The organism is Emticicia sp. CRIBPO, assembly GCF_009905725.1.
Taxonomy (GTDB): Bacteria; Bacteroidota; Bacteroidia; order Cytophagales; family Spirosomataceae; genus Leadbetterella.
The window spans coordinates 115,344-230,686 of the sequence record NZ_JAAAKV010000006.1 but is presented as its reverse complement, the minus strand read 5'-3'; the positions used below and the strand labels follow the sequence as shown (position 1 = coordinate 230,686).

The following is a 115,343-nucleotide window of genomic DNA, read 5'->3' as shown; positions in this document are numbered from 1 at the left end:
ATTGTCCGTTAGTGATGAAATTAGCGTTAAAATCTATGCCGATTTCCTTTTTAGGCTCACAAACATAACAATTGTATTGCTGATTAAAAATTACCCTGCCCAGTCCATCCGTGATTTTCATATTGATTTCAAGGTCGTCATCAGGCCGGTTATGCGTAAAGCTGAACGTAGTAAAGTCTTTGAACGGATTCGGATAATTTTTCAAATCTTCTATTTTTAGTGTTGGTTTCTGGATATTGAATACCAACGTTTCCTCTGATTTATTATTATGAGTATCCCAGACAATTAGCTTTACATGGTGCTTTCCTTCCGCCAGGTTTCCGAAGTTATAATTCAACTGCCCCCGGGTGTATCCGGAGATATTATAAAAGTGGGGATTCGCCACTACTTTCATCGTATCATTCAGTATGATCAGCATCTCATGTCCGATACCCGATTGAGAAATGTTGATCCCGCTTTCATCGGATATGGCCGCCGACAGTATATTATTGTTTACCTTCATTTCTATTTTCGGACCTGTGTTGTCTTTAACGGCCTGGTCATCGGAACCCCCGATCAGGAAATCTTCAAAATGGCCGAAATACTCAGACGAGCTGTCCTTGCTGATGGCATAAAGAAACATTTTTCCCTGTCCTGTTCTGTAATCAATATCCTTTGGTATCACAAAGGAAACCGAAAACCGGCTGTTGATGACTTCAAAACGTCCTTCAAAAAGCTTGCTCCTCAGGGTTTCGTATTCCATTTTAGGGCTTTCTGAAGAAGAACCCAATGTGCTCACTTTTGATAATTTATCATAAACTACCAGGTTAAGCGTACCATTGAATCCCTGCGTTTTTACCTCACCTTCTATATTCATTTTTGAAAGAGCTTTCAGCAACTGACCTTTGGGCGTCGCTCCATTAATCTTTGTCACTTCTACTTTAGACGTGAAATTTGGAATAAGTAACGAGGGGTCACCCAAAAAAGTAAAATTTCTGTTTATTTCTCCGTCGATGGCACTGTTTTTTGTCAACCTGAAGAGATCTCCGACCCTTTTGGCTTCGGATGTAGATAAGAAATCGTAAAACGCCGTATTGATGGTAAAATTGGTACTGGAATAAACAGGCCTGGTAGTGGTCAGCAATCCGATGGCCCCTCCCGACGGATTCAGCAGGGCCAGCTCTGCCCCGGAAACCAACGAGGGATTATCAAATTTCCCAAACTGACAGGTGGCTGTAAAGAAAAGAGGAAGATTCTTAAGGTTTCTCCAATGGGTGATCTGGGGAGTGGTCAGGAGTTTTTCTTCTGCCCAGCCGTCTTCTGATCCGTGCCCGTTATAGTTAATGATGAACGAGCCGTCTTCTACCGCTTTTTGCAATGCTTCCGTGGCTTTGGGTGACCTTGATCCGTTGGGTGAGCTGACCATCGGATAGGCATCCAGGTAAAGTTTCTGAATCAGGAACGCCGGACTTTTGGTACTGACGATAGATGAAAGACCTTCAGCATCTCTCTGATGGATGTTGTAATCTTTATCATCAGCCACAAAACTGATCCTGTTTTTCCAGTTTCCGGGGCTCCTGGATATGGAATCATAGTAAAGCAGCTTGTTTACCACAGCCCTGGCTTCTTCCCTCGATTTGGCGGGTATCCTGCCTATGCCGATATCTAAAGTATGGTCGTCTTCTCTTGATTTATACCAGAAATTATTCTCGCTATATCCTTCCTTCCATTCGCCCTCATGGTCTTCGAGGAAGCCGAAGTAGTCGTCAGAGGAGTAGCTGTAAACTGGCTCCATCGACTCACGGCTCTGATAGGCAGGAACTTCCAGTTTTTTGTTGACAAACGAAAACGAGGAAATATTTTTATAGTCGTAAGACCCGTCTCCGAAAATGAGCAGGTATCTGAACTTGCTTTTATCTTTTTGGTAAAAGAACCTGCAAAGATCCCGGATGGCGGTCGGATCGGGACTGCCTGAGCTGAATTCATTATAAATTTCCTCAGTGCTGAGCATAAGCACATCCAGCTTGTCTTTTGTTTTTCGGTGTTCAGCGAGTATTTTGACCTCATTCCTGAAGCTTTCCGGAAAGACAATGACCATGTCCGGAGTATCAGAGCTCCTGATGTCCTGATTGGATACGAGGGCAGAAAAAGCCGGAGTATAAACATACTGAGGATCGGTGATCAGAAATGTCTTAACCTTGCTGACGAAGTCTCCGGAATGAGTAAGGACTCCGGATATGGCCTGATTGGAAACAGATTTCGGATTAAATTTATCATCCACTTCCCAGATCAGGGTATTAGGGCCAATGCCGCTCATTTTGAAATTGTAGGATGGCGTTGTGCCAGGGTTCAATATCCTGGCTACCGTTTGCCGCGGATATTCTTTTAGTTGCCGCTGCCCGTTGATTGTAAAATAATTCAGATATGCCCCGGCACTGGAGGAGGTGGCGTTTTTTAATTTATAAGTAACATTAAATGATTCATTTAAAGGGGAAGCATAAAAATCAAGGTCGCTCCAGTTGGCTACCCGGTTGTAGCGGGCATAAATGTCATTATTGATATAAAGCGTTCGCATCAGTTCATGCGTAGCTACTGTTTTATCATCAATGTTAAAGTCCATTTGCTGGGCAGACCGGCCTACCCCGGCAAGTGACGAATGAATAAGAAGAGGCTTGGTTTTGACTAACCCTTCAATTTTTACAGGAAACGAGGCTTGGTTATTGATGAATTCGCCCAGCCACACCCTTCCTGAATTCAGCAGGTTTTTCTGGTCGATCTCATAAAATTCGAAGTGATTGAATGTGTCGATGACCGGAAATGCTGAAGCTTTAGCGGGGGCAGCCGTTATTTTTTTAGACGCACCTTCTGTGTAAGTCACAAAGTAAAAAGTGGTATCGCTGTATGGGTTGATTTCATGTAAAAAATGACTTCCGGTTTCGTCCGGAAATACTTTGTGAGGCGATCGCCCCAGGAAATATATCTTGTCGTTTTTGTCGAATTTGCCGTCCTGATCAGTGCATAATACAGCAAGCTCCGTCAGGTCCGGTATCCTTGGTGCCGTGTTGGCCTGGGGAAGGCTGCCCTCGTTGTTTCCGAATACCCTGATGTGTGCAGGATTGATGCCTGAAGTGTTGACCTGGAGCTTTTTAAGGAAATTCTCATCTATCCCATAAATACCTGTTTCTGTTACGCCTATCCTTATCCATTTACCTTTTGCAAGCACCGAATTCTGGGCGTTTGCAAAACCGGATATCGTAAGGACAAGGAGCAGTAATGATATTTTCAGGGTATACTTCATTAAAAAAACTTAAGGGGTCAAATTAGAACGATTTATTTATACTCTTTGTATCAAAAGCCCCCTTTTTAAGCAGTAAATAGTGTTTAATTGACCTGTTCAACTTCTGCGTGAGACGAAATCGTATATTTTCGTTTACCCACAGTGGCTTCTACCAGGGTGCGGGTTCTGCGATCTTCCAGTTTTTTATAGACTTTGTTGTGGAAGTTAAAAAGACTTCCGTTTTTTAATTCACCCAGCGATAGTTTATCGGGATTCTGATTTTCTGAATACCTGGCCAGGGTTTTGACCAGCAGCGGATCTTTCGAAGAAGAGGCTGCAGGGTTTTGCATATGGGCACTCAGTACTTTCAGGACATCCGGCGGGAAAACGTAATTGTTGAGAACCGGGGCCATCAGTTGCTTGAAATTGTTTTTCCACTCCTGGCCGTGGGGCAAGGGTCTTTTTCTTTTGCCCATGTATTGTAACAGTGTGCGTTGATGTGCCACTTCGTGAATATAGGTAATCAGAAAAGAATACGGATTAAGGTCATGATTGACAGTGATCTGATGCTGGCCGTTCCGGAATGAGTAATTCCCGAGACAGGTATTGCGTGTCCGGGTCACTTTAAATGAAAACGGTTGGTCTATCCACAGGTCCATGGCATATTTCAGGGCCATAGACGGGATTTTTTTCTCAAGAATGTTCTCGAGAGTTGTCTGGTTTTTGTGTTTTAAGTCCTCTTTGGGAGTTTCCTTGCGGAAAAGACCGAATAACATTTAGCTTCCTTTTTTTTGCAAATTTAACGATTTCCTCTTAGCAATTTATGAAAAAAAAGTGAGAAGTCAATTCGTTGCAGATCAGCAGGGTTATAGTAAGATTCCGGGAGGTTTTTGTATGATTTGCGGAACTGTAACTTTTGCACTATTCCGGGTGTGGTAATATCCGTAAAAAATCAGAAATGTTTAGTAATTTGATAATTGAGTAGTATTTTTGTGAAAAAATTACGGGCTGGTAATTTTTATAAATTGTATTTTATCAATAAATAATTAAATTATTAATCAATATGTTAGGTTTAGGATCACAATTTCCTCAATTCAAAAAAACTTCAGTAGTATCACTTGAAAAAGGTAACGAATTCTACGAAATCTCTTCGGAAGATCACAAAAATGCAGACAAGTGGATGGTGATGTTCTGGTGGCCGAAAGACTTTACTTTTGTATGTCCTACAGAAATCGCCGCTTTCAATCAGCGTGTTGAAGATTTTTCTGATCGTGATGCAGTTTTGATCGGTGCTTCTACTGACTCTGAGTTTGTTCACCTGGCGTGGAGGCAAAATCATGACGATCTGAGAGGTCTTCATTTCCCGATGCTGGCTGATACTTCAAAGTCGCTTGCTGAAGAATTGGGAATTCTTGAAGCTAATGAGAAAATCGCCTATCGTGTGACCTACATCGTTGATCCTCAGGGTGTCATCAGATGGGTATGTGCCAATGATCTTTCTGTCGGCCGTAATGTAGACGAAGTTTTAAGGGTATTGGATGCTCTTCAGACAGACGAACTTTGTCCTTGTAACTGGAAAAAAGGCGAAGAGACCATCAACGCTTAAGTAATAAGAAATCAAAAGAAACAGGAAGGTCCCGGACCTTCCTGTTTCTTTTTAAATCATAAAAATATGTTTGGAGTAACTGCAAACACAAAAAACAGTCTGTTCGAAATCGTTAATTTATCTGCGGAGCTTGAAAGTGCCCTGATTGACAAACTGAATGAATCGGACAGCAGGTATCTGAAAGATCTGAAAATCAATCTTTCAAATTCTCTTAAGGCTACTTCCCTGACAGAAAAAGAGGCATATTTACTGGCCTTTTCTGCCGCTGTCAACGAGAAGTCTGAGGTGCTGATCAAAGCCCTGGAAGAAAAAGCACTGGCTGTGGGTGCCGATCAGAAAGAGATCAATGAAGTGGTTTCGTGCGTGTCTCTGATGAATGCAAACAATGTATTCTACCGTTTCAAACACTTCCTTCATGCCAAAGAGTTCTATCAGAATGCCCAGGCCGGCATCAGGATGTCTATCATGATGAACCCGGTATTGGGAAAAGAATTTTTTGAATTATTAAGCCTTGCCATCTCTGCCCTGAATGGTTGCGAAATGTGTGTTACCTCGCACGAAGCTTCTGTAAAGAGTCATGGTGGATCCGAACAGCGTATTTTTGATGCTGTCAGGTTGGTGGCTGTTGTAAAAAGTCTTACCGTGATTTTGTAAGAGATACATTTATAGTTTTAAAAAACGCCTTCGTGGCGTTTTTTTTGTGCCTTTTTGTAAATTTGAATACTGTTTTGCGTTTTCCGGGATAATAAAACCGAAAATACAATGGCGGGGAAAGCACGCAGGGATAATTATTTTTCCTAATTTTGGGTAATGGTAGAGAAACGCTGGAAATTACAACAACTACCTGAATCCGCTGAGGATCTTCAGGCCACACAATCACTTATCGAAAAACTCAGCATCAGCCCTGTTTTAGCCAATATCCTTTGGCAGAGGGGTGTGCATGATTTTGATGAGGCCAAAACTTTTTTCAGGCCTCAGCTGAGTCATCTGCATGATCCGTTTCTCATGAAAGACATGGACAGGGCTGTAGAAAGGCTTGAACAGGCGATCAGCCTGAATCAGAAAATCATGGTTTACGGAGATTATGATGTGGATGGTACCACCGCCGTGGCCCTGGTGTATGGTTTTCTGTCCGGATTTTACGAACACCTGACTTATTATAATCCCGACCGTTATACAGAAGGGTACGGGGTGTCGGTGAAGGGGATCGATCAGGCGGCCGAAATGGGCGTTTCACTGATCATATGTCTGGATTGCGGAATCAAGGCGGCCGACAAGGTGCAGTATGCCAGGGAGAAATACGGGATTGATTTTATCATTTGCGATCACCACGAGCCCGGGGAGGACCTGCCTGAGGCTGTGGCTGTGCTGGATCCGAAACGAAAAGATTGTGAATATCCTTTCAAAGAGCTTACCGGCAATGGCGTAGGATTTAAGCTGCTGACAGCCTATTGCCTTCGGAATGACATTCCTTTTGAAAAACTGTGCGAATATCTTGATCTGGCCATGGTCAGTATCGCTTCCGATATTGTTCCGATCGTAGGAGAAAACCGGACTCTGGCCTATTTCGGGCTGAAAAAGATGAATGAGAACCCTCGTCAGAGTCTGAAAGCCCTCAAGCAGGTAGCCGGCCATCAGGGCGAAATGAGCATAGAAAGCGTCGTGTTTGTGATCGGGCCGCGGATCAATGCCGCCGGAAGGATCAAACATGCGAAAGCTGCCGTTGAACTTTTACTTTCCGATGACTTTGATGAAGCCCTGGCTTTTGCGTATAAAATCCAGGAAAATAATACCGAGCGGAAAGGCCTGGATGCCAAAATAACAGATGAGGCCCTGGGAATGATCAGGGGAGATGAGTGGATGCTGAATCAGGCCAGAAGTACGGTGCTTTTTAATGAAAACTGGCATAAGGGCGTCATTGGGATTGTGGCCTCGCGATGCATAGAGCATTTTTACAGGCCCACCATTATTTTTACAAAAACCACGGGAGACTATGCCGCAGGTTCGGCCAGGTCCGTTGTCGGATTTAACCTTTATGAAGCCATTGAGGAGTGCTCCCATCTGCTGGAGCAGTTTGGCGGCCACATGCATGCCGCCGGGATGACCATTCCGATTGAAAACATTCAGGCGTTCAGGCTTGCTTTTGATACGGCGGTGAATAACCGGATGGGAGCCGAACCCCTGATTCCTGAGATTAACATTGACCTGGAGATCGGAATTTCAGATATTGACCGGAAATTTTACCGGATTCTGAAGCAGATGTCGCCATTCGGACCCAAAAATATGCAGCCCGTCTTTGTTTCACGTAACCTTCGTCTGGCTTCCACGCCCAGGATATTGAAAGAAAAACACCTTAAAATCGATGTGCTCGATACAGGAACAGGAGCTGTTCTTTCTGCGATCGGTTTTGGTATGGTCGACGATTTTTACAAGGGCCTGGCGGCCGGCCGTCCTTTCGATATGGTTTACAGCATTGATGAGAATACCTTCAGAGGGCAGACCTCCCTGCAATTGTTTATCAGGGATATTAAGTTTGCCTGATTGTAACATATTTTAACAGGAAAAGCTGATATTTAGGCTTAACTTTGTGGTTTCAAACAATTTGTATTTTAATTTTTGTGTAAATGCTTCTTCGGACCGAAAATCTTATCAAAAAATACGGACAACGTCTGGTCAATAATCAGGTGAGTTACCAGGTGGCTCAGGGAGAGATCGTCGGATTGCTCGGACCTAATGGTGCCGGGAAAACCACTTCTTTCTACATGGCCGTTGGTTTGGTGAAACCGAATGAAGGTAAGGTCTGGCTTGATGACCTGGATATTACGAGCCTGCCGATGTACAAAAGAGCCAAACTGGGGATCGGGTACCTGGCACAGGAAGCTTCGATTTTCAGAGATCTGACGGTAGAAGAGAATATTCTCGGTGTACTGGAACTGGCCAAGCCCGGAATGTCGAAAGCAGAGAGGAGAGAAAAGACGGAAGGCTTGCTGGAAGAATTCAGTCTGACCCACGTCCGTAAAAACAAGGGTATCGTATTGTCAGGAGGGGAGAGGAGGCGGACGGAAATTGCCAGGGCTCTGGCGGTTGATCCGAAATTTATTTTACTTGATGAGCCGTTTGCGGGGGTTGACCCGATTGCCGTTGAAGAAATCCAGGGTATTGTGGCCAGACTGAAACACAGAAATATAGGTATCCTTATTACGGACCACAACGTAAATGAGACCTTATCCATTACCGACAGGGCCTACCTGTTATTTGAAGGTAAAATCCTTAAACAAGGCACCGCAGAAGAACTCGCCGCCGATGAAATGGTGAGAAGGGTATACCTGGGGATGCATTTTGAGCTTAAGCGGAAGATATAAGCCAATGCTCAATGCAGAATGATGATTGAAAAATTAATTTTTAATCACAATAATCCTATCCTTGAATCACTCATTCATTCAAAATTAAGAACAAAAAAAACCCGTGATTAAATCACGGGCACATAATTTCTTGAAAATTCCAGAATCCTGTTGGTCGATTTTTCGGAGGGTGAAACTTTTACTTTGTTCAGCCCTTCTTTCAGGTCAATGCAATTAAGATAGAAACTTAATAAATCATTGTCATGTAAGATAGATTCCTCGATAATAAGATTCTCAGAAGGAGTGGTTTCGTTATAAACATAACGAATTACGTCATTCTGCGTCGATGTACAGGTTTGTGTCATAGGCATATTTAGTTTTACTCATCATTTTTCTAAGATTAATGAGAGCGTAACGCATACGTCCTAATGCAGTATTGATACTCACCCCTGTCGCGTCCGCGATTTCCTGAAAACTTAAGTCTTCATAGTGTCTCATGATTAAGACCTCGCGTTGTTGATCAGGCAATCGCTTAATTAAGCTTCTGAGATGTTCATGTGATTCCTTTTTGATCTGTTTTGATTCAATGGAATCCTCAGCAAAATTAAGCGAATTAAACACATTACTTCCGTCCTCAAACACTACATTCGGATAGCGTCTAGCTCTACGGAAATAGTCTATTGCAAGGTTGTGAGCAATCCTCAATATCCACGGAAGAAACTTTCCTTCTTCGTTATATCTGCCGTTTCTTAAGGTTTTAATGGCTTTGATAAATGTATCCTGCATTAAATCCTCTGCCACATAGGCATCTTTGACGACAAGGTAAATCGTGGTATAAACTTTTGATTTGTAACGCTCAACAAGCGTGGCGAAGGCACTTTCATCTCCACGGATGTACGCTGATACAAGCTCACTCTCGTTAACTTGGACTTTTTCCATTTTCTGTTAGGTAATTAGTTAACGTAAAGCTTTATATCATATTATACATCTTGGGTTTTTATTTGTAGAAAAATTGAATTTTTCGAAAGATAGAAAAATAAAATTTAATAAGTCAACAATATTGCCCAAAAAATTAGTTAACGGTATGTTAATTTAAGCCAATCCGATACTTTAATAAATGAAAATCAATTGTTTAAGTACTTAAATTCGTTAATGAAAATAATCGACAGAATTTAATACGGTTTATGATTGAATGGTAGCATAATGAGGTTTTTGACCGTTAAATAACTTTTTCAGATAAAAAGAAAGACTAAGCCCGGCTTCAGCGTCCATTTTGTCCGTTATGTTTTTTCCGGTACAATTTTTGCGTATTTTTAATCAATAGTTGCTTTCCTGTAAAATATCATTGAGTGAATCACAGAATTATATAAAATTATGAGTCCGAATTTTACAAAAATATTATTCCTGGTATTGTTTGGGTTAATGTCCACCAAGCTAGTGGCCCAGAGAGACCTTATCGTAACCCAGGCCGGAGAACAAATCCGGTGCAGAATCCTCGACGAAACACCTTCACGCTTTGTTTATGCTTATTTGGGAGCTAATAATAAAGTACTGAGGTCTGAAATCTTTAAAAACCTGGTAGGTTCATTCAAGTATAACCACTTCCCGGCAGACATCGTTAAGCAGGATAAACTGCCGGCATCCAATGCTTCATCAGGAGATGCCCCGGCCCGTATAGATACCCGGAAAAATAACCCGTCTAACAATACTAAAAAAACGGGTGAAAGCACCCAGCAGTCTCCGAAGACCGGCAGCAATCCGCCGCCTGTTCAGAAAAAGCCAGCCGAAGAGCCCCCGAAAGAGACTAAAAAGCCTGCCAATAATACCGAAAAAACAAAGGAAGCTGCTCCCAAAGAGGTCGTTAAAGAGAAAGAACAGGTAGCAAAAACCACTGAAAAGCCGCTTTCTGCAAAAGAACAGAGGGAATTGACGGGATTGACGGAGCCTGAAAAAAAGTCTGATTATCAGAATTTTATGAAGTACAGAGTCGGTATTAAAGCCGGGCTGGGCAATATCATCAATAAAGGAGGGACCAACACGGAGGCTTTCGGGTTGTACCAGGAAAAGCTGCTGAAGGGCTGGGTGATCGGAGGTGACGCGGCTTATTTTATAACGGATAACTTTGGACTTGGGGCTGTTTATACTGATTTCAAGTCAAAAAACAGCTCGGATAAACTCACTTATCCCCACCTGATTACCGGTGTAACGGTTACCGACGGCACCTTGTCCAATAAGATATCTCACAAATTTGTCGGACCGGCATTTTATGTCAGAAAAAGCATTGATTTTAAAACTTACGTGGTGCTGGGCTTGAGTCCCGGTATGCATTTTTATACCAACAAAGGCCAGTCTAACGGGGTTGATTTTAATTTTAAAGGCAAGTCCTACGGAGCGGCAGCCACCCTCGGGCTTGATTTTCTGCTGGGCAATGACATCACAGGAAGAGACATTATCCTGAGTCTTGAAGGGGGATATAATTATGGAAAAATCAATAAGTTGAATTTTGGGGATGGCAGAGGCGATGTCGCTCTGGAGTTTCCTGTTGATCTGAACCGTCTTGATTTTTCCATAGGGCTACGTTTTATGCGTTTCCCGGGTTACCTGAGATAAAACGGTAGTTTAAGAAACCACCGTTCCGTAAAGGTCAAATTCTTCTGCCTGGTTTATTTTTACATTCGCAAAATCACCCAATCTTACATATTGTTCAGCTGAAACCAGTACTTCGTTGTCTACTTCCGGAGAATCATGTTCAGTTCTGCCGATAAAGTAACCTCCTTCTTTTCTGTCAAAAAGGACTTTATAGGTATTGCCGATTTTCTGCTGGTTTAGTTCCTGTGAAATCTGTTGCTGTAGTTCCATGATGATGTCTGTTCTTTCCTGCTTCACCTCAGGGGCAATGTCATCCGGCATAGAAAAGGAGTGGGTCTGGTCTTCGTGTGAGTATTGGAAAATACCCAGGCGGTCAAACCTCATTTTCTCTACGAAGTAGTACATTTCTTCAAACATTTCCTCTGTTTCACCGGGATGCCCGGCTATCAGGGTGGTTCTCAGGGCCACATTCGGCACTTTTTCACGGATTTTGTTGATCAGTTCCTCTGTTTTGGGTCTGTCTATTCCCCTTCTCATGATCTTGAGCATTTCCGAAGAACCGTGTTGCAGTGGCATATCGAGATAGTTGCAGACATTCGGGCGGTTTTTCATCACATCCAGGATATCCAGCGGGAAGCCTGAAGGATAAGCATACTGAAGTCTGATCCAGTCGATACCTTCCACATCGGCCAGTTTATCGAGGAGTTCAGCCAGGTTTCTTTTCTTATAAATATCCAGTCCGAAATAAGTCAGGTCCTGGGCAATCAGGATAAGTTCCTTGGTGCCTTTTCTGGCCAGGTTCTGAGCCTGCAATACCAGTTCTTCTATAGGACGTGATTCGTGCTTGCCTCTCATAAGCGGAATAGCACAGAAAGAGCAAGGCCTGTCGCAGCCTTCGGCGATTTTCAGATAGGCATAGTGGGCCGGGGTGGTCAGCAAACGCTCACCTACCAGCTCATGTTTGTAATCTGCCTTCAGGGTTTTCAGAAGTCTGGGCAGCTCGTTGGTCCCGAACCACGAATCCACAAGAGGGATTTCTTTTTCAAGATCATCTTTGTAGCGGTGCGACAAACAGCCTGTTACATATACTTTATCGACAACGCCTGCTTCTTTGGCTTCAACATATCTCAGAATGGTGTCTATAGATTCCTGCTTGGCATTGTCTATAAATCCACATGTATTAATGACGACAACGTTCGAATCGTCTTTCGAAGATTCGTGACTCACATTCATTCCGTTTCCTTTCAGCTGTGTAAATAACACTTCCGAGTCCACCAGGTTTTTAGAACAACCCAGTGTGACAATATTGATTTTGGTCTTTTGATTACCTTTTGTTTTCATCTCATCTCTGTTTCAAAAGGCAAAGTTCGCTAAAAAAGAGCAATATATTTAGTGAATGGGGGAATGTTTAGTGATTGGAGGGGGAATGTTCAATGATAGAATGGATGAATGATAGAATGGATGAATGATAGAATGATAGAATGAATCAATGATTGAATGTTTGTCAGATCCCATTACCGGGGGCTTTCAAAATACCTGATTTTTATTTTTGCAGATACACACGGCCATCTGCTTTTGATGTTTATTGTTTTTTTCTGCTGTTCAGGTAAGAAGAACAACTAATAATCCAGACCAGGATAGAAAGTTCTATGATTCTTTGAAACAGACCCGTGTAGGGAGCTGAGTCTCCGGAAAACAACAGGTAAACAAAACTAATGGATAAAAGACCACAGAAATAGGACAGATAAGAGAGTTTTTCGGCATTGCCCCATTTGACGGCACTGATGCCCAGGATCAGCAGGGCAAAAGGAACGGTGATGTAAGTCAGGAATCCGATGAGATTATGGAGTAATTGTGATAAACTCGGGTCAATGTATTGAGGATTGCAGCCTTCGTCGCAAGGGAAAAAACTGGCAAGTACAGTGCCGATGCCGTAAAATACCCCGATGATAAGGAAGCCTCCGAAAGTCAGGGGTGATTTGGGCAGCTCCTTGATGGCATAGATGGAAAAGAATACGATAAAAACACCACTTGGAATATATCCTGCATATTTAAGCATGTCGGCACCCGGGGCACCTTGTGCATATAGCTCGCTGATAAACTGAGTCATGTGATTGTATCCCGGATGAAGGAACCCGCCGAAAATGGTGGTGATAATAAATAAGACAGAACCGGATAGTCCTGCTAAAAACGCTTTTGATCTGATCATTGAATAATTCCTCTTTTTAAGGGATGGCTGTATTGCTCATAAAATTAAGCATAAATTTTTTCATCTGATCACTTCCACGAAAGTGTTCTTAACGAGAATTTACATTTGATTTACCATCGGTTTACATATCAGGGCTTGTCGGAGAGATACATTTGGGCATTTACAATTAAAAACAAGTCATTATGCTTTATCTGAAAATTTCTCTGCTCTTTCACCTGCTCCTTCATAACCCGGAAGTTCCGAAGACGGAGAAACCCGCAGAGGTGAAATATGAAATCAATAAAAAACAAAGTGTTTTAAAATGGTTCGGCAAGAAGTCTGTAGGCGGGGTGATAGACGGTACCATCGAGCTGCTGTCCGGGAAGATGTCTATGGATGGTAATGTACTGATGAAAGGGGGAAGTTTTGTGATGGACATGAACAGCATAAGTCATAAAAAGGCGGAAGATAAAAGTGGTAAGGATGGTATTGCGGAGCATTTGAAGTCTGATGATTTCTTCTCATCAAAGAAATTTCCGCAGAGCTATTTTGTAATCACGAAAGTAAGTCCGGGTGTGAAAGCCAATGAAGTGAGGGTGATCGGTAACCTGACGATTAAAGGGGTAACCAACGGCATTATGTTTCCGGCTATTATTATAAAGGACGGTGACAAAATTAAAGTACAGGCCGATCTGACTTTCAACCGGGTGTTGTGGGGCATCACTTACAGGAGCATGAATCTGCTGGCACTGGTAAAAGAAGGGCTGATTGATTCGGATATTAAGATGAAGCTGGACCTGGTTTTTGATAAGGTAAATTGAGTGAGAGCCATTAGCTTTTGATTGCAAGCTTTATTTTTCAGGGTTGTGAGGCCTTGTCGCTTATGATTATAAATGTGTAATGCCCCGTGTCCTGAAGGCCGGGGCTTATTAATTAAAGGAGGTGGGGGCAGTGGCAGATATTTCATATTCTTCAACAGGATATGTTTAATTTCCGTCTGACCTGGTGGTCAAGCCGGGCGGGGCCGCCGGGAGGGAAATCATATTTTAGAAATTCTTTTTACAAATATTTTGTCCCTACGGGACAACTCCACCAGAAACTTTAAAGCCAACTCTTATTATTTAACTTGGTGCCGGTGCATGAAATAAGCTGCCAGCCAATAGCTAAACAGCCAAAAAACAAAAAAGCGTGCCATTGCTGAAACGCTTTTGGAAGAGGGATGGGGGCTCGAAGCGATTCGTCGCACCGCCAGCCCCTCGGTAACACAAACCGATGCTCTAACCAACCACGGTTATTAGGTATTTTTCGTCTGAGCAGCCACTAAAATCTAACTGCTAATAGCTAAACAGTCATAAAACAAAAAAGCGTGCCATTGCTGACACGCTTTCCGGGAGAGGGATGGGGGTTCGAAGCGAGTGTCGCACCACCCCGACCCTCGGTACCACAAACCGATGCTCTAACCAACCACGGTTATTAGGTATTTTTCGTCTGAGCAGCCACTAAAATCTAACTGCCAATAGCTAAACAGTCATAAAACAAAAAAGCGTGTCGTTGCTGACACGCTTTCCGGGAGAGGGATGGGGGCTCGAAGCGAGTGTCGCACCACCCCGACCCTCGGTACCACAAACCGATGCTCTAACCAACCACGGTTATTAGGTATTTTTCGTCTGAGCAGCCACTAAAATCTAACTGCCAATAGCTAAACAGTCATAAAACAAAAAAGCGTGCCATTGCTGACACGCTTTCCGGGAGACTGATGGGGCTCGAACCCACGACCCTCGGTACCACAAACCGATGCTCTAACCAACTGAGCTACAATCTCCATCTTGATTGGGACTGCAAAAGTATTGAAAAAATAACAACAGCCAAAAAAATCTCCCGATTTTTTGTAACTATTTTTCGCTGTTCATGAGTTGATTGTTCATGCTGTCTTCCGGGATTTTACCTTGTACGCTCCAGCCGCCGTCTACAAAAAACAGCTGGCCGGTTACATAAGCCGACTCGTCTGAGGCCAGGAATAAGGCCGGTCCTACCATCTCTTCGGGCTCGCCTGTGCGGCCCATCGGTACCATTCTGCCCCAGTTGGTTCTGTAATTGGGATCTTCGCGGAGGTTCCTTTCCACATTGATCGGGCCTGGTCCGAAAGTATTGACCCTGATGTTATAAGGAGCTAATTCAACCGCCATTTGTTCGGCCATGGCGTGGATGCCTCCTTTACTGGTTGAGTAAGTAATGAGGTTTTTCACACTCAGGGCAGCACAGATGGTGGAGATATTGATGATGCTTCCCTTGCCGTTATCTTTCATGATTTTGGCGGCTTCGATAGAAGAGAATAAGGTACCTTTGATATTGGTATTCATGACTTTATCAAAAAGCTCTTCTGAAGTTTCGAAGAAATCAGACCAGCCGGTAATGGCGGCATTGTTGACCAGCACGTCCAGTTTTCCGAAGTCAGCACGGATTTCTGCAAACATATTCCGGATCTGTTCTACGGAAGAAATGTCGGCGTAATAGATTTTGCATTGCCTCCCCATGTCTCTGATTTGTGCGGCGAGTTCTTCGGTGTAGTCTGCTCCGGGCATTTCGTTGAGCAGGATGTCGGCCCCTTCGGCCGCAAAACCGAGAGCTATGGAGGCCCCGATGCCTCTGCCCCCTCCGGTGATCAGGGCGGTTTTATTTTTTAAGCGTAAAGTCATTGGTTGAATAAAGGTTGTTTTTTTACAAAGTAACAGATTTTTATTTTTTCTTCTTCAAAAGCCTGTTAATTTTGGATCAAATAAGTAAATCCGGAAAATGTTTAAATTAAATAAGAAAGTAGCGGTCATCACAGGTGGTGCCAGTGGTATAGGACTGGAAATCTCAAGACTCTTTGCCAGGCAGGGGGCCACGGTTCATATTTTTGAATTGAATATTGATCTGGCTGAGCGTGAAGCCGATCTGATCAATGCCAACGGCGGAAAAGCTTTCTGTCATAAGGTGGATGTGTCTAAACAGGCGGACGTGAAGCGTAAAATTGATAAGATCAACACCATCCAGCCCATCAATATCCTCGTGAATAATGCAGGTATTGCCCACATCGGAACAGCTGAAACCACTACTGAAGAAGACCTGGACCGGATTTATTCTGTCAACATCAAAGGCGTTTACAACTGCATCCATTGTGTGTTACCTCATATGATAGACAATGGTGGCGGGGTGATCATCAACATGGCCTCCATAGCCGCTACCGTCGGTATTCCTGACAGGTTTGCGTATTCTGTCAGCAAAGGGGCGATATTCACCATGACCTTGTCGGTAGCTAAAGATTTTCTTAAGGACGGTATCAGATGCAACAGCATTTCCCCGGCCAGGGTACACACGCCTTTTGTAGACGGATTTTTAAAGAAAACGTATCCGGGACAAGAGAAAGAGATGTTTGATAAGCTATCAAAAACCCAGCCGATCGGTCGCATGGCCAAACCTGAGGAGATTGCCGGACTGGCAGTTTACCTGGCCTCGGATGAAGCTTCGTTTATCACGGGAGCTGACTATCTGATTGACGGCGGTTTTGTCAAACTCAATAATTAAGCAATACATTTATTCAAAAATAACAGAAAATGAAATTATTCAGATATGGTAATCCGGACAACGAAAAGCCGGGCGTAATCCTCGAGTCGGGAAAGAAAATCAGTGTTTCGGCATTCGGAGAGGACTTTAATGAGAAGTTTTTCGCCACTGACGGTCTGGCCAGGCTTGAAAAATGGGTAGCTGAAAACGGCAGCTCTGCTCCTGAAGTAGGAGAGAGCGAAAGACTGGCTTCCTGTGTGGCACGTCCGTCCAAAATCATTTGCATCGGTTTGAATTATGCCAAACACGCCGTTGAATCAGGAGCTGATATTCCGAAAGAGCCTGTAGTGTTCTTTAAAGCTACTTCTGCTCTGGTAGGGCCGAACGACAATGTGGTGATTCCGAGAAATTCTGTCAAAACAGACTGGGAAGTGGAGCTGGCTATAGTGATCGGTAAAAAAGCAAGTTATATAGAAGAAAGTGAAGCGTTTGATTATATTGCCGGATATTGCGTTCATAATGATTACAGCGAAAGAGAATTCCAGATAGAAAGGGGCGGACAGTGGGTGAAAGGTAAATCATGTGATACTTTTGCTCCGCTCGGACCATTCCTGGCCACTAAAGACGAAATCGCTGATCCGAACAGCCTGCACCTTTGGCTTGACCTGAACGGCAAAAGGCTACAGGATTCAAACACCAACGACATGATCTTCAATGTGCCGTTTGTGGTGAGTTACCTGAGCAATTTCATGACCCTTTTACCGGGTGATGTGATTTCTACCGGAACGCCTGCCGGTGTGGGCCTTGGTTTAAAACCGCCGACCTATCTTAAACCGGGTGACGTGGTAGAACTGGGTATTGAAGGACTTGGCACTCAGAAACAGACAGCAGAAGCGTACGCATAAAATATTTTTCAGGCAGGGGCGGTCATCGCCCCTGCTTTCTTCACGACTCCCCTCATTTTTAAAACAGCATTTATTATCATGAAGACAAATCAAACCACCTGTCCCAACTGCGGCCATGTTTTTGATGCCGGTGAAGCATTGCAAAAGCATCTTGACATAGAATTCAAAAAGAGGATGGAGGAGCAGGAGCGTTTGAACGCCACCAAACTGGAAGAAATCAAGAAACAGCTGCAGGAAGAAAAACGGCAGTTTGAACAGGAAGAGAAAAAGAAAATGTGGGCCATCGCCCAGTCGGAAGCCCTGAAAAAGGCCGAAGAGAAAAACTCAGCCCAGCTGCAGGCCCTGAGAGAAGATAACGAAAGCAAGCAAAAGCAAATCAAAGAAGCTCAGCTAAAAGAACTCGACCTGCTCAGGAAAGAAAATGAGCTGAAGACCCAGCAGGAGCAGATGAAGCTGCAACTGGAGAAGCAAATGATAGAAAGGGCCAAAGAAATAGAGGAGGCTGCCAAAAAACGGAAGGATGAGGAGTTTGAACTGGTCAAGAAAGAGTACGAAAAGAAACTCGAAAACCAGATGAACCTCGTGAAGGAAATGCAGCGGAAAGCTGAGCAGGGTTCTATGCAGCTGCAAGGGGAAGTACAGGAGTTGGGTCTCGAAGAAATCCTGCGTAAAACCTACATTTATGACCTCATTGAGGAGGTCGGTAAGGGCATCAGGGGAGCGGATTGTGTGCAGACAGTGGTCAACGAGTTTGGACAGACCTGCGGCAAGATTATTTTTGAAAGCAAAAGAACACAGAATTTCTCTGCCGACTGGATAGATAAACTGAAAGAAGATCAGCGGGGAGTAGGGGCTGAAATCGCGGTTTTGGTGACCCAGACCATGCCTAAGGACATGGACAGGTTCGGGCAGAAAGACGGGGTCTGGATCTGTACTTACCAGGAGGTGAATGGGTTGGTGTTTGTGCTTCGCCAGATTTTACTGAGAAGCCAGTTGGTGCGTTCTTCTGAAGAAAACAAGGCTGATAAAATGGCAATGCTCTATAATTTCCTGACAAGCTCACAATTCCGTCAGCAGATGGAAGCCATTGTAGAAGGGTTTTCGAACCTCAAAACGGAGCTGGACAGGGAGAAAAGATCTATGCAAAGGATCTGGAAAGAAAGAGAGATACAGATCGAAAGGGTGATCGGTAATACCATAGACATGTACGGAAGTATCAAGGGGATTGCCGGTAATGCGATTGCTCCGATCCAGTACCTGGAGCTGCCCGGAGAAGAAAATCTTTAAATCCTGAAAAACAGGCATGAAATTGGTGAGTGTTCAGCATAATAAGTGAAAGATTTATATGAATAAACAATTTTTATTGCTGCTGCTTCTTTTTTCAGGGAGGGTTTTTGCTCAACAGGAGTGTAATTGCCGGAAGAACTTTGAGGAAATGTATCAGAAGATCAGGGACAATTATGCGGGCTGGACCATCAAGGTCAATCCTGGTAATCAGGCTGCTTTTGATGCCCTGAGTCAGAAAGTCAGGGAGAAATCGCTGACGTCAACCGATCCGAAGACATGCTATAAAATCTTAAAGGAATGGACCGATTTCTTCCAGGACGGCCACCTTTTTATCAATACACAGGTACAGATAGAAGAGAATGAGCCCCAGGAACTGGTCCTGGCCAGGGCTGCCAAGATTCCCGTTCAGAAATACACCACGGAGCTGCCTTTTCTCAATTATCTGAACACCAACACCGGCAAGCTGAATGAAGTGGAAGGCATCTGGGAAAGTGACGATCAGTCATATCGCCTGGGTATTGTCAGGGACGAAAAAACAGCCGGTAAATTTAATGGGTTTCTGCTTTCAAAAAGAGATAACATGTGGGTGGCCGGAAAAACGAAGTTCGAGTTGTTTGAACTGAGTCCGGGGCGGTTCAGGTCCGTTTATTATTATGCGGATTTTACGGGAGAAGCCACTTTCAGCAAGCTGGTAAAGAACATACTGGTAATGGATGGTATTTATAAATTTGCCAAAATACATCCCGTTCCTGCCGTGCCGGTGTCTGATGATGACCTCATGCACAGGATTCCGGATTACAGGGTCGAAAAACTGGATTCGAACAATACCCTCATTGTGCTGCCCCCTTTTACACTTCCCAATGCCGAGCAGTATGTAAGTGAGCTTGTGACAAGAAACGCCGCATTGATTACTTCGTCTAAAAACCTGATCATAGACCTCAGGAACAATCCGGGTGGAGATGAAAATGCTTTTACGCCCTTATTCCCTTACATCGCACAGGGGGCTATCACCAGGAAAGGCGGTAAATTCAGGGCCAGCCAGGAAAACCTGATTTTGCTGACACACGAGCTGAAATCCATCCAGGCCTATCCCCAGTTCAGGGAAACCCTAGAACCCAAACTGAGAACTGTGGTCAGAAAAATTGAAAGTAATATGGGGCAAATGGTAGACGGGCCTGATAAAACATTTTCTTTTCCACAAAATCAGAATAATCCTCAAAAAGTTGTAATTTTAGTCAACAAAAACACAGCCAGCACAGCTGAAAGCGTTAGTCTGGAATCAAAGCAAAGCACAAAGACCATCATTATGGGGCAAAACACGAAAGGTCTTGCCGATTACATAGAAGTCAGAGATCTCGGAATGCCTTGTTTTGGATGGAGACTGGCTTTTGCTCTTGCCCTGAGTTCGCGTTTACCAGGCCAGCCTATTGATAATATAGGACTGAAACCTGACGTTATTATTCCTGATAATGAATATGATTGGGTGGAGTACACCAGAAAATATTTAAATAACATTAAATGAACAAACTTGCTTTTCTTATAGCCTTCTTTTGTCTTAATTCTGCTTTTTCTCAAACAGGTTTAAAGAAAAAACTGACAGGGAACTGGACCCTGACCGATATCAAGCTGGTTGACGGCAGTAAAATTTTTGATCCGGAAGTCAAACAGACCAAGTTTGATATGCGTATCCTGCCATCTGACAGTGTGCTGATTACGCTCAACAGTAAGACCCACAGACAGGCTTTCAAGTTGAAAGACAGTGTCATTACCTGGGGCGGCATGTCACTCAAAATCAAGTCGATAGATGAGGTTTCATTTGTGGCTGATCAGCTTGTCAGTGCGGATAACCAGGAGCCGCTGAACCTGAAGTTCGTGCTGAAAAAACTGAATGACCTTACTTTCACCCCGCAATCCTACGTCGCCAAAAACGGCGACGAAGTCTATATTTTTGAACCGGGTAAAATCGAACCTTTGTTTGTGGATAGCCACCGTTCCCCGCTTGATTTTATCGTGGAGAAGTTTGATTTTTCTGAGTTCAGAAAAGGAGGTTTCGTGGTGCGTTTTGTCGTGACCAAAACCGGGGAAATAACCGGCGTAAGGGTAGTGGCCAGTTCCAATGAAAAATTCGACAAGAAGCTCATCAACTCCGTTTACCTGACCAAAGGCAAATGGATTCCGGCCGAATACCTGGGAGAGAAAGTAACCGTCGAAGTAGAATATGACCTTAACCTCGGATGGACGGATGAGAACGCCACGGCCAATATCGAGGTCGATTCTGTGGCGTATTCTGATGAATATTATTCTGCCGGACAAGGCTTTTTTGAATACAAGCAATACAGGCTTGCCGAGCAGAATTATACCAAAGCCATTGGTTATAATCCATTGAATATCAATGCTTATTTTCAAAGGGCGGCCACTTACATGATATTGAAAAAGAAGGATGAAGCCTGCAAGGATTATCAGCAACTGATATTCCTGGAGCAGTCAAAAGCCAAGGCACTGTATGACAAATACTGTCTGCCCGTCAAATAGTCCTTAAGGTTTTCCGTTCTGAAAAGTAACTTCTTTAACCAGGCTGACAGAGTTCAGATAAACGGCCATGGTGAGGGCTGAAGAAGGATTTTGTATATGCTCGCATTGCGGCCCTTTTTCCAGGAAATAGATAAACACCTTCTCGTTTTTACGGTCCAGGATCTGGTAATCGTAACGGCCCAGGGCTTTTATGGTCTGGTTTTCGGAAAGACCCAGCAGTTTGTCTTTGATGGCTTTTAGGTCTGACTGTAAAGCTTCCCTTTTGTTTTCACAACCACCACGATCACTTCTGAAGCCTTCAACGTCGAAACTGCCCAAATCAACCGGGGCTGAATTGGAACAACCCCAGAACAAAATGCCGATCAGTAAACTGCCTGTTAATTTATACATCCTCACTATTCCTGAAATGCTCCGACAATGCTGTTGACAATAGATAACAAAAAGCTGAATATAAGTGGATTAATAAAGCCACTTACAGAGAATCCATCAATCAGGAAATCGCAGATATAGACCATCAGCACGGTGATGACGAAATAAAACAATCCCAGCGTCAGGATCGTGATCGGTATGGCGATGAGGTTGAGGACCGGTTTGACGAAGTTATTGAGTAAACTCATGGCAAAGGCCACGATAAAGGCCGTTACATAGCTGTCTACATAAATATCCTTCAGATAATTGGGAATGAGGTAAACCACGGCTCCGCAAATGGCCAGGCGAATCAGGTAATTGATCATAGCTAATGTTATTTTTTGTGTCTTGAAATCAAGGTATCGATGACCTCGTCGAGGTCGATGTTTTTTTCTTCAAGCAATATAAGATAATGGAATAATAAATCAGCGGCTTCGCCCAAAAACAATTCCTTGTTGTTGTCTTTTGCTTCGATGACCAGCTCCACGGCCTCTTCACCCACTTTCTGGGCAATCTTGTTGACTCCCTTTTTAAACAGCGAGCTTGTGTAAGACTGATCCGTAGGATTATTCTTGCGTCCGCGGATGATGTGCTTTAGGTGGTTAATGAAAAGTACTTTCCCGTCGTTACCCTCACCCCAGCAGGTATCGTCGCCTGTGTGGCACGTAGGGCCGTCAGGACTGACTTTAATGAGCAGGGTGTCATTGTCACAGTCTACCGAAATATCTTTTACATTCAGGAAGTTTTCTGAGGTTTCTCCTTTGGTCCAGAGGCGTTGTTTGCTGCGGCTGAAAAAGGTGACGCGGCCTTCCTGTGTAGTTTTCTCAAGGGCCTCATGATTCATGTAACCGAGCATCAGCACTTTTCCGGTGAGTTCATCCTGGATGATGGCGGGCACGAGTCCGTCGGGGCTTTTTGAGAAATCTATGGTTCTGTTCATAACTGGGAGTAAAATTTAGGCAAAAGTAGCACTCCTGCCTCAAAGAATTCCCATGGGGATAAAATAAATTGATTTTTTTTTGGAATAGACTTGACACGTAAAAAAACTAAGTCTATCTTTGCACCCACATTCGACGAACGGATGGCGACAAGCAGAAGTAGCTCAGTTGGTAGAGCGTAACCTTGCCAAGGTTAAGGTCGCGGGTTCGAGACCCGTCTTCTGCTCAGAAACGAAAAGTCCCCTAGATAGGGGCTTTTTTTTTCGGAGGGTAAACCACCCGCCGGGGTGGTGGAACTGGTAGACACGCAGGACTTAAAATCCTGTGAGCCGAAACGCTCGTACGGGTTCGATTCCCGTCCCCGGTACTGATAATGAGGGAGTTACATGTAAATGTGACTCCCTTTTTTCATGTCTAAAGTTTCTGGGTCAAACATAGGTCAAACATTTCTGGATCAAGTCGAAAAGTTGTGGAGCATGTTGTATTTTTTTAGTTTGTAAGAAAAACGACATTTGGAGAGTTTCTTACCCCTAGTTGCCTATCTTTTGCCAGATTACCTTTGGTTAGATGTGATGTATATCCGCAAGAAATTTTATTTCCATTTCGAATTTCGCCATTTCAACTGATCTCCTTTCGACAAAAAACTCCAGGCAATAATACGGGAAGATTTGTTGCCAGTTGTCAACGGAATGGTTTTTAGTTGCGTCACTTCCAAATCATTCAGGGTTTTGTAAATACTTTTTAAATTCGATTTTTTTGAAACTAAAGTCGAAAACCAGTAACAATTTTGAGCAAATTTCGCACTTTCGGTCATCATTTTGCCAATAAAAGCCGATTCGCCACCATCGCAAATTAACTCATTGCTGATTCCTGCAAAATTAAGTTCGATGGTTTTGGTTTTTTTGCCACGAAGATTGGTGACTTTTCGGCGAGAACCTTTTTCAGCTTCTTCCGGAGTTGCATGAAAAGGCGGATTACAAATCGTTAAGTCAAACCGATCTTCACCATTAATAATTCCTGAAAAAATAGAATTTTTGTTTTCTTGCCATCGCAATTCAATTTTGTTTTTCAAATTATCATTGGATTCGATAATTTTTTTTGCTGATGAAATCGAATTTTCATCAATATCTGAACCTACGAAATTCCAATCATATTCGGTAACGCCGATAATAGGGTAGATGCAGCTTGCTCCAATTCCGATATCTAAAACGTTGATTTGTTTTCCCGCAGGAAGTGCTCCGAAATTACTTTGTGCCAACATATCTGCTGCAAAATGCAAATAATCTGCACGACCCGGAATTGCCGGACATAAATTTCCATCAGGGAAATCCCAATTTTTAATCCCATAATAATGATTTAGCAATCCTTTGTTGAGCAATTTCACAGCTTTTGAGTCAGAAAATTCTACTGAATCTTCGCCAAATTTATTGGGTTTGATGAAATTTTTTAATTCGGGTTCAATTTTAATTAAAGCGGAAAGGTCATATCTGTCGCGATTTTTATTTCGAGGGTGAAGCCTGGTTTTTTCTTGCGTATTTTTTTCTGGGGACATTTTTTATCTTTAATAGTGAAATTTTATTGAGCGAAATGATCAACATTTAATTTGACAAAATTACGGTTTTAAAACGGGCAATTTCTCATAAGTCGATTTGCAATTTAAGAATTCGGATTTGTGCTTTAAATCAATGCTTTACAGGTTAAAAATGTACGAGAAACCGGCAAGAACTTGGTTGGGAGAAACAAAAGACAAGCCACCTTCAACAAAGTCATAATATTGCTGTCAATACCTTAATCTGCCATTTGGGAGAGTTTTGTAGGAAATCTTGTAGAAATCCAAAGCCATTGATCTTCTTAAAACTTCATAGGGAGCCGATATGTCTCCATAGTTATTCAGTGTGATCATCGGGTGTAATGGTTTAGGCAAGCCCAACGTCTTGTGCAGCTCCGAAAGAGAGTTGAATTTAAGGGGCGTGTTTTCTTCTTTTTTCAAAACTGTATTCTAATTTTATTCCTGGATCCTTTGAAGATATGCTTTTATATCAGCGGTACGAAGGTGGCGGAAATTCTAAACACGGGTGTAACCAAACGGAGTTAGTTGTTAACCAAATTTGCTCTGTAGAAACGAGTTCACTACTTTGTTCGATAGAATTAAATGTAATGAAGAATTTTAAATGAAACCTTATTTAATTGAGTGAATCATCTTTCTGGTTGGATATCCTTACCTTCTGACTTCTCAGGCGATGACTCTATTTTAGAAGATTTCTCACTTTTTAGCCAAGAAGGCCTCTTTTCTTTCAGCTGATCATTCATGAACTGACTTCTGCCGTCACTCATCCCATTAAGCCGGTCTTTTGACCATTTACGTTCGAAATCGCTTCCCATAGTTCAGGATCATGCTGTGAAATCAAATACCCATCGTTAAAACCTCTCATTTTTTGAAGTGTGGCCTTTGATGTTATTTCTTACTTTTTTATATTCTTTTATACTATCTCTCCCCTCCCCACACTTTCCCCTTGCCCCATCTCCATTTATTCACTAAGTTAGGGTCTACTTAAACCAGATCATTTTTATGAGACCTCTGTTCGGAGCTTTATTACTTATTTCATCAACGGTTTTTGCCCAGCAAAATACTCCCGTTTCTCAACGATCAACAATTGAAACCAGCAGGCGGAGCATCCGGCAGGATGTGCCGATGACCAACGCCATCCGCAAGGCCTTTGCCGCAGGCACGCGTGATTTTTCTGGTAAACCGGGCCCGGCTTACTGGCAGTTGGAAACCGACTTTAACATTCAGGCGAGTCTGGATCCGGCTACACAGACCATCACCGGTACAGAGAAAATACTGGTGCATAACAACAGCAAGGACGATCTGAAAACCCTTGTCTTACGCCTCGACCATAATGTTTTCCGGGCCGATGTGCCGCGTGGAGGTTCAACGCCCGCTGAGGCCACGGAAGGAATGGTGGTGACAGCCGTCAAAGTAGCCGGAAAGGAAATAGACCTGACGTTGCCTGCCCCCGTGGGAAGGGAGGCGGCTACCCCTGCACAAACCACCGTAAGGGATCTGAACCGCACCATCGCGACCATTGTACTCAAAGAGCCCGTGAAGGCAGGAACAAAGACTGAGCTGGAGATTGCCTGGCATACCAAACTGCCTGGTGGCCCGAACGGCAGAGGGCACCGGATGACACAGCGTTTTGATGACAGACTTTTTCAACCGACACAGTGGTTTCCGCGTCTGGCCAAATACGACGATATGAGAGGCTGGGAAACCAGTCCGTACCTGGGGCCGGCGGAGTTTTTTAATAACTTCGGTAAGTTTGATGTCCGCATCACAGTGCCGGCCGGTTGGCTGGTCAGCGGTACGGGTGTGTTGCAGAATCCGGAAGAAGTGCTGACAGAAACAGCCAGAAAAAGACTGGCGACAGTTTTGAATTCGAATGACGAAATCACCATAGTAGGAGAGGATGAGGCCGGTCCGGGAAAGGCCACCGCTGCGGGTGATCAGCTCACCTGGCATTTTGCGGCCGATAAAGTGAATGATTTTGCCTGGGCTACCGCCGGAAAGTTTGTCTGGAAAGCGACGCGGGCTACGATCCCCGGAAAAGGGCCGATACCCGTCCATATGTTTTATCTGCCCGAAAGAGCCAAACTTTTTGAGCGTGCGGGAGCCATCACCCGCCATGCCCTGGAATACTATTCTGCCCTGTGGGCTCCGTATCCTTTTCCGCAGATGACCTTGCAGGACGGGCCGAGTGCGGGGATGGAATACCCGATGGTGATCAATTCCAACCAGGGAGCGGCTGACCATGAAACGGCCCATCAGTGGTGGCCGATGGTGGTGGGTACTAATGAAACCCGCTATGGCTGGATGGACGAAGGTTTTAATCAATATATGAATATCCTGTCGGCTGCAGACAGCAAGGGTGTGCCTTATAATCTGGACGGTCTTGGTCAGCGGTACGGGCAGATGAGCGGAGACGAAGAGGAGGCACCGATGATGTGGAGTGCGAATGATGCCGGTAACGGTTATCGTTTCCAGACTTACGGTAAGACTCCCCTGATGCTTTCCATGCTGGGTGGCGTGGTAGGTGACGACGCAGTGATCAAAGCCATGAAAGAATACACCAAAGTGTGGAGTTTCAAGCACCCTTCTCCGTGGGATTATATGTTTTTTATGAACAATGCCCTGGGGCAAAACCTCGACTGGTTCTGGTACTATTGGTTGTTTACGACTGAGTCTGTCAACGGATCGATCCAGCAGGTAAAGGCAGATAAAGACAAAACCATCGTGACCATACACCAGGCGGGAGAGATGCCTTCGCCGGTGGTATTGAAAGTAGAATTTGAGACGGAAGGTCCCGCCATAAAAACACTATCAAATGCGAAAATGCTGGATGCCACTACGGCCGTGGTCACCTGGCCGGTGTCGGTTTGGTTCAACGGCAGCCGTACGTTTAATGCTGAATTGAATTTCGGAAAAAGAAAAATCAGAAAGATTACCCTTGATCCGAACGGCCGTTTTCCGGACAACAATGTGAAGGATAACGTTTGGGAGAAATAGGGTACTGAAAGGATATGGAGGGAGTTACAAGAGCTTGTAACTCCCTTTTTTGTTCACTATTAATCAATCACAATACTTTGAACCCCTTTTTCAAAAGCGGTTTCTTTGATGCCTTCGATCCTTAAGCCTTCGGCCCGCACAATACTGACATCTGTAATGCCGAGAAGCCCCAGCAGGAATTTTAAATAAGGACTGACAAAATCAAACGACTGGAACTCACCTTCCGAATAAACCCCGCTTGATGCAATGGCAAGGTAGGCTTTTTTGTTTTTCAGAAAGCCCTCCGGTCGACCGTTTTCGTTGTACCGGAAAGTGATTCCGGGTCTGACAATATGGTCGAGGTAGGCTTTCAGGGTAGAAGGGATGGCGAAATTGTAGAAGGGTGCACCGATCACATAAATGTCTGCTTCCTGCATTTCAGCAATGGCTTCTTCTGAAATTTTAACGGCTTCTGCCTGTTCGGGTGAGTGGTTTTGAGCGGGTGTAAACCAGGAACCGATCTGCATTTGGTCCAGGTGCGGAAAAACGTCTGAGGTCAGGTCACGTTCATTTACGGTGCTGCCGGGATATTTTGCCTGGATTTTTTCAATGATGGTGTTTCCGAGTTTTTTGCTGACGGAACCCTCGCCTTGCGGGCTTGAGATGATATGCAGTACTTTTTTCATGATGATTGAAGTTTGATGATAATGTTAATTATTGGCTGTTTTGGTGTAAGTCACGTAAGACACGATCAGTATCGCCAGGACAAACACCGGGTAGAGGGTATGGCCGATGGAATCCTGCATGTTGAGGTGTGCGATAAACCCGGAAATAAAGCTGATGGCCAACCCGATATACGCGGTTTCTTTGATGAGGCGGACAGGGACCCAGAGAGCAATGGCAGCCAGGAGTTTAGCGATCGCCAGCTCTATCCTGAAGTAATCCGGAAAACCTAAGTGCTGGAAGGCCTGCTTTAGCTCGGGCTTTGTCAGATAAGCATAAGTGGAGAACAACATGGCAAAAGATATCAGTGCGGTGGTAGCGTAATACGTAATTTTTATTGCTTTCATTTTTTATTTTTTTTGATGCTGCAAACTTATGTATATTTGCTAATAAAAAGTTAGTAGTAAACTAAAGGTTAGTAGTAATATTTGGGTTAGTGCCTCGTAAAAAATGGAAGAAATACTGGATAAAAAAGTGGCCTTTACTGAGTTACAATGCAGTAAAAATTTGTCGGCAACAGAAGATGCCTTGTATGTATTGGGCGGGAAATGGACGCTGCGGGTAATGATTGCCCTGCTGAGCGGACACACGCGTTTTAACGACTTGCAGCGTACCCTGAAAGGCATTTCGGCAAGGGTACTTTCCGGCGAATTGAAAGACCTGGAGATCAATGGCCTGGTCAAAAGAAATGTGGACGCCGACCAGAAACCCGTAGTAGTGGAATACATCCCGACAGAATACAGCAAGACACTGAAAGATATCATTTCGACCCTGGCCGATTGGGGCATGAAACACAAAAAGAAAATCACAGATCAGGAATGATCCCGGCTGTTCAGGGCGAAAACTGATTTTCGGCTAACAATACTTGAAAGAAAGAAGGTATGGAAGAAGCAGGAGAAAGGCTTAAATGATATGAATGGCATGTGAACCCGCTTTTGTCACTGATTTTTGTTTAACAAAAAAGGTAAATCCTTGTTTTGAAGTAAAAAGGATAAATTAACGACGAGTTCTTCTAATCCGCCAGGTTTTTTCATGTAGTGAGTGGCCCCAAGCGACTGCATTTCCCGGATGTTTGTTTCATCTGTCGAGTTCGAATAAATAATAACTTTAGACGTCAGAAGAGACTCAATCCTTTTGATTTTTTCAAGACATTCCCTCCCGTTGACAATTGGGATATTCAAATCAAGAAAAATAAAGTCAGGAACATATTTGTTGTCAGATTTTAATGAATTGAGAGCCTCCAGGCCATTAAAGCTACTGGTATGCTGAAAAGGCTCACCTATGTAGACCAGGGCCATCTGGAAAATTTCATGTTCATCCAGGTCGTCATCTATCATTAAGTATTTTAATGTTTTCATTTCCGCTTTTATATAAGAATTTCTATTGTGTTTTTTTGGGTTCAACAGGTATGGATTCCCGGTGTTTTCTGAAAGTATGTTTTTTCTTGTGCTGCCTGTTTTAAATAATTGAATATCAAATTGTTGAAGCAAAGATAGAAGGAAAGAAAGGCAGATAAATAATTTATTTTTAAATGTGAAAATGACATTTCAGGGGATTTAATTTTATGCAATCGCTTGAATATTTCAAAATAGGTCCCGGAACTCAAATTGCAATCATTTGCACAAATTCCTGGCTAATGAAGTTGCCATACTTCTTATCCCTTCAACTGAAATCCTTATCTTTAAGCTTTCATTTACCTGTTGATATAACTATGCCAAATCTTTCTTTAAAAGCCTTAAGTGCGTCTCTGGGTCTCACACTGCTTTCTTTGCCTGTTCTCAGTCAGACTCTTCACCTTGATCCTGATAAAAAATACCAGGTTATGCACAGTTTCGGAGCGTCCGATTGCTGGTCGATGCAGATGGTGGGTAAATATTACCCAGAAAATAAGCGGGAGAAGATCGCCGAATGGTTGTTCAGTAAAGCAACCGACGCTGAGGGGAATCCCAAAGGTATCGGCTTGTCGATGTGGAGGTTTAATATCGGTGCAGGGAGTACCGAGCAGGGGAAAGAGAGCAAGATCACCAATGAATGGAGAAGGGCGGAAAGCTTTATCACCAAAGACGGCTACGACTGGAATAAGCAACAGGGTCAGCGGTGGTTTCTGGACGCTGCAAAAAGATACGGGGTAAATTACACCCTCGGTTTTCTGAATTCTGCCCCGGTGAGCATGACCAAAAACGGCCTGGCCATTGCGAGCGGGAAGCTGGGTGACTGGAATTTTGATAAGACAAAAATTGATGATTTTAGCCGCTTCCTGGCAGATGTGTCGGAGAAATTACGCTTTGATTACATCAGCCCGTTTAATGAACCTCAGTGGGACTGGGGCCCGAAATCATCCTCCGGATTCGGCTCGCAGGAAGGTACACCCATTCAGAATGCAGATCTGGCCTGGGCGGTGCGGAAACTGGATGGTGAGCTGAAAAAGAGAAACATAAAAACAAAGATATCGGTAGCCGAAACGGCCCAGATCGATTATTTATATGGTGATAAAACCAATAGGAGTGAACAGGGACAAGACCGGCAGATCGAAGCGTTTTTTGATACCAAAAGCCCGGATTACCTCGGAAACCTGAGTACACTGGAACCGGCCATCAGCGGGCATTCTTACTTTACGACCTCTCCTGTATCGCAACTGAACGGGAAAAGGGAACAGCTGGCTCAAAAGCTCAAAACTCACCAGGTGAGCTACTGGCAATCTGAATACTGTATTCTGGGTGATAATGCCGGTGAAATCAACGGTGGTAAAATGGACCTTGGCATGAAAACGGCCCTTTATGTAGCTAAGGTGATCCACGCAGACCTGACGGTGGCTAATGCTTCCGCATGGCACTGGTGGCTGTCGGTAAGTGCCAATGACTATAAAGATGGACTGATCTATGTGGCGAAAGACGGGAAACTGGGGGAGAATGAAGCCAATAAATTCGATGGGGAAGTGATGGACTCGAAACTGATGTGGGCACTGGGCAATTATTCGAGGTTTATCAGCCCTGGGATGGAGAGGATAGAAGCAAAATCTGAAGATAATGAGGTGTTGGTTTCAGCGTTCAGGAGCAAAACTGAAGTGGTAACGGTGGTGATCAATCCCTCAGATAAAGAAAAGAAAATGACGATACCTCAGGTATTTAAAAGACAAAAAGCAGCTGTTTATGTAACTTCAGCGTCAGCAAGCCTGAAGAAAGGGGTGATCAAAGGGAAGAGTTTTGTGATCCCACCTGCCTCAGTTCTGACTCTGGTACTGAATTAAGACAAGTGAGGCCTTAAAAACAAAAACGGCAGGCTGAGAAATCAGCCTGCCGTTTTTGTGGTATGCGTCATGCTTATTTTACCCTGGTGGCCTGTACTTCAAACATGTCCATCAGTTTGCCTGCTGCTTTGTCGTCATCTTTTTTAGTGATCACGAGGGTCACGTCATAGCTGGCGATGTTAAAAGCGGCTGTCAGCTGGTCACCACTGATTTCCACTGATGCCATTTCTGTTTCGTCTTTTGAATCCGGGCCTATGAAATACCCTTTTACTTTTCCGTCTTTTGTTTCAAACCTCATTGGGACAGTAGCATCTCCGTTAGGGGTTTCTTTGATCAATACACTCCATTTTCCTTCGAAATAACCGGGAGTTGCCTGTGAGAAGCCATTGAAAGCGATTCCACACAATAATACGAACAGAATAAGGCTTACTTTTTTCATTTTGCTTTGATTGTTTAAATTATATTTTTATTTGAGTCCATTTAATGGCATTTTCAATGAGTTTTACAAAGTTTTCATCTTTCCAGGTGGTTTCATCGTGTCCCATCGAGGTATAGAAAGTTTTTCCTTTACCTGTGGTTTTGTACCAGGCCACCGGGTGGTCTTTTCCCATGCCGAAATCTTTGTCTGAAGCTAAGATAGGAATATTTCCGCTTGAATTGATGGTCTCACCGCTGATCGTCAGGACGATATTGAATCCTTTTTTTCTCGGGTTTTCAAAAAACACGTACCATTCATCGGCATGACTCCATTTTTGGGGAATCCGGGATGCGATCAGGCTGTCTGTTTTACTTTCCAGCTGAACATCGGTTTTTTGTAAATCCTTGGTGATGGCGTGATGAGAAAATTCGGCTCCGAGCAGGTTCTTAACATACCAGTCCCAATGGTGTGAGTTGTCGCCTGAGCCGTGAATGCCCACCAGGCTGCCGCCGTTTTCCACATACTTTTCGAGGGCTCTTTTTTGTTCTTCGTTGATGACCTCGCCCGTAGAATTATCGAAAATAACAGTACTGAATTTAGACAGCTGGTCAGGATTAAATACCCCGCCTTCTTCTGTTTCGTAAACAAACCAATTGTTCTTTTTCGCGAGTCCGGCAATGACCTGTTTTGAAGCGTCGATGGAACCGCTGTGCCTGAAGCCCGTTGTTTTGGAGAATAATAAGACGGCGGGTTGATTTGCCGGGAAGTTGATGGCCGGAACTTCTGTTTCGTAAGAAACCGGGAAGCCGTTTTTAACTTTATACATGAAAACGGCCATTAAGCCGGCTAATACAATCACTATTCCCAGTATTGACCACAAAACAATCCGTACTACTTTCTTCATTTTGTAATATCTTGTTGGTTTAAAGTACCATTTCTCTAACAAATGTAGAAAATAGATTTTATTATTATCTAAAAAAAAGATAATAATTTTTATATTTGATTATTAATCGATTATGAACGGTAATTTTAAAGATATCAACGGAATTACGGTTGAATCTGATGGAAAGGATGAAGATATTTGATAAAAATAATTTTATACAACAACTCTCGGTTGACTGCGTCATATTCGGGTATGCCAACGGCGAGCTTAAAGTGCTGGTCCCTAAGCTGAGCCTGAAGCAAGCCCATTGGTGCTTACCCGGGGGATTTATCATGCACGAGGAAAGCATTGATCATGCTGCCCGGAGAATTTTAGAAGAAAGAACTGGCCTGAAGGATATTTTTTTACAGCAATTCAGGGTTTTCGGAGGCCTTGAACGATCAAATCACCTGATGCTGGAAAGCCTGAAAATGATAGAAGGAGAGCTCAGGGATAAAGGTATCCTGGAGACGCTGGATCTGGACTGGCTTTATAAAAGATTTGTTTCGATCGGATACTATGCACTGGTTGATATCAATAAAGTAGTGCCTCAGAAAACCGACTTTCATGAATCCATTGCCTGGTATAATATCAAAGAGCTTCCACAACTGATCATAGACCATAATGAAATGGTGGATTATGCTTTGGCAGCACTTCGCCAGAACCTGGACGAGAAACTGATCGGATTTAATCTCCTGCCCGACACTTTTACGATGCGGGATGTGCTGGAGTTGTACGAAGCAGTATATGACAAGCGTTTTGCTCCCAACAATTTCCAGAAAAAGATACTGGACCTGAATGTACTGGAACGCCTGGAGAAAAAATTTACCGGGGCAGCCAACAAAGCCCCTTACTTGTACAGGTTTAAAAAGTAAAGTTTACTTGTATTTATGTAAAGTTTAGCGTACATTTAATACATTAAAACTTACATTTATGAAAGAACAACGGACTTTCTGGTATTCTTCCAGGTTTAAAATCATAGGTATATTGTTCATTTTATGGGGCATATATTCTTTCTTTGTCAAGTACAGGGAGCATCATTTGTGGGACATTAACCTGGTTTCCGGGCTGCTGTGCTGGGGCTTGTCTTTCATCCTTTTTTCCAGTGAAAAAACAGATGACGAACGCACCCATCATCATAAATTCAAAGCCCTGACCTGGGCTGTGCCCGCGGGTCTGATCATTACGCACCTTATTAATTATTTCTTTTTGAGTCCTGCAGAGCCTGACTCAGGGAAGTACACTCCGTCTGTTTCAGCTTATGTGGCTTTATCCATTGTGTTAACCATAGCCTTAGGGCTGTTTTATTATCTTCAATACCAGGACAGAATTGATGAAAAATCTGCTTAAACTTGAACGTGCGAGGAACAACATGACGCAGGCAGAACTGGCTACCAAGGTGAATGTGTCCAGGCAAACCATCAACTCGATTGAGATAGGCAGGTATGTGCCGTCCACAATGCTGGCTTTTAAGATAGCCTTTGTGCTGGATACAAAAGTAGATGCACTCTTCAGCCTGGAAGAAGGAGACTGGGATTCGGCGAATTAATCTTGCCCGGAAGCCCGTACATTTTTGCTACATCCGACTTGTCAGCCGTTTTCAGTACCCTTACCTCTTCTTTATCCTGCAGTAGTATCAGGACACGCTGTTTAATTCCCAATCTTCCCCAAATTTTCTGATTATTAGTTATTTATGAGAGCTTCAGGTGCTTTGCAGGCAGGTGAGTTACCGGAATGATGTTTTTAGGTCAGTAAGTATAATTCACCATTAAATCATTCATCCATGAAAACCAACCAACCGGTTACACCAGTTAACGAAAACAGTGCCCTTCAAACTTTATTTTACGAACAGTTGCAGGATATTTACTGGGCAGAGAAAGACCTTGTGAAAAACCTGAAGAAACTGGCTGGTGCCGCTACATCGGAAGAATTAAAGACGGCCTTTGAAAGCCACCGGACAGAAACCGAAGGCCAGGTTAAGAGGCTCGAGGAAGTTTTTGTGGCTGTCGGAGAGAAAGCAAAAGCAAAGAAATGTGTGGCGATGGCTGGTCTTGCTGAAGAGGCCGATGAGCTTATCAAAGACACCGAAAAAGGAAGCATGGTAAGAGATGTGGCCCTTATCGCCGGAGCACAAAAAGTAGAACATTACGAAATTGCTTCCTATGGGACACTGGCGGCATTGGCGGGTATTCTTGGGCATAAAGAAGCTCAGAAGCTGCTTGACCAGACATTGGAAGAAGAGAAAAAAGCTGATACAGTACTTTCAGGCATTGCGGAGGGATTTGTGAATGCGTCTGCACTGCAGGAAGAAAAATAGATTATTTTAGTTAAAAGTAAGTAATCGAATCGAGTCCATACAATTTCTAATTGAAGGCAACCCCTGGAAAATCAGTAACCTAAACTACTTTTCCTTGTGGTTGTCTTCAATTTTACACTATAATAGGTGCCTCAGGGACAGCCAGGAGCAGATTATGCCCGGTTCTTTATCTAACAAAATTCATTTTCTACTTAAATACAACATAAAAACTTGTATATTTCAGACTCAGACTTTGAGTGAAGTCAGAGCCCTTATCCCGATTAATTTAAGTATATGTTCAGGAAGCTATTCTGTAGTGCATTATTGTGCATTTTAGCTACTTTTTCCGTTTTTTCGCAACAACAAAAACTTTCAGATCTGCTTCAGAAATGGCACCGGTGGGAGAAATCCGGGTCTGCCGAACCCGACACGGCCAGGGTCAGCCTGCTGAACGGTATCGCCAATATCTACATTCAGAATGCTTCCGACAGTGCCTTGTTTTTTTCAGGCGAAGCTTTGAAAATGGCGGAACTCCTGCAGTTTGAGCAGGGGAAAGCAATGGCTTTCTCTAATTTTGCCAAGATACATTATATCAAAGGGAATTACGATTTGTCCCTGAATAACAGCCTGAACGCCCTGCGGATCAGTAACCGGATCAACTACGACCTGGGGAAGGCCAATGCCTACAACATTATAGGGCTTATTTACCTGGCACAAAAGAAACTGAATCCTGCCCTGAAAGAATTTAAAAAAGCAGCTCAGCTGAATCAGCAACTCAAAAATAGAAACCGCCTCTCGGCCAATTATTTTAACATCGGGCTGGCTTATTTTGAAAATAACCAGCTGGATAGTGCCATTCACTACCTGACATTCTCCAAAGACCTGAGTCTTAAAATCAATGACCAGAATATGCTGGCCATGGCCAATAACCGACTCGGGGATTATTACCTGAAACTGGGACAGGCCTCAAAAGCCATCGCGATGTATTTTTCTGTGATCAACAACGCCACCTATCAGAGCGACTGGGAAAATACCTTTGCCTACGCAGGGCTGGCTGAGTGTTTTAATAAGAGGGGAGAGTATCAGAAGGCGGTAGAATACGGACTGAAAGCCCACAGCCTGGCTAAGAAGACGAATACCAAATGGGATTTTCAGCGGTCAGCCAAGGTGCTGCATGAGACTTACCTGGCCCTGGGTGATTACAAACAGGCTTACGATTATCTTTTAATAGACAAAGCCTATAGCGACAGTCTTTTTAATGAAAAGAAAGAAAAAGAGATCAACGCCCTGTCCCTGGTTCAGAAACAAGCCGAAAATGAGGTGTTGGTCAAAAAAAATCAGCTGGAACATCAGAAGAACAGGGTCATCCGGATCGTGATTTTTGTGGTGATGCTTATTGCCATTTTCCTGGTGGTGCTCGTGGTGATTATCTATAAAAATGCGAGAAAAAAGAACAGCCTGAACCAGATGCTGCAGAAAAAGTCGGACGACATTGCGGTGCAGAAGCAGCTGATTGAAGAACAGAACACGAAGCTTTTTCATCTGAATAAAACAAAGGACCAGCTCTTTTCGATCATCGGTCACGATTTAAGAAGTCCTATGGCCGCTATCCTGGGGTCTCTGCAGTTGCTCAAAGACGAAAATCTGAAGCCGGAAGAGGTTCAGCCGTTTTTCCGGAGATTTTTTGATCAGGTCACCTCCACGAACCTCATGCTGGAAAACCTGCTGCTGTGGGCTAACAGCCAGCGGTCGGGCATCTCGGTAAAGCCGGATCAGATTTATTTATATCCGGTGTTTAAAGAGGTGCTGGGGGTATTCGACAACATCATAGAAGAGAAGAAAATCAAAGTGGAACACGTGCCGTTTGAGCATGAAGCGGTCATGGCAGACCCTAATCATGTCAGAATCATATTCCAGAACATCCTCGTGAATGCCATCAAGTTTACGAGGAGAAACGGATCTATTGTCATTACTTATCATGAAACAGATTTAAAAGTCAGGGTGTCGGTAAAGGATAACGGCATCGGGATGTCTGCGGAAAAAGTGGCCGGGATCTTTAAAAAGGAAGGAAAGGAGATCTCAAGTTATGGCACCATGAACGAAAAAGGGATAGGGATTGGCCTGGTGCTGGTCAAGAACTTTGTGGATCAGAATAACGCCGACATCAGTATTTTCAGCGAAGAAAATAAGGGGACAGAGGTGGTGATTGAATTTTTGAAGTATAAAGAAGCCGGGGAAAATAAAGCAGTTTAGTTCTGAAAAGACTCACCCGAAACCACCTGTGCGGATGATTCCGGGAGAACGATCAGGATTTTCCGGCAGAGTCCCTCATGAGCATGCTCTCAAAATATTGTCTGAAACGCCCGTGCTGCATGTAATTATTGATGACAGAAAATAAAAGCAACTTGAATAAAATGGCTGAAAAGAGGATGACCTTTCCCCGGATGTCGTACATGTCCAGCAGGAATGAATATCCTGCCTGAAGAGCCGCATAAGAATAAAATACAGGGATAAATGAACTCCCTTCATCCAGGAAATGGGAGTTCAGGCGGCTGAAAAACATCAGCATAGCCACCACCGTGAAGATGGAATAGACCATGACGAACATTTTCCAATCGTACATCCTGTCTAAAACCGTGAAAGTAAATATAGCCACACAGGTCACGAATGCAAAGCCCATCCTTTTTGAAAAATCCCTGTTTCTTCCCGTGTTTTCCGTAGTGGCAACAGCCCTGGCATCCAGGATATAATACAGATACAGGTACATGAAAGCCGTAAAGAGATTGAAGAAATCGCTGAATGTATTGGTGATGAAGTTGAATTTCTGTGTGATCTGCTGATTGACGGGATCCGCCAGGTTAAAGATGTCGTAGCATACGTATTTGGTCGTCAGCCAGGCATAGAACACAAACAAACTGATCAGGATACCCAGCCAGCCACCCTGGAACTGTTTCAGAGATGCGTCTACTATGGTTTTGCCTTCCAGTTTATTGACGATCTTTTTGAATCCGAAATAATTGGTTTCGTGTAAAAAGATAAAAAGGAGTACGGTAGCTAAGTTAACAAATGAGGCTTCCGTTTGGAACGAAAAGGAATTGTTGGTGAAAACAGGCAAAGCTTTCAGCAGATTGTAGACTAAAAACAATCCTGTAAACAAACCGGCCCCTAAAAGCAGGGAGATGCCGGTGTTGGTGGCCCCCAGCTGAAGAAGGTTAAGTCCTAACAACCTCGGAGGGATAACCTCACCTTCCCTGCTGTTGATCTCTTCCATGTTTTTATTGATTTCCCTGGCTGCGACAGGCACAGAATTCTTCCGTGGAGCTACCGTGAATACGCTTTCTTCCTGAACAGGCTCTCCTTCATTTTCGAGGACATGTTCTTCCTTAAATCTTTTCCAGTTGACCAGCAGTTTATAGGTGATGTCATTCCATTCATAAACGTCCCCGGGAAACTCTTCATAATAAAAAGAGGACAACGCTTCCAGGGTCCGTACGGATGGATAGCGGGGCACCTTGTTTTCAATCCCGTAATGCGAGTTGAAAATCGTCTTGATGTTATCCAACAGGTTTTTCGGGTCTTTGGGGTTAGACAAAGCCCTGAATTTATTGTTGAGGATGATGGCCATCTGATCGATTTCATTTTTTTCAGGAAGATTTTCGAGGCCATGGGTAACCCTCAGGTTCTTTTTTCTTATCTTTTGAATAAGATGAAAAAGTATTTCTATCTCATCCGTTGAGAATCCGGACTCTTTTTTTACTACTGACATTTTATTGGCCTATTGTTGATTTGATTATCTATAAGTCTGATAATCAGTTATAATGAAATTTATGATTGAATAATCTCCCGGGTTTCTCGGAAATTTCTTCCCAAATTCTCGTGCTAAAATTATGCCGAAATTTTCCGGAAATATTTTATTTGAATTTATCGGGAATATTTCCGCTAAAATTCCGCCTGCCTCCCGACATTCTCGCCGGATAAGCCCCAGATTTGTATCGTCAAGCCGAACCAGGTACGGCACACGGAAGAAAGCGTGTCATGCCAGAAATTATAAAACGAGATGAAAACGACGATTCAAAGAGCAAAACAATTAATGACCCTTGCATTGATCATCAGCCTTGGAGGGATTCAGACAGCCTACTGTAACACATCAGACAGTACGCCTTCTTTAACAGAAGTTCATCACGCAGAAGCAAAGCAACCAGGAGTACATGTTTTATATCATCTGAACACTAAAGGATTTGCGATGAAGCAGATCAACATTACAAAACAAACATTTCCCAAGACCCTTACCCTGACTACCTCTTTTAGAGAGACCTTTAAAACTGACCTGTTCCCTTCTGACATTGAATTCAGCGAGTCTGTAGTATATGGTACTATGACCAGCAGGGAGATAGAGCTTCAGTCGAACTGGAAAGGCCCGGGAAGATACAAAAAATACAACGGTAAGTTCCTTGCCTGAGTGTGGTCCAAAAAGTAAAAATTAACTGGCAATTTAGCCACACAAGCGACCCAAAAACAATTAGAAGTTTACTTTATTGAGTGGAAAATTTACTTATTATTAAGAATTACATTACTGAGTGAAAAAGCGTATTTTTTTTAAAAAGATTAAGACTATTGAGTGAAAATTGATTTTAAGTATTGAGTGAAAGGTTTACTATTTTAGAGGTTTACATTATTGAGTGAAAAATTTACTTTTTTAAAACATTTGGCTATTGAGTGAGATTTAAATTTAAGTGTTGAGTGGAGGTTTACTAATTCAAGGTGTTATTGAGTGAGAGTAACCAGGGGCTGTCCAGAGTAAAATCGGGCAGCCTCTTTTTTTGTTTCCGAAGGAATTTTACTTTCAGCAGAATTCCCTCTTTTCCAATCCTCCCGCATATTTATGCGATAATTCCTTCATCGTATTTGCTTAACTTTGCCGTATGGTTTTGAGATATCTGGCAATCATCGGCATCTTTATGGCTGTCTTGCGAAGCGGACATGCCCAAAACTACATTTTCAACCGCCTCTCTATTGGTGACGGGCTTCTTTCCAACAACATATCTTCGGTCTGGCAGGATAAGACCGGTTATCTGTGGATCGGCTCACAAAGCGGACTCCAGCGTTATGACGGAGCCACCATGCGGACTATCCATTATGAGCGGACCGACCAGATGATTTCTGACCGGGACGGGCGTGTGTGGATCAGATCAGGCAATAAGGTGGGGATTTTTGATCCCCGGTCATTTTCAGTTGACTACGTCCCTTATGAAAACAGCGGGGAGGTTTTTAATCCTAACCGTATCTGGCTGAAAAAAGACGCCTCAGGGAAAATATTTCTCGTTCTGACAGGAAGAAACTGCCAGTATTTCGATGAAAAGAAAAAAGGTTTTTCAAAAGCAGCCAGCCCGTTTCAGGTTCCGGCAAACCTGCTGATAACCGATGTAGTAGAAGACCCCGCTCAAAACAGGTACTGGATGCTGGCGTTAAACGGTTTTGGGTACTGGGACAAAAAGACGCATTCTTATTACTCAGCTTCACACAATCCTTTCAATGACCCTTTGCTGAAAGACCCGCTGACCCCGGCGGCTGTTTCCAGGCTGTATATTGACAAAGAAAACCGGTTCTGGATGGCAGAGGCTTCGAGGATGGAGTCCCGTTTTCTTTGTTTTGACGGGAAAAAGAAAAAATACACCACCCGGGCATTAGTCCCGGACGATCAGCAGGGTGATTACTTCGAGGTGTATGGTTTCGGCAACTTCGAAGATTCTATTACGGTAGCGTATGGGTTGAATTGTTTCCGGGCATTTCAGAACAAGCTTTTTTCAGACCTGAGGTCAGCGGCAAATAATCCGTACGGGATACAGTTTAATTCCATTTCAGGCATATTAGAGGACCGGGAAAGGTTGCTTTGGGTGGCCACAGACAACGGTCTTTTTTATACCTCCGGCAACAAGCATGACTACGTCCGCATTATTTTGAGCCAGGAAAAACACCGCGGCACCATCAGCAGTCTGATAGAAGATGGTCAACGGAACCTGTGGATGAGCACCTGGGGCAGAGGCACCTACGTTTTTTCCGGCGGCCTGCAGGCGGCGGCTGTAAAAGAACTCAATAACCTGGACAGCTACACCAAATTTGTCTGGGCACTCTGTGCTGATGACAGACAACAAATCTGGGCCGGGTGTGACGGCGGGCGGCTTGCCAGGTACGACCCTCTTCGTAAAAAAGCCGGACTTTACCGGCCGGAAGCTTTTGAAAATAACCCGGTGCGGCAACTCATAAAGGACGATGAAGGACAGCTCTGGGCGGGACTCCAAAACGGAGATGTTTTTGTCTTCGATCCCGGTAATCCCCGGAAAATGGAAAGGGCTTTCCGGCTGGGAGGACCTGTCAGCAGGATGGTCAGGGTAGGTAAAGATCAGCTCTGGATGGCTGTTAACGGCAGGGGTTTGTTTGTGGCTGATATGCGGCAAAAAAAGATTATCCGGTCTATAGGCAAACAAAATGCCCGGTCGGGTCTTATTACCGGGATCAGGGATATTTTACCTTTGGATGACGGGACCTGCCTGATTGCCGGTGAAAAACTGGGCTCGGTTAACACCAGGAGTTTTCACGTTGATTTTGATTATCTTCCCACGGGCCAGTTCCGGGGACAATTGTTTACTTTGCAGAAAGACAGGGACAACAACATCTGGATTGGTGGTTCAGCCGGTATTTTTAAACTCAATACCTCAACAAGGATACTCACCCGCTATTCACAGCAGGACGGACTTATTACCGTGCATAACAACAGCTATGTTCCGGAAAGAAGCCTGGTTTTGTCGGATGGACGGATGGCTTTCGGCGGAAACCAGCACCTTGTGGTTTTCAATCCTGAAGAATATAAAACATCGGCAAGGCCGCCGGACGTTACTATAACAGGCTTTGAACTGAACGACCGCTACCTTCCGGCTGACTCATTGCTGAAACTCAAAACCATTACCTTGCCCTATGTCAACAATGCATTTGGGATTGATTTCGCGGCCATCAGTTTTGTCCAGAGAGGCCGGCTGACCTATGAATACAAACTGGAAGGGCTTGATACCGGATGGACTATCATTACGTCGTCACCACGTGTAAAATATAACTTTCTGCCGCACGGGCAGTATCGTTTCCTGGTTCGTGCACGGAACGAAGAGGGGCAGTATTCAGCCACTATAACAGAACTGAAGCTGAGGATCAGGCCGCCGTTCTGGAGGACCGTCTGGTTTTATGCCCTGGTGGTTTCTGCCGGTGCAGCCATTCTTTTTTATCTTCACCGTTTGCGGCTTCAGAAACTCCTGCACATTGAAAAAGTACGTAACCGGTTGGCACGGGACCTGCACGATGACATGGGCTCAACGCTGAGTACCATCAATATCCTCAGTACAATGGCCCAAAAAACGCCGGACGAAGAGAAAAGCAGGCAGTACCTGGGTACCATCAGCAGAACCACCCACCAGATGATGGAAGCGATGGACGATATTGTCTGGAGCATCAATCCGGTGAATGACAACATCGGTAAGATACTTGCCAGGATGAAGGAAACCGCCGGGACAGTCCTTGAGCCCCGGCACATCGACTACCGTTTTGAGGTAGATCCTTCCGTCCCGGAACTGCATTTGCCGATGGAGCCGAAGCGGGAAATATTCCTCATCTTCAAAGAAGCACTCAATAACATCGTTAAATACGCTGACTGTACGGTGGTGGTGTTTAACCTGTCTAAAAAAGGAGGTACACTGACCCTGACCATTACAGATAACGGGGTTGGATTTGAAACAACGGCCGCCGGATCGGCTGTGAGAGGGAACGGCCTGAAGAACATGCAAAGCCGGGCTGCCGGTTTAAAAGGGAAATTATCGGTCATTTCAGCACCTGGAGAGGGCACAACCGTCAGTTTATCCGTCCCTATCACATGAATATGCGTTGTTTTCAAAAAAAGCATGTACGATATTTGTATCGTCAAGACAATGAAGGGCTTACAAAAGATTTTCAGCGACTTTATTAAACCCGGACCGTTGACAGTGATTTAAAATATTAAGTTGATATTCTTATGATAAGGGTTCTTTTATACGACGATGCTGAGCAGTTCCGCGAAACAATGGGCATGCTGCTTGATCAGACCGACGAGTTTGCGGTAATCGGTAAGTTTGCCAACTGTGAAGCAGCCCAGGCAGATGTGATGCTGCTTAAGCCCGATGTAGTGCTGATGGACATTGACATGCCGGGTGCCAGTGGCATTGAAGGCGTACGCATGATCCGTAAAAAGAACCAGCACGTGAAAATTATCATGCTGACGGTTTTTGATGACAACAGGAACATCTACGATGCCATCCGTTACGGTGCCAACGGCTATATCTTAAAGAAAAGCACGCCCTCTGCCATCGTCAATGCCATAAAAGATGTATATGAAGGAGGGGCACCTATGAATTCCTCTATTGCGACACAAGTCTTGCAGATGTTTGCAGGAATGTTGCCGGGTGATATCAACTATGGCCTCACTGAAAAAGAGAGAGGCGTTTTGAAATCGCTGGTAGATGGCAACAGCTATAAAATGGTGGCGGCCGACCTGAATATATCGATCGATACCGTCCGGTCACACATCAGGAATATCTATGAGAAACTGCAGGTAAACTCCAAGAGTGAGGCGGTAGTCAAAGCCCTGAAGAACCGTATCGTGTGAGTTTTCTGCTGAAAGCGTATGTTGAGATAAGTCAGTGCCTTTACCGGCTCAGGTAATTTCCCGGGAGGGTTTTACAAGCCCTGAAAACATGTTAAAAATTAAACTGAATCATTTTTCGGATGAGATTTCCGTCAGGGAATCGCTGTGTCCGGACCTAAAATTTTTGTATCCGTTAAAGCCATGAAAACTAATGTATTTTTTGCCTTCTTATTGTTACTGTTTGTTGTTTTTTCCTGTAAAACGGATATCGTCGATTTGCCTGGCACAGGCACACCTCCGCAGGATACCACTTCGCAGAGAAGCTTCAGGATTGTCTTTGAAAATATGACCGGATACCGGGATGTACCGAATAACCTCACCGCGGTTCTTGCTGTAGAGAGTGCAAAGGGCACGGTTGTGAATCTGTCTGCTGCTGTCGTTTTTGACCGGCAATATACCACGGCAGTCGTTAAACTACCGAAAGGATCGTTTGTAATCAGAAAGCTGGTTATCACTGATGGGGAGGAAGTCGCCCGGTTTGCTACGCCTGTGGCGGGTTCTCCGAAAGCTCTGATGGTAACAAAACCGCTTAGCATTGCCCTGACACTGGATGAAAACACGTTGAAGGAGGTCAGGCTGGAAGTACTTCCCGTTGCCGTTTCCGACGCAGCTTCCGGCTTCGGATATCCTGAAGGCACCTTCGGCAAACCCCAGACAGACCCGGATTCAGATAAGCAGATTTTTGTTCACCCGGTCATCAGAATCGGAGAGGTGGTGTATGACAGTATCCCTACCCAGCTCGTGGTGAGAAGCTGGGATGTTAAGAACGAAATGACGTATCATGCCTATTCCCTGGCCGGAGGCAAGCAGGCTGTCAGTCTTTCAGGAAAGGCGGTAAAACACCAGCTTTCTATTTTAACATGGGGTATCAAAGACGAATTTACCCTGGCGAAGGGGCAGATTAAAGAAAATATGGTGTACACCATGGGCGGTGAAAGACCCGCAAAAAAACTGAAGACGGTATTTGAAACCAAGGTAGTAAACACAACTTCCTCTCCGCTTACTAAAACCAGTTATGAATACCACCCGAACGGGCAACTGAAACAGAAGCAGGTGCTGGGCAAGCGTCCGGACATGTCGAACTATGTGGTACAAAAGGATGTGTACGAATACACCAACAATAAGATCACAGGTATCCTGAGCTACGATGAGAATAGCCGGCTGGTAAAAACAATGTCCGCACAATACAATGCTGAAGGAAAGCTCACCGGCATGGAAGAAAAGAAAGGGGCTTTGTTGACCAGGGCAGTCGTTCATTATTTCCCGCTTGAAACCTGGTCCGGTCATCAGCAGGACTACCGTGCGGATGTGGTGTATACCTACGAACATGGCGACTACACCGGTTATTACAGCAAAACCATGCATGCCGGGGGTGTACTTGCGGATAAGTTCTCAAGGCACGGCAACCTGGAAGAGGGGCTTTACAACTATGACAGGTTGATCAACCCTTACGTTCACCTGGGCATTCCTGACTTATTTCTGAATCATCTTCCGAAGCACAACATGGCCGTTCAGTGGAAAACCTGGACAGGGGCACATCCTGAAATCATAGCTTACGATTTTAAATACACCTATGATGCAGAGGGTTATCCGAAGGAACTGCTGACCAAATACAGATCCTACACGACAAAGGCAGATGTCTACACCATCCGGACGACTTTTGAGTACTGAGGTAAATTTTGAAAAAGCTAAAAAACAAATTATGAAAAATTCATTGTTGAGATGCATCGTCGCAATAATACTGGTGGGTTCATTACAAGCCTGTGAATATCACGACGAACCAGCAACCGATCTCAAAGTGCCGGAAAGCCAGGTGGCTGGACTGGTAAAGAAAGCTTCAGCAAAACTCCCTTTTGAAGCTCCCTTCGCCCGGGCCATGGTCCGGAAAGGAGAGGTAATCGCTTCTTATCGCAAGGAGAAGGAATATCTCGTAGAGCAAGACGGGTTTGTCTGTCTTTCAACAGCTGCAGAAAGCTTTTACAGACTGCTTTATGAACAGATTATAAATACCCGTATTATGGCTCCGTTAAAAATGATCGAAAGCTATTTTGTCAGCGAAAGCCCGGTGACTAGAGTTTGCGACCCACAGACCTATGCCGCTTACACCACCGCCGGAATATGCCATTCCATGGAAGACATGGTCAGTTTTGCCAGGGCTTTTCAGGCAGGACTTATAGTCAGTGAGCGGGGTTTCCGGGAGATTCTTACGCAATTGGAAGAAGCGAGGGAATTTACACGGGACTGGCAAATCAGCTGCAGAGACGGGCGGTGAGGGCAGACAACGCCGGAGGCCGTTCTGTCGTGTTGATGCGTTTCCCGGATACCGCAAGTACCGGCATCTTTCTTTCCTGCACAGCAGCCGAATCCGTAGTTAATATCAGCTTCAAAGCGGCTGAAAAAGCGTGGAATGCGGTTTGAAACAGACTGGTTATCCGGTTGCCCGGGACCTTAAATCCGGGTGTTCGTGTAAAGTTGCAGGTTCTGAAACACGTGCGTAACAATGAACCTTCCTGACATCACTTTTAATATTTAATAATTACAAATCAATGAAACTGTTACTTAAAAAAACTTATTTTTCCTTACTGATTATCAGCAGCATCTCTCTCTTCACTGCCTGTGAAAATGAAAACAACGCCGAACCTGATCAATCACCTGAGATCACGCCGCTGGTCCGGCCGAAAGGAACAAGTAAGGGAACTCCTGTTGCCAAGAAAATCGGCCCTGAAGGCGGGCAGTTACAATCGTCGGACGGGAGTCTCACCGTTGATATTCCGCAGGGGGCACTGACTGCCGCCACCACGGTGAGCATTGAGCCTGTCAGCAATACCAATATTGCGGGTATCGGCAAGTCTTACCGCTTGCTGCCTCACGGACAGGTTTTTGCCAAACCCGTTACCATCACTTCATCATGGGCTGCCCAGGCAGACAGTATCGGTCTTTTGCAGACTCTGGGCTTTGCCTACCAGATGGACGACGGCGTCTGGAAGTTTGTAGGGGCACACGGTCTTAATACAGCCGGCCAGACGTTAAGTTTCAAGACGACGCACTTCAGCGACTGGTCCCTGATGAACAGAATCTCGCTTTCACCTTATAAAGCCGAAGTCGAAACGGGTAACAAATTAAGCATTCGTGCCCTGATATTTACCGAAGCGGATTGGGATAACTTGTTTGTGCCTTTGGTCAACAATCCGAACGGGCCTTACAATGAACCCGGCTATCCGGTCGGTACCGCTGCTCCGCTGCCTTCAAAATTTATAAAGTCATGGACTTTGACCGGGCAGGGTAATCTGACCCGGTCAACGGGACAGGCTGTAGAGTACCAGGCACCTGCTTCGGTCAACGGAACTGGTTTCGCAACCGTCAAACTGGAGTTGAATGCTCCGTCGGCAAGCAATCTTCACCTGCTGTCCAGTATCACGATCATGGGCGACAGCTGGGTAGAGCTCAGTATTAATGGCGGTTCTCCTGTTAAATTTCCTGTAACTCCGGTAACAAAGATGGGATCGAGGTACCTGATGTCTAACCCCGAGGATGAGGGAGGAGGTGAATTCCTGCTGACATGGACCGGAGGTGTGGGCAGTTATGCTTTTGACCTTTCCAATACAGGCACCCATTTCCATTTTATGCCGCCCGGAACTGCCTACACCAGTATGTATCTCCCTTCTGTTGATTCACCGCTACGTCCCAGCGAAGGCAGCGTAATCATCACAAAAATGGAAAACGGACGGGTAGAAGGTACTTTCAGCCTGATTAATGTGGGGGTTGGTGCACAGTTTCGTCCACAGGCTTCTGCCAGCGGTAAGTTTAAGGCGAGGGTGTTTATTCCTTAGGCAAAATTATGAACCTGATCGCTTTACACTTTATCAGATCAGACCGTTGAACTGAATATAAATGACACACACTTTTCATCTTTCAAAAATGTGGGGTTTTTGACTGAGGTATGGGGCATGATGATAAGAGACATCATGCTTCATTTTATAAAAATAATTCTTCCAGAAGATCGCTATTTACACCAGCTCTACTCCGATACCCCGGTAATGATCCAGCTTAGGGTCATTGCTGGGCAGGTCGGTAATCAGCACGTCGATGTCTTTTGTGTCGCACACCCTGAAGTGGAAGGTGCTGTTCAGTTTTTCGGCATTGCTGATGGCAATGTTTTTGGCTGACTGGGCCAGCATCACCTTTTTTATTTCTCCTTCTTCGCTGAGCGAGGCGGTTACTCCTGAATTCCTGTCAACGGCACAAGTGCCCATAAAATACAGATCTGCCCTGTAGGAAGCCACTTCCCTGTAAGTGTATATCCCGAAATTGGTCTGTACGGTTTTATTATAAAGACCACCCAGCACTACCACTTCAATGCCCGGATAATTGGACAGGACAGGAATTAAGGCGACGTTGTTCGTCACCACCCTGAACGACGCATCCATCGGAAACCTGGAAGCAATGGCACAGATGGTCGTTCCGCCATCCATAAAGATCGTTTGTCCGTTCCTTATAAACTGCTGGGCTTTGAGGGCAATGACGTCTTTTCCTTCGGTGAGATAACTGGTCCTGTCCTGGAAACTCAGCGGATTTTTCGAACGCTTAACGGCCCCTCCCGATACAATGGAAAGCAGGCCATGTTTGTGTAAAGTCTGTATATCCCGCCTGGCAGTGTCTTCCGAAATGCCGAGGTCCGCAGCAAGCGACTTATAATCAACAAGTTCGTCTCTGTCTAGTTTTTCCAGGATGTAATCAAATCGCTTTTCCTTGAGCATAGATAAATGCCACCAGGGGCTTTTATGTCAGACAAAATTAACATAAGCGGCCTGTTTTTTACAAGACCGGCAATAATTATTATTTGCAAATATATGCAAAATTGCATTTATTTGCAAAATCAAAACAATAAACATGTCTGAAACAAATAGTATACAAAAAGCAAGAATAGCGACCAGTGCTATTTTCCTGGTTTGCGGTTTAGGGATTTCGAGTTGGGCACCGATGGTGCCGATAGCGAAGGAGAGATTAGAGTTGAATGAGGCCAACCTCGGGCTTCTTCTTTTGCTGCTGGGTGCGGGAGCCATTACGATGATGCCTGTTGGCGGGATACTGTCCCATAAATTCGGAAGCCGGATTGTGATGGCTGTTTCGGCATTGATGATCGCACTTGTATTGCCGTTTTTAATCATCATTTCTTCTGTTTGGTATATGTCTGTGGCTTTGTTCATTTTCGGTGCGGCTGTGGGCACACTCGATGTGGCGATGAACTCACACGCCGTGCAGGTGCAGAACCGGTATGGTAAACACATTATGTCTTCTATGCACGGATTGTTCAGTGTAGGCGGCTTGCTGGGTTCGCTGGGGCTGGGTTCTCTGATGGAACTCGGATTGCCTGTCCTGACGGCCGCTGTCAGTATTTCTGTTCTTATTATTTTAATTATTATCACAACATATGGTTCCCTTTTGGATGCTTCAATGGAAAAAGAAGAAGCTCAGGGTGATGGTCAGAAAACTGAAGCTAAGGGAAACTTCAGTTGGTTGCGGGGAAGTGTCATTTTTCTTGGCTTTATGTGTTTTGCTGTGTTCTTGTCAGAAGGGTCTATGCTCGACTGGAGTGCTCTTTTTCTGAAGGAAAGCCTGGGTGTGGATGAGGAATTTTCCGGGGCGGGTTATGCCGCCTTTTCGCTGGCTATGGCCACGATGCGTCTGCTGGGAGACGGGCTCGTTCATCGTCTGAGCGAAAAAAAGATCGTTATCGGGGGAAGTTTTGTTGCTGCGGCAGGCTTGTTTTTAGCCATTACAGTGTCCTGGGTGCCTGTTTCCCTGCTGGGATTTGTGTTGCTGGGTATCGGGGCTGCCAATATCGTTCCTGTGTTTTTCAGTGAAGGGGGCCGTCTGAAAGGCGTGCCTGCTTCGGTGGCTATTCCGGCCATTACCACGATGGGCTATGCCGGGCAGCTGGCCGGGCCTGCCATCATCGGGTTTATCGCCCACTATTTTAATCTGCCTCTTGCCCTGGGATTCAGTGCCGCATTATTATTCTTAACCGGTGTCGCTTATTGGTTTAACAAACGAAAACAAACATCATGAAAATTGAACATTTAGCGATTTGGGTAGACGATCTGGAAGTCATGCGGCAGTTTTACTGCACCTATTTCAACATGAGCAGCGGCGAAAAGTACGTCAATGCGGTGAAGGGTTTCTCTTCCTATTTTCTCTCTTTCGGCGAAAACGGAACACGTCTTGAAATCATGCACAAGACAGACATTAAAGAGGCGTCAGCCAACCGCGGGCTTACGAAAGGCATCACCCATTTCGCGGTTTCAGTTGGAGATAAACAGACTGTAGACAGCCTCACGGAACGTCTGAGGGCAGACCACTACACCATTGATAGCGAGCCCAGGACCACGGGTGACGGTTATTATGAGAGCGTCGTGCTGGACCCGGAAGGTAATCATGTGGAGATCACGGAGTGATGGTTTTGCGGAAATATTGTACCTCTGAAACAAATCATCCTTGTAAATCTAAAACCCTGATTTAGATTTACAAGGATAAATGACTTTTTCAGTGCTTGTTTTTAGTTCTTAACCAGTTTTATCAGAATATTATCAATGTCAGATTTGGTCAGCCAGCGGCCGTCCAGCATGACACCACTGATGGCACTCACGGCTTTGATGTCTTTTAATGGATTGGCATCCAGCAAAAGAAGGTCTGCCACCGCTCCGGCTTTGATGACACCCAGGTTATCCTGCTTAAGGAATTTGCCGACATTGACAGTGCCGGTGTAAAGGGCCTGGTATGGGGTAAGTCCTGATTCAACAAGGTAAGCCAGTTCGTGAGGGATTGAGAAGCCGGGTACACTGAAAACCTGCGGAGCATCTGAGCCGAGTAGCAGACCAACTCCCTGACGCTGCGATTCCAGGATGATTTTTCTTCTTACATCAATAAACTTCAGCACAGAAGCCGGGTGGTACCCGGGATTTTTCATCGTGTTTTCTTTGGCTCTAGCCCAGCCATCCAATACAGATTTACTCATATACTTCATTTCAGGAGCGGCGAGGAGGCTCTGCACCGAACGCGTCGGTGACTGCCAGTGCTCGGCCAGGGTCTGGGTAGGCACAAACCATACGTTATTATCTTTGACGATTTTCAAGGCTTCGTTCAGTTTCGACAGGTCGGCGTTATGGCCCACGTTTACGCAAAAAAGACCTGTTTCCTGCTCTGTAAGGGTATCCAGGCGTGGCAGCAGGTATTCAACCATTCCGTCGAGGTGGTCAATGGTGGCGTATCCGGCTTCGGCAGAGCGTTTCACACCCACACCGAAAGAGACGTGTCCGGCAAACGGCATGTTCTCTTCTTTCGCGGTTTTCACGATCGCCTCAAAATTCGCTTTGGTGATGCCGGGATGCATTTTCATGAAATCATAGCCTGCCTTCTTCTGATTTTTAACTTTTTCTATACCTTCCTCGGGTGTTTTGACACTTCCGCCGCTGAATGACGGTCCTGAGGTGTAGAGTCTTGGTCCGAGGATTTCCCCTGATTTTATTTTACTGCGGACTTCCAGGTGCAGCGGATGGCCCAACATGCTACGGATGGTCGTAACACCATTAGCCGCAAAAAGCAGGAGCACCTCTTTAATCGGTTCTATTTCATCCACAGGCGGCACATGGGCGTGCATTTCGGCCAGGCCGGGCATCAGGTATTTCCCTTTGGCATCAATCACCAGGGCATTTTTATCATAAATGACTTTCGGGCCGATGGCCGTAACGAAGCCGTTTTTAACCACCACGGTCTGGTTTTCCAGGACCGTTTCGGTGCTCATCGGAATAACAGCCACATTCTTCAGGACAATTTCCCTGGATCGGGAATCAACCGGGACCTGGGCCGCACCCAGCAGGGCAACAAGGAGAAAGAGGAGAGTGAATTGAAGTTTCATAAGTTCAGAATTTGATTGAATAGATATTTTAAAATCATGGCAATACTCAAAATGCAGGAACATCCGCGTTGAAATCAGGCGGATGTTCTGTGATTATTCTTAAGACGCTTATTCCACGAACCGGAACGACCTGATCCTGATCGCGTCGCCCGTAAAGACAAAATACAAGTCATTTACGCCTGAACCTGCCGGAACATCGATCAACATCTTGTCGGCGTATTCACCGGAGAATTTACCCAGCAGTTTACCCTCAGGCGAGCCCGCGTGTACCTCAATAGTGCCTGAAGGGGGCGTGGCCGGGGCTCTGCCCACTGATTTTACAATCTCGATCTGCCGGATGTCTGTCAGGTCGGTTGCCTTGAATTTCAGATAAGCACCCGGGTTTTTAACGAAGGCCACGGTGCTGTCATTGCTGAAACCGAATTCCTTAGCCTGGTCGGCAAAAGAAACCGGTACGAGCGGATGTCTTAGGACAACGGTCATTTCTGACGACTGGGCTGCAGCGGTTTTGGTGCCTTTGTCAGTATAGGCCGCTCTGAAAATGAAACTGCCTTCCGTGTTATCGCCTTTTGGAATTTCCGTGACGTAGCTGCCTTTCACCGGAAGTGTTTTGGCTGGTTTCGGGGCTTCTGCCAAACTCAGGATGTATTTCACCATAGACTTGACGTCGCTGTCGGCCAGGGTAGGGTGGGCAGGCATGGAGGCGTCGCCCCAGGTGCCTGAACCGCCGTTGACGATCTTCCTCGAAATGGTGTTGATGGCCGTCGTGTTACCTTTGTATTTGAGAGCAACATCCGTAAATGACGGCCCGAGCATCTTTTCTTTTACAGCGTGGCAGGCTTTGCAATCGCCTTTGTTGATCAGCGAAATCGCCGTGGCGTATTGGGCAGAGGCGTCGACACTCAGCTGTTTCTGGGCAATTTTGGTCAGGTTAAAACCTTCAGAAAGGTAGTTGGTACTGACCGAAACCTGGCCCGGTAATATCTTTTTATTGGCGAGGCTACCGTCTTCCTTGTCATTGACGGTAACTTCATAACCGATACTTTTTCCGGGGAAAAAGAAACTGGAGTTGCCTTTGGTGATGTCAAATCTGACCACCGGCGGCTCATTACCTGCTTTAATGACTACAGATTTGGTGTTTTTAGCTCCCATTTTATCTGTTACCGTCAAAGTGGCTTTGTAAGTGCCCGGCGTAGTGAAAGTGACCGAAGGATTGGCCTCTTTGATATTTTTAAACGCGGCACCGTTCCTGGTGATAGCCCAATTGTATTGCAGTACCTCGTCTTTGTCGAAATCTTTGGTGCCTTCAGAAGAAAAACTTACCTGCAAAGGAACAGCCCCGGCGGTTTTGCTCACAGCAGCTTCTACCTGTGGTTTGCGGTTGCCGCCATTGTATTCAATCCTGATCAGCTGGGCTTCGGGATTGTCTTTAAAGTAGCCGTTGCCATATTCAAGCACATATAAATCGCCCTCAGGGCCAAATTTCATGTCGATCGGGCCTTTCAGTTTCATGTCGGGAAGGAAACGCTCCATGCCTTTGTATTCGCCGTTTTCATCCATTTCCACCACGTTGATCCAGCCTCTAACCCAGTCGGTGATGAACCACTTGCCTTCATAGTAGTCAGGATACACACGCTTGGCTCCCTTAAAGTCGTCTTTGCGGAATACCGGCCCGCCCACAGCACTGTTGCCGCCGCTTTCCATCAGCGGGAACTCCTTGCTTACGGCTTTTGAATACCAGATAAATGCAGGAACAGTTTTAGGAAGTTCTTTCAGTCCTGAGCTGTTCGGAGAGTTATTGACCGGGTGTTCCGGATCAAAAGGTTTTCCTGACACTTTGGTCGCGAAGTCATAATCTACATAAGCTTTGTTATCGCCGACAAAATAAGGCCAGCCATAAAAGCCGGGGCCTTTGGCCCGGTTAAACTCGTCGTATGACTGCGGCCCTCTTTTTTCAAGATCATCCCTGGAGCCATCCGGACCCACTTCACCCCAATACAACCAGCCTGTTTTGGAATCGATCGTAGGACGCCACGGGTTGCGGTTGCCCATGGTATAGATCTCCGGCCTGGTTTGCGGTGTGCCCGGAGGAAACATATTGCCTTTAGGAATGGTATAAGAACCGTCGTTTTCAGGATGAATACGGAGAATCTTTCCTCTTAAGTCATTAGTATTGGGTGATGATTTCTGCGAATCCTGCGGTGATTTGCCCGGTCTGGTGTCCAGTGGGGCAAACCCGTCAGAGGCCCGTGAAAAAGTATTATCCCCGGTCGTCAGATACAGGTTCTTATCTTTGTCAAAGACCATCCCGCCGCCTACATGACAGCATTCTTTTCGCTGTACGACCACTTCCAGTAATACTTTCCTGGAGCTTTCCACCAGTTCCTTGCCATGCCATTCATATCTCACCAGCAGGTTTTTCGGGTCATCGCCAGCAAGGGAATAGTAAATATAAATCCAGTGGTTTTTGTCATAATCAGGGTCAAGGATGACCCCCTGCATACCGTCTTCGCCTTCACTGACTTCACCGGCATCATTTTTATATTTGGTGCTGACTTCAAATTCGGCCACGAGGCTCAGCTCGCCGGTTTTAGGGTCATACACTTTAATTTTCCCTTTTCTTTCGGCATAAAGCACGCGGCCGTCTTTCAGGATCTGAAACTGCATGGGTTCCTCGAGGCGTTGGGCCAGGACTACTTTGGTAAAACGGTTGCTTTCAGGTTTTTGACCAAACGAGTTAAAGGCTAAAACAGAAAATAAGAAGCAGATCGAAAAAAATCTCATGGCCATCGGTTTTCAAAGAATAATGTTTAACAGGATATTGATAATGATTACAGGGATAATACAACAAATGTAAATAAAAAAAAGGATTGTTTTTTTAGTCAAAGTGAACGTATAGCATCAATTGGCGGTATTAATCTGCCATAATTAAGGACTTGACACCAGGCATGGAAATAAATCACTTTTTTTGTAGCTTTGGTTTTGCAAAACATTATGCCGTCATTATTTAACCTGCTGTATACCAATCAAAAACTGAGACTGGGATTTACCCTGGCGGCGATTTATGTACCGGCCAGGATCTACATCAATGTCAACGAATACAGCTTCCTGATTGTACAGAAAAAGTTGCCGCTGTGGTTTATGGAACTGCTGGTAACGGTGATATTCTTTACGCTCTGGATTTATGTGATCGACTGGATACAGAGAAAGCTGACGGGAGAAGAACAACTGTTTGAACTCAGGTTTATTAACCAGTTGATTGCCCTGATCGCGGCGATGTTCCTGGCTACTGTTTTTAATTCCTTTTTCCATATTTTCTGGAACTGGATGGAGTCTACCTTTTATCCCGATATGATCAGGCCAAGCCAGGGCCGGGAAGCCCTGCTGGTGAAGCGGAGGTCGAATAACGGCATAACCGTGCTGGCTTTGATGGGGGCTTATTATCTGAGCATCAAAAACCAGGTACAGGAAAGATTAAAACAGGTTAATATCAACTCCGAACGTCTGGAAAAAGAAAACATCAGGGCCAACCTGCTGGCTTTGAAAAGCCAGGTAAGCCCGCATTTTTTGTTTAACAACCTGAGTGTGCTTTCATCCCTGGTAGAAACGAACCGCGAGAAGTCTGTTGAGTTTCTCCGCAGGCTTTCTGCTGCCTACCGCTATATCCTGGAGCAGGCTGATAATGAACAGATCAAGTTATCTGCAGAACTTGATTTCCTGGAAACCTACATGTATCTGCTGAATACGAGATTTGAGAATAAAATCCAGTTGCAGGTAAACCTGGATCAGGCTGAGATCAACCGGATTTATATTGTTCCGCTCACCCTTCAGCTCCTGGTAGAGAATGCCGTAAAACACAACAGGATGTCTGTGGAAAACCCGCTGATCATCAGGATATACATCGAAAACGAGGTGCTGGTGGTCAGTAACCTTCTGCAAAAAAGGAACCTGGAAGGGGCAACCACCGGACTGGGCTTAAATAACATCAGGGACCGCTACAGGCTGTCTATCAATAAAGAAGTGAAGGTTATCCAGGATCATAGTATTTTTAAAGTCGAAATCCCCCTCATGTATGAAAGTCCTCATCATTGAAGATGAATCCCTGAGTGCTCAAAGGTTACAAAAGCTGATCATCTCGTATGATCCGTCGATAACGGTCATCGGAATCATTGCCTCGGTTCGTGAAAGTGTACGTTATTTGCAAAATCCTCTGAATGACCAGCCGGACCTCATCTTTCTCGATATCCACCTGGAAGACGACCTGGGCTTTAAAATTATCGAACAGCAGAACCTGTTTATTCCCATTATTTTCACCACTGCTTTTAATGAATACATGCTGAGGGCTTTTAAAACCAACAGCGTGGATTACCTTCTTAAACCCATAGATCCGGGTGAGCTGGCCGGTTCCCTGGACAAATTCAGGAGATTGAACGAAGACAAAAAGACTTCCGGTGATCTGGCTAACCTGAAAGCATTATTATCCCAGCAAACCGCCCGGGAAGCTTACAAAGACCGTTTTATGATTTCTGCAGGACCTAAGCTTTTTAGCGTAAAAACCAGCGAAATTGCTTATTTCCTGATCGAACAAAAGGCTACGTTTTTTAAAACCTATGAAGGGAAACACTATGCCATGGATTACAGCCTGGACAAACTGTCTGTGATGCTTGATCCGGCCCGGTTTTTCCGGGTCAACAGGTCCATACTGGTTTCTCTCGACGCCATATCCTCAATTCACGCTATTTCTGCCTCAAAGCTCAAACTGGAGCTGGCCCCCTCGCTAAAAGAAGAAGTTTATGTCAGCATTGACCGCATCTCCGAGTTTAAGAACTGGCTGGGGAGGTGAGTAGTTTTGAATGCTTCAATGAATGAATGCTTCAATGATTGAATGACTGAATGACTGAATGATTGAATGCTAGTCTGAGCTCCACACGGGCGGGAGTGATTGAGTGTTTGAATTGTAGAGACGTTGCAGGCAACGTCTGGCATCGGAGTGGATGAGTTTAGCTAATGCATATCTTTCCTGCTCTTTAGATAATTGACTTCTTTCGCTTCCTATCTCTGTATCTACCGCGATACAATTGCCTCGCATGGTACGGAGAGATTAAATTAAGCATCAGAAAACCGTCATTCAGCGTGCTGATAAGGGCATTGGGCTAATTTTATTTTTTATTGTCATGTTTGTACTCAACTTTTGGGAAAGCGGAAGATGCCGGCGGTCAGAGACCGTGTAACACCGTCCGGTACGTCTGAGACACCGGGCAGCGGGGTAAATTGCGGCATGTCGCTTATTGGATCAGGAAATCAGTGTTAAGAAACAGATGAGTCATTTTTAGGGGCTTGTTAACTCTTCAACAGGAGAGTTAAAAGGTTAAAAGACACACTCCCCCAGTTTCTGGGGAGAGTGTTTTAAATCCGGAAGACTGACCAATCGGTTTTGAATAAGATATTAGTTTTTAACTCTCAGAGTAGGTTTTGAGGAGTTGACGATAAACACTCCCTTAGTTTCTGAGGAGAGTGTTTAGTTTTTTAAAGGGGGTACAGAATCATGTTTTTTCTTCGAATATCGTTTTCTTCGCTATACCTCTTCTCGCCTTACTTTTTTTTGAAAAAAAGTAACAAAAAAACATTCAAAATTATAACTCACAAATCCTAAAATTAAGTGCTTAGATTTTAGCATTGGGAATTTTAGGCTTTGCTCAAACAGAGAATTTTGGTATGGATGTTCATTAGTCTTTTATTCTTTTTCTTCGTCTTCCTCTTTGTTCGTTCGAGTCTCTTTATATTGTCAGTTTGAGCCCTCCCCATCCCTGTCAGTTCGAGCACAAACGGGAACGGGAGTTCGAAGTTTGACAGCGTAGCTGCCGAGAACCGTTATCACAAAGTCGTCGATTGGCTTCATGTATCCTTAATGAGCTTAACTTCTTAATGTTGATTTAATTCTCAGTTTTATTCAAACAGAGAATTTTTCACCGGGGTGGCGTTCCGCAGGATGGTTCATTAGTTTTTTATTCTTTTTCGTCGTCTTTGTCAGTTCTGGCTCAAAGTCAGCTTTCAATATCTAATTCAGGTCAGAATACCACGAATATGGTATGGGATTAAATTCAATTGTTTATTACATTTGATTGTAAGTTCAGATTGTTAATATTTAATCTTATTGCCGGTTCATCAGGAAAACCTTCTGCAGACCAGGCATACCCTCTCATGAATAATACACCGGCACACAGAATAATCATTTATGACGATAATGAAATGATGAGGGACAGCATCGCCAGTTTATTGGTTCTGGATGAAACCTTCGAAGTGTCGGCCTCCTTTCCCAATCCCAGGAATGTATTGAAAGACATAGAGCTTCTAAAACCCGCATTGATCCTGATGGATATTGATATGCCGGGCATCAATGGCGTAGAGGCCGTCAAAATCATACGTTCGGTGTTTTATGACCTGCCCGTCATCATGCTCACGGTTTTTGAAGACGATGACAATATCTATCAGTCCATCTGTGCCGGAGCTTCGGGCTATATCCTCAAAAAAACAAAACCCGACATGCTCATAGAAATGATCAAGGATGTTTTTGACGGCGGGGCCCCGATGACCAGCTCTGTAGCCAAAAAAATACTGCAGTTGTTTCCCAAAAACACCAGCATAGCGACCCATAATGATGAGAATCTGAGTAAGCGGGAAGTAGAATTATTACGATTGCTGGTGCTCGGGAAAAGCTACAAGATGATTGCCGGGGAGCTTTTTATCTCTATCGAAACGGTACGGACGCACATCAAGAAGATTTATAAAAAACTACAGGTCAACAGTGCTACAGAAGCAGTGTACAAAGCCATGGCCCATAAGATTGTCTAACCGGCCAGGGGAAAAGTATAAGTGATGGTGGTTCCCAGTGTCTTTCTGGAAATTATTTCACACGCTCCCCCGATTTCCTGCATGCGGTATTGCATGTTTCTCAACCCGTTTCCGGTCCACAAGTCCTGCTCCACTTCGAATCCGACACCGTCGTCTTTGATCGTAAGAATGAACTGCCCCGCCACGATTTCCAGACTGATGGTCACGTTTTTGGCGTGTGAGTATTTCAGAATGTTGTTGATGGCCTCTTTAAAAGCCAGCAAAATACTACGCCTTTGGAGGGAGGTCAGTTGCTTATGGGCTCCGCTCGTAAGCGGGGTGATGCTGTAAGCAATATCTGCCGACTCCAGGGTATAAGTCAACACCTCATACATCCGGGCGTTCAGGTCTTCGATTTTATCAACATCGGTTCGCAAACCCCAGACAATGTCACTCAGGGTGTGGTTCATTTTGTCTGACTGGTAAGTGATAAGATTAAGCAACCTTTCCACCTCTTTCGGGTTTTTCTGCAGCTGTTTTTCGGACAATACGCTCATGATCTGAATGCTGCTGAGTGTGCTGCCTACTTCGTCGTGCAGGTCGGCCGACAGCCTGCGGTGTTCTTCTTCAATGTTTTTCTGGTTTTCAATTTCCTTTAATAATATCTGCTTCTCCAGCCAGTTGGTCTTGTACTGAAGGGCATAGTTAAAATAGAATATTTCGACCAGCACACCAATGTAAGTAGGAAAATCGGTGTCATAGGAGGTGCCCATATAGCCGTTGGAAATAGACAACATAAAACTGCACAGATAGCCGACTGCCAGGACGGTGCAACCGATAAGGACATAACGGTAGAGTTTCAGTCTTTGCTGCCAGACTCTGAGAATAGGGTAAAGAATACCTAAAAATGAGATGAATAACAAGGGAATGATGATTCCCTGCGGCCATTGCGGGTACAGGCAGAAGAACACACCTGTGATGACCGAAATGAATAAATTGAAATAAACGAATATGATGATTTCCCTGGCAAACCTGGGAGCGGTGTCGGGAAGCTGGAGGTACTCGTAAATAAAAAGAAGGTAAAAGACATAAATGAGATAATTGACCGGCAGACCAAAAAAAGACCGCAGGTAATTAACCTCCCAGTCGGGAATGGGGTATAAGGTAAAGTAAAAGTTTACTGAAAAGTTAACGAACAGCAGCCACAAATATAAAGTGTAGTAAAAATACTCGCGGCGTTTGTGAATGCTCAACTGAACAATGCTGAATGCACATTGAAACAGCAATACACTCAGAAACGAAATCATAAAAAGGTGGGGAAGTGTCAATGTCATAGGATCTGGATCTATTTCATCCCCGAATCTACATAAAAAATCACCTTATTATGGTATTTACTCTTGTTTTTTTACGGCCCACCTTTGTAAAGTCATAGCCACCGGCAACACTTCAATGTATTCATCAAGCGGCTGAAAGCTACCGGCAGGCAACAAACCTTACTTATTTCCAACAAAAACAGATACTACAAAACCCAAAAAATGATGAAAAACCTCAAGTGCCTCCTTTTCCTGCTGCTGTGCCTGAATTACGGTGCATTCTCTCAGATTTCAAGAATCCCCGGTGCGGGCCAGGCCCTGACTGCCGGATGGGTAGAGATCTATGACCAGCCCGATTTCCAGGGAAATAAAAAGACTTATTATCCGGCAACGGCCTCTCCTGAATTTACGAATTCAACCCGCACATCCATCAAGGTGGCTCCCGGTTATGTGGCCATCGTCAAAAGTTGTGCGGAATTTAACCCTGAAGTAACGGTTTACGGACAAATTCCCAATTCCAATGCCAAAGGCATTTACAAGATATGCGGGGTGGAGGTGCAGAAAGCCAAGAGCATCAGTGTCGGTTTTAACGGAATTTCCTCTAATGTCCATAACAACGACTGTACTAAGTTTTATGGAAATGTGACCCTGAGGGTGCAGGAGAAAAAGGCGTCTGACGGAGAGATGATTCCCGGAGCCCATATCAATCGTGGTCATATTGCAGCTTACAACGGCTACTCTGCCCTGGTTTTTTCGAACCCTCCGCGAACCATCAGCAGGTTAACCAATTACGTGTTCAATAACAGCCCCGTCCCCGTCATCCTGGACCCGGTGATCTCCCCGCTTAGCAGAGGCAGGCAGTGGGAACAGTTCATTGTCAGCGAGAAAGCATTCAATGAAGGCCGGATTTTTATCCTCGTAGACACCGACCTGGGATCTGCCCACAAACAAAGTGATTTAGCCACTGATTTTACATGGAATGAAAAAATGAACGGGGCCAGAAGCGTCGTCATCAATCTCAACGATATACCAACCTATGCCAATGCCGCCCTGGGCCGCCAGCTGGTCGTGGGGCCGTATCTGACGACCGCAGGGGCTCCTGAGGGGGCAAACATCTTCGCTACCGGTGAGGTAGGTCGCCATAACATCAGGGTGCATTTCAGGGTCGATACCACTACACCGCTCAACTGATTTAGCCACTAAAACCAATACAAAAATGAAAACAACCGTCATTGTCTTTCTCGCCCTTTGTTTCTCAACAACTATGGTAAATGCCCAGCGTTGCGGCTGCTTTACAGATGAAAACGCCCCGGTCAACTACCTGCACGCCAGTGGTAAAACTACCGCTACCATCAATTTTAATGTGATTAACCTGGCCAACGGCATTGAAATAAGCCCAGAAGCGGAAAGGGAAGTCTGGTTTAAGTTTGTGAATACCCCCAATCTGAAACCCACCTGTAAGAACGTCTACCTCATCTCGGTTTATGACCAAACCGACAGGCGTTATGTACACGAACAGTCTTCCGAAACAGCCCCTCAGTTTTCTTATGCCTTTCCCAGGTCTGACAGGGCCTACAGGGTTACGCTTAAAGTAACTGCCGTTTCGAGGACAGACATTGACCCAGGTCTGATCAGGGACCAGGTATGTTACAGGGAAACGGTCATCAATGTCAGGCCAAAACCCCGTCAGTGTGATTGTGTGGCTGAGAATGGCATTAACAGTATCCTGGTGGCCGGGTCAGTTTCTGTCAGGAAAAGTCTGATCCAGGGGCAGAATGCTTATGTTTTAAATACCAACGTCTACAACAAATCAAAATGCAGCCTGGCAGTTGAATCCATCACGCTGATGGACGCAGTTTTAAACCCTGCCCTGGCTATAGGGCTCAGGGGAGAGGCTCCTTTCCAGGCCCAGTTTGAGACCGATAAGCCGATCGTTCCGAAGGTGGAAGGGAAGTTCAGGTCTGTGAGTATCGGGGTTAAATATTCGCTTAACGGCAAAACCTGCAGGCAGGATTTTGTGATGCAGTTTTCTGATAAAAAGTAAGCAGGGGTTTATAATAAATAATGCAATGAAAAATACTCTTTTAGTGATCCTGATGGCATGCTCTGTGATCAGTAAGGCACAAAGTTTTGTAGAGCTGGAAATCACGACAGGTGCTGACGACTTAGCCCACCGTGACTTTCAGAACGGCCTTGAGATACGCATCCTGATACAAGGCAAACCCGATGTCGTCATGCTGAATGCCAACGGCAGAGCGACCTGGCCTAATAATTCTGTACGCAGGATAAGGGTGGCACTGGATCAGACGACTATCGTTACTCAAATTAAAGAAATACAGCTTCACCGCAGGGCAGGGGCTTCTCTGAATAACCTGGAGGCTTCCGTAGCAGATAACTGGAATCTGCAAAAGCTGGTGGCCACAGCGAATATCGTGAGAGGTGGGAGTACCCTTATTTATAATATCGTTAATCAGCAAGGCACAGGCGGAAAGGCTTTGTTCCGGTTTGTGTATGAAAACAGGGGGCCTTCCGACGGACAGGAAAAGGGCTATTCAAAGTCTTTTGCCGTTGTTGCTCCCGTGCTTGTTTCGGGTTCGGAAACTTTGCCCACGATCACCCTGAAAGCCCTCTTTGGAACGGGCGGCGATGACCTCCGAGGAGGTGATGACAATGTGGACATGGTGATCAGGTACAGGAATTCGGCGGATGTCACGATGTTGTCTAACGTAAATAACGGCCGTAACTGGAGGAATTTTTCAACCACGAATTACCAGAAAATATTACCCCCGAATACCGACATCCATAACATTGAAAGTATTGACGTGCGGCACACCGGAGGAGGCGGTTTTGCTGCAGACAACTGGTACCTCGATAAGTTTAAAGTCACAATCGTGGTCAATGGCGTGGAAACGGTAATACTGGACAAAGAGGGTAAGCCGGTGCATCACTTTACCGGAGACACGAGAAAGAAGACCTTCAGGTTTTAGTCCCCGGTCAAAACACAAAGCTTTTAAATCATAAAAAAATCATACAATGAAACGAAGTATAATCATCATTTGCCTTGCACTGGCCATATTCTCCTGCAAAAAGAAAGGGGAGGATCCCGAACCACAGAAAATCTATTTAACGAAAGAGATCTTTCAGAGTACAGGCACCCGCACCTGGACTTACGATGAAAAGAACAATCTTACCGGGGTGGCATTTGCCAGCAGCAATGAAAGCAGCAACCCTTCATTTAGCTTCCTGGTGAAGGAACTGGATGCCAAAGGGCGTGTTACCGGGGCCGTCATTGATTACAAGGATGCCGCCAGGGCAGATCTGAAAATCAGGAATGTGTATAACAGCGAGGGTAAAATGGAATATGAAGAGGAAACTAACGTCAGCAACGGGGCAGTAACGTCCTCCTATACCTTCCAGTATACACCCACCCAGGTGACCGTTTCCTATAAAAACGGGGCCGGGGTGCTGCAGTTTTCAGATGTTTATACTTTATCGTCTGATGGTAATAATGTTGTGAAAAGAGAACGGTTCAACAGCAGCAACGTCCTTTCGTTCAGGGATGTTTACAGCGGGTTTGATGATAAAAAATCTGCCCAGTCTGCCTTTGTTCCGGGCTTTTCTGTGGCCGTCAACAGTGTCAATAATTTCACCACCGACACCTATACCAATGCCGCGGGGATCAGCACAGTTTATACTTACACTTATGAATACAACAGCGACGGTTATGCCGTCAAGCGTATTTCGGCCAGCGGGGCCGTCAGCGGTTATGAGTACATAAAAAAATAAAATGATGCATATGAAAAAGATGATCGTACTGATGGCCGTCTGCTTTTCTTTTAATGGCCTGGCCCAGTCGTCACTGGAAGAAGAACTGCAAACAGAAAATGAAACCGGTTTTGTGGCTGGTACGAGAAATATATTCACGGATAATTTTTCAAAAGATGCCGCAGGTGATTTCCCTGCCAGATGGAACAGCACAAAAAGCGGTGAAGTAAGAAAATTGAAAGGATTTGAAAACAGTTTCCTGAAAATCAGTGACGGGGCTGTGGTCAATCCCGAATTAACAAAACCGTTGCCTGAGCATTTCACGGTAGAGTTTGACCTCATCGTTCCGGGTGACGTGCCCATCCGGATGGCAAGCTTCGGATTTGGAACCAAGCCGTTTGTGATAAGTAACTTGCTGAGCCCGAAAGAGGGCGTGGTGTTTTCGTTTCACAGTACGAACAAGGGCATTGCTGACGGGTTGAAGTTCGGCACCAAAAACAATGGGAACAACAAGCCGGGTTTACAGTCTGTGGATTTTAAAACACCCCTGAACAAAGTCATCAAATGTGCCGTCACGGTCAACAAAACCAGGATAAGGCTGTATGTGGACGGCGTTAAGATGGTGGACATGCCTACGGCTTTCAATCCGTTGTTCCGCAATTCATTTTTCTTTTGTCCCAGCACGCATGGCAGTGCAGACAGCAAGCTTAATTATTTCTATATTTCCAATGTCGTGATAGCCGAAGCGGGCATCGACCACCGCAGCCAGGTCATCAAAGACCTGATGGAAAACGGGAGCGTCAGCACCACAGCCATCCAGTTTGCGACCAACAGCGATGTCATCACCCCCAACAGCATGGAGATCATCAGACAACTGGCTGACGGCCTGAAAGAAAACGCCACCATCAACCTGAAGATCGTCGGGCATACCGACAGCGACGGGGAAGAGGCAAAAAACCTGGTGCTAAGTAAAAAGAGAGCCGACGCCGTAAAAGCGAAACTGGTCAGTCTGGGCATCATCAGTGAGAGGATCAGGACGGAAGGTAAGGGCGAAAGCGAGCCCGTTGCCGACAACAAAACCCCTGAAGGCAAAGCACAAAACCGGCGAGTAGAGTTTATAAAGATTTAAGGGGGGCTGTTATGACGATATACTAGTTCCTAGATTTGCTTGTTCTTCGCGTACCCTTTTCTTCGCCTTACTTTTTTTCGAAAAAAAGTAACAAAAAAACATTCAAAATTCTAACTCACAAATCTAAAAATTAAGTGCTGAAAATTTAATATTGGGAATTTTTAGCTTTGCTCAAACAGAGAATTTTGGTTTGGATGTTCATTGGTTTTTTATTCTTTTTCGTCGTCTTTACTTTTCTTGGCAGAGAAAAAAGTAACCGGGCGGCGTTCCGTAAAAAAAGCCGCCGGTGCGACGTTTCGCAAAAATTCTAACTCACAAATCTGTAAATTAGGTACTAAACCTTTAACATTGGGAATTTACAGCTTTACTCAAACAGAGAATTTTTCACCGGTGCGGCGATCCGCTGGATAATTCACTCTTATTTATTTCTTTTATCGTCGATTGGCTTAATGTATTCTTAATGACCTTAACTTCTTAATGTTTATCATCAGGTCGCGAGTTACATCGGTCCAACGTAAAGTTACATCGGTCCAACGTAAAGTTACATCGCTCCAACGTAGAGTTACGCCGCTCCAACGTAAAGTTACATCGCTCCAACGTAGAGTTACGCCGCTCCAACGTAAGTTTACGTCGCTCCAACGTAAGTTTACATCGCTCGAACGTAGAATTACACTGCTCCGACCTTAGAGGTATTTTGAGGAATTATTACGATCTGGTCTATAGTAGAATGACGTATTAATTTAGTCAAAAAGGAGATTAGCATTCTTCTAATGCTCGAAGTCCCTTTTTTTTTAATTCACGGAAACTTAAAATTGGTAAAGCGATTTCTTCAGACCTAAGGTATCTAGTTGGTATTAATTCCGAAGTAATGATAAGTGATGTTACTGTTGGTTGTTCTTGTGCATTAACAAAATCTTTAACCTGATTTATATTTGCTTTTAGCCAATTGTCTCTTTCTTCATGTTTTGCTATCTTTTTTTTCTGTCCTGGTCTTCCAATATAGTCATCCATTTCATTTTTCATTTGATGAATATTTCTAGCTTGTTCGGTTCTTTTACACTCTATATTATAAACTTGATTTGATATAGTGTCATACGCCATGATATCACAATCTCCATAGTCTTTATCCGCATTAAAATGACCGCCAGGTTTAATAGTTAGCTCATAATCCCACACAAGTAAAGTTGTGTTATCTTTTATCCATTTTAGAACATCATTTCTGAATTTTTTTCCATTTACTCTATTAATTTCTCCAAGAAGGCTTTTTATTTTTGATCCGCTATCAGATAGTCTTCCGGAATTCAGGAGGTAATGGAGACTATTGCCTGCCGAGATGCAATGTCTCATTCCCCAGAAATAACCTCTGCCTTCTTCAGTTTCTAATACAATAAAAGGTTTTCTTGCATAGCTAAATTCTCTATTATACTTCCAAGGGAAATAATCTACATTGGTATATCCGTTGCCGTCACTTATTACTCCCTCTCTATATTTAAAACTGAGCTTTTTCAATCCAGCTTCAAGTTGATTTAATGGAATACCAATTTTGTTGAGTTTAGTAATCAACTCAGTCTCTAGCATAGAAATTACTGAACTCCCTTGAGCTGTCGCTTCTTCGGCAGCCCATAAGCAAATCGCCGTTAGATCGTCGTACTTAACACCCCAATCATGCAAAAAAGCTTCATTTACTTTTTCAAAATAGGTGTCTGTACCTTCGTTTTCCTTTAACGGAGTGCTGTAAATATCAAATTGACTTGAAAATATTTCTAATTGCGTTTCTATATTTTCGATTATGTTGTCTTGCTGGAACGGCTGTAACTTGTCATCATAAAACTCTTTTGATATTCCGATTCTGCCTGAAGGTAATAAAACTATTTCAGGATCATCCATTCCGAAATGAAGAGTGTCGCTAAGCATTCCGTAATTAATAATTATATTCATTATTGTCAATAGCTCATCCAGGTGATCAAAACTTGGCTTGCGTTTACCGGTAGCTGGATTTAGAACAATGAACTCAATTAGACATCTTGTCGATATGGATGAATGAAGAAGGTTTTTTTCTTTTTTGAAAATTTTTTTCAATATCTCCTGATTATTCCCAAAACAATGAATTTGTGCAGACGTTTTTAGTTTGCTATACTTACTATCTTGAATTAAACTTTCATTTACACACATCAAATCTCTTAAAAGACTATTGTTGTCAAATTCGCTCAATCTTGATACTAGATGACGGACAAGACTTGTAACAACCTTATTGCAAAACCTTTTCTTTTCATCAACAGATTCAAAATTTTTCGAAATTGGTCTCGGTACATCTATTATATCTGGCAAATTATCAAGCAATAAGTTTACTTCTGCATCGCTAATGTAGAGTGGCGGTAAAAGCCATCGAGTATCTAGTTGCATATCTCTACGGGTATCAAAAATCAGGATCATTTTTGCTTGTCCGAGGGGCATATAAGCGTTTAGGCTTTCTTCAATAAAGCTATCAGGAATATTTAAATTTGGAATAGAATTGAATCCTCTGAGGATTTCACTCATCAAAATTCTCTCTCCAGAATTGTCTCCACCAATGAACAATTTTTGAATGACTTTTGGTACCTTATATGTTAAAGTATAGTTTGAAAAAGAGCTTACCATCTTAAAATCAAAAGGCTCCTTTGAATCCACTAGATTAAATGAAAAAGCATCAAAAATTATATCTTCAAACTCGAGTACAATATTAAGTAACGGTGAAATCAGGTTGAGTTTCTTACCTAATGCAGGCTGTACTTTATCCAACCAAAAGCACACAGCGTCGACTGTAAATTCAACAAAACCAACATCGTTTTCACTCTTAGCTTGGAAGTTTTGAATCCATATGGGACAATCATAAGATTTTAATAATAATTCAAATGGGACATGATTAAAAATAGGTTTATAAATTGGAGCATGATCTCCGTATCTTCGTACAGATTGAAATCCAAAAAATCCATTAATTAGACTTAAAACTCCATGTAGGTCAGAATTTATCTTTGCTTGACGAACAAAATTAGCTCCACTGCCAGGTGTAATTGAAAGAAAATTAAAGTTGGCTTGATCTGAAAGGTAAAATGATTCTCCGTTGTTCTTATAGGTGGCGTAAGCATCAATTGATGAGAGTGAAAGTATTTTTATTTTTTTAGATGTAGATTCATACACTTTACCGTACTTCCACAAGTCAAATTTTCCCAATTCACCTGAGTATGCTAAATGTAAGAAATCAAATACATTAAATGATACTCTCTGTTCTTCCTCTAGAGGATCATTAACTTCAAGTACAGCCACGCCGCCCATTGTATTTGTTAGAACTAAAGTAAGAAATTGGCATTCACTTAGTTCTTTTTTGAGTTTGGTTATCACATCATCAATTCTCTCATTTAGAAAGGCCTCATTCAGCAGATCTTCGTTTTCTTCTTCGAACCATTCATAAACATTTTTTAGTTCATTGGGATAAACATAACAAACATAGCAAAGCATATTCTCTGTCAATTCGAAAACGCCTTCTTTGATACAAATATTATTTTTCTCTTCTGGCAAAGTTATACTCGTTAAAAACCATCCCATTTTTTCACAGGCTGACCAAATATCCATCCAAGTCCGTTGTTGACATAAGTTTCGCAAAATGTCTCGCACATTATATTTCTTTGCGGTCTGTAGAATGTATCCATTAATTGCTGACATCTGACAAGATGGGAGTATCATAAAATACTTTTCATCAAAGTTAACAAGGGGTTTAAAAAGTAACGGAGATAAATAGGATTGGTCGTGTAAAAATTCTGAAGCATTAGGGTCAATCACAAAATGATCGATTGTTTGAGGATTAATATTATTTTCCTCGCAAATGTCTAATATCTCATCTTTTGTGAAATGAAGATGTAACAACGGTTTTTGGGTTCTTAGTTTACTTTCATAGTTTTCTACAAATAGATTACGATCTAATTTAGCTTTATCAAACAAAACCGCTCCCAAGTTGAGGATCAAAGCTACTCCTTCATAAATTTCATTTTTAAATTCTTTAGAAAAATCGTTTTTACTCTTAAATATGCTTTCAGATAAATTAGTGAAGATTTCTACTGAGTAAGAATTGATTCCAGGCATTACAATATAATTTCCTCCAACGAATTGAACATTGTCAGTAAATAAATCTTCAGGAGCATCCTCCTCAAAATCTCTAGGGTAATTTTTAATTATTGAATTTAAATCATTTATGTTTCCTGAATTTCCATGTCTTAGATTTTTTACGGCTTCAATTGCCATTTTTTCTATTCTGCAATTTTTACCATAGTTTTCTGGAATCAGTTGGAGAGAGGTAATTGAATCAAGAATGTGTCCTGATTCATGATTTTTAAGGTATTCAGTAAATTTTGATTGTCCTGTGTTTTCAATTTTATATTTATATCCATTTCCAAGAATATCGATACAACATTTTTTGAATTTCTTGCCACTTCCACAAGGACATGGATCATTTCTTTCAACTTTACTCATATGCTAGGCAATAAAAAACACTGAATCACAATAAATTAAAAAACTAATATGAAGATGCAAAGGGTTATTCCTTTAATTAGGGTTTAGATCAATTTGTCAATATTCTTTAAAATGCCTTTTACTCTAGAAACGATTAATTTTGCATCAGTCATTGAAAGTTGGTCTTGGGGACTCTTAAATACCCCTCCCACATTTTCTGGATATAAGTATTTATTTCTGTTGCTTGACAAAAGCATCGAAACAGTCGCAATACTTTGACAGGTAACATACTTACAGTGCCTTGAGTTTGTTACAAATGCATTAATCTTTTTTAAATGGCCTTTAGGAATATGTAGGCCATAATGTGAATTAAATGCTCCACCAAGGCTTTCAAAAGCATGATATGCTTTAAAGCCGATAACTTCTTGAAGATTGCTTCCATTGTTGATGAGGTGGTCGCAACTCTTGATATACCTCTTAGCTATTTCTAAATATATTTCATCTTCTTTCATAGATCAAAACTCCATTTTTAAGTTTATAAAGTATATCATTGTTTTGTTGTAAAATCAACTTAGGAATAGGAATTATATTTGGCATTGATCCGAATTCAAGGTAAAAATCTGCAAATGCTTGTGCTACCCTCAAAACAGGTGTAAAAGTCTTTCGAAATTCTCCCACAACATAAACGTCAAAGTGATCCCTTTTTTGAATGTCATAAGTTTTTCCATATCTGTCCAGAATTTTTATAATTATGAATTGGACAGAGTTTGATTTCAACGGAGCTTTACCTCCATAAATTTCTTTAGAAAGCCATTTAAAAGAATTAATAAAGTCATCATTAATATCTTCGACAGGTTTTGTGTTTCTCTTTATATAACTGACATAATCTGACATCTTTATCTAATTAATTGAGATAGAAAACATTATATGTAAATCTAGAATAAAAAAATCACATTATACGAAAAGGCTTGGTAATTTTTAAATTGGTGAAAGCAATGGAGTATCTACAATTTTTAAGTGTGCGTTTTAAAATTGTTTTTAAACTTTATAAACAAAAAAGCAGGGTTATCCGGATTTCCTTTTCAACGCATATAGAGAGTGGTATTTTTTGAAATCACTTATTTCGTCTTTACCCTTTTATAATAGTTGCAGGTTATAGTAATTTCAAATTTTCCTCCTAACTTTGTAACACACAGACCTGCTAAAGCCTCTTTCTGTCACAGAAACGTAAGCAGGTAAAGAAAAAGGGAATCCTCACCAGACTCCCTTTTTTATTAGCATAATATGAATATCTTACTATTTCTCCCCCAACAACCTTTCCAGCAAAGCCACCTTCTCCCTTTCGCTCGCCAGTAAACGTTCGTAAAGCTTTTTGTTTTCTTCCACGGCTTCCATCCACTTTTCAACGGGGTTGACATTGATTGTCGGGTATAGATTCATCCCACTTGACTGATCGTGGGTATTAAAAGTATTCGAAATAATATTAATCACTTGCTCTTCATCAAAGTTCTTAAATGCGTCTACCGGTATTTTGAGTACGTCTGATACTTGTTGCAGGATGGATTGCTCTACGATCTCTTTTTGTTCGAGGATAGAGACTTTCTTCTGGTTCCACTCGTCGCCGAGTTCAAAGGCCAGGGCTTCCTGTTTGATCCCGAGCATCTCACGGAAACGTTTGATATTACGGCCTTCATGAATGCGGAATGGTTTTGTTGTATGTGTCATATTTGTTGTTTGTTTTTTTGGTCCAAGGTATAAAATTGGTTGCAATTTAGCAATTATCGAATGGAAATGTAGCTAGGTATTTTAGCAATGTATTTGCCTTACTTTTTTTTGGCTGAAAAAAAGTAACCGGGCGGCGTTCCGCAAAAAAGCAGCAAAAATTCTAACTCACAAATCTGTAAATTAGATGCTAAATTTTTAACATTGGGAATTTACAGCTTTGCTCAGACAGAGAATTTTTTCAATGGATAATTCACTCTTATTTATTTCTTTTATCGTCGATTAGCTTAATGTATTCTTAATGAGCTTAACTTCTTAATGTTGATTTAATTCTAAGCTTTACTCAAACAGAGAATTTTGGTTCGGGCGGCGATCCGCTGGATGTTCATTAGTTTGTCAGTTCGAGCACAAATGAGAACGCGAGTTCGAAGTTTGCCAGCGTAGCTGCCGAGAACCGTTATCAGACATGCACAGGATTAGTGCACAACTTTCCTACTGAAATGTTGGCTTGGGTTACCTCTCGACTCCGCTCGAGGTGACATAAGTGCATGTCAGTTTGGACTCCTCTATCTTGTCAGTTTGAGCGTCCCCCGTTGTCAGTTCGAGCATAACCTGTCCCGACCCTTCGGGAAATGAGAACGCGAGTTCGAAGTTTGCCAGCGTAGCTGCCGAGAACCGTTATCACAAGGTTTCTATTTTGTGCTGAACTTTTAACGTTGGGGCATGCTTCTCGACTACCGCTACCATTGACGTTTTTCCATAATCTTACTATAGATTCATTATTATCCCGGAGGCCCGCCCGACCTGACGGTCAAGTCGGGCGGGGATCAAATATCTGTAATAAAACAACTCCTGCACCTGATCTAATCCCAGAGGGATTTAATATGTCTGAGAAAGAGCTTACACAAATATTCCATCCCTCCGGGATGCTAATTCATAGTTGAAGTCACTTTTTACAGATATTTTGTCCCTCTGGGACATCCAGAATGGCCAACATCGATTACTGAACGGCACTATATATTGTTTTTTTACAGCGTAAAATTATTCCTCGAGGTGATGCCTTCGTGGCAATCTCCTGCGACGAAGTATCGTCGATTAACTTCATGTCTTCTTAATGGCCTTTACTTCTTAATGGTTTTTTGTATTGAACGCAGAGGCCGGAAAACAAAGCATCCCCGTAAAACCTGGTGAGGCTTACGGGGATGTATGGTACAGATTGTTTTTATTTACCGATGACCAGCAGGGTGATGCCGCCGGTGACTTCGCCGGTGACTTTGTTGGTGGAGATGATCTCGAAACCGGCCATGTCGCCTTTTTTCAGTCCCATGTCAGGGATCTGGAATTTGAGCGGGGTCATGGTGTTTTCAAGGTTCATTTCACGAGGGGCCGCCAGCTCTTTTCTGAACTGCGATGATTTGGCCTTACCGGAATTGATGGCTTCAAAAACGCCTTTCATGCGGGCATGCATCCGTTTTTGTTCGTCGAGACCGAACTTGCCTTCGCCGTTGAACTCGATGTGGGTGGAGCCGTTTCTGACTTCCATCTTGCCCGTCCTGATTTTTTCAGCAAAACCGAACTTGAACTTGCCGATGAACGGCGTGAACTTCTCTCCTTCAAGGATGTTGAAATCAGCGGCCGAAGGGTGCCTGATGGCCAGTACGGCCTCGCGGCTCAGCGGGCGGAGTTCGATGCCCATTTGTCCGACAGGCATGTGCAGCAGATTGATGATCATCTGGCTGGCCTGGGCGGCGATGTTGAGGTTTTGCTGGCCGATGTGACGGTCTTCCCTCGGGTCGAGCTTGGTGGTGTGCACCGGGATGTCGAGCGGGGAGAAGGAAAACACCCTCGCAAACAGGCATTTGTGGCCTGCGTCAGAGGCCGGTACGGTATAAGGGATGCTGACCTCGGCCGAACCGTAGCAGTCGACCCAGGTGGAGGCCATACCGAGTTTGCGGGCAAATCGGGTGTCGAAACCCAGGCTTGGGGTAACGAGGTAAAACTCCACATTGGCCGAAGGCACCATCAGATCGCCGCGGTTGTGCACCACACACCTGATGCTGTAGGCTTTTCCGGCCTCGAGTTCGGTGGTGTAGGAGTTCAGCGACGAGACCGGGGCCACCCGGACATCGGGCGATCTCCAGTAGGCCACATTCAGACCCGGACGGGAGCCGTTGTCGGAATCATACGAGCGGATATAAAGAAAGGAACTGTCTTTGAATTCACGTGGTGGTTTGCGTTCTTTTACCGGCGATCTTCTCATTTCCCCGGCGAGGGCTTGTTTCAGCCGCGGGCCTTTTTCTTCCCGCTGCTTTTGAAGCTGCCTGATGTATTCGTTGGCTTTTTTCAGATTTTCAAGTGACATAGCTGTAATGTTTTAAGATTTTAAGAAATTGAATTTGACGTTGATGTTGTCGTCGGAAGGGTCTCCGCCGGGCACATTCACCCTGAGTTCTTTCGGGAAATCGGGGGCATCAGGCGTAGAGGACTGTTTCTGTGTCCAGCACAGATAAGAATAGCCCCTGTCGCCATCCAGGTTAAAATCAATCAGCTTTTTGCCTTTACTGAATCTTTCAAAGCATTTTTCGATGAGGATCATGGCATTGCCGAGGCTGCCTCTTTCCAGCAGCAGGGCTTTGAGCTGTGTGCCGTCGTCGTTCGCAATAGGGTTAAAACTCGGGGTCAGTCCAGCCAGTTTATCCAGGATGTCTTTCGGCTCAAAAGGTATTTTGCCGAACGCATAGTGGGTGGAAGGCTGGTTCAGATAGCTGCTCAGCATGCCCATCACGTGTTCTTTTTCATTAAGCGTAAACGGATAAACCAGGTGTCTTTCCTGGTTGAAAAGGGTCTCTTCCACGCTTTGCGGTTCGAATTTGAGCAAAGGCAGGTGCGGCACAAACGGCACGGCATTGACACCGGTCGGGTCGAGGTTGGCCGGATTGGCAAACTGCGTGAGCCTCGGATCGTTCAGGTGCTCCTGCATCGGGAAGGCCAGGCCGTTCATGGCTACGGCCAGTCTGAAGGTCTGGTAGGCATTGTACACCTGCTCGTAGATCAGGCAAGCTGCCGCACGGATGGTGGAAGTGCCCAGCGTGGCGATGGCTCCTGCAATACCGTCGGCCAAAGCCCCTGCGGCCATGACGGCAGCGATGATGAGGGCCGCCAGGATGAGGAAGATGCTCAGGATACCCCAGTCGCCCGCTTCATCAACGGCGTCTTCGAGGAAATCTCCGGCGTCGCCGAGGTTGTCCATGGTTTTCTCCCAGACTTCCAGGAGCTCAGCCGAGAACGAATAGGGGACAGGCGGAGGCAGTGTACCGGTGTCGGTAGAGCTCCGCAGCCATTTATAGTAAATCCTGTAGGCATTGTTGACGTCTTCGGCCGTGATTTTCGGGCCATATTCCGCTTCTGCGTCGGCGTCTTCCTGGTACACCTGCTGGATGGTCTTGGCGATCATCTCGGCCAGGTCGTCGGGCAGTACGGTAAACGGATCCGGTTCTTCGTTTTCGGTGTCGATGGGTCCCGTAAAATTAAAATTATAGAAAGCATGAATGGCAGAGCGGTTCCAGTCCTGCCCGGTCACGTTGTTCATATTGAAAACATCCTGGTAGTTTTCGCCGGTTTTGTGCCTCTGGGCATGCGAGCGGTAAGGCCCGCCCGACACGAGGTTGACATAAGGGTGCCCGACGGTGTCTGCACAGTAGTGCGTAAGATACCCGAGGGCGTATAACCTCAAAGGGCTGTTGGGGTCGCCGTCGGTGGCTTTCAGAAGGGCCTCGGCGAATTTCCCGGTTTTTCGGTAGTGCAGGGCGTCAAACCACCACCATTTTTCGTCGCTGGCCACGCCGTCGCGGTAAGGGTGCGAGACCAGGTCGAAGAGGTTGAACTCGGAGACGAACTTCTTGACCATCTCGATCAGTGTGGCGGCGAATCCGTCGAGCAGCTTGTTGATGTCGTCAAAAGTCTGCTGCAGTTCGCTGAGGAGGGCGGAGTCTTCAATGACCTCGTCGACGGCCTCATCGAAAGCTTCGAGGGCATCGAGCACCGGCTGAGGGACTACAGCAAGCAGGGTCTTTTTAAATTCTTCGATGAAATCGACCACTTCAAAATAGAACTCGGCGATGTCGCCGATGGGGCCGGGCATGTCTTTGGTGTTGAAAAAGAGGTAGTCGGGCCCCTGGCTTCCGAAGAAGAGGTAAGGCAAGTTTTTGGGGTCAGCCAAAAGGTTTTGTAGAGCGGCGTAATCGGCCGGGGTCATGTTTTCCCCGAGACCTTGATTGAGAGAGATCTGTGCTTTCAACCTGTCTGCAATCATGTGGTGTAATGCTGGACCTGGCATGGTGTTGTTATGTTTAAAATTAGTTTTCAAGGCGTATACCTTCTGCAAATTTTGGAAGAAGAAGAGGAGTAAACCAAAGCATATTTATTAAGTGGTAACAGGATTTTATTTTATGGTCAAATGCTACCTTTTGCGAAGTTTTTGAAAAAGTGAGGTGAATTGAGGGCCCGGTTTCCGGAAATTTTCACATTTAAGAAAAAAAAGTTGATATTTTTTCAGGATTCCGGAGAGGTGGCTGCCTCTCTGTTGATACCTATGTAATATTTTATTTTTACCGGGAATATTGCAAAAAGCCTTAAAAATTAATTGTTTTCTGACGTTAAAAAATGGATATTTATTCTGCAAATATTTTTCCGATGCAAGAGCCCAAAGCTCAGACCGATACCAAAACCTGGCAAGCCTTTCAATCAGGTGACAGGACTGCATTCGAAAATCTTCTGAATCAATATTATCCTGCCTTGCTCAACTACGGAAACAGACTGGTCAGAAACAGCGATTTCGCCCAGGACTGTCTCCAGGACTTCTTCATAGACCTCTGGAACAGGCGGGAGTCGCTCGATACGCCCCATTCCGTAAAAGCCTACCTGATTTCTTCCTACCGCAGGCGTTTATTCAAAGAAAAAGACCGGAGTTTCTGGCATAAAAACGTGACAGACCTGGAAGATGAACATGACATTGAAGTGCAGTTCAATATAGAATCCTACCTGATCAAAAACGAAATAGAGCATCAGACGCTGGTGCAACTGAAAAGCCATCTGGCTACCCTCAGTAAAAGACAGCGGGAGGCTTTGTATCTCAGGTTTTACCAGGAGCTGGAGTATGACGAAATTTCGAAGATCATGACCATTAATCACCACTCGGCGGTCAACCTGGTGTATGAAGCTCTGCGGTTGTTAAGAAAAAACTGGGTCATGAGTACCGTTATTTCATTTTTAATGACCCTGTAATCAGGATTCCCGGACGGTTTTTGTCTCTAACAGCACAGGGGCTAACATTCAAACGAAACAATGAAAAATATCAACAAATATCAATTGGAAGACTTTGTCCAGGACCTGCACTTCAGAAAGTGGGTGTTGGGCACATTATCAGAGGAAAACCACTTCTGGGAAGACTGGCTGGCAGACCATCCTGAAAAGAAAACAGTGGTGGAAGAGGCCCGGTCGCTGGTGGTAGCTTCTGAGATAGAAGAAATCAGCATACCGGAAGCTAAAATTAAAGAGGGGATTGAAAATATCCTGCTCCAGACCTCATCGGCCCGGACCAGGTGGTATCAGCTTACCTGGGTGAGGGTGGCCGCTTCTGTAACCGTGTTGCTGGCCATGGCCCTGATTCTCGGCAGGAAAGAGATCAAAACGGCGATCAGCGATGAGAAACCGGTACTTTCACAATCTACCGAAACGGAAAATAACGGCAAAGAGCCCCTCAGCCTGAAGCTGAGCGACGGGACGGTGGTGACCCTGAAAACGGGAAGTAAGCTACAGGTGGCGAGGGATTTCGGACGCCTGACCCGGACGGTGAACCTGACGGGCGAAGCTTTTTTTGAGGTGCAGAAAGACCCTCAGCATCCTTTCCTGGTGTATGCCGGAGGGGTGGTGACCAAGGTACTCGGTACGAGTTTTAACATCAGGGCTTATCACCAGGAGGCCAGCACCTCGGTGGCAGTCAGAACAGGTCAGGTGACGGTATATCAGCAGGAAAAGGCCGATGTGAAGAACAATCACCATCCTGAGCAGATTTTACTGACGCCCAATCAGAAAGCTGTTTTTGAAAAAGAAAGGGGCAAACTGGTCAAAACGCTGGTGGAAAAGCCCGTGATCCTGTCGGTTATTCCTGAAAACAAGAATTTTGATTTTAATGAGACGCCTATTCCTGTCGTATTTACACAACTTCAGCAGGCTTACGGGGTGAAAATTGTGTTTGACAGCGAGCTGCTGGACAAATGCAACCTGACAGCCACTTTCGGAAACGAACCATTGTATGACAAAATTGATATTATTTGTGAGACGATCCAGGCACGCTACGAGATTGCCGACGGGCAGATCGTGATCTATGCCAGGGGCTGTAAATAAACCCTAAAACCCGAATTGACTATGAAGAGAAACTAAACAAAACCTCAAAAAATAAGTCGGCAGTGCTTGCTCCACCACCGACTTGTACTTTCCCGGAAGATTCATACATCTGTTCTCGCAGATGCCGGGGATGTTCTTGTCTAAATTCCTGAAAATCTATCAAAAACAATCAAAAGTAATGAAAATAAAATTACAAAAGAATGGAATATTCCTCAAAATTATGAGAATATCAGTGGCCCAAATATTCCTGACCCTGCTCTGTGTCGGGATGGCTTATGCGAAGGACCTGAGTGCTCAGGAGGTGTTGGAAAAGAGGATTTCTATCAAGACGGGAGAAAAAACGCTCAAGTCTGTTCTGGCTGAAATCGAAACGGAAGCCAACCTGAAATTTGTCTACAGTTCTACCGCTATAGGAGCCGACCGTAAAGTATCTCTGACGGTTCAGAATAAAACATTAAAGGACCTGCTGGATAACTTCTTTGATCCTTTGCATATCAAATACCGCCTGGCAGGCAAGAAGATCATATTAAGATATCAGAAAGAAGAAAAAAAGCTGAGTGAGAACATTGAAAGGACCAGTGGATCGATATTGGTCAGTATCGCCGGCATTACGATAAAAGGAAAGGTGACTGACGCTGAGAATGGTGGCGGTCTTCCGGGCGTGAGTGTGGTCATCAAAGGCACCAACCGTGGTGTCAATACCGACAGTAACGGGGATTATTCTATCCTGGTCAATGACGAGAAGGCCGTGCTGGTCTACAGTTTTGTGGGATATGAAGTGCAGGAGATCCTGGTCGGAAACAAAACCAACCTGAATGTCAGCCTGAAAGTGGATACGAAGGCCCTTGACGAGGTCATCGTGGTGGGTTACGGAACGCAAAAGAAAAAGGACATTACGGGGGCCGTCTCATCAATAGACAATGAGATGTTCAAGGAGCGTAAGGAGACCCAGGTTTCGCAGGCCTTGCAAGGCAGTATGTCGGGCGTATTGGTGACCCGTAACGGCAGCAGCGGAGCCATGGGGAGTGCCACCATACGGATCAGGGGGGTGACTACGATTGGTAATTCAGATCCGCTGGTGATTGTGGACGGGGTGCCGGTGAGTGATGTGAACCAGGTCAATCCCAACGATATAGAAAACCTTACTGTGCTGAAAGATGCTGCTTCAGCCTCAATTTACGGATCAAGGGCCGCTTCGGGCGTCATTTTGATCACGACCAAAAGAGCCAAAACAGACCAGGCTTCTCTTCAGTATAGCTATGAAAACGGATTCGATACGCCTACGCAACTTCCCGAAAGAATGGGAGCCCTGAGGTACATGGAGCTCGTCAATGAACTCCGCTGGAACGACGCCGGAAACGGAGCGAACAAGTATCCGACTTATACCAAAGAGCTGCTTGACGGGTATAATGAGAAACACCGGGCTGATCCTGACAAGTATCCGGATACCGACTGGGTAGCGATGACCCTGAACAAAGTGGCCCGCCGTGAAGCCCACAGCATCAGTGTGATCGGAGGCTCCAAATTTGTGAAGTCGAATGCCTCCCTGAGGTATGAAAAGGTAGGCGGGTTTTATGATAACAAAAACTACAACAGGATTTTCGCAAGGTCTAACAATGACTTTACGATCAATAAACTCATAGGCGGGACTTTGGATTTCAATTTCAAACGGACCATAGGCACGGACCCTGCCGTACCAAGCCCCTTACAGAACATCAGGATTGCCTCACCGGTTTATCCGGCTGAATGGGCCGACGGGAGAGTGGCCGACGGCAAAGCCGGGGACAACATCTACGGTAAAGTGAAGTATGGCGGAACAGACAGGAACTGGTATAACCAGGTTGGCGGCAGGATTGCCCTGGATATTAAGCCGCTTGAAGGCCTGAAGTTTTCTGCCGTCCTGGCCCCGATTTTTGATTTTAACCAGCAGAAAAAATTCAACAAGAGGGTAGACGTGTTCTCTCCGACAGACCCTAATCAATACATTACGACGTTGATCGACAACGGCGGAGGCGGAGGCATTACGACCAGGCTGGATGAAAACAGGGTGACCAACTACAGCCTGACTACCCAGTTGCTGGCCAATTACGCGAAAAGTTTCAAAGGGCATGACATCACCGGATTAGCCGGGTATGAAAACTATTATTTCAAAGGCGAGTCTATGGGGGCTTCGAGAGACCAGTACCTGTTTGACACCTATCCTTACCTGGACCAGGGTCCTATCACCTTAAGGGATAACTTCGGAACAGCGTTTGAAACAGCTTACCGCTCGTTTTTCGGCCGGGTGACTTATGGTTACAAAGACAAGTATTTGTTACAAGCCAATATCAGAAGGGACGGTTCTTCAAGGTTTAATTCAAACTATCGCTGGGGTGTTTTTCCTTCCGTATCGGTAGGTTGGGTGCTCAGCGAGGAGGGTTTCCTGGCAAAACAGAATGTGGTCTCATTCCTGAAACTGAGAGCTTCGTGGGGGGCTTTGGGTAATGAAAGGATCGGTAATTACCCTTCTGTGGGCATCATGAACTTCAGCAATGCCTTGTTCTATCAGAATAATGTGGTGACTTCCCAGCAGACTGCGGCACAGGTGCAGTATGCTATCCAAAATATTTCATGGGAGAAGACAGAGTCTACCGACTTTGGGGTAGACGCCAATTTCCTGAACAACCGTCTGCGTTTTACGGGGGATGTTTATTTCAAACAGACCAAAGACATGCTCCTGGCTCTTCAGATCCCGATATTCGTGGGCTTTGAAAACCCGAACCAGAACACCGGGAAGATGTCGACCAAAGGCTTTGACTTCGACCTTTCGTGGACAGACAGACTCGGCGAACTTAAATACTCTGCTTCTGTGAATCTCTCGCAGTTCAAGTCGGTCATGGGTGACCTGGGCGGTACGGAGTTCCTGGGTGACCGCATCAAAAAACAAGGCAGCGAGTTTGACGAGTGGTACGGATACCGTTCACTGGGCATTTACCAGACCCAGGAAGATGTCAACAACTCTGCTAAACTGAGCAGCAATGTGAAAGTAGGGGATATGAAATACGAAGACATCAGCGGACCTGCCGGGGTACCTGACGGCAAAATCTCACCGGAGTATGACCGTGTGTTTTTGGGTGGTTCTCTTCCTAAATGGACTTATGGCGGTAACGTAAAACTGGGGTACAGGGGCTTTGATTTCGGCCTTACTTTCCAGGGCGTGGGCTTCCAGAATACCAATATGATGGATTATACCGATTATAATAATGCCAACTGGGGTCTTTTTCCGGTGTACCTGGATGGTGGGAATACCTGGAGTATGTACAATACACCGGAGCAAAACCTGGCGGCCAAATACCCGAGATATACGGAAACCAACAAAGGCCTGAACAGGGCGATGTCTGACTTCTGGTTTTTTAACGGCGGATATTTCCGTCTGAAAAACATCACGCTGGGCTACACCCTTCCTCAGAAAGTAACCAGCAAGATCATGTCCAATGGTGTGCGTTTTTATGTGTCGGCCCTGGATGTGCTGAGCATAAACAAGTACCCGACCGGGTCAGATCCTGAGGGCATAGGCATTGTGACGACAGTGATCGGTGGTTTTACCCTTGGTTTTTAAGAAATACTTAAAGTTGATTATCATGAAAAAATATATATTAAAAGCAATCGCCGCAGGGGTCCTGTTTTTTTCTTCCTGCCAAAACTCACTGGATCTGTATCCCCTTGCCCAGCCTTCTTCTGAGAAGTGGTACTCAAATGAAGTTGAAATACAGCTGGCTTTGAATGACCTGTACCGCCTGGACTGGTGGACACTGGACGAAGACAACCTGGATGTGAATTACCTTTCTGATGACGGATTTTACAGGACGACGCTTACTCCGATCAAGGCCGGAACGGTGACGAGCCAGTGGGCTACTTCCACCAACCTCTGGAAGAACAGCTATAAAGCCATCGCCAGGGCCAACAGGGCCATTGCAGCCCTGAACAGTGCAGAAACGAAGGCAAAAGTAGCCCAATCCAAACTGGACGTCTACCTGGCTGAGGCCCGTTTTCACCGGGCGGCCCAATATGCCCGCCTGGTGACGCACTTCGGTGATGTGGTGTACAGCGATGAGGTCATCGGCATAGAAGAGGCATATACCAAAGGAAGAACAGATAAGAAGACGGTACTGGCCAAGATATATGAAGACTTTGATGCTGCTTCGGCGGCATTGCCGAATGATTATGCCACATCGGCGGTGAGACGTGTGACCAAAGGATCGGCGTATGCTTTGAAAGCCCGTCTGGCCCTTTATGTGAGCGACTTTAAGACCGCAGCCCAGGCTGCCAAAGCCTGTATGGACCTCGGTGTGTTTTCATTGCATCCCGACTATGGCAACTTGTTTCTTCAAACGACAAAAAATTCAAAGGAAACCGTTTTCGGTATTCCAAGGTCAATAGAAGCAAAGGTGACGATCGGGCCGACTTCGGATAAAATCACAAGAAACTCCGGCGGTTTCGGGGCTTTGAATCCTACCTGGGACCTGTTTTGCTCTTATCTGTGTACAGATGGTCTGACAATTGACAAGTCGCCGCTGTATGATCCGAGAAACCCCTTTAAAAACAGGGACCCCCGCTGCACCGCTACGATTGTGGAATTCGGACAGCCGCACCTGGGCTTTATTTACGACCCGCATCCTGCCGCCCTGACGGTGACAAGGCTGAGCACCAATACCAAAGTGACCAACAATGACAACCGTGCCAATGCCCAGTTTGCTTCGTTCAACGGCCTGGTCTGGAAAAAGGGAATTGATGATTCATGGCTCAGCAACGGCAGGATGATAGAACCTGAACAGATCATAATCCGCTATGCCGATGTATTGCTGATGTATGCTGAGGCGAAAACCGAGCTGAACGAGATTGACAAATCGGTGCTGGACGCCGTCAATGCGGTGAGGGCGAGGGCTTATAAGGTGGCTTTGACGGCGACAGGCTCTTATCCGGCTGTAACGACTACCAATCAGACGGAACTGAGAAGGACCATCCGGATGGAACGACGCGTTGAGCTGGCTTCCGAAGGTTTAAGATATATGGACATCGTCCGCTGGAAACTGGCCGGGAAGGTACTCGGAAGGCCTATTTACGGGATGCTTGACCCTACAGAGCTGGTAGCTAAAGTGGTCAGTAAAGGCCTGTGGTTTTTTGCCGGAACCCCGAAAATCGATGAAGATGGTATTCCTGACTTCAGCGAAATGGAAAAAACAGGGCTCATTAAAAACATTGTCCCTTGTACCTGGAACGACCGGCAATACCTGTGGCCGATTCCGACCGCAGAAATTCAGATCAATCCGAATATTACCCAGAATCCGGGTTATTAACACTTAACCATAAAATATTAATCATGCGTATCAATTTTTCAAAAGTTGTTCAGGTCCTGGCTGTTGCCCTGACGGTTACCATCACCTCATTTGCCCAGCAGAGACCTATAGAAATCAAAGGGGTTTTCCCGAATTTAACGGTGTCCAGCGGATACAAGGAACGTTCAGAAGCAGGTATCGGTGCCCTGGTGCCCTGGGCCAACAAGCTCTGGGCGGTAGGCTATGTGGCTCATATCAGGGGCACAGGTCTGGGGCTTTACGAAATCTCGGAAGACATGACCATGCAGAAACACCCGCTGAGTTATACTGGGACTTATGCCAACCGTCATATCCATAACCCTTCGCACCAGGCCATCATCGGGCCCTATGCCATCGACACGTTGGGAAGGGTCAGGATCATTGATGACATCAAGACGCACAGACTGACGGCGACCATTGATCACCTGACCAAGCCTGACTCTATGGTTTATTTCCTGACGATGGAAGGCTTGCTGTTTGAGACCAATGTGTACTCATTAAAATCAAAACTGGTGGCCAACGTGGCCGAAGAACTGGAGATACCGAAAACCGCTTACCTGCATTTCAAAGGGGCGTTCACCCAGGCGGGTAAAGTGATCGTAGCCAATAACTCTTATTACGAAAACGATTACCTGGGTAAACAGGCCGACGGAAGACTGGGGCAGTGGGACGGTAAAAAATGGACGATCCTGGATAAGAACCCCTATGTGGAAGTGGCCGGAAAACACTGGTCCAATGCTACCTACGGCGATGTGATCTATGCCACGGGATGGGACAAGGCCTCTGTGATCCTGAAGTTTTATAAGCACGGTGTCTGGAAAACCTACAGACTGCCCAAGGCCAGTTATGCTTATGACCATGCCTGGAACACCGAATGGATGCGGATCAGGGAAGCCCAGACGGAGCGTTACCTGATGGACGTACACGGCATTTTTTATGAATTACCTACGCTAACTTACGGCGGCAATATCATGGGTATCCGTCCGATCGCCAATCACCTGAGGCTGGTGCCGGATTTTGTTTTCTGGAAAGGTCTTTTCGTGATGGCAAGTGACCAGAACGACCGGAGCAATGGTCAGCCGCAGTCCGGACTGTGGTTTGGTAATATCGACGAATTGTGGCAGATGGGTAAGCCTAAGGGCTGGGGTGGTCCGTGGTATGAGTCACCGGTGAAAGCCGGACTGGCTTCAGATCCTTATCTGATGACAGGCTTTGACAAAAAAGTGCTGCATCTGAAGCATGAGTCAAACCAGGAGATTGAGTTTAAAGTGGAGGTGGATATTTTGGGAAATAACACCTGGAGCACTTACAAAACCATCAAAGTAAGAGCCAACGGATACGAACACCATGAATTCCCGGATGCTTTCTCGGCCCACTGGGTCAGGATAACACCGAATAAATCTGCGGAGAAGGTGTCAGGATTCTTTATTTATAACTGATTAAGGAGAAAGCCCGCCGGGCGTGACCACCAGGGCGGACGGGAAGGATGGAGAATGAATAATTCCCTTCTCCATCCTCCTTTCTCCCTTTTCCTTTATTCATCTACTTAATCTCATTAAAAACGCTCAGGGTTCTGGCGATGGCGTGTTTGTCTTCTTCTGAAAAATCGATGGTTAGTTCTTCTTTTTCTCCTACGAACTTCACTTTGGTGACTGTGGCACTGGCAATTTTAGAGAGAATGATATGTTCAGAAGAGGTGACGACAATGTCTCCCCGTTCAATGATCCCGAATTTGGTTTCATCCCTGACGAAGGTATTGGAAGGGTAATATTCGATGATGTCCTCGTCAAATGTAAAGCTGATATGATCCAGCATCAGGCCTCTTTTGGTCTTGGATTGGGCCACCAGGTGTAAGGAAACCCGATCGTCCTTTTCCAGGATGTAAGTATGGAAAGAGTTTTCATCATAAGACGGCTGTATCTTGCCGTAAGTATAAATCTTCCCTTTCTGAGAGGAATCCTTTGTCCGTTTGAACGAGTGCAGATAGAGGCTCCTGTTTTTCCTTTTTAAAGCTGCCCTGATACTTTTTTCGTCTTCAAAAGAACCACTATTCTGTTTGCCAGTGTTTACAACATCACCTTTGAAGAGTACCGTAGATTGTGAGGCAATTTCCCGTTTGCCTGTCTGATCGAAAACGTAAACCAGAGCAGGAATAGCCACCATCATTACTGATGAGACCATCATGATTATCATTGTTTTCTTAGACATAGGGTGTTGATATTTAATATATTGTGTTTAAAAATTACGGATTTTCAGGGAGATTTACAAACCACGCCCCCCTGATTTTTTATAATCTTATTTTACGGTAACATTTTTACAGATAAGTTACTATTTCTTAAAACTGCGGGTAAAAGAATTCCCATTTCATAATGAAGAACATGAACCAATATCCTGAGGAAAGTCATTTGACAGAATGGCTTCCTGGTGTGGCAGATTGGTCAGTGGGAGCAGGATAGGCGGTTGGTCAGTCCACGCTGAGCGTTTAGCCATCTTCAGAAGGTTTTTATACGATTAATTTTACAGAGCTTGCAAATTGTATTTAACTTCGGCTTATGAATGAAAGATTTAAAATAACCTTGTACCATATGTCAGCGAACATGCCCTGGAAGGTTATGAATTTGACGTGGTGGATTCCCTGCTGAAACCTGTCTTGTTCGACCGCTTCCTGAAAGCCGTTCAGAAGGTGATCAGGCAGAAGAAACAGAGGCAAAAAAAGAGTCGGTATTGCACCATATCACCGCTTTGGAGGGCAACCAGGTGCAGAAACCATGTTGCCGATCGGTGAAACCCATAAGAAGCCGGTGGCGGCTTTAATCGGAAGTCAGATTTTAAACAAAAAATAACAAACCTATGAAAAATCTCATGTTTATTATCGTTGTGCTGCTGTGCGGAAACGGTGTCATGGCTCAGAAACACGGCCAACCGGTGCTCATCACCTTGCAGCAGGTGGAAAGGATACTGGGTGAGCCCGCTCTTACGACGCTCTCCGGAGACACCTCGAATGTGGAGGTCTATGTCAGTAAAAGTGAGTTTCATGCCAGGTCCCTTGATCATGCTTCTGACAAAACCGGTGCTTTTGCCTATATATATGAGGATTATAACAGTGAATCCGAAGCCTGGAAAACCTACCGGGGGATATCTCTTTCCAATGAAAAAAGCCCGGGATTTGAAAAAATGAACAACTTCGGAGATGAAGCCTTTTATCATTCCGACGGCCGCAATTTCTACCTGATCTTTGCCCGGAAAGGCAACAAGATACTGAGAATGAAAGTCAATAAAATCACTTCGAAAACCTCGCTGCCGGAGTTCAGAAAAGTTGCTCAGGAGTTGATGTTAAACTTCTGAATATCTTCCGGCGGTTGGATGCAGAAGTATGGTTTGCGGAGATAAGTGCTTTAATGTCCGTATAAATTGCGGAGAATAGGTAAAGAAAATGCTTGAAAACACAAGCTTTATTTGTTCTTGCGGAGAATAAGAAGTATATTCACCGCATATATTGCGGAGAATATTTATGTATATCTATAAGGAAAGAGGGTGGCCCGGCTTTGTGTGGGACAATGAAATAGCCGGCCGGCTTTTAGCGGCAGTCAGACACCGGCAGGGGAAACTCATCGGCAGGATGGAAAGTCTCGGGTTTACTTTAAGAGAAGAAGCGGTTTTGCAGACCCTCACACTGGAAGCCATCAAGTCAAGCGAAATAGAAGGAGAGATACTTCAGCCTGAACAGGTGAGGTCTTCCATAGCCAGAAGGCTGGGGATAGAAGTGGCAGGCCTGATCCCCGCAGACAGGCATGTGGAAGGAGTGGTTGAGATGCTTGTGGACGCTACCCAGCATTTTTCAGACCGGTTAACAGACGAAAGACTTTTTGGATGGCATTCCGCCCTTTTTCCGGGAGGAAGAAGCGGAATGCAGAAGATCATCACCGGAAACTGGCGGGATCACACCACCGGGCCTATGCAGGTGGTGTCAGGTCCCATGGGCCGTGAAAAAGTGCATTTTGAAGCCCCCGATGCCGGGTTGGTTCCCGGAGAAATGGATAAGTTTCTGACCTGGTTTAATCACAATGACGACAACGATCCCGTCATAAAAGCGGCAATCGCTCATTTGTGGTTTGTGACGATACATCCGTTTGACGATGGCAATGGCCGGATAGCCCGGACGATCGCCGATATGCAACTGGCCCGTTCGGACGAAAGCAGGCAACGGTTTTACAGTATGTCGGCCCAGATCAGGCTGGAGAGGGCTAAATATTATGATATACTTGAAAAGACACAGAAAGGAGACCTGGACATTACGGCCTGGCTGGAATGGTTCCTGCATTGTCTTGACCGGGCTTTGCTGGCTACAGAACAAACCCTGAACATGGTACTGAATAAATCTGCTTACTGGACTTTATTCGCAGATAAGCAGATCAATGAGCGTCAGAAAATGATGCTGAATAAACTGCTGGACGGATTTGAAGGAAAACTCAATACCTCCAAATGGGCAAAAATAACGAAGTCTTCCCAGGATACGGCCCTCCGCGACATCCGGAACCTGATAGATCAGGGCGTTCTGGTGAAAGAAGATTCGGGAGGAAGAAGTACCACTTACACGCTGGTGGATATAGGGGTTTAATTCCCCGTCCACTTAATTCTACATTTTATTGAAACAGCTACTCACATTGCCCCGCCGGAGTAAAGAGGATTTTGTCCGGCATAAAAAATAAAACGGCCCTGAGGAGCTGTGAAAGCTGTTTTTTGATTTCTTTTGTGGTTGATAATCAATGGGTAATGTATGCAAGGAACGGTTTTTTAATCTTATGTTGTACTGAATCACTGACTTTTAGTTAAGAATGATTTTTCAACATTAAAATTTAAACGCCATGAAAACCAGCCAGCCAAACATGGAGGACAATGCTCTCCACTCTTTCTTTATCGAACAGTTACAGGATATTTACTGGGCCGAGAAATATCTCGTGAAAAACCTGAAGAAGATGGTTAAGGAGGCCACTTCAGATGAGCTTAAAACGGCATTTGAAGATCACATGAAAGAAACAGAAAACCAGGTAACCAGGCTGGAGCAGGTCTTTAGCTCAGTCGGAGAAAAAGCTAAAGGGAAAAGATGTCCTGCTATGGAAGGGCTTGTGAATGAAGCCCATGAATTGATTGAAAATACAGAAAAAGGAACGATGGTCAGGGATGCAGCCCTGATAGCGGCAGCTCAGAAAATCGAGCACTATGAGGTAGCTTCTTACGGAACGCTGAAAACGCTTGCCGGGGTTATGTCACATAGCAAAGCACAAAAGCTGTTGGAACAGACGCTGGAGGAAGAAAAGAATGCAGATGTGTCATTGACTAAAATCGCGGAAGGATTTGTGAACGAATCGGCACTGGAAGAAGCTTTGTAAATGCACACTGTCCGGATTTGGGGAACAAAACCCGGGGTCCGGGCAGTTTTTTTATTCAGGGTATAGCCGTCACAATTTCGAAGAAATGCCCGGATTTGTTCCGTTCCACCGACCGCAAATCAGCTTTGAATGTTTATATTTAAATCCAGTAACAACCAATGAAAAACAGACCTATGATCAAAGCATTCATTTTTGACATGGATGGCACCATTGTCAACAACATCACCTACCACCACGAAGCATGGCTGAGCTTTCTTAAGAAATACAACAAACTCTCCAACGTGGAAGATTTTCATGCCCAGAATCACGGAACTATCGAAGAAATGATCGTCAGGTTTTTTGGAGACGACCTTCCGGAAGAGAAGGTGAGGGAACTGGGTTTTGAGAAAGAAGAAACCTATCGTCAGTTGTACAAAGACAAGATTGAAGAAGTGGCAGGTTTCAGTACAATGCTGGAGAAAGCCAAAGAAAACGGCATTAAAGTAGCCCTTGCCACGATGGGTAATGTTGACAATATTGACTTTATACTGGATAACCTCAAGGTGCGGGAATACTTTGACGTCATCATCGGCGGCGACCAGGTCAATCATGGCAAGCCGCACCCGGAAATTTATGAAAGGGTACTTTCCAACCTGGAAGTGGATCCTGAAGACACGCTGGTTTTTGAGGATTCTCAGGGTGGGGTAATCTCAGCTCAGGGAGCAGGTCTGAAGGTCATCGGAATAAGCACTACCCACCATCCGTCAGATTTCGAGGCCTGGGATGTGGAATATTGTGTCGCTGATTTTAATGAATACCTGGAAAAAAACCACGGAGATTTTCAGAAATAGGATCTTACTGCAGAAATATAACAGACTTGTTTTTAAACCTTCTTTCTTTTAAAGCGTCCAATCATTATTACAGCTGCCGTCATTCGTCTGAAGGGTGATTTGGTCAGCAATCATATAAGTGGTCAATATGAAATCAACGTATCAGTTGCTGGTGCTTTTTGTTTCCTTTTTGTCTTTTTCGGCCTGTGCCGAAATGAATGAAGACGAAAAGGTTTATCGCTTTAATAAATCATTGAATGTAGACGGTATTTCCAGGACTTACATTCTGAATCTGCCTCCGGGCTATTATAATGATGCCGCCCAGCGGTCTCTGGTTATTGGCCTTCATGGCGGAGGAGGAAGCGGCTTACAATTTGAAGAGCACTACGGTTTTACAAAAAAAGCAGATAAGGCCGGCTTTGTTGTTGTTTATCCGGATGGTGTTCAGAGCAACGGGATCTTAGGCTTACGCACCTGGAATGCGGGGAAATGCTGCGATTATGCCATGGAAAAGAACATCGATGATGTGAAATTTATCAGAAACCTGATAGATGAACTAATTGCCCATTATAAGATCAATCCTAAAAAAGTATATGTAACGGGCATGTCTAACGGGGCCATGCTGGCTTACAGACTGGCTTGTGAAATTCCGGAGAAGATTGCCGCCATTGCCCCGGTCAGCGGAACAATGAACCTGTCAGGGACGTGTCAGTCCTCAAGATCCATGCCTGTTCTGCATCTGCATTCGGTGTTGGATGAGAGGGTTCCGTACGAGGGTGGAGTGGGAATTGCCGGGTATTACTATCCTCCGGTAGAAGACGGCCTTAAGTTCTGGGCTTCAAAAGCCGGTTGTTCTCTCAACAAACAAACAGAAAATAGACAAGGCTACCGGCACATCATCTGGCCTGATTGTAAGGATAAAATAAGTGTGGAATATTACCTGACGGATGATGGCGGCCATTCATGGCCGGGTTCTGTTCAGGTCAGGAAACAGGCTGACCCGCCTTCAGAAGTAATCAATGCCAATGACCTGATCTGGGATTTTTTCCAGAGATTTGAGTTGCCCTGATTTCGTTGGGTGATGGCGTAAAACCGGGTTTAATTCCTGTTCTCGAGGGCTTCTTTCTTCCTCAGCAGCAGTTTCTTTTCTGCTTCCGATTGTGTCATCCGGCTGGCCTGGTCGTAATGTGATGCAGATATTTCGGGAAGGGTAGTGCTGTAAATATCCCCCATCAGGCTGTGAAAAAGATAGTTTTTCTTCCATTCCTCTTTAAAGCCGGATGATTCAATTTCTTCCAGGGTCCGCTGGGCTCCGAAGACCTTAAAAATAACGGTAAGCCTGTGCAGCAAAATGACAGAGCTGGGATGCATGGCCGTCAGCATATCATAATAGTGGAGGATATTTGTCCAGTTGGTGGCTTCAAATGTACCGGCTATACAATGCTCATAAGCAATGGCCGCCTCAACGTGATACGTGCTGATCCTGTCGCCAAAAGCCGCCTGGTTCATCAGGTCATTGCCTTGCCTGATCAGGTCCTGGTCCCATTTACTCCGGTCCTGCTGGGCCAGCAGGATGATTTCGCCTTCGTCAGACAGACGCCCGTTGATTCTTGCACTATGAAAGCACATCAGGGCTTTGGCTGCAAATACTTCGGGCAGGGCCGTAACGGGGTTATCAACCAGTAAGCCACAGAGGTACATCGATTGTTCGAGGAGGTCTTTACGTATGATGTTACTGGTATGCGTGGCATTATACCCTTCATTGAAAATGAGATAGATGGTCCGTAAGACCACCTCCGTGCGGTTTTTGATCTGGCCGGGTTCGGGAAATTCCGGTTTTATTTTCCGTTCTCTGAAGATATTTTTGGTGCGGTAAAGTCTCTTGGAAACGGTATCTTCAGAAGTCAGAAAAGCCTTGGCAATTTCGGAACTTGAAAAACCACAGAGGGATTTAAGCATCAGGGTAATCTGGTTTTCCTCCGAAATATCCGGGTGGCAGCAGGCAAACATCATCCGCAGCAAATCATCCTGTATTTCATCATCACGCCATAGTTTTTCAATGACGGTGGTCAGGGTATATTCAGACTGAAGCAGTGTTTTTTCAGGATCGCTGAAATCAAAATGCTGTGAGAACCTGTTTTTTCTCAGGACATCAATGGCTTTATTTTTGGCTACCCTGAAGAGCCATCCTGAGGGATTATCCGGTATACCTTTTAAAGCCCATATCTGTAAGGCACTCATAAAAGTATCCTGAACCACATCTTCGGAAATATCAAGGTTTTCTGTTCCGAAAATCCTGGTCAGCACGGCCACCATTTTCCCGGCTTCCCGCCTGAAAAGATGATCGGTCAGTTTGGTGATATCGAATTCAGAATTCAATGGTTCAGGCTTTAGGGTAGTCCGGGTTTCTTAGTCGTGAAATTACAGGGCTTTCATCTTGTTATTTTTGGCATCATGGGTGATTTCTGCCAGACCCAGAACTTCCATCAACGGCGGCAGGTAAACCCCGAAACGGCCACGAAGACCTTTTTTCAGGCCGTACCATCCGCCCACAGGATTGCTTTCTGACCTTCCCCAGGCTTCAACAGTACCTTCTTTGGCTGGTTTTTGTTCATCGGCTCCGCCAAGGTCCATCCAGTCGCCATGCTCTTTCAGCATCTGGTGAAGGTCGTTGATACAGCGGCCGTCGTAATGTAAAATGGTTTTACCCACTACACAGACAATGACTTCTACGCCTTCTTTATTGACGTCTCTGTACATCTCATAATCTGAGGTTCCCGGAGGGGTTTTCAATTTCCAGGGATTTTCTTTTGTTCCGGTCATAGGTTGATCAGGTTTTAATCACGAGGCAGGTATTAACTGCCTCGTGAAAATTTATTATTTTTGATTGTAATCATAGTTAATCATCCAGTTGATGCCGAATTTATCGGTAAACATACCGAATAATGAACCCCAGAAGGTCTTCTCAAGCGACATATTCACACGCCCTCCGGCTGACAAACCATTGAAAATCCGGTGAGCCTCTTCTTCTGTATCTGCGTTGACAGACAGCTGCATGTTGTCTCCGAAAACAGTATTCTGTGCCCACTCTCCGCCGATATCGCTGCCCATAATGGTGGTTTCTTTGCTGATGGGTAAAGACATGTGCATGATCTTATTCCCGTCAATTTCGGTAGCGTGTGATCCTTCTGCAGGCGGCATGTCTTTGTATCTTCCGACATATGGGAATTCACCCCCGAAAACAGATTTGTAAAAATTAAATGCTTCTTCGCAATTGCCCTTAAAGTTCAGGTAAGGATTTACTTGTGCCATTTTTTGATTGTTTATTTATTAGAAATTATTAATTGGATTTTTTCTTTTTTGAGGATTTTGCAAGTGGATTGTAATCAAGACAAAGCTGGATCCAGTAGTTAAAGTCCCGTGCAGATTTTATGCCTTCTTCTCCGACATAGACATACCCTTTCATGGGTTTGCCGGTGAAAACCATCTCGCGGCAGCCGGGTTTTTCAAGGGCATTTTCGTAGTTTTCTTCACCGATCCTGCACATCATTTCGTCGCCCACCACGCCGATGCACATCTTTTCATTGACCATATAACATACGCCTCCGAACATCAGTTTTTCTTCCACCACCGGCATTTCTGCCAGGGCTTCCCTGATTCTGTTGTTCAGCTGTTCATTATAAGCCATGTTAAAAATAGGATTTCAGGGTTCAAACTTATAACATATTGAAGGAAGAACCAACAGGTCGCGGAACATTTATCGGAAGTATAATATTAAAGCGGCTGCAGGTACCGTCTGATTTTTATAAGACCTTTGACAAGTCGTTCCAAAGTAAATGCCCCCTACAGAAAACGTCCGCAAGGGGCATTGCTTACATGCCCATCTGACCCAGTTCCCGGACTTCCACGAGGCCGTCGTATTCGAGGACAGGACATCCCTGAGCCATTTCAACAGCTTCGTCAAAACTCTCTGCTTTACAGATCAGGTAACCGCCGATTATTTCCTTTCCTTCTACAAAAGGACCGTCTGTTACCACTTTATTTGTTCCTGTCACCACTTTCCCGGCATTTTTAAGAGGCTGGGCACCGACGAATTTCCCGTCTTCTGTGATTTTAGTCATCCACTGCATCCACTTTTGCATGTGTGCCTGCCACTTTTCAGGCGATTTCTGTTCTTCCGTTCTGGCGGCATCGCCCCCACGGAATATTAAAAGGTATTCTGCCATTTTGTTAGGAGTTTAAACGGACCGATTAATTGCCTGAATGTAAAGCCATGCGGTTGCCTTCTGTGTCTGTAAAAAAGGCCATGTAGCCCACGTCTTCGCTGATGTGCATTTTCGGCATAATGATTTTGCCCCCGGCAGCTTCAATCCTGTCTGTGACCAGCTGAAGGTCGGGGTTGGCGTTAAGGTAAACGACGGCCCCGACAGCTCCCGGAACATGCATTTCGCCTTTTACCAAAGCTCCCGAAACTTTTCCCGATTGCGGATCGTACGGGAAGAACGTCATTTCCATGCCCATCATCGTCTGGGTTTCCATCGTGATGTCGAGGATGGTTTCGTAAAACTTTTTGGCTCTTGCCGTGTCGCTTACCGGTATTTCGAACCAGTTAAGGGCATTGGTGTTGGTACTGATCTTTTCCATTGAAATAGCGTTTTAAGATGTTAAAAAAGGATGAACGATTCATGTTATTTCCCTAATGACGAACCGGTCGGAAGGATTTGGACATAATGTAAAAACTTTTTTTCAATAAAATATTAAAATCAAAAAGAGGCCGCCTCAAACGAAGCGACCTCTTTGCATTTATCAATTAACCGTTCTATGATGAACCAGGATGAAGTGTAACCAGGACACCGGTCAGCTTATGGAAGCACAAGTGTTGCACTTACAGGAAAGTGATCGGAAGGGAATCGCCCTTCCCAGGTTTCGGTATGGGTGGCATGTTTAAGGCAAGACAAGCCGTTTTTAACAAAAATATAATCAATGTGTACGTCCGGAGCTTCGGCTTTGAATCCGTTTACGGTGCTGAACGGGCCGTAATGAGGAGTTTTTGTGATTTTTTCTGAATCAGTCAGCCTGTCGGGGTTTTGCTCATCCATCAGGATCCGGATAGGCTCCGAGTCAGGTCTTGCGTTAAAGTCACCCGTCAGGATCACCGGTTTTTTACCGGCTATTTCTGCGATTTTTTTCAGCACCAGTTTTGCACTTTCCCTTCTGGCTACCTGTCCGCGGTGGTCAAAGTGGGTATTGAAGAAATAGAATTCCTTGCCTGATTTTTTGTCTTTGAAGAGGCCGTAGGTGACCACTCTCCGGCAAACAGCATCCCAGCCGAAGCCCACCTTGCTGCTGCTGTCGCTCAGCCAGAAGGTTTCGGTTTTGAGAAGTGTAAACCTGTTTTTGTTGTAAAGGACCGGGGAGAATTCTCCGGCTTCTTTCCCGTCATCACGGCCTCTGCCGATCCAGGCCATTTCCGGGAGGGCCGCATGTACGTCTTTCAGCTGATTGATGAGCACTTCCTGCATTCCCACGATCTCAGCTCCGTGATAGCGGACCAGTTCGCTGACGTGTTCTTTCCTGTTGGCCCATTGGTTAATGCCATCCCCGTTATTGTCATAACGGATGTTGAAAGACATCACCCGGATCTGTGCCCCCGCTTCGAAACAGGCACAAATCAAAGCCAGGATACCGATAATAAGATATTTGAGGACTTTGTCGCTGACAAAATCCCGGAGTTTTAATGTTCTGTCCATGAGATTGTAAGGTTGAATAAATGAAAAGTAAACCTGCACAGGGCAGGTTTACTTTCTGATGGGATTACCAGCCCGGATTTTGTTTCAGCTTCGGATTGGTGATGATATCTGCCTGGGGAATAGGATAGTAATAGTTCCTTTCTTCCCATTTCCTCGGGATGTTGTTCAGCCAGGTCAATTCACCTGAATTGCCGTCTTTGAGCAACTGCGAATTCGGTTTTCCGGCGATCAGAGGTGACACCTCGATATAAGTTACCCCGGTGACTTTGGCAGGTAATACCTTGTAGAAAGCCACATCCAGGATACCGTCTTCATTCAGGTCCATAGGTTTGTCCAGTTCCGGAACATACATGCCGTTCCATTCCATGGTCATCAGTTCACCTCTTTTCCAGCGGACGATATCGTCAAATCTGAAGCCCTCAAGACATAACTCAATACCTCTTTCACGTCTTACTTCCAGCACCACCGGGTCGGTGATCTGAGGGAAATACTTGGATTGAAGATAAGTGTCAACCACAGTCGGTTTGGCGGTCAGACCTCCGGTAATCCCCGCTCTTTTTCTTAATGCCCCGACGGTCGCTGTCCAGTCTTCATTGGTCAGTGTGCCCAACTCTGCTTTGGCTTCTGCATAATTCAGCAATACCTCTGCATAGCGGAAAATAGATATCGAATTGATGTTAAGGTCCCTTGTATCATAATAAGCATCATCCAGTGACCATTTGATCGGCATATAACCGGTAAAGGTATAAGAAAACAGCGGCGGAGCCGGAGTTTGCACCCCTGCATTGAGCCTTTTGTAATCTCCCATACGGATGGTCTGCTGTAACCTTCTGTCGCGGCCTTTTACTTCGTCTTTAAACAACATGGTTTTATATGCCGGATCGTTGGTATATGGTGTTCCGTCCACCTTCAGATAAGTATTGATGAACGTCCTGATGAAACTTGCCTTGTCTCCGTAAGTACCACTGGTCCAGTACCAGTTGGCATCATTAAGGTTGGCCAGGGCCAGGTCACAAATGGCGGCCAGCATCACCTCTGTGCCTACAGGGGCACTGCTGGTAAACACCTGGCGGTAAGACTTGTCTGTACCCGAGCCCTCGTACAATTTATAGCCTGATTCGTCCATCACTTTTTTAGCTGCTACAGCCGCCTGGTTCAACAGTCCCGGAACGGTGCCACCCAGGTTCAGATTGGTATGGTATTTTCTGAAAGTACCTTCATACAAACTTACCCTGGATTTGAAAGCATAAGCTACATATTTGGTCACAAGGCTCCTGGTGTTTTCAGAATTACTGGTGATGTTCTGACAGGCAAAGTCGATGTCAGCCAGTACCGAGTCCATCACAACAGTACGTGAGTCACGCTCTTTGTAAAGCAGATCCACATCTTTGATATCCAGCGGTTTGCCGATCCAGGGCACATCGCCGAATCTTTTTACCTTATCGAAATAAAACCAGGCCCTGAAAAATTTGGCTATCCCCAGGTAATTGTTTCTGACTGCCACAGGGACAGCCGGATCATTACAGTTCTGAATAAAGTAGTTGATATTTCTCAGATCAGACCATGACCAGCCTGTGCTTACCTGTGCACTGTAGTTACCCTCGGTAATGAAAGCCGGGCTGTCGCGTCTGGCCAGGTAGTCAGACATGGCATCTGCCCGGTGCATGTTTTTGCCGTTAAACAGGGTATAAAATGAATTGGTATATAAAGCCAGCCCGCTTTCGCTGCCGAAAATAGGGCCCTTGGACGACGTCGACACAGGAACTTCCTCCAGATCACAACCAATTACAAAAAGAGTGATGAGTATAAGAATGATTTTATGAATTTTCATACTTGTAAGAATTAGAATGTAATAGATAAACCACAGGTAAAGCTTTTCATCATCGGGTAGTTGTAACCGTCACCGTTATTAGAGGTAGTCAACACCTGATCTGACGGCACAGCACTTTCCACATCAAGGTCCTTCGTGATTTTGTAGAGCGGTGAATAAGTCCACAGGTTTTCTGCCGAAACGAATATTCTCGCTGCGTTCGATCCTATTTTAGAAGTCAGGTGACGCGGGATGTTGTAACCCAGCTGGATGTTTTTAAGCCTGAGGTAAGCCACATTCTGCAGGTACCTGGTCTGAGGCGGAATCAGCGTACCGTTGGCATTACTGGCCAGTCTTGAAACATATCTCGGGAAATAAGCATTCGGATTCGTTTCTGTCCAGATGTTGCCCAGCTGACTTACAGGGATATCTCCGTAAGGTCTGTTGTATTGTCCCCAGAAAATGTTGGCCTCAGAGCTTGGATACCAGTCCTGCTTACCCACCCCCTGGAAGAAAGAGGAGAAAAAGAAGTTGTTCCAGTCCGCTCCCAGCATTACGCCATAGGTATATCTTGGTGTACTGTTACCGATGATAGACCTGTCGCCCGGATTTTCAAGGCGGCTGGTACCCGGAGTGATCTGGCCGTCTCCGTTGGTGTCGGCAAATTTGATGTCTCCCGGAAACCACAGTCCGTTGGCCGCCGTTCTGAACAAACTCTGGCTGGCACTGTTTTTAATGTCCTCGGCAGAAGTAAAAAATCCTGCTGTGGTATAACCCCAGATTTCGCCCAGTTTCTGACCTTCATAATAATCACTCAGTTGTTTCTGAGGGTTGTTATATTTGGTGATCACCGCCGAATAATCCGACAAGGTAAGCCTGACATCGTAATTGAAAGGTTTGGCATTTACCATAAACTTATCTCTCCACGACAGCATCATTTCCCATCCTTTGGTTTCAAGATCGGCATAATTGCCTTTAGGTGCCGTGGCTCCGAAAACCGCCGGAAGGGTCAGACCTACGGTAAACATGTCCGTGGTATTTCTGATGTAAGCATCTCCGACAAAATTCAGACGGTTGGATAGCATCGACAAGTCGATACCGATATTTTTGGTCGTAGCCGTTTCCCAGGTCAGTCCTTCCGGTAAAACCGTCGGGTTATTGGTATACTGAGGTTTTACGCCATTCAATATCAATCCTGACTGGGCAATATTGAATTGCTCCTGGTACACATAGGAGCCGATGTTACCATTACCCAGCGAACCGTAAGAGGCTCTTATTTTTAAGTCGGAAACAATACGCTCAGACAGTTTCCAGAATGACTCCTTGGAAAGTCTCCATCCCGCAGAAAATGAAGGGAAGAACGCATACCGCTGATTGGCCGGGAATTTTGAAGAACCGTCATATCTGCCGTTTACTTCGAAGAGGTATCTGTCTTTGTAAGCATAGTTAAGCCTTGAAAACCCACCCATGATCTTCCAGGTTTCCCATCCGCCCTGTGTCACGATCGATTGCCCCAGGGCCAGGTTAAGGTCCATCGCATCCTGGAAAATCAAACCGTTTCTCTGGGCCTGAATTCTTTTGAGATTCGATTGCTCATAGTTGTAACCGACCATGAATTTGAAATAATGATCATCTTTAAAAGTGTTCTCATATTCCGAGTAAAGGTTGGTTGTCATATAAGTGGTTTCTCTGAATGTCTCAGTGATGTCATTGGTGGTCGTTCCCACATAAGAAATTACACCCGGTTTGGAACTGAAAGGTACCGGCACTCTTTTACGGGTGTCGTTATTGTCCGTATTCTGAATGGTAAAGTCACCTTTGATTCTGAATTTATCTTTCAGGAAACTCATCGCGAATCCCGAGGTATTTCTGAAAACCCTCTTGTTCTGGTCAATACCGTTTTTACCATAAATAAAGTCACCGACAGTGTAGGCAGAAGAAGCCGTCAATGTACCGTCCGGGTTAAAGATCGGGGACATCGGGTGGCCTTCATCTGCAATATTCCTCCAGATACCGCCGCCTTCACCTACGTTCAGCGGGTTGTAGTACGACATGTCTGAAAACTGCGAGAAGTTATTGACCTTCAGCCATGGATAAAGCTGTACAGAGCCTTTTCCGCTGAAGTTGAATATTTTATAATCATCAGAATTGTATCTGAACAAACCATCCTGTCCGTAGTATCTTCCGGTTAGCAGGTAGCTTGACTTTTCACTGCTGCCTGAAATCGACAGGTTATGTTCAATCGCATTGAATCTGTCTTTGTACAGTTCCTTGTAATGGTCTGTGCTGGCATAGTAAACATACTCGCCTGTTACAGGGTCTATTTCCGTGTCAGGCAGACCGCCTACTTCAGATCGCCTTTTCAGTTCGGCCAGGTAAGCCTGCGAAAACTTGAGCGTTTTGTTGACGTTCTGAGGAAAGCTGCCCTCCCTGTTCACAAACGATTCGGCAAACATGGAAGCCCAGAGGTAACCGTCATTGACAAATTTGGGTACAGCCGTAGGTCTTTTCGACGAGTAGTTGGTGGAGTAAGTCACACTTGTTTTACCTGCACTCGGGCTTTTGGTGGTGATGAGGACCACGCCAAATACACCTCTGGCACCATAAATAGAAGCAGAGGCCGCATCTTTAAGCAAGGTAATGCTGGCAATGTCACTCGGGTTAATCAGACTCGGGTCACCTTCGACGTTATCGATCAGTACCAGTGCACTACCGCCCTGTCCGATTGAAGTGGTACCCCTGATGTTGAAACTCGGAGCCTGGTTCGGTTTACCATCCATCATCTTGATGTTAAGGTTAGGCAAAACACCCTGAAGACCCTGGTTGATGTTAGTCATCGGTCTGTTGTCAAACACCTCGCTGGTGATCTGGTCAACAGCACCGGTAAGGTTCGCTTTTTTCTGAACGCCATAACCTACCACTACGACTTCTGAAAGTAACTTGGCATCAGATTTAAGCGAAATATTAAGTACGGTCTGGTTTCCGACCACAATTTCCTGGGAAGTAAATCCCACGAAAGAAAACACAAGCACGGATTTCTCATCGGGAACGGTGATCTTATATTTACCATCCGCATCCGTGCTGGTGCCGCGGGTGGTTCCTTTTACTGAAATGCTGACACCCGGAAGTTTTTCTCCGGCCACATCAGTAACAGTTCCCGACACCGACTGGTCTGCCACCTGCACATTGATATCAGAGCCTTCTTCGACGGCCTTCATAGTGCTTTGGGTCGACTTCTGTCCTTTTGATTTCTGAACCAGTATGATTTGATTGCCTGCCACACTGTACACAATGTTCAGCGGGGTAAGCATTTGATTGAGTAATTCACCCAGGGAAGAATTTTGTGCTTTGAAGCTAATCCTTCTGTTGGAGTTGATCACCTGCGGACTGTAAGAGAATTTCACATTGGCACTTTTCTCGATAGAAGAAAGTACCGACTTGATTTTCTCATCCACAACGATCAGACTGATTTTCCGGTTGAGTAATTCCTGTGCACCCGCGTTATTGGCCCAGGAAACCCCCGCGAACAAGCAGATGAAGAACAATTGTACCAACGAAACTTTCATACATTGGAAGAGTAAATGTTTAGTTTTTTTCATACTTTTAGATGATTTTTCGATGTAGGTTGAAAAATTAGAATAAATAATTCCCTGCCGGGCAGATTTGTCCGGGATGAATTTTGGGCCAATGGTTGTGCAAGAACCGTTGGCTTTTTTGAAGAAAATGGTTTAATAGATTTTTGTCATACTTGTCTGCAGGTTTGGTTTGAGTTTCAGGTTATTGTTTAGTAAAATGCAATATTTTATATCAGGTAATCCGGTCGTACTGTTCAGGTCTTACTGACACCCTTTGGCAGAAATCACCACTTTGCCTTCCACCATTTCATATCTGGCTTCGATAGACTGGGTGATCACATCCAGCTTCTGAAACAAAGGCTCCTCCGTCAGGATGGCTGTCAGCTGGCAGTTGACAAGCACATCCTTGTCGTACACAATGTCAATTTCGTAAGCTTGTTTGATCCTTTCAAAAACCTCCGTTACGGGTGTTTCATCAAAGACAAAGCTGATCGCAGGGGCGATCTTTTCGTTTTTCTCGACCATCAGCGGTTCAGGAATAATGGTTTTCCTGAATTGTTCGGTGATGCGTTCGAAAGTCACTTTCTGGTTAGGTAATAATAAAACACCTTCAAGGTCCTGGTTGTCGTTCTTTTCGTTTCTGTACACACTCACTTTGCCTTGTTGTACAGTGACTTCGACATCTTTCTCATCACCAAAGGCTTTGACATGAAACCGGGTGCCCAATACTTTGGTAACCAGCTCATTGGCGTAAACATAGAAAGGTTTGGAAGGATTTTTAATGATGTCAAAAGTGGCTTCACCCGACAAATAGACGGTACGCGTCTCGTTGTTAAAATCGGCAGGGTAACTCAGGCGGCTTTTCGGTGCCAGTATGATGGCCGAGCCGTCAGGAAGCTGAAAGAACTCCGGTTGCGATGAATCATTGACTTTCTCCGTGATTTTTTCACCCAGTTCTACCAGCTGTTCAGTATAAAGCGATTGAGGTTGTTTATTTTTAATGAAGAATATAAACCCGGCCACGATAACCAGAACGGCAGCGGCACTCACCAGCCACTTGTTTTTCCACCAGGTCAGCACAGGTTCTTCATCAGGCGATGCTTCGGCATTGGTTTTGAGAATTCTTTCCAGCAGATAGGCTTCGGCTTCTTCAGAAAGGTAAGTGCGGGCATAATCACTCAGGCCTGTTCTTACCGCCTCTACCAGGTAGCGGGCTTCTTCCCAGCCTTCACGGGCATCGGGATGATGCTCAAGCCATTGATTCCAATAGTCAGAAGATTCGGCAGTAGGAGCAAGCTGATGTTTCAGGAAACCATCATTCCCTACAAAAGATAAAGCAGAGTATTTTTCGCCGGAATTTTTCAATGAATTAGCATTTTTGACAGTAGATGACAAAAAGTTGCATTATATACTTACTAATTTTAAATTATTTCTTGAAATTGTTTAATTGATTGTTTTTCAGAGACCAGGCTGGCTGATTTATTCATGCTTAAGAATCCAGCCCCGCATTTTTTCAACAGCCCTCTGGGTGAGGTTCTGGGCCGACTGGCGGTTGATGCTCATGAGGTCGGCAATTTCCTGGAAATCGAGGGATTCCACAAAACGAAGACGCAGCACTTCCTGCTGGCGGTGGGGCAACTGCCCGATCAGTTTTTTGATCAGCTCCTGGCGATACTGGCTTTCTTCTCCCAGCACCATAATGTCTTCCGGCGAGTAATCAGCCCACAAGTCATCAAAATCTACCGATTCAAGATTTTTAGAAGGCTTCTCTTTTCTTTCAAGCAGATGGAGTACCCGGTTTTTTAAGGCCTTTAACAGGTAAAAGCGGACATTGTCAGGGGCACTCAGTTTTTCTCTTTTTATCCACAATTCAGTAAAAACATCATGGATACAGTCAAAAACAAAGGCTTCAGAGGCCGGAACGAGGCTCATGCCATACCTGAACATAGCTTTTACATGAAGGCGATAAAGACAGGTGTAAGCCTCCTCGTCTCCTTTCTGAAAGGACAGCCAATATTCATTTTCTGATTTTTCCAATCTGCTTCCAAAGCTCGGGTCAAGGGTGCAAGTTTATTAAAAATTAAACTAAAAATGTAATTTTTCTGATATTATGTGGCAGTAAATATTCAGTTTAAATAGATTTTGGCTGAGAGCTCCGTGTGATCAGGCCCTAAAAAAAAGCCCGGTACCCCTTAAAGAGATACCAGGCTGTCTGTTATATACCCGGGAATTTATTTGGGTCGAAAAAAGCAGGAATCAGATATTTCCTTTTCTGAATTCCTTCACTGCATAATCCGCAGCCCTGGCAGTGATAGCCATGAAAGTCAGCGACGGGTTCTGCGTAGAATTAGAAGTCATACAGGCTCCGTCAGTCACGAAAACGTTCTGACAGGCATGCAGCTGGTTCCATTTATTCAACAGCGAAGTTTTTGGATCTTTACCCATTCTTACGCCACCCATTTCATGGATATCAAGCCCCGGAGCTTTATCCGGTTTGTCATTGGTCCTGATGTTTTTGAAACCGGCTACGGTCAGCATTTCAGACATCTGCTCATGGAAATCCTTGATCATTTTCTCATCGTTATCATCATAAGCAACAGAAACCTTAAGCAAAGGAATACCCCAGGCGTCCTTCTGAACACCGTCAAGTTCTACGAAATTGCTTTCTTTCGGGATCGTCTCGCCCATCATATGTGAGCCTACACGCCAGTTGCCGTATTTTTTGTCAAACAAGCCGGCCTTTAATTCTTCTCCTACGCCCGACTGGTCGTTGTAAGTAACCCGGCTTCCGCTGAATCCGGCCGCATATCCTCTCAGGAAGTCGGTTTCCTGTTTGTGGAGGTTCCTGAATCTCGGGATATAACTGCCGTTAGGTCTGATGCCCTCAGTGGTTGAATCAAGCAATCCTTCATATTCTGCAGAAATGGTGGTTCTGAAGTTATGGAAGGCTATGTATTTGCCCAGTAAGCCATTGTCGTTACCCAGCCCGTTTTCAAAACGGCTTGATTTGGAGTTCATCAGGATCAGGTTGGTGTTCAGGGTAGACGCATTGACAAAGATGATGCGGGCGTAATACTCCGTCATTTCCTTGGTATGGGCATCAATTACCCTGACGCCCGAAGCTTTGTTTTTCTTCTCATCAAAAATGATGGAATGCACCACAGAGTCCGGTTTAAGGGTCAGTTTGCCGGTTTTGGCAGCCCATGGCAGCGTAGAAGAGTTACTGCTGAAATAACCGCCATAAGGACAGCCTCTCTGGCACAAAGACCTGTTCTGACATTGTCCTCTTCCCTGCTGGAAGTGGATCTGCTTAGGTTGGGTCAGGTGGGCACAGCGGCCGATAATAACCGGGCGGGTGTTTTTATAATGTTTGGCCATCTGGCCGGTAAAGTGCTTTTCAACGCACGATTGCTCGTGAGGAGGCAGAAACTCGCCGTCAGGCAGCTGGGCAAGCCCGTCTTTGTTGCCCGAAATACCTGCGAACTTTTCCACATAACTATACCACGGAGCAATGTCAGCATACCTGATAGGCCAGTCGACCGCAAAGCCGTCGCGGGCCGGGCCGTTAAAATCGAAGTCCGACCATCTTTGTGTGCCCCTGGCCCACATCAGCGACTTGCCGCCAACCTGGTAGCCCCTGATCCAGTCAAAAGGCTTTTCCTGGATATAAGGATGCTCATTGTCTTTCACAAAGAAATGAGCGGCATCTTCATTGAAAGCATAACAACGGCTGGCAATGGGATTGGCATCTTTCATGGCCTTTGGAATCTGCCCCAGGTGTTCAAACTCCCACGGGTTCATCATTGTGGTAGGATAATCAGTGACATGTTTGACGTCACGGCCACGCTCCAGAACCAGCGTTTTAAGTCCTTTGCCGGTGAGTTCTTTGGCAGCCCAGCCGCCGCTGATGCCCGATCCGATCACGATGGCGTCGAAGGTTCTGTCTTTGACAGAATCAATATTTATAAATGACATGATAACGAATATTTTAATTTAAAAAAGGATGGGTTGATTATTGCACAGGCACACAGCCATGATAAAAACCAGGGGCCATGTTAAATTTCAGATGATTCACCATATAGTATTCCGAATTGGTATATCCCTGAATGGTCAGCCGCTTGATCATCGTCGCGAATTTTTTGGCTGCCGGGTCGGCAGAGTTACTCATGTTTACAAATATCTCTTTTTTCTGAGCAGGTGTAAGTCCGGCGAAAGGCTTCTGATAAGCCTTTTCAGACCATTCATTGATCAGCACAAGTCCTTTGTTAAAGTTGCTTTGTGCTTCGGCATCATAACAATCTTTGATCATCCTTGAGGCAAACTGATGTACTTTAAGGGATTTCGCCCCGGGAGTATCGGTTTCAGGAATAATTGTTTCAACAATTTCAGCTAACAGGGCCTCTTCATCCACATTGAGAAGAGAGGAGTGTTGCACGCTTTCAGGAGACCAGCCGGAGGCCCAGGCAGGAAGACTAAGCAGCCCTCCGAATGCTACAGATAGATTTTTTAAAGCAGAACGCCTTTTCATGATGATTTTAAGATTTTTTTGTTTTATACCTTTACAAAGATAAATTTTTTAATAATACAATGCTAACATTGGGAGAAAAAGTTGAGAAGTGAGGAAAACAGGGCTTTTTTAGAGGGCAGAATGGTTATTATCAGCGGTTAAAGCGGATGAATTTCATATTTTTGCGATTATCAATTTCAAATCATCACATGAAAAAGCTGCTGTTTATTGTTTTTATTCTCTCCGGTTTAACTTCTGCCTACGGACAAAAAGCCCCTGAAATGCTGAAGGGCAGCTTTTCTGATGACTATGGAATCCGCTATGTGATTAATGATTCTGTCTGGACCCAATTGCCCAAAACAAAGTATCACGTGATCAGATGGAACCGGGAAGGGCAATATCTCATTGCAAAAAATGATGGAGCTAATCCCGGAGAAGGAGGGCTGTACACCCGTATTGATTACATGACTTTTGAAAATATGAGTCCTTACCTCTGGGGTTTCTGTTTGTCTGCTTACAACGCCAGGGACGACAAGGCTGCTGAAGCCGTGGTGATTGCCGACAGGAAGAATCCCAGGAAGGGGTGCAACGGTTTCCCGTTTTCAAGAATGAAGAAATCGGAGTAGCCGATTTCTTGTCTGATCATTCAGAAGACAAACCGGCTCGGAATGGCTTACTGTTATTTATTGTGGCTCCTTTCGGACTGGCCGATAAGTTCATTAATATTTTCGTGTCTGAAGGTCATCCTGAACCCTGGTTTGTGGGAATCGAACAGGTCAACGAGTTTATACCGGATAATCGTGGTACAGATTTCTTCCGGGGTTAAAACTTTATAATGTTTTTTAAGGTAAATGTTGTTCTGAGCGAAGGTCACCAGCCTCAAAACAAAAGTGACTTTATCTTCCCCTTTCCTGATTAATTTGTCGTAAGCCTTCATTTATTTTTACTTTTTTGTTAAAGTAAGAGAATTTACTGCTCTTGTTTTATGACGGATATCATATTTTTCAATCCGCGGTGATATATATATGAAAAAACTTCGGAAATCTTAGATGAATCTTGCGATTTTGCCCCGGATAAATGTAAAAATCTCTCCGGCTTTCCGGCTTACGGGAGTTGACAAAGCCAAAGAGAAAACACGCAGAACAGCCTTTGGTAATAAAGTACTTAACCGCTATTTTTGTTTAAAAATAAAGCAGGTTTATTTTCCGGTGTATTCACTTATCTTACAAACATATGATTTACCATATTCTCAACGGTGATGCCCTGGCTTACCAGTTTCCTTTAGAAGGCGAGGTGATTGTCTGCCGCGAATGCCTGATAGACGGGGACTTGTCGGGGGCAGATCTTCCTGCGTTCTTCAAAAGCCGGGCGGCCTATATCTCCGGTACTTTTGAAGAAAGAGAGGAAAGCTATTATGAAGGCGTAGTACCTGAATTTGAGAAGATACTCAGGATCGCGGCGGGTTCAGAAATAAACCTGTGGTTTGAAGACGATCTTTTCTGCCAGGCTAATCTTTGGTTTGTGTTTTCGCTGATTGCCGCCGGGCCGGACGATTTAAAGATTTACCGGGTTTTTCCGGAGATTCCTGAAGGTGAAAACCACTGGAGGGGATTCGGATTTCCGGATGTCACTTTGCTGCACAAGGCTTTTGCCAAAAGGAAGAGGTTGACTGCTGAAGACCTTTCACAGGGCCGTCAGCTATGGGGTGCCTATCAGTCGGGCGATCTTGAAACATTGAAAAAACTCGCTGCTCAGGCGTCTGAAGGATTCAACCTCCTTGCTGAAGTGGTGGAGGCTCACGCAGAGCGTTTTTCTGCCGATGGGGGATTGGGCAGACCCGAAAAAACGGTTAAAAAAATAATGGAAACCCGCACATCGGATTTCCATCACTTATTTTCATATTTCTTTCTCGAAGAAGGTATTTACGGCTTCGGCGACACCCAGGTAAAGGCCATATATGACCGTTTACGGGCTCAGGGCGTTTAGTCTTTTCTGAACTGATCGATGATCCTTTGCAGGGCCTTCTGGGTGTCCAGGTTGGTAAAGAAGTCATAAATCTGCTCATGTCCTTCATAGTCCAGGATCAGACCATCCTGAAGATAGCGGTAAGCATCGTTATACTTGCCGTCATAAATCAGGTAAACCGTGGCTCTGTAAAAAAGATCTGCGTCATTCGGCAGTTCTTCAATGGCATCTGAAATGATATCGAAAGCCTTGCCGAAATCGCCCTGCTCAAAATAAACCACAGACCAGTTCAGCCAGATGTCGGGATTGATCGGGTCCAGGTCAACGGCCTTGCTGTAGGCTTCCAGGCTTGAAACCACATTGCCCAGTTTCGATTCGTTATCTCCCAACAACAACCAGAACTCGCTGTTGAAATCATTGAGTTTGATGGCTTTTTTGATAAAATGAATGGCTTCGTAATATCTTTCCTGCTCATACAGCACTGAGGCCATACCAAACCAGGCTTCGTCCCATTCTTCATCATATTTGGTGGCATTCTTATAATGTTTGAATGCCTCGTCATACAATTCCAGTTTTTCGTTGGCCGCCCCCAGGTAAGTCAGTACCTCGGCTGTAGGCTCTTCGTGTTTGATGGTATTCTCATAAGCCTCTTTGGCCCTTTCAAATTCCTCCACATTCATATAGCAATGGCCCATGTTGAACCACCCTGAAGCAAAGTTATCTTTGATTACCACAGAATAGTCATAGGCCGAGATGGCTTTTTCAAACAGGTTGAGCCTGTTGTATGACATGCCGAGGAAGAACCACGCCAGGTGGGAATAAGGATCGTTGTCCACCATTTTCTTGAAGAACTCCACGCCGTCTTCCAGCTGCTGATTGGCTTCAAGACAATAGATGAGCTCATAGAAGGCAATTTCATTGGTGAAATTGGCATCAATGGCCATTTTATAATGTTCGATGGCCAGATCAATTTTTCCCCAGTTCTGGTAAGCCTGGGCTAATTGAAAATAGACATTGTCTTTTTCGTCTGATGTAAGCAATGCCTCATTGAAAATCTCTACCGCCTGTTCAAAATCGCCCGAGATCACACAGATGACACCACGCATGTAATTTACTTCCGGATCAGCCGGATGGTAAATACCCGCTTTGTCGAGGAGGTCTGTGGCCTCATCGATTTCGTCTTTGTTAAGCAGGAGCTGAACTTTGTTTAACAGGAGATCGAGGGAATAAGGATAGTTTTGCAGGCCGATGTTACAGGCTTTCATGGCAAGGTCGAAGCTACCTCTGACGAGATAAAATTCCGATAAAGATTCGTAGGTTTCTTCATTGAAGAAGGAATCTTCTTTTTTTGACAACATTTCCTCAAACCTTTTCGCCGAGTCGGCTAAAGTAGCCTCATTAAACTCATCAAAATGATCACTAAATTCTTGATTCATGTAGATTCGCCTCTTGGGTTAATTAATTGAATATCTTTCTTAGCAACCAATTTCAGAATAAATATAAAACGATTTTTTTTAATAATCAAGCGAAAATCAGGATTTTGAAACGAGGTATTTACAGACGCGTTCTATCGTTTGATCGATACCTGTAAACTCCATTTTTAACGCGTTCTTGATTTTATTATTTTCGTAGATAAATTTAGTCTTCGCTGTTTTGGCTGTCTCTTTTGTAATTAAAGGGGCTTTTCCGGTAAGCCACGACCGCACAATTTCCACTCTCCATATCATTTCCATCATCCAGGGCTTTACTTTTATTGTCGGACGCTTCTTCTTAAAGCTGTCGGCAATCTTAAAGAAAAAGTCTTTGTATGACATCGTTCCTGCACTTACCACGTATCTTTCTCCGGCAACGTTTCCTGTACTGAGTTTAACGATAATATCCGAAAGATCTTTTATATCCACATAATTAATAAAGCCTTCCGTATAAAACGGTTTCTGGTCATATACATATTTGAAAAGCTGGGTGCTGCTCTTCAGCCAGTTACCCTCACCTAAAATAATGACAGGATTAACAATCACCACGTCCAGTCCTTCTGCTTCGCCCCGCCATACTTCACATTCTGCCTGGTATTTGCTGATGGCATAATGGGAGTTGAGGGGTGAGTCTTCCCATTTCTGGTTTTCATTGACTTTGACGGCGTCCGTAGCGGAGGTTTGCGAAGGGCGTCCCAAGGCAGCTATGGAACTGACAAAACAAAGCTTTTTGATTTTCAGGTCGACGCAGGTGTTGACGACATTGGCTGTACCTTCGACATTGACTTTGTACATCATTTCGCGGTCTTTCGGGGCAAATGAGACCACAGCCGCCGCATGCACGATCAGGTCCATGCCTTCAAAAGCTTTTTGCACGGATAAAACATCCAGCACGTCACCTTCGATAATACTGATTTTGTTCAGGATTTCATGAATAAAACTCAGGTCTGCCGAGGGCCTGCAAAGACAGTAGACGTCATGCCCTTCCTGTAAGAATTGTTTTGCGACCGCACTCCCGACCAAACCGTTTGCTCCTGTAATCAGTACTTTCATTCCTTGATAATTTAAGCCCAAATCTAATCATTTTCTCAAATGGCCGGATATGGAGGGCTTTAGTTTACAACAATATTCTTCAAAATAAATTTCAATTCGGAGCAGTATCATCAAACGGATGTGTCCGGCGAAGGGGTATCTCATTGATTTTTATGACAAAACTTATACCTGTTCAATGATTAATACTATATTTGCCCGCATTATTTTTTGAGACAACGAACCTTAATTTACCATGAATTCCGAATACGGATTTGTTCTTACCCACCAGAAATGGTCAAGCCCGCTGGGTTTATATTTTAAACACTCGACCAACGGGACAGAATCAAAGGAAAGAACGGAAGTGAAACTGATGTTTGATGATCGGTTTTTTCATATTGATTTTGCCTGTTATGATGACCCGTTTCTGAACCAGAACACCATGACGGTACACAACGACCCGCTTTATAACCAGGAAGTTTTCGAACTGTTTATCAGTGACGGGGATGATGACCCGGCTCATTACCTGGAGGTGGAAATCAATCCGAACAATGCCCTTTGGACAGGTAAGATACACAACCCGACTTTAGGTGATGGCGGAGGCAATTCGACGGTCATGATAGATTATAAGGATAGCGGCATACAACATGCGGTGCAGAAATCTGAGAACTCGTGGAGCGGGAGACTGTCTGTGCCCTGGAAACTGATCAGTGATAAACAGGCGTCTGTTTACCGGGTCAATTTCTACAGGATTGTTTCCAAGGTTTCTCATCCCAACCCCGACTGGCACTGCAATAAAAAAGAATGTCATTTTTTATGCTGGAGTCCGACCATGAGTGGTGAAAATCCTGCTTTTCACAAGCCTAAGAAGTTTGGGAAAATGGTCCTGAAAAAATAAAAGGTCAAAGCCTGGGTTTCCAGGCTACTTCTTCTGTCTGCAGCTCCTGTGTTATTTTTCTTGACACCACAAAGAGGTAGTCCGACAAACGGTTGAGATATTGAATGATCATCGGGTTCACTTCTTCTTCCCTGCTGAGGCGGATCACGTGCCTTTCGGCCCTCCGGCAGACGGTCCGGGCCACATGGGCAAACGAAACCGACTGATGACCGCCCGGTAAAACAAACGCCTTTAAAGGGGGTATTTCTTCATTCATTTTATCCATTTCACGTTCCAGAAGCTCAATATCGGATTCAAAGAGATCAGGGATTTTCCTTTTGGTTTGCTCAGGTTCGGCGGCCAGGTCTGCCCCGAGGGTAAACAGCCTGTCCTGGATTTCTTTGAGGATATCTTTCCGGGCAGCATTTTCAGGCGAATCTCTTAAAACCCCTATCCACGAATTCAGTTCATCAACGGTACCGTAGGTTTCAATTTTGAGATGGTCCTTGCTGATCCGGGTACCACCGACGAGTGAGGTCATGCCTTTGTCACCGGTTTTGGTATATATTTTTGACACGTTAGACTAAATTTATTGTTAAAAATAATTTTAATGGGCTATATCCAAACTACCTTTGTGTTTTAAAAACCAGTCTCTCTACGAATGAAGGCTGGCTAATTACAGATAAACGATTACAATGATAAGTATTTTTTTTGGGTTTTGGAGAAAGGCTTCAATGGCTATCCTGATTGCTACCATTCTGTTTTGTTATGCCAATTTACCGGATTCTATCGCTGTCACTCATGACGAGGCCGGCAAGCCGGTCGGTTTTCTTGAAAAGCAGTATTTTTTCTATATCGCGGCGGGTGTATCCGTGTTTTTTAACCTGCTCATGGGAGCTCTTAAGAAACAACTGATCAAAATTAATTTTGTAAAACTCAATCCTGAGAGTGTCTGGGCGAAAAACAAAGAATCGCTGGATGATCTGATCGGAGGATGGTTTGATGCTTTTCTGGCTTTGGTCAACACCTTTCTTGTCTTTGTATTGTTCGGTCTCAACAGCATCAATGCCAACAAAGGCCAGATGCTTGACTTTAATTATAACTGGATACTGTTACTGGCCGGTGTGGTCTTAACGATCCTGATTTTCTTCTTACCGCTGAGGATCTTGTTTTCAAATCCTTCTGCTTCACGGGACAACTGATCGGATGAATAAGCATATTGCCATATCGGATTATCAATATGAGCTGCCCGATGAAAAAATAGCCAGGTTTCCGGTTGAGCCCAGAGACAGTTCCAAATTGCTTGTGGCGATCGGAGAGTCTGTTGAAACGGCCTCGTTTTCCGGGATCAGCGAATACCTGGATGACCAATCCTTCCTTGTTTTTAATAATACCAAGGTGATTCCGGCCCGCTTATATTTTAAAAAGAGTACCGGGGCTTATATAGAGCTTTTTTTACTTCACCCGGTTTTGCCTTCACCGGTCATTGCCCAGGCCATGGAAGCCACCGGCACCGCTGAGTGGATCTGCATGATCGGCAATAAAAAGAAATGGAAAGGCGAAATCCTTCAGGCCGTTTTTAACATCGGAGATGAATCCGTTGAACTTACCGCAGAGCTGACAGATCACGAAAAGAACCAGGTTAAACTGACCTGGAAGTCACCGGATAATCCTGGAAAAGAGATTTATTTCAGTACTTTGGTCAGGTCTTTTGGTGAAATCCCTCTTCCGCCGTATCTCAACCGGGAAACGGAAGAAAAAGACCTGGAAACTTACCAGACCATCTACTCCTTGCATGACGGGGCGGTGGCCGCCCCTACGGCCGGGCTTCATTTTACAGACGAGGTATTGTCAAAAATCAAAGCCAGAGGCATCGGATCAGGTTTTGTGACGCTGCACGTAGGAGCAGGTACTTTTCAGCCTGTCAAGGTGGAGAATGCCGTGGAGCACACGATGCACTCCGAGCAGATGATTTTTTCACTGGGTTTTATAGAGGCGTTAAAGTCTAACCTGAGCTGCGTTTTGCCGGTAGGTACCACTTCGATGAGGTCGCTGGAAAGCCTGTACTGGTTTGGTGTAAAACTCTTTTTAAAGGAAGGCCAGCAGTTTTTTATAGAAAAACTATACGCTTATCAGCATGAAAAGGATACACTTCCTTCTGCAGAAGAGTCCCTGGAGGCCATCATCAGTTTTATGAAAGCGGGTAACCTGGATCAGTTGCACGGTGAAACAGAGATTTTCATTTTTCCGGGGTATGAGTTTAGGATCTGCAGGGGCATCATCACTAATTTTCATCAGCCGGGCTCAACATTGCTGCTGCTCATCGCCGCATTGATAGGAGAGGGGCGGTGGAAAGAGTTGTATGCCTATGCTTTGGAAAACGATTTCAGATTTCTCAGTTACGGAGATTCGAGTTTACTGATCCCGTCAAAATAATTTAAATTCATTAAGTCATGGTAAAATTACATCGTATCCTCCTGATGATTCCGTTTATGGCTGTTTTTGTTAATTGTTCAAACGTCCGGAAGGTAGATACCACCTCTGTGAAAGAGCATCTGGGCGATTATAAGATCAAAAAAATCAGCCAGGAACAAATTGTTGCCCAGGTTGAGAAATTCGGCGGAGAAAATAAAGCCGGAATAGAAAAGCAGCTGGATAATGAAGCCGTCGTCAAAAAAGCCGGTTGTGATTTTAAACTTTTCCCGGTAAGCGATTCACTGAATGCCCTTTCTCCGGGAATCGTGAGAATGATCAGAAGCGAGGACCTGAAAAAAGCAGGTGCATTTCAGCCCAAAGAAAAGGAAGTGCTGGAGGCTTATCAATACAGTTTTGAGAAGAACCTGGAATCCGGCACCAATATTCAGCAGCTTAACGACACATTATATCTTTTTACGATTCCTGTTTCTAAAAAATCAGCTTACTCAAAGGCATGTGTGGCCAATGATCCTCATGCGTATGCGGTGGTCGAACTGCTGCTGAACAAGTCTTACATGATCAGACAGATAAAATGACAAACGGGCTGAAACTCAAATGATTTTTGAATTTATTATGATCATTTGTTGACTTTTTCTTTGAAAAGATTGTAGATTTGCGGCTGTTAATGAAAAAACAAAGGAACATATTGCGTTTTGCGGGGCTGTTAATGCTGTTCTCTGTGCTGTTTACTCACGTATTCAGCCATAGTTTCAGTGAATTGACTTCGCTTGGGCAATTGCGTCAGAACGAGGAAAAAGTACAGAAACAGGAGGGTAAATCCGCCTGCAAACAAGCCGCTGCTTCCGGAAAAGACGCTGAAAACAATAAGGAGCCTCAGGAACAGGAAGACCAGACGACGATAAGCCAGCTGACTTTCGAAGTGGTGGTGCCGAGTTACGCCTTTGATTTTGGTGTACCCCTTATCAGTTTATTTTCTCCGAAATTCGAGTTTCTTTCTGATGAAGAAACCCTTCCTGAAATCAATAATCCTGCTATTATTGATTCCTATTTTGAAAAACTTTTTGAGCACCATATCGCGATCAATGCACCCTGATCCCGGCCAGATCTCCTCTTTTAACTAATCTTAATCATTATATAAGCATGCTCTGCTGTCAAGCCCCGTGAGCATGATCATTATCAATATCTCCCGCAGGGGTAGGGGGAAATCAATTTTACAATGAGAAACAAAGGCGGTATTATAGCCCTGTTGGTAACTTTCCTGCTTATCAGTGGCTATTTCTTAATCAGAACCTGGAAAGTTAACAGTATCCGTAAAGATGCAGAGATCTCTGCAACGGACAAAAATGGTGTCATTGATCAGGCTAAAAAACAAAGATATCTTGATTCATTGTGGAAGCAGGATGTGTTTCTGGGATCGACACTTGAAAACCTTACCAAACAAGAGCTGGGCTTAGGTCTTGACCTTCAGGGAGGTATGCATGTGATTCTTGAGGTTTCTCCTACTGAAATCATCCGTTCGCTTACCAAAGGATCCCGTGATCCGAAAATTGCTGTGGCTATCGAGAAAGCCAAACAGATTTCTGTGACCAGCTCAACCAACTTTGTTGATCTGTTTGTGTCGGAATATAGAAAATTAGCTCCTGACACTAAACTGGCCACTATTTTTGCGAACAGCAACAACCGTGAAATCCTGAACCTGAATTCTTCTGACGCCGAAGTTATCAAATATGTGAAGTCGGAATCTGACGGAGCATTTGACCGTGCGTTCAAAGTTATTCAGACCCGTGTCGATAAATTCGGGGTGTCTAACCCTAACCTTCAGCGTTTGCCGGGTACCAACCGTATCCAGGTGGAGCTTCCGGGTGTTGACAACCCTCAGCGTGTAAGAAAATTACTTTCGGGTGCTGCCAAACTTGAATTCTGCGAAGTGTATGAAGTACAGGACCTTGGACAGTCATTTGATGCTCTTTCGGCTATCCTAACCCAACTGGACCTTGAAGAGAAAATCAAGAAAGCCCCGGCTGCTGCGGCAAAAACTTCTGCAGATACTACAGCCAATAACCTGGCTTCCCAGTTGAAAGGAGCTGCGAAAGATACTACCAAAAGAGATTCACTTTCTCAGACCAATGGTTTCAGCAGCATCTTTATTGCTTCACCAAGCGGTCTGGCAGTAAGATCAAAAGATACTTCGAGATTGAACACCATCCTGAAAAGACCGGATGTGAAAGATTTGTTCCCTGCTAACCTGTCATTCCTTTATGACGTATCTCCGGTGGCTAACCCTACCAATAATGAAGAGATCGTTAATGTTTATATGGTGAAAGACCTGGGTAGTGCTCCGCTTGGAGGCGATGTGGTGACTGACGCAAGACAGGACTATGATCCGCTTTCAGGTAAGCCTGATGTAAGCATGCAGATGAACGCTGTAGGTGCCCGTAAATGGAAAAACCTTACAGGTGCCAATGTTGGAAAGAGAATCGCGATTATCCTTGATAATTATGTTTATTCAGCTCCAAACGTAAACCAGGAGATCTCAGGAGGTAATTCAAGTATCTCAGGATCATTCAGCGTAGAGCAGGCGATTGACCTTGCCAACGTATTGAAAGCGGGTAAACTACCTGCACCGACCAACATCATTGAAGAAGGTATCGTGGGTGCCTCAGTAGGTTCTCAGGCGGTTAAAGCCGGGGTATTGTCTTCAGTAGTGGGTTTATTGGCGGTATTGATCTTCGTAATGATCTATTATAACCAGGCGGGCTGGATTGCTAACGCGGCTTTGCTGGTTAACCTTCTTTTGCTTTTGGGTGTGATGGCTTCATTCGGAGCAACACTGACGCTTCCGGGTATTGCCGGTATCGTACTTTCAGTAGGTATGTCGGTCGATGCGAACGTACTTATTTATGAACGGGTCAAGGAAGAGCTCAATGCCGGGAAAAGTTTCGGTCTGGCTATTGCTGACGGTTTCAGACATGCGATGCCTTCTATCCTTGACTCCAACATCACGACGCTGATCACCGGTGTTATCCTGTTTATCTTCGGTTCTGGTCTGATCCTTGGTTTTGCTACTACGTTGATCATCGGTATTTTCACTTCACTATTCTGTGCGGTATTTGTAACCCGTCTGATCTTTGATTACTTCATCAAAAAAGGTAAAACGGTTAACTTCTTCACTGCCTGGACAGAGAAATTGTTCAAGGACTCTAATTTTGACTTCCTTTCACGTCGTAAGATATTCTACGCCATCTCGGGTGCTATCATCCTTGCAGGTGCGGTTTCTATCGGAATCAGAGGTTTCGGTTTAGGTGTTGACTTCAAAGGTGGACGTACTTATGAAGTTAAG

100 protein-coding genes and 3 tRNA genes (2 of these 103 cut by a window edge) are annotated in these 115,343 nt (G+C 44.7%); 55 read left to right on the top strand and 48 right to left on the bottom strand.

What is annotated here, in order from left to right; translation table 11 throughout:
• Both porU and GVN16_RS14140 read right to left on the bottom strand, forming a co-directional pair.
• Window positions 1-3,277 carry the 5' portion of a type IX secretion system sortase PorU gene (gene porU / locus GVN16_RS14145; protein WP_166564553.1) on the bottom strand. Its footprint begins 80 nt before the window's first position, so 3,277 of the gene's 3,357 nt are visible here — the first part of the coding sequence; its start codon is at window positions 3,275-3,277; its stop codon lies beyond the left edge, outside the window.
• 83 nt (window positions 3,278-3,360) lie between these two features.
• Entirely contained in the window at window positions 3,361-4,032 is a 672-nt protein-coding gene (locus GVN16_RS14140) for a SprT family zinc-dependent metalloprotease (RefSeq protein WP_166564552.1), read from the bottom strand.
• Between the two features lie 287 nt (window positions 4,033-4,319).
• Here GVN16_RS14140 and GVN16_RS14135 point away from each other — a divergent pair, with 287 nt between their 5' ends.
• The 4 genes from GVN16_RS14135 to lptB all read left to right on the top strand — a co-directional run bounded on the left by GVN16_RS14135 (window position 4,320) and on the right by lptB (window position 8,224).
• The gene (locus GVN16_RS14135) at window positions 4,320-4,862 is read left to right on the top strand and encodes a peroxiredoxin (protein WP_166564551.1); all 543 of its coding nucleotides are present in this window, start codon (window positions 4,320-4,322) and stop codon (window positions 4,860-4,862) included.
• Between the two features lie 66 nt (window positions 4,863-4,928).
• Window positions 4,929-5,516, top strand: a complete 588-nt coding sequence (locus GVN16_RS14130) for a carboxymuconolactone decarboxylase family protein (RefSeq protein WP_166564550.1) — start codon at window positions 4,929-4,931, stop codon at window positions 5,514-5,516.
• Window positions 5,517-5,672: 156 nt separating this feature from the next.
• Window positions 5,673-7,403: a single-stranded-DNA-specific exonuclease RecJ gene (gene recJ, locus GVN16_RS14125; protein WP_166564549.1), complete on the top strand. Its 1,731-nt coding sequence runs from the start codon at window positions 5,673-5,675 to the stop codon at window positions 7,401-7,403.
• A gap of 83 nt (window positions 7,404-7,486) precedes the next feature.
• On the top strand, window positions 7,487-8,224 hold the full coding sequence (gene lptB / locus GVN16_RS14120) for an LPS export ABC transporter ATP-binding protein (protein WP_166564548.1): 738 nt from the start codon (window positions 7,487-7,489) through the stop codon (window positions 8,222-8,224).
• A gap of 107 nt (window positions 8,225-8,331) precedes the next feature.
• Here the strand turns inward: lptB and GVN16_RS14115 are convergent, their stop codons facing one another.
• Both GVN16_RS14115 and GVN16_RS14110 read right to left on the bottom strand, forming a co-directional pair.
• Window positions 8,332-8,568: a hypothetical protein gene (locus tag GVN16_RS14115; RefSeq protein ID WP_229244181.1), complete on the bottom strand. Its 237-nt coding sequence runs from the start codon at window positions 8,566-8,568 to the stop codon at window positions 8,332-8,334.
• Window positions 8,537-9,142, bottom strand: coding sequence for an RNA polymerase sigma factor (locus GVN16_RS14110; RefSeq protein ID WP_166564546.1), 606 nt, complete (start codon window positions 9,140-9,142; stop codon window positions 8,537-8,539). Before GVN16_RS14110 ends, GVN16_RS14115 begins: the two co-directional genes overlap by 32 nt.
• A gap of 435 nt (window positions 9,143-9,577) precedes the next feature.
• Between GVN16_RS14110 and GVN16_RS14105 the strand changes: the two genes are divergently transcribed.
• Entirely contained in the window at window positions 9,578-10,813 is a 1,236-nt protein-coding gene (locus GVN16_RS14105; RefSeq protein ID WP_166564545.1) for an outer membrane beta-barrel protein, read from the top strand.
• 9 nt (window positions 10,814-10,822) lie between these two features.
• Here GVN16_RS14105 and rimO read toward each other — a convergent pair whose 3' ends face one another.
• Both rimO and GVN16_RS14095 read right to left on the bottom strand, forming a co-directional pair.
• The gene (gene rimO / locus GVN16_RS14100) at window positions 10,823-12,133 is read right to left on the bottom strand and encodes a 30S ribosomal protein S12 methylthiotransferase RimO (RefSeq protein WP_166564544.1); all 1,311 of its coding nucleotides are present in this window, start codon (window positions 12,131-12,133) and stop codon (window positions 10,823-10,825) included.
• Window positions 12,134-12,374: 241 nt separating this feature from the next.
• On the bottom strand, window positions 12,375-13,001 hold the full coding sequence (locus GVN16_RS14095; protein WP_166564543.1) for a DUF998 domain-containing protein: 627 nt from the start codon (window positions 12,999-13,001) through the stop codon (window positions 12,375-12,377).
• A gap of 182 nt (window positions 13,002-13,183) precedes the next feature.
• Between GVN16_RS14095 and GVN16_RS14090 the strand changes: the two genes are divergently transcribed.
• Window positions 13,184-13,801, top strand: a complete 618-nt coding sequence (locus GVN16_RS14090; RefSeq protein WP_166564542.1) for a YceI family protein — start codon at window positions 13,184-13,186, stop codon at window positions 13,799-13,801.
• Window positions 13,802-14,728: 927 nt separating this feature from the next.
• Here GVN16_RS14090 and GVN16_RS14085 read toward each other — a convergent pair.
• Window positions 14,729-14,802 (bottom strand) — tRNA-His (locus tag GVN16_RS14085).
• A 70-nt stretch (window positions 14,803-14,872) separates the two neighbouring features.
• Window positions 14,873-15,676: an SDR family NAD(P)-dependent oxidoreductase gene (locus tag GVN16_RS14080; protein ID WP_166564541.1), complete on the bottom strand. Its 804-nt coding sequence runs from the start codon at window positions 15,674-15,676 to the stop codon at window positions 14,873-14,875.
• Between the two features lie 97 nt (window positions 15,677-15,773).
• Between GVN16_RS14080 and GVN16_RS14075 the strand changes: the two genes are divergently transcribed.
• The 5 genes from GVN16_RS14075 (at window position 15,774) to GVN16_RS14055 (ending at window position 21,250) form a co-directional block, all read left to right on the top strand.
• On the top strand, window positions 15,774-16,547 hold the full coding sequence (locus GVN16_RS14075) for an SDR family NAD(P)-dependent oxidoreductase (RefSeq protein WP_166564540.1): 774 nt from the start codon (window positions 15,774-15,776) through the stop codon (window positions 16,545-16,547).
• Between the two features lie 29 nt (window positions 16,548-16,576).
• On the top strand, window positions 16,577-17,431 hold the full coding sequence (locus GVN16_RS14070) for a fumarylacetoacetate hydrolase family protein (protein ID WP_166564539.1): 855 nt from the start codon (window positions 16,577-16,579) through the stop codon (window positions 17,429-17,431).
• 78 nt (window positions 17,432-17,509) lie between these two features.
• The gene (locus GVN16_RS14065) at window positions 17,510-18,718 is read left to right on the top strand and encodes a DUF2130 domain-containing protein (RefSeq protein WP_166564538.1); all 1,209 of its coding nucleotides are present in this window, start codon (window positions 17,510-17,512) and stop codon (window positions 18,716-18,718) included.
• A 58-nt stretch (window positions 18,719-18,776) separates the two neighbouring features.
• A complete protein-coding gene (locus GVN16_RS14060; RefSeq protein WP_166564537.1) occupies window positions 18,777-20,240 on the top strand; it encodes a S41 family peptidase in 1,464 nt (487 codons plus the stop codon).
• On the top strand, window positions 20,237-21,250 hold the full coding sequence (locus GVN16_RS14055; RefSeq protein ID WP_166564536.1) for an energy transducer TonB: 1,014 nt from the start codon (window positions 20,237-20,239) through the stop codon (window positions 21,248-21,250). Before GVN16_RS14060 ends, GVN16_RS14055 begins: the two co-directional genes overlap by 4 nt.
• A 3-nt stretch (window positions 21,251-21,253) precedes the next feature.
• Here the strand turns inward: GVN16_RS14055 and GVN16_RS14050 are convergent, their stop codons facing one another.
• The 3 genes from GVN16_RS14050 to hisIE are packed head-to-tail and all read right to left on the bottom strand — an operon-like array spanning window position 21,254 to window position 22,598.
• Complete coding sequence (locus GVN16_RS14050; RefSeq protein ID WP_166564535.1) at window positions 21,254-21,640, bottom strand: hypothetical protein; 387 nt, start codon at window positions 21,638-21,640, stop codon at window positions 21,254-21,256.
• A 5-nt stretch (window positions 21,641-21,645) separates the two neighbouring features.
• Window positions 21,646-21,984: a phage holin family protein gene (locus tag GVN16_RS14045; RefSeq protein ID WP_166564534.1), complete on the bottom strand. Its 339-nt coding sequence runs from the start codon at window positions 21,982-21,984 to the stop codon at window positions 21,646-21,648.
• Between the two features lie 8 nt (window positions 21,985-21,992).
• Entirely contained in the window at window positions 21,993-22,598 is a 606-nt protein-coding gene (gene hisIE / locus GVN16_RS14040; protein ID WP_166564533.1) for a bifunctional phosphoribosyl-AMP cyclohydrolase/phosphoribosyl-ATP diphosphatase HisIE, read from the bottom strand.
• Between the two features lie 151 nt (window positions 22,599-22,749).
• Here hisIE and GVN16_RS14035 point away from each other — a divergent pair.
• Window positions 22,750-22,822 (top strand) — tRNA-Gly (locus tag GVN16_RS14035).
• 55 nt (window positions 22,823-22,877) lie between these two features.
• Window positions 22,878-22,963, top strand: a tRNA-Leu gene (locus GVN16_RS14030).
• Window positions 22,964-23,188: 225 nt separating this feature from the next.
• Here the strand turns inward: GVN16_RS14030 and rlmF are convergent.
• Together rlmF and GVN16_RS14020 are read right to left on the bottom strand one after the other, a co-directional pair.
• Window positions 23,189-24,148, bottom strand: a complete 960-nt coding sequence (rlmF, locus tag GVN16_RS14025; protein ID WP_166564532.1) for a 23S rRNA (adenine(1618)-N(6))-methyltransferase RlmF — start codon at window positions 24,146-24,148, stop codon at window positions 23,189-23,191.
• A 644-nt stretch (window positions 24,149-24,792) separates the two neighbouring features.
• A complete protein-coding gene (locus GVN16_RS14020) occupies window positions 24,793-24,978 on the bottom strand; it encodes a hypothetical protein (RefSeq protein WP_166564531.1) in 186 nt (61 codons plus the stop codon).
• A gap of 187 nt (window positions 24,979-25,165) precedes the next feature.
• On the opposite strand from GVN16_RS14020, the gene GVN16_RS14015 reads away from it, so the two are divergent.
• Window positions 25,166-27,160 (top strand): M1 family metallopeptidase, encoded by a 1,995-nt coding sequence (locus GVN16_RS14015; RefSeq protein ID WP_166564530.1) that lies wholly within the window; start codon window positions 25,166-25,168, stop codon window positions 27,158-27,160.
• A 59-nt stretch (window positions 27,161-27,219) separates the two neighbouring features.
• On the opposite strand, the gene GVN16_RS14010 is transcribed toward GVN16_RS14015, so the two are convergent.
• Window positions 27,220-27,825: an FMN-dependent NADH-azoreductase gene (locus GVN16_RS14010; RefSeq protein ID WP_166564529.1), complete on the bottom strand. Its 606-nt coding sequence runs from the start codon at window positions 27,823-27,825 to the stop codon at window positions 27,220-27,222.
• A gap of 24 nt (window positions 27,826-27,849) precedes the next feature.
• A complete protein-coding gene (locus GVN16_RS14005; protein WP_166564528.1) occupies window positions 27,850-28,209 on the bottom strand; it encodes a DoxX family protein in 360 nt (119 codons plus the stop codon).
• Between the two features lie 103 nt (window positions 28,210-28,312).
• Here GVN16_RS14005 and GVN16_RS14000 point away from each other — a divergent pair, with 103 nt between their 5' ends.
• Window positions 28,313-28,684: a helix-turn-helix domain-containing protein gene (locus GVN16_RS14000; protein WP_166564527.1), complete on the top strand. Its 372-nt coding sequence runs from the start codon at window positions 28,313-28,315 to the stop codon at window positions 28,682-28,684.
• Window positions 28,685-28,800: 116 nt separating this feature from the next.
• Here the strand turns inward: GVN16_RS14000 and GVN16_RS13995 are convergent, their stop codons facing one another.
• Window positions 28,801-29,220, bottom strand: coding sequence for a response regulator (locus GVN16_RS13995; RefSeq protein WP_166564526.1), 420 nt, complete (start codon window positions 29,218-29,220; stop codon window positions 28,801-28,803).
• A gap of 353 nt (window positions 29,221-29,573) precedes the next feature.
• On the opposite strand from GVN16_RS13995, the gene GVN16_RS13990 reads away from it, so the two are divergent.
• On the top strand, window positions 29,574-31,109 hold the full coding sequence (locus GVN16_RS13990; protein WP_166564525.1) for a glycoside hydrolase: 1,536 nt from the start codon (window positions 29,574-29,576) through the stop codon (window positions 31,107-31,109).
• A 73-nt stretch (window positions 31,110-31,182) separates the two neighbouring features.
• Here the strand turns inward: GVN16_RS13990 and GVN16_RS13985 are convergent, their stop codons facing one another.
• Window positions 31,183-31,548 (bottom strand): hypothetical protein, encoded by a 366-nt coding sequence (locus GVN16_RS13985; protein WP_166564524.1) that lies wholly within the window; start codon window positions 31,546-31,548, stop codon window positions 31,183-31,185.
• A 19-nt stretch (window positions 31,549-31,567) separates the two neighbouring features.
• Complete coding sequence (locus GVN16_RS13980) at window positions 31,568-32,431, bottom strand: ThuA domain-containing protein (protein WP_166564523.1); 864 nt, start codon at window positions 32,429-32,431, stop codon at window positions 31,568-31,570.
• 167 nt (window positions 32,432-32,598) lie between these two features.
• Between GVN16_RS13980 and GVN16_RS13975 the strand changes: the two genes are divergently transcribed.
• The 5 genes from GVN16_RS13975 (at window position 32,599) to GVN16_RS13955 (ending at window position 36,998) form a co-directional block, all read left to right on the top strand.
• Window positions 32,599-33,324, top strand: a complete 726-nt coding sequence (locus GVN16_RS13975; RefSeq protein WP_166564522.1) for an NrtR DNA-binding winged helix domain-containing protein — start codon at window positions 32,599-32,601, stop codon at window positions 33,322-33,324.
• 58 nt (window positions 33,325-33,382) lie between these two features.
• Window positions 33,383-33,799 (top strand): hypothetical protein, encoded by a 417-nt coding sequence (locus tag GVN16_RS13970; protein ID WP_166564521.1) that lies wholly within the window; start codon window positions 33,383-33,385, stop codon window positions 33,797-33,799.
• A complete protein-coding gene (locus GVN16_RS13965) occupies window positions 33,783-33,998 on the top strand; it encodes a helix-turn-helix transcriptional regulator (protein WP_166564520.1) in 216 nt (71 codons plus the stop codon). Before GVN16_RS13970 ends, GVN16_RS13965 begins: the two co-directional genes overlap by 17 nt.
• A gap of 234 nt (window positions 33,999-34,232) precedes the next feature.
• The gene (locus tag GVN16_RS13960) at window positions 34,233-34,766 is read left to right on the top strand and encodes a ferritin-like domain-containing protein (protein WP_166564519.1); all 534 of its coding nucleotides are present in this window, start codon (window positions 34,233-34,235) and stop codon (window positions 34,764-34,766) included.
• 273 nt (window positions 34,767-35,039) lie between these two features.
• Entirely contained in the window at window positions 35,040-36,998 is a 1,959-nt protein-coding gene (locus GVN16_RS13955) for a tetratricopeptide repeat-containing sensor histidine kinase (protein ID WP_166564518.1), read from the top strand.
• Window positions 36,999-37,050: 52 nt separating this feature from the next.
• Here GVN16_RS13955 and GVN16_RS13950 read toward each other — a convergent pair whose 3' ends face one another.
• Window positions 37,051-38,511, bottom strand: coding sequence for a hypothetical protein (locus GVN16_RS13950; RefSeq protein WP_166564517.1), 1,461 nt, complete (start codon window positions 38,509-38,511; stop codon window positions 37,051-37,053).
• Between the two features lie 291 nt (window positions 38,512-38,802).
• On the opposite strand from GVN16_RS13950, the gene GVN16_RS13945 reads away from it, so the two are divergent.
• The 6 genes from GVN16_RS13945 (at window position 38,803) to GVN16_RS13920 (ending at window position 47,297) form a co-directional block, all read left to right on the top strand.
• Window positions 38,803-39,204, top strand: coding sequence for a hypothetical protein (locus GVN16_RS13945; protein WP_166564516.1), 402 nt, complete (start codon window positions 38,803-38,805; stop codon window positions 39,202-39,204).
• A 469-nt stretch (window positions 39,205-39,673) separates the two neighbouring features.
• Window positions 39,674-42,664: a triple tyrosine motif-containing protein gene (locus GVN16_RS13940; protein ID WP_166564515.1), complete on the top strand. Its 2,991-nt coding sequence runs from the start codon at window positions 39,674-39,676 to the stop codon at window positions 42,662-42,664.
• A 134-nt stretch (window positions 42,665-42,798) separates the two neighbouring features.
• Entirely contained in the window at window positions 42,799-43,428 is a 630-nt protein-coding gene (locus GVN16_RS13935) for a response regulator transcription factor (protein WP_166564514.1), read from the top strand.
• A gap of 180 nt (window positions 43,429-43,608) precedes the next feature.
• Window positions 43,609-45,138 (top strand): hypothetical protein, encoded by a 1,530-nt coding sequence (locus GVN16_RS13930; protein ID WP_166564513.1) that lies wholly within the window; start codon window positions 43,609-43,611, stop codon window positions 45,136-45,138.
• A gap of 31 nt (window positions 45,139-45,169) precedes the next feature.
• Window positions 45,170-45,739: a hypothetical protein gene (locus GVN16_RS13925; protein ID WP_166564512.1), complete on the top strand. Its 570-nt coding sequence runs from the start codon at window positions 45,170-45,172 to the stop codon at window positions 45,737-45,739.
• A gap of 274 nt (window positions 45,740-46,013) precedes the next feature.
• Window positions 46,014-47,297, top strand: a complete 1,284-nt coding sequence (locus GVN16_RS13920) for a hypothetical protein (RefSeq protein ID WP_166564511.1) — start codon at window positions 46,014-46,016, stop codon at window positions 47,295-47,297.
• A 177-nt stretch (window positions 47,298-47,474) separates the two neighbouring features.
• Here the strand turns inward: GVN16_RS13920 and GVN16_RS13915 are convergent, their stop codons facing one another.
• Window positions 47,475-48,224, bottom strand: a complete 750-nt coding sequence (locus GVN16_RS13915) for a DeoR/GlpR family DNA-binding transcription regulator (protein ID WP_166564510.1) — start codon at window positions 48,222-48,224, stop codon at window positions 47,475-47,477.
• 133 nt (window positions 48,225-48,357) lie between these two features.
• Between GVN16_RS13915 and GVN16_RS13910 the strand changes: the two genes are divergently transcribed.
• Both GVN16_RS13910 and GVN16_RS13905 read left to right on the top strand, forming a co-directional pair.
• Window positions 48,358-49,536 carry an MFS transporter gene (locus GVN16_RS13910; protein WP_166564509.1) on the top strand — a complete coding sequence of 393 codons (1,179 nt, stop codon included), beginning with the start codon at window positions 48,358-48,360 and terminating at the stop codon, window positions 49,534-49,536.
• Window positions 49,533-49,922 (top strand): VOC family protein, encoded by a 390-nt coding sequence (locus tag GVN16_RS13905; protein WP_166564508.1) that lies wholly within the window; start codon window positions 49,533-49,535, stop codon window positions 49,920-49,922. The genes GVN16_RS13910 and GVN16_RS13905 overlap by 4 nt, the downstream gene beginning before the upstream one ends.
• A gap of 101 nt (window positions 49,923-50,023) precedes the next feature.
• On the opposite strand, the gene GVN16_RS13900 is transcribed toward GVN16_RS13905, so the two are convergent.
• Both GVN16_RS13900 and GVN16_RS13895 read right to left on the bottom strand, forming a co-directional pair.
• Window positions 50,024-51,382, bottom strand: a complete 1,359-nt coding sequence (locus GVN16_RS13900) for an amidohydrolase family protein (RefSeq protein WP_166564507.1) — start codon at window positions 51,380-51,382, stop codon at window positions 50,024-50,026.
• 108 nt (window positions 51,383-51,490) lie between these two features.
• Window positions 51,491-54,166 (bottom strand): PQQ-dependent sugar dehydrogenase, encoded by a 2,676-nt coding sequence (locus tag GVN16_RS13895; protein ID WP_166564506.1) that lies wholly within the window; start codon window positions 54,164-54,166, stop codon window positions 51,491-51,493.
• Window positions 54,167-54,376: 210 nt separating this feature from the next.
• Here GVN16_RS13895 and GVN16_RS13890 point away from each other — a divergent pair, with 210 nt between their 5' ends.
• The 3 genes from GVN16_RS13890 to GVN16_RS13880 all read left to right on the top strand — a co-directional run bounded on the left by GVN16_RS13890 (window position 54,377) and on the right by GVN16_RS13880 (window position 58,234).
• Window positions 54,377-55,474, top strand: coding sequence for a sensor histidine kinase (locus GVN16_RS13890; RefSeq protein ID WP_166564505.1), 1,098 nt, complete (start codon window positions 54,377-54,379; stop codon window positions 55,472-55,474).
• Window positions 55,455-56,225, top strand: a complete 771-nt coding sequence (locus tag GVN16_RS13885; protein ID WP_166564504.1) for a LytTR family DNA-binding domain-containing protein — start codon at window positions 55,455-55,457, stop codon at window positions 56,223-56,225. The genes GVN16_RS13890 and GVN16_RS13885 overlap by 20 nt, the downstream gene beginning before the upstream one ends.
• Before the next feature lie 1,358 nt (window positions 56,226-57,583).
• Window positions 57,584-58,234 (top strand): response regulator transcription factor, encoded by a 651-nt coding sequence (locus GVN16_RS13880; RefSeq protein WP_166564503.1) that lies wholly within the window; start codon window positions 57,584-57,586, stop codon window positions 58,232-58,234.
• Here the strand turns inward: GVN16_RS13880 and GVN16_RS13875 are convergent.
• Entirely contained in the window at window positions 58,231-59,547 is a 1,317-nt protein-coding gene (locus GVN16_RS13875; RefSeq protein WP_166564502.1) for a 7TM diverse intracellular signaling domain-containing protein, read from the bottom strand. The genes GVN16_RS13880 and GVN16_RS13875 overlap by 4 nt on opposite strands.
• A 201-nt stretch (window positions 59,548-59,748) precedes the next feature.
• On the opposite strand from GVN16_RS13875, the gene GVN16_RS13870 reads away from it, so the two are divergent.
• From GVN16_RS13870 to GVN16_RS13850, 5 genes are read left to right on the top strand one after another with little or no spacing between them, the layout of a single operon-like run.
• Window positions 59,749-60,717 carry a hypothetical protein gene (locus tag GVN16_RS13870; RefSeq protein WP_166564501.1) on the top strand — a complete coding sequence of 323 codons (969 nt, stop codon included), beginning with the start codon at window positions 59,749-59,751 and terminating at the stop codon, window positions 60,715-60,717.
• A 25-nt stretch (window positions 60,718-60,742) separates the two neighbouring features.
• Window positions 60,743-61,570 carry a hypothetical protein gene (locus GVN16_RS13865; protein ID WP_166564500.1) on the top strand — a complete coding sequence of 276 codons (828 nt, stop codon included), beginning with the start codon at window positions 60,743-60,745 and terminating at the stop codon, window positions 61,568-61,570.
• 25 nt (window positions 61,571-61,595) lie between these two features.
• Window positions 61,596-62,513, top strand: coding sequence for a hypothetical protein (locus GVN16_RS13860; protein ID WP_166564499.1), 918 nt, complete (start codon window positions 61,596-61,598; stop codon window positions 62,511-62,513).
• Between the two features lie 46 nt (window positions 62,514-62,559).
• A complete protein-coding gene (locus GVN16_RS13855; RefSeq protein ID WP_166564498.1) occupies window positions 62,560-63,312 on the top strand; it encodes a hypothetical protein in 753 nt (250 codons plus the stop codon).
• 10 nt (window positions 63,313-63,322) lie between these two features.
• The gene (locus GVN16_RS13850; protein WP_166564497.1) at window positions 63,323-64,420 is read left to right on the top strand and encodes an OmpA family protein; all 1,098 of its coding nucleotides are present in this window, start codon (window positions 63,323-63,325) and stop codon (window positions 64,418-64,420) included.
• Between the two features lie 756 nt (window positions 64,421-65,176).
• On the opposite strand, the gene GVN16_RS26005 is transcribed toward GVN16_RS13850, so the two are convergent.
• From GVN16_RS26005 to GVN16_RS13820, 6 genes are all read right to left on the bottom strand, one after another.
• Complete coding sequence (locus GVN16_RS26005) at window positions 65,177-68,923, bottom strand: YecA family protein (protein WP_205748862.1); 3,747 nt, start codon at window positions 68,921-68,923, stop codon at window positions 65,177-65,179.
• Between the two features lie 83 nt (window positions 68,924-69,006).
• On the bottom strand, window positions 69,007-69,414 hold the full coding sequence (locus tag GVN16_RS13840) for a hypothetical protein (RefSeq protein WP_166564496.1): 408 nt from the start codon (window positions 69,412-69,414) through the stop codon (window positions 69,007-69,009).
• Window positions 69,401-69,796, bottom strand: a complete 396-nt coding sequence (locus tag GVN16_RS13835) for a hypothetical protein (RefSeq protein ID WP_166564495.1) — start codon at window positions 69,794-69,796, stop codon at window positions 69,401-69,403. The genes GVN16_RS13840 and GVN16_RS13835 overlap by 14 nt, the downstream gene beginning before the upstream one ends.
• Before the next feature lie 402 nt (window positions 69,797-70,198).
• On the bottom strand, window positions 70,199-70,627 hold the full coding sequence (locus GVN16_RS13830) for a helix-turn-helix transcriptional regulator (protein WP_166564494.1): 429 nt from the start codon (window positions 70,625-70,627) through the stop codon (window positions 70,199-70,201).
• A 1,219-nt stretch (window positions 70,628-71,846) separates the two neighbouring features.
• Window positions 71,847-72,986 carry a hypothetical protein gene (locus GVN16_RS13825; protein WP_166564493.1) on the bottom strand — a complete coding sequence of 380 codons (1,140 nt, stop codon included), beginning with the start codon at window positions 72,984-72,986 and terminating at the stop codon, window positions 71,847-71,849.
• 12 nt (window positions 72,987-72,998) lie between these two features.
• Window positions 72,999-74,960 (bottom strand): zinc dependent phospholipase C family protein, encoded by a 1,962-nt coding sequence (locus tag GVN16_RS13820; RefSeq protein ID WP_166564492.1) that lies wholly within the window; start codon window positions 74,958-74,960, stop codon window positions 72,999-73,001.
• A gap of 356 nt (window positions 74,961-75,316) precedes the next feature.
• On the opposite strand from GVN16_RS13820, the gene GVN16_RS13815 reads away from it, so the two are divergent.
• From GVN16_RS13815 to GVN16_RS13795, 5 genes are all read left to right on the top strand, one after another.
• Entirely contained in the window at window positions 75,317-75,907 is a 591-nt protein-coding gene (locus GVN16_RS13815; RefSeq protein WP_166564491.1) for an RNA polymerase sigma factor, read from the top strand.
• 60 nt (window positions 75,908-75,967) lie between these two features.
• Window positions 75,968-77,029: a FecR family protein gene (locus GVN16_RS13810; RefSeq protein ID WP_166564490.1), complete on the top strand. Its 1,062-nt coding sequence runs from the start codon at window positions 75,968-75,970 to the stop codon at window positions 77,027-77,029.
• A 220-nt stretch (window positions 77,030-77,249) separates the two neighbouring features.
• Entirely contained in the window at window positions 77,250-80,627 is a 3,378-nt protein-coding gene (locus GVN16_RS13805; RefSeq protein WP_229244180.1) for a TonB-dependent receptor, read from the top strand.
• Window positions 80,628-80,649: 22 nt separating this feature from the next.
• Window positions 80,650-82,365 carry a RagB/SusD family nutrient uptake outer membrane protein gene (locus tag GVN16_RS13800; protein ID WP_205748861.1) on the top strand — a complete coding sequence of 572 codons (1,716 nt, stop codon included), beginning with the start codon at window positions 80,650-80,652 and terminating at the stop codon, window positions 82,363-82,365.
• Window positions 82,366-82,388: 23 nt separating this feature from the next.
• Window positions 82,389-83,822: a hypothetical protein gene (locus tag GVN16_RS13795; protein WP_205748860.1), complete on the top strand. Its 1,434-nt coding sequence runs from the start codon at window positions 82,389-82,391 to the stop codon at window positions 83,820-83,822.
• A gap of 103 nt (window positions 83,823-83,925) precedes the next feature.
• Here GVN16_RS13795 and GVN16_RS13790 read toward each other — a convergent pair whose 3' ends face one another.
• Both GVN16_RS13790 and GVN16_RS26210 read right to left on the bottom strand, forming a co-directional pair.
• Window positions 83,926-84,591 carry a hypothetical protein gene (locus GVN16_RS13790; RefSeq protein ID WP_166564488.1) on the bottom strand — a complete coding sequence of 222 codons (666 nt, stop codon included), beginning with the start codon at window positions 84,589-84,591 and terminating at the stop codon, window positions 83,926-83,928.
• A 156-nt stretch (window positions 84,592-84,747) separates the two neighbouring features.
• Window positions 84,748-84,873, bottom strand: coding sequence for a hypothetical protein (locus GVN16_RS26210; RefSeq protein WP_255490275.1), 126 nt, complete (start codon window positions 84,871-84,873; stop codon window positions 84,748-84,750).
• 360 nt (window positions 84,874-85,233) lie between these two features.
• On the opposite strand from GVN16_RS26210, the gene GVN16_RS13785 reads away from it, so the two are divergent.
• The 5 genes from GVN16_RS13785 to GVN16_RS13765 all read left to right on the top strand — a co-directional run bounded on the left by GVN16_RS13785 (window position 85,234) and on the right by GVN16_RS13765 (window position 89,651).
• Window positions 85,234-85,728 (top strand): hypothetical protein, encoded by a 495-nt coding sequence (locus GVN16_RS13785; RefSeq protein ID WP_166564487.1) that lies wholly within the window; start codon window positions 85,234-85,236, stop codon window positions 85,726-85,728.
• A gap of 166 nt (window positions 85,729-85,894) precedes the next feature.
• Window positions 85,895-87,001 carry a Fic family protein gene (locus GVN16_RS13780; RefSeq protein ID WP_166564486.1) on the top strand — a complete coding sequence of 369 codons (1,107 nt, stop codon included), beginning with the start codon at window positions 85,895-85,897 and terminating at the stop codon, window positions 86,999-87,001.
• A gap of 247 nt (window positions 87,002-87,248) precedes the next feature.
• Window positions 87,249-87,773 carry a ferritin-like domain-containing protein gene (locus GVN16_RS13775; protein ID WP_166564485.1) on the top strand — a complete coding sequence of 175 codons (525 nt, stop codon included), beginning with the start codon at window positions 87,249-87,251 and terminating at the stop codon, window positions 87,771-87,773.
• 158 nt (window positions 87,774-87,931) lie between these two features.
• Entirely contained in the window at window positions 87,932-88,603 is a 672-nt protein-coding gene (locus GVN16_RS13770) for an HAD family phosphatase (RefSeq protein ID WP_166564484.1), read from the top strand.
• 127 nt (window positions 88,604-88,730) lie between these two features.
• Window positions 88,731-89,651: a PHB depolymerase family esterase gene (locus GVN16_RS13765; protein ID WP_166564483.1), complete on the top strand. Its 921-nt coding sequence runs from the start codon at window positions 88,731-88,733 to the stop codon at window positions 89,649-89,651.
• Between the two features lie 29 nt (window positions 89,652-89,680).
• Here the strand turns inward: GVN16_RS13765 and GVN16_RS13760 are convergent, their stop codons facing one another.
• The 13 genes from GVN16_RS13760 to GVN16_RS13700 form a co-directional block, all read right to left on the bottom strand.
• Window positions 89,681-90,961, bottom strand: a complete 1,281-nt coding sequence (locus GVN16_RS13760; protein WP_166564482.1) for an RNA polymerase sigma factor — start codon at window positions 90,959-90,961, stop codon at window positions 89,681-89,683.
• 42 nt (window positions 90,962-91,003) lie between these two features.
• Complete coding sequence (locus tag GVN16_RS13755; RefSeq protein ID WP_166564481.1) at window positions 91,004-91,405, bottom strand: DUF6855 family protein; 402 nt, start codon at window positions 91,403-91,405, stop codon at window positions 91,004-91,006.
• 54 nt (window positions 91,406-91,459) lie between these two features.
• Window positions 91,460-91,894, bottom strand: coding sequence for a VOC family protein (locus GVN16_RS13750; protein WP_166564480.1), 435 nt, complete (start codon window positions 91,892-91,894; stop codon window positions 91,460-91,462).
• A gap of 28 nt (window positions 91,895-91,922) precedes the next feature.
• Entirely contained in the window at window positions 91,923-92,270 is a 348-nt protein-coding gene (locus GVN16_RS13745) for a TfoX/Sxy family protein (protein ID WP_166564479.1), read from the bottom strand.
• Between the two features lie 184 nt (window positions 92,271-92,454).
• Complete coding sequence (locus tag GVN16_RS13740; RefSeq protein WP_166564478.1) at window positions 92,455-92,808, bottom strand: YciI family protein; 354 nt, start codon at window positions 92,806-92,808, stop codon at window positions 92,455-92,457.
• Between the two features lie 25 nt (window positions 92,809-92,833).
• Window positions 92,834-93,226, bottom strand: coding sequence for a VOC family protein (locus tag GVN16_RS13735; RefSeq protein WP_166564477.1), 393 nt, complete (start codon window positions 93,224-93,226; stop codon window positions 92,834-92,836).
• 218 nt (window positions 93,227-93,444) lie between these two features.
• Window positions 93,445-94,332 carry an endonuclease/exonuclease/phosphatase family protein gene (locus GVN16_RS13730; RefSeq protein WP_166564476.1) on the bottom strand — a complete coding sequence of 296 codons (888 nt, stop codon included), beginning with the start codon at window positions 94,330-94,332 and terminating at the stop codon, window positions 93,445-93,447.
• A 64-nt stretch (window positions 94,333-94,396) separates the two neighbouring features.
• Window positions 94,397-96,163: a RagB/SusD family nutrient uptake outer membrane protein gene (locus GVN16_RS13725; protein ID WP_166564475.1), complete on the bottom strand. Its 1,767-nt coding sequence runs from the start codon at window positions 96,161-96,163 to the stop codon at window positions 94,397-94,399.
• Window positions 96,164-96,174: 11 nt separating this feature from the next.
• A complete protein-coding gene (locus GVN16_RS13720) occupies window positions 96,175-99,741 on the bottom strand; it encodes a TonB-dependent receptor (protein ID WP_229244179.1) in 3,567 nt (1,188 codons plus the stop codon).
• A 237-nt stretch (window positions 99,742-99,978) separates the two neighbouring features.
• On the bottom strand, window positions 99,979-101,082 hold the full coding sequence (locus tag GVN16_RS13715; RefSeq protein WP_166564474.1) for a FecR family protein: 1,104 nt from the start codon (window positions 101,080-101,082) through the stop codon (window positions 99,979-99,981).
• Window positions 101,083-101,196: 114 nt separating this feature from the next.
• On the bottom strand, window positions 101,197-101,754 hold the full coding sequence (locus GVN16_RS13710) for an RNA polymerase sigma factor (protein ID WP_229244178.1): 558 nt from the start codon (window positions 101,752-101,754) through the stop codon (window positions 101,197-101,199).
• A 219-nt stretch (window positions 101,755-101,973) separates the two neighbouring features.
• Entirely contained in the window at window positions 101,974-103,692 is a 1,719-nt protein-coding gene (locus GVN16_RS13705) for a GMC oxidoreductase (RefSeq protein WP_166564473.1), read from the bottom strand.
• A gap of 37 nt (window positions 103,693-103,729) precedes the next feature.
• The gene (locus GVN16_RS13700) at window positions 103,730-104,245 is read right to left on the bottom strand and encodes a gluconate 2-dehydrogenase subunit 3 family protein (RefSeq protein WP_166564472.1); all 516 of its coding nucleotides are present in this window, start codon (window positions 104,243-104,245) and stop codon (window positions 103,730-103,732) included.
• A 188-nt stretch (window positions 104,246-104,433) separates the two neighbouring features.
• Between GVN16_RS13700 and GVN16_RS13695 the strand changes: the two genes are divergently transcribed.
• On the top strand, window positions 104,434-104,850 hold the full coding sequence (locus GVN16_RS13695) for a hypothetical protein (RefSeq protein WP_166564471.1): 417 nt from the start codon (window positions 104,434-104,436) through the stop codon (window positions 104,848-104,850).
• A 53-nt stretch (window positions 104,851-104,903) separates the two neighbouring features.
• On the opposite strand, the gene GVN16_RS13690 is transcribed toward GVN16_RS13695, so the two are convergent.
• Window positions 104,904-105,161: a hypothetical protein gene (locus GVN16_RS13690; RefSeq protein WP_166564470.1), complete on the bottom strand. Its 258-nt coding sequence runs from the start codon at window positions 105,159-105,161 to the stop codon at window positions 104,904-104,906.
• A 296-nt stretch (window positions 105,162-105,457) separates the two neighbouring features.
• On the opposite strand from GVN16_RS13690, the gene GVN16_RS13685 reads away from it, so the two are divergent.
• A complete protein-coding gene (locus tag GVN16_RS13685; protein ID WP_166564469.1) occupies window positions 105,458-106,210 on the top strand; it encodes a DUF1835 domain-containing protein in 753 nt (250 codons plus the stop codon).
• On the opposite strand, the gene GVN16_RS13680 is transcribed toward GVN16_RS13685, so the two are convergent.
• Together GVN16_RS13680 and GVN16_RS13675 are read right to left on the bottom strand one after the other, a co-directional pair.
• Window positions 106,207-107,625 (bottom strand): tetratricopeptide repeat protein, encoded by a 1,419-nt coding sequence (locus GVN16_RS13680; RefSeq protein ID WP_166564468.1) that lies wholly within the window; start codon window positions 107,623-107,625, stop codon window positions 106,207-106,209. The genes GVN16_RS13685 and GVN16_RS13680 overlap by 4 nt on opposite strands.
• Window positions 107,626-107,721: 96 nt before the next feature.
• Window positions 107,722-108,714 carry an SDR family NAD(P)-dependent oxidoreductase gene (locus tag GVN16_RS13675; RefSeq protein ID WP_166564467.1) on the bottom strand — a complete coding sequence of 331 codons (993 nt, stop codon included), beginning with the start codon at window positions 108,712-108,714 and terminating at the stop codon, window positions 107,722-107,724.
• A gap of 232 nt (window positions 108,715-108,946) precedes the next feature.
• On the opposite strand from GVN16_RS13675, the gene GVN16_RS13670 reads away from it, so the two are divergent.
• Window positions 108,947-109,588 (top strand): carbohydrate-binding family 9-like protein, encoded by a 642-nt coding sequence (locus GVN16_RS13670; protein WP_166564466.1) that lies wholly within the window; start codon window positions 108,947-108,949, stop codon window positions 109,586-109,588.
• 4 nt (window positions 109,589-109,592) lie between these two features.
• Here the strand turns inward: GVN16_RS13670 and GVN16_RS13665 are convergent, their stop codons facing one another.
• Complete coding sequence (locus tag GVN16_RS13665; protein WP_166564465.1) at window positions 109,593-110,144, bottom strand: cob(I)yrinic acid a,c-diamide adenosyltransferase; 552 nt, start codon at window positions 110,142-110,144, stop codon at window positions 109,593-109,595.
• Window positions 110,145-110,262: 118 nt separating this feature from the next.
• Here GVN16_RS13665 and GVN16_RS13660 point away from each other — a divergent pair, with 118 nt between their 5' ends.
• The 5 genes from GVN16_RS13660 to secDF all read left to right on the top strand — a co-directional run.
• Complete coding sequence (locus GVN16_RS13660) at window positions 110,263-110,769, top strand: hypothetical protein (protein ID WP_166564464.1); 507 nt, start codon at window positions 110,263-110,265, stop codon at window positions 110,767-110,769.
• Between the two features lie 4 nt (window positions 110,770-110,773).
• Window positions 110,774-112,003 (top strand): S-adenosylmethionine:tRNA ribosyltransferase-isomerase, encoded by a 1,230-nt coding sequence (locus GVN16_RS13655; RefSeq protein WP_166564463.1) that lies wholly within the window; start codon window positions 110,774-110,776, stop codon window positions 112,001-112,003.
• Between the two features lie 17 nt (window positions 112,004-112,020).
• Entirely contained in the window at window positions 112,021-112,578 is a 558-nt protein-coding gene (locus GVN16_RS13650) for a hypothetical protein (RefSeq protein WP_166564462.1), read from the top strand.
• A gap of 89 nt (window positions 112,579-112,667) precedes the next feature.
• The gene (locus GVN16_RS13645; RefSeq protein ID WP_166564461.1) at window positions 112,668-113,096 is read left to right on the top strand and encodes a hypothetical protein; all 429 of its coding nucleotides are present in this window, start codon (window positions 112,668-112,670) and stop codon (window positions 113,094-113,096) included.
• A 123-nt stretch (window positions 113,097-113,219) separates the two neighbouring features.
• Window positions 113,220-115,343, top strand: partial view of a protein translocase subunit SecDF gene (gene secDF, locus GVN16_RS13640; RefSeq protein ID WP_166564460.1) — the 5' portion only. It continues 831 nt past the right edge of the window; the window shows 2,124 of its 2,955 coding nt (coding positions 1-2,124); the start codon lies at window positions 113,220-113,222; the stop codon falls past the right edge of the window.

Coding starts and splice junctions, on each gene's coding strand:
- GVN16_RS13775 (WP_166564485.1), top strand. CDS start 87,249: ATGAAAACCAGCCAGCCAAACATGGAGGACAATGCTCTCCACTCTTTC.
- GVN16_RS13655 (WP_166564463.1), top strand. CDS start 110,774: ATGAATAAGCATATTGCCATATCGGATTATCAATATGAGCTGCCCGAT.
- GVN16_RS14070 (WP_166564539.1), top strand. CDS start 16,577: ATGAAATTATTCAGATATGGTAATCCGGACAACGAAAAGCCGGGCGTA.
- GVN16_RS13835 (WP_166564495.1), bottom strand. CDS start 69,796: ATGTCAGATTATGTCAGTTATATAAAGAGAAACACAAAACCTGTCGAA.
- GVN16_RS13800 (WP_205748861.1), top strand. CDS start 80,650: ATGAAAAAATATATATTAAAAGCAATCGCCGCAGGGGTCCTGTTTTTT.
- GVN16_RS14015 (WP_166564530.1), top strand. CDS start 25,166: ATGAGACCTCTGTTCGGAGCTTTATTACTTATTTCATCAACGGTTTTT.
- GVN16_RS13765 (WP_166564483.1), top strand. CDS start 88,731: ATGAAATCAACGTATCAGTTGCTGGTGCTTTTTGTTTCCTTTTTGTCT.
- GVN16_RS13950 (WP_166564517.1), bottom strand. CDS start 38,511: ATGTCAGTAGTAAAAAAAGAGTCCGGATTCTCAACGGATGAGATAGAA.
- GVN16_RS13750 (WP_166564480.1), bottom strand. CDS start 91,894: ATGGCACAAGTAAATCCTTACCTGAACTTTAAGGGCAATTGCGAAGAA.
- GVN16_RS14130 (WP_166564550.1), top strand. CDS start 4,929: ATGTTTGGAGTAACTGCAAACACAAAAAACAGTCTGTTCGAAATCGTT.
- GVN16_RS14020 (WP_166564531.1), bottom strand. CDS start 24,978: ATGGGAAGCGATTTCGAACGTAAATGGTCAAAAGACCGGCTTAATGGG.
- GVN16_RS13705 (WP_166564473.1), bottom strand. CDS start 103,692: ATGTCATTTATAAATATTGATTCTGTCAAAGACAGAACCTTCGACGCC.
- GVN16_RS14010 (WP_166564529.1), bottom strand. CDS start 27,825: ATGAAAAAAGTACTGCATATCATCTCAAGCCCGCAAGGCGAGGGTTCC.
- GVN16_RS13690 (WP_166564470.1), bottom strand. CDS start 105,161: ATGAAGGCTTACGACAAATTAATCAGGAAAGGGGAAGATAAAGTCACT.
- GVN16_RS13825 (WP_166564493.1), bottom strand. CDS start 72,986: ATGTCACTTGAAAATCTGAAAAAAGCCAACGAATACATCAGGCAGCTT.
- GVN16_RS14110 (WP_166564546.1), bottom strand. CDS start 9,142: ATGGAAAAAGTCCAAGTTAACGAGAGTGAGCTTGTATCAGCGTACATC.
- GVN16_RS13790 (WP_166564488.1), bottom strand. CDS start 84,591: ATGTCTAAGAAAACAATGATAATCATGATGGTCTCATCAGTAATGATG.
- GVN16_RS13645 (WP_166564461.1), top strand. CDS start 112,668: ATGAAAAAACAAAGGAACATATTGCGTTTTGCGGGGCTGTTAATGCTG.
- GVN16_RS14055 (WP_166564536.1), top strand. CDS start 20,237: ATGAACAAACTTGCTTTTCTTATAGCCTTCTTTTGTCTTAATTCTGCT.
- GVN16_RS13920 (WP_166564511.1), top strand. CDS start 46,014: ATGAAACTGTTACTTAAAAAAACTTATTTTTCCTTACTGATTATCAGC.
- GVN16_RS14005 (WP_166564528.1), bottom strand. CDS start 28,209: ATGAAAGCAATAAAAATTACGTATTACGCTACCACCGCACTGATATCT.
- GVN16_RS13900 (WP_166564507.1), bottom strand. CDS start 51,382: ATGAAACTTCAATTCACTCTCCTCTTTCTCCTTGTTGCCCTGCTGGGT.
- GVN16_RS13875 (WP_166564502.1), bottom strand. CDS start 59,547: ATGACATTGACACTTCCCCACCTTTTTATGATTTCGTTTCTGAGTGTA.
- GVN16_RS13910 (WP_166564509.1), top strand. CDS start 48,358: ATGTCTGAAACAAATAGTATACAAAAAGCAAGAATAGCGACCAGTGCT.
- GVN16_RS13915 (WP_166564510.1), bottom strand. CDS start 48,224: ATGCTCAAGGAAAAGCGATTTGATTACATCCTGGAAAAACTAGACAGA.
- GVN16_RS13870 (WP_166564501.1), top strand. CDS start 59,749: ATGATGAAAAACCTCAAGTGCCTCCTTTTCCTGCTGCTGTGCCTGAAT.
- GVN16_RS13965 (WP_166564520.1), top strand. CDS start 33,783: ATGAAAAATCTGCTTAAACTTGAACGTGCGAGGAACAACATGACGCAG.
- GVN16_RS26210 (WP_255490275.1), bottom strand. CDS start 84,873: ATGGCTAAACGCTCAGCGTGGACTGACCAACCGCCTATCCTGCTCCCA.
- rimO (WP_166564544.1), bottom strand. CDS start 12,133: ATGAAAACAAAAGGTAATCAAAAGACCAAAATCAATATTGTCACACTG.
- GVN16_RS14090 (WP_166564542.1), top strand. CDS start 13,184: ATGCTTTATCTGAAAATTTCTCTGCTCTTTCACCTGCTCCTTCATAAC.
- recJ (WP_166564549.1), top strand. CDS start 5,673: ATGGTAGAGAAACGCTGGAAATTACAACAACTACCTGAATCCGCTGAG.
- GVN16_RS14080 (WP_166564541.1), bottom strand. CDS start 15,676: ATGACTTTACGCTTAAAAAATAAAACCGCCCTGATCACCGGAGGGGGC.
- GVN16_RS13975 (WP_166564522.1), top strand. CDS start 32,599: ATGAAGATATTTGATAAAAATAATTTTATACAACAACTCTCGGTTGAC.
- GVN16_RS13930 (WP_166564513.1), top strand. CDS start 43,609: ATGAAAACTAATGTATTTTTTGCCTTCTTATTGTTACTGTTTGTTGTT.
- GVN16_RS13840 (WP_166564496.1), bottom strand. CDS start 69,414: ATGAAAGAAGATGAAATATATTTAGAAATAGCTAAGAGGTATATCAAG.
- GVN16_RS13905 (WP_166564508.1), top strand. CDS start 49,533: ATGAAAATTGAACATTTAGCGATTTGGGTAGACGATCTGGAAGTCATG.
- GVN16_RS14075 (WP_166564540.1), top strand. CDS start 15,774: ATGTTTAAATTAAATAAGAAAGTAGCGGTCATCACAGGTGGTGCCAGT.
- GVN16_RS26005 (WP_205748862.1), bottom strand. CDS start 68,923: ATGAGTAAAGTTGAAAGAAATGATCCATGTCCTTGTGGAAGTGGCAAG.
- GVN16_RS13685 (WP_166564469.1), top strand. CDS start 105,458: ATGATTTACCATATTCTCAACGGTGATGCCCTGGCTTACCAGTTTCCT.
- GVN16_RS13700 (WP_166564472.1), bottom strand. CDS start 104,245: ATGAAAAGGCGTTCTGCTTTAAAAAATCTATCTGTAGCATTCGGAGGG.
- GVN16_RS13815 (WP_166564491.1), top strand. CDS start 75,317: ATGCAAGAGCCCAAAGCTCAGACCGATACCAAAACCTGGCAAGCCTTT.
- lptB (WP_166564548.1), top strand. CDS start 7,487: ATGCTTCTTCGGACCGAAAATCTTATCAAAAAATACGGACAACGTCTG.
- GVN16_RS13880 (WP_166564503.1), top strand. CDS start 57,584: ATGAATAATACACCGGCACACAGAATAATCATTTATGACGATAATGAA.
- GVN16_RS13820 (WP_166564492.1), bottom strand. CDS start 74,960: ATGCCAGGTCCAGCATTACACCACATGATTGCAGACAGGTTGAAAGCA.
- GVN16_RS13865 (WP_166564500.1), top strand. CDS start 60,743: ATGAAAACAACCGTCATTGTCTTTCTCGCCCTTTGTTTCTCAACAACT.
- rlmF (WP_166564532.1), bottom strand. CDS start 24,148: ATGTCCCCAGAAAAAAATACGCAAGAAAAAACCAGGCTTCACCCTCGA.
- GVN16_RS13960 (WP_166564519.1), top strand. CDS start 34,233: ATGAAAACCAACCAACCGGTTACACCAGTTAACGAAAACAGTGCCCTT.
- GVN16_RS13740 (WP_166564478.1), bottom strand. CDS start 92,808: ATGGCAGAATACCTTTTAATATTCCGTGGGGGCGATGCCGCCAGAACG.
- GVN16_RS13735 (WP_166564477.1), bottom strand. CDS start 93,226: ATGGAAAAGATCAGTACCAACACCAATGCCCTTAACTGGTTCGAAATA.
- GVN16_RS13860 (WP_166564499.1), top strand. CDS start 61,596: ATGAAAAATACTCTTTTAGTGATCCTGATGGCATGCTCTGTGATCAGT.
- GVN16_RS13650 (WP_166564462.1), top strand. CDS start 112,021: ATGGTAAAATTACATCGTATCCTCCTGATGATTCCGTTTATGGCTGTT.
- GVN16_RS13970 (WP_166564521.1), top strand. CDS start 33,383: ATGAAAGAACAACGGACTTTCTGGTATTCTTCCAGGTTTAAAATCATA.
- GVN16_RS13755 (WP_166564481.1), bottom strand. CDS start 91,405: ATGACCGGAACAAAAGAAAATCCCTGGAAATTGAAAACCCCTCCGGGA.
- GVN16_RS13810 (WP_166564490.1), top strand. CDS start 75,968: ATGAAAAATATCAACAAATATCAATTGGAAGACTTTGTCCAGGACCTG.
- GVN16_RS13895 (WP_166564506.1), bottom strand. CDS start 54,166: ATGAGATTTTTTTCGATCTGCTTCTTATTTTCTGTTTTAGCCTTTAAC.
- GVN16_RS14065 (WP_166564538.1), top strand. CDS start 17,510: ATGAAGACAAATCAAACCACCTGTCCCAACTGCGGCCATGTTTTTGAT.
- GVN16_RS13730 (WP_166564476.1), bottom strand. CDS start 94,332: ATGGACAGAACATTAAAACTCCGGGATTTTGTCAGCGACAAAGTCCTC.
- GVN16_RS14060 (WP_166564537.1), top strand. CDS start 18,777: ATGAATAAACAATTTTTATTGCTGCTGCTTCTTTTTTCAGGGAGGGTT.
- GVN16_RS13680 (WP_166564468.1), bottom strand. CDS start 107,625: ATGAATCAAGAATTTAGTGATCATTTTGATGAGTTTAATGAGGCTACT.
- GVN16_RS14050 (WP_166564535.1), bottom strand. CDS start 21,640: ATGTATAAATTAACAGGCAGTTTACTGATCGGCATTTTGTTCTGGGGT.
- GVN16_RS14095 (WP_166564543.1), bottom strand. CDS start 13,001: ATGATCAGATCAAAAGCGTTTTTAGCAGGACTATCCGGTTCTGTCTTA.
- hisIE (WP_166564533.1), bottom strand. CDS start 22,598: ATGAACAGAACCATAGATTTCTCAAAAAGCCCCGACGGACTCGTGCCC.
- GVN16_RS13995 (WP_166564526.1), bottom strand. CDS start 29,220: ATGAAAACATTAAAATACTTAATGATAGATGACGACCTGGATGAACAT.
- GVN16_RS14045 (WP_166564534.1), bottom strand. CDS start 21,984: ATGATCAATTACCTGATTCGCCTGGCCATTTGCGGAGCCGTGGTTTAC.
- GVN16_RS13855 (WP_166564498.1), top strand. CDS start 62,560: ATGAAACGAAGTATAATCATCATTTGCCTTGCACTGGCCATATTCTCC.
- GVN16_RS13780 (WP_166564486.1), top strand. CDS start 85,895: ATGTATATCTATAAGGAAAGAGGGTGGCCCGGCTTTGTGTGGGACAAT.
- GVN16_RS13935 (WP_166564514.1), top strand. CDS start 42,799: ATGATAAGGGTTCTTTTATACGACGATGCTGAGCAGTTCCGCGAAACA.
- GVN16_RS13745 (WP_166564479.1), bottom strand. CDS start 92,270: ATGGCTTATAATGAACAGCTGAACAACAGAATCAGGGAAGCCCTGGCA.
- GVN16_RS14000 (WP_166564527.1), top strand. CDS start 28,313: ATGGAAGAAATACTGGATAAAAAAGTGGCCTTTACTGAGTTACAATGC.
- GVN16_RS14140 (WP_166564552.1), bottom strand. CDS start 4,032: ATGTTATTCGGTCTTTTCCGCAAGGAAACTCCCAAAGAGGACTTAAAA.
- GVN16_RS14115 (WP_229244181.1), bottom strand. CDS start 8,568: ATGACACAAACCTGTACATCGACGCAGAATGACGTAATTCGTTATGTT.
- GVN16_RS14105 (WP_166564545.1), top strand. CDS start 9,578: ATGAGTCCGAATTTTACAAAAATATTATTCCTGGTATTGTTTGGGTTA.
- GVN16_RS13695 (WP_166564471.1), top strand. CDS start 104,434: ATGAAAAAGCTGCTGTTTATTGTTTTTATTCTCTCCGGTTTAACTTCT.
- GVN16_RS13660 (WP_166564464.1), top strand. CDS start 110,263: ATGATAAGTATTTTTTTTGGGTTTTGGAGAAAGGCTTCAATGGCTATC.
- GVN16_RS13795 (WP_205748860.1), top strand. CDS start 82,389: ATGCGTATCAATTTTTCAAAAGTTGTTCAGGTCCTGGCTGTTGCCCTG.
- GVN16_RS13925 (WP_166564512.1), top strand. CDS start 45,170: ATGAAAAATTCATTGTTGAGATGCATCGTCGCAATAATACTGGTGGGT.
- GVN16_RS13850 (WP_166564497.1), top strand. CDS start 63,323: ATGAAAAAGATGATCGTACTGATGGCCGTCTGCTTTTCTTTTAATGGC.
- GVN16_RS13945 (WP_166564516.1), top strand. CDS start 38,803: ATGAAAACGACGATTCAAAGAGCAAAACAATTAATGACCCTTGCATTG.
- GVN16_RS13890 (WP_166564505.1), top strand. CDS start 54,377: ATGCCGTCATTATTTAACCTGCTGTATACCAATCAAAAACTGAGACTG.
- GVN16_RS13830 (WP_166564494.1), bottom strand. CDS start 70,627: ATGACACATACAACAAAACCATTCCGCATTCATGAAGGCCGTAATATC.
- GVN16_RS13670 (WP_166564466.1), top strand. CDS start 108,947: ATGAATTCCGAATACGGATTTGTTCTTACCCACCAGAAATGGTCAAGC.
- GVN16_RS13785 (WP_166564487.1), top strand. CDS start 85,234: ATGAAAAATCTCATGTTTATTATCGTTGTGCTGCTGTGCGGAAACGGT.
- GVN16_RS13675 (WP_166564467.1), bottom strand. CDS start 108,714: ATGAAAGTACTGATTACAGGAGCAAACGGTTTGGTCGGGAGTGCGGTC.
- GVN16_RS13770 (WP_166564484.1), top strand. CDS start 87,932: ATGAAAAACAGACCTATGATCAAAGCATTCATTTTTGACATGGATGGC.
- GVN16_RS13990 (WP_166564525.1), top strand. CDS start 29,574: ATGCCAAATCTTTCTTTAAAAGCCTTAAGTGCGTCTCTGGGTCTCACA.
- GVN16_RS14135 (WP_166564551.1), top strand. CDS start 4,320: ATGTTAGGTTTAGGATCACAATTTCCTCAATTCAAAAAAACTTCAGTA.
- GVN16_RS13720 (WP_229244179.1), bottom strand. CDS start 99,741: ATGAAAAAAACTAAACATTTACTCTTCCAATGTATGAAAGTTTCGTTG.
- GVN16_RS13955 (WP_166564518.1), top strand. CDS start 35,040: ATGTTCAGGAAGCTATTCTGTAGTGCATTATTGTGCATTTTAGCTACT.
- GVN16_RS13805 (WP_229244180.1), top strand. CDS start 77,250: ATGAGAATATCAGTGGCCCAAATATTCCTGACCCTGCTCTGTGTCGGG.
- GVN16_RS13985 (WP_166564524.1), bottom strand. CDS start 31,548: ATGAAAAAAGTAAGCCTTATTCTGTTCGTATTATTGTGTGGAATCGCT.
- GVN16_RS13980 (WP_166564523.1), bottom strand. CDS start 32,431: ATGAAGAAAGTAGTACGGATTGTTTTGTGGTCAATACTGGGAATAGTG.
- GVN16_RS13885 (WP_166564504.1), top strand. CDS start 55,455: ATGAAAGTCCTCATCATTGAAGATGAATCCCTGAGTGCTCAAAGGTTA.
- GVN16_RS13725 (WP_166564475.1), bottom strand. CDS start 96,163: ATGAAAATTCATAAAATCATTCTTATACTCATCACTCTTTTTGTAATT.